Raw genomic sequence first — 115343 nt, 5'->3', positions numbered from 1 at the left:
GCGCCCGAGCAGATCCAGGTGGTGATCCATCCCCAGTCCGTCATCCACTCCATGGTGCAGTACAAGGACGGCTCAGTGCTGGCCCAGCTTGGCAACCCGGACATGTGCACCCCCATAGCCCATGCCCTGGCCTATCCGGCTCGTGTTGAGTCTGGGGTGGAACCTTTGGATTTCTTCAGTGTCGGAGAATTCAGCTTTATCCGGCCCGATTATGAGCGTTATCCCTGCCTGGCGCTGGCCATGAGTGCCTGCCAGCAGGGGCAGGCGGCGACCACGGCGCTCAATGCCGCCAATGAAGAGGCCGTTGCGGCTTTCCTTGCAGAGCGGATCGGTTTTATGGATATTGCCAGAGTCAATGAGGCCATCATGGCGGCGCTGGGCAGTTCCGCCGTGGGCTCACTGGATGATTTGATTGCGCTGGATGGTGCGGCCCGTGCCCGTGCTCACAATTTGATTGAGGAGCTTAGCTGATGAGTGGTATTTCGTGGCATTGTGCTGCCTTCATCCTTGCCTTCGGGTATCGGACCATGCATGAAATCGAGGTGGCTGACTGATGAGTGCTGTGCTGTGGAATGACAAACATGCCTTGCTGACTGCCCCCTTCAGTTGTTCGAATGGGTATGATATCGAGGTGATCGGCTGATGGGCGGCGTGTTGTGGAACATAGGTGCCTTTATCGTCGCCCTCGGGCTGCTGGTGGCGGTGCATGAATTCGGCCACTTCTGGGTGGCCCGTCGCTGTGGCGTCAAGGTCGAGCGTTTCTCCATCGGTTTTGGCAAGGCCATCTGGCGCCGGGTCGGCAAGGATGGCACCGAGTATGTGCTGGCGCTGATCCCGCTCGGCGGCTACGTCAAGATGCTGGATGGCCGGGTCGATGAGCTCAAACCCGGTGATGAGCAGCATGCCTTCAACCACAAGAGTGTCTGGGCACGCATGGCCATAGTGGCGGCGGGCCCCATGGCGAACTTCGTGTTTGCCCTGTTTGCCCTCTGGCTGATGTTCATGATCGGTGTTCCTGCCGTCAAACCCGTGGTCGGGGAGGTGCGTCCCGCCTCCATAGTGGCGGCGGCAGGGATCGAACCCGGCATGGAGATTGTCGGTGTCGGCGACAAGGCGACCGGTGACTGGGAGAGCGTGACCTATGCCCTCATCAGCCACCTGGGCGATGATGCCGTGCAGCTCAAGCTGAAGCCAGCCAACACCAGCTATGCGGTGGACAAGACTCTGCAGCTTGCCGGCTGGCAGTTCGATCCGGACAAGGAGTCACCCATCGGCAGCCTGGGGATAGTGCCCCTCGGCGGCAAGGTGCTGCCCGTGGTCGAGGCCATAGTGCCCAAGAGTGCCAGCGAGAAGGCCGGCATTCTGGTCGGTGATCGCATCAAGCGGGTGGGCGAGCAGGAGGTCACCGAGTGGGCCCAGTTCGTGCTCCTGGTGCAGCAGTCTCCGGAGCAGCCACTGCAGCTGGTGGTGGAGCGGGCGGGCAGCGAACTGACCCTGACCCTGACCCCGGATGTGAAAAAAGTGCGGGGCCAGCTGGTCGGTTTTGTCGGCCTGTCACCGCAACTGGTTCCATTACCGGATGAGTATCGAATTCTGTTACAGTATGGGCCTTTGCAAGCCCTGTGGCAGGGAGCCCAGAAGACCTGGAGCCTGACCACACTGACCTTTGACATGATTGGCAAGCTGATTGGTGGCATCGTCTCGCTGGATAATCTGAGCGGCCCCATCTCCATTGCCAAGGGCGCAGGCAGCAGTGCCGATTACGGTCTGGTCTATTTCCTCGGCTTTCTGGCGCTGATCAGCGTCAACCTGGGGATCATCAACCTGTTTCCCCTGCCGGTGCTGGATGGTGGCCATCTGGTCTACTTCCTCATCGAGGCGGTCACCGGCAAGCCGGTATCAGAAAAAATTCAGGAAGTGGGTTTCAGGATCGGCGCCGCCATTCTGATGTTACTGATGGGCATTGCGCTGTTTAATGATTTCGCTCGCCTCTGAGGCCAGAGCATCAACAAGGACACATAAGAACAAAATGGCTGTTAAAAAAGCATTGGTGTTGAGTTGCCTGCTGGGTGCCAGTTTCCTGGCCCAGGCGGCCCCTGCCTCTTTTGTGGTGCAAGATATCCAGGTCGACGGCTTGCAGCGAGTGACGCTGGGTGCCGCCCTGTTGAACCTGCCGATCCGGGTTGGCGATACCGTCGATTCCGTGACCCTGGCCAACGCCATCAAGAAGCTCTACTCCTCCGGCAACTTCGAGGACGTGAAGGTTTACCGTGACGGTCAGGTGCTGCAAGTGGCGGTCAAGGAGCGGCCGACCATCTCCAGCATCGAGTTTTCAGGCAACAAGGATATCAAGGAAGAGCAGCTGACCCAGAGCCTGGAGTCCTCGGGCATCCGGGTGGGTGATCCCCTGGATCGCACCGTACTGAGCTCCCTCGAGAAGGGTCTGGAAGATTTCTACTACGGCGTGGGCAAATACTCCGCCAGGGTCAAGGCCATCGTCACCCCGCTGCCGCGCAACCGGGTCGACCTCAAGTTCACCTTCGTGGAAGGGGAAGCGGCCAAGATCCAGCAGATCAACATAGTCGGCAACAACGTCTTCCCGGAAGAGAAACTGCTGGCCCAGCTCTCCCTCAAGGACGATGTGCCCTGGTGGAACTTCACCGGCGATCAGCGTTACCAGAAGCAGAAACTGGCCGGTGACATCGAGACCCTGCGCTCCTACTACATGGACCGCGGCTACATCCGTTTCGCCCAGGAGTCGACCCAGGTCTCCATGACCCCGGACAAGAAGGGCGTCTACGTGACCCTGAACGTCAAGGAAGGGGATCAGTACAAGGTCTCCGGCGTTCAGCTCAAGGGCGACATGATAGATCGTGGCGGCGAGATGAAGGGCCTGATCCCCATCGAAGCCGGCAGCATCTACTCCGCCAGCCAGGTCACCCATACCGAAGAGGTGCTCTCCAAGTTCCTCGGCCGTTACGGCTACGCCTACCCGAAAGTGGTCACCTTCCCCCAGGTCAATGACAAGACCAAGGAAGTGGAGCTGATCGTCAACATAGAGCCGGGTCCCCGTGTCTATGTGCGCAACATCAACTTCAGCGGCAACGTCACCACCAAGGATGAAGTGCTGCGTCGCGAGATGCGTCAGATGGAAGGCACCTGGCTCTCCTCCGACAGCGTCGAGCAGTCCAAGACCCGTCTCAACCGCCTCGGCTTCTTCGAAACCGCGGAAGTGGACACCAAACGGGTGCCGGGCAGCGATGACCAGGTCGATCTCGACTTCAAGGTCAAGGAGCAGCCAGCGGGCTCCATCAACGCCGGCGTGGGCTATGGTACCGAATCGGGCCTGAGCCTGCAGGCGGGCCTGCAGCAGGACAACTTCATGGGGACCGGCAAGAAGATCGGCATCTCCGCCAGCACCAACAAGTACTCCAAGAGCGTCGACCTCAGCTACAACGATCCCTACTTCACCGTGGACGGAGTCAGCCTGGGTGGTCGTCTCTACTACAACCAGTTCAGTGCGGCCGACGCCAACATAGTCGACTACGAGAACACCACAGTCGGCTTCCGCCTCTCCAGTGGTTTCCCGGTCAACGAGAACAACCGCCTCGACTTCAGCCTCGGCCTTGAGAACAACAAGCTGTCCCAGCCCAACCCCTATCTGCAGGTGGATGAGTTCTGGAAGGTGTACAGCAAGAACAAGGATGGCGACAACCGCATGGTGTTCAACACCGTCGACGTCACCGCCGGCTGGACCCGTTCCACCCTCAACAAGGGCATGTTCCCGACCGCGGGTGACCGCCAGCGTGTGAACGCCAAGGTGACAGTGCCGGGCATGGATCTGCAGTATTTCAAGCTGAACGCCGAAGACGCGCACTACTTCCCGTTCGATGCGGATCACAAATGGGTACTGATGGCCAAGGCTCGCGCCTCCTACGGCAACGGTTACGGCAGCAACGGCAACTATGACCACGTACTGCCGTTCTTCGAGAACTACTTCGCCGGTGGTTTCGATACCCTGCGCGGCTTCAAGAGCAATACCGTGGGTCCGAAGGCGCTCTACTACTACAACCTGAGCGGCAACGACGTCATCCAGGGCACCGACAGCTCTGTGGGCGGCAACGCCCTGGCGGTGGCATCCCTCGAGATGATAGTGCCGACGCCGTTCGCGTCAGAGACCTATCAGCCCCAGCTGCGTACCAGCTTCTTCATCGACGCAGGTTCGGTATGGGATACCACCTTCGACTATGCCCAGTACCAGAACCGCTGCTTCAGTGGTTGCAACTATCTGAGCGACTATTCGGATCCGACCAACTACCGCGCCTCGGCCGGTCTGTCGCTGCAATGGCTCTCCCCCATGGGACCCCTGGTGTTCGCGATTGCCCGTCCGCTCAAGCAGTACGAGGGCGATCGCACCGAGTTCTTCTCATTCAACATCGGCCGCACCTTCTAAGGACGGACGCACCCCCACCCAGGCGGTGGGGGTATTCAATGATGGGACGCGCAGCTTGCGTGCCTCACCAGGTAACAAGTCGGTCCGGGTACCACTTGCATAATCAGGTAAATCAGGTAGCCCTCACATGAGGGAACAAGGAGTAAGTGTGAATAAAGCGTTGAAAGTAGCTGGTTTGAGTTTTGCACTGATGGCTGCCGGCATGGGCTCCGCCTTGGCCGAGACCAAGATCGCCGTGGTCGACATGGGCGAAGTATTCCAAAAGCTGCCCCAGCGTGAAGCAGTCTCCAAGAAGCTGAAAGGTGAATTCGAGCCGCGCATGCGTGAGCTGCAGAAGCTGGAATCCGACGGTCAGGCGCTGGTCGAGAAGTTCAAGAAGGACGAAGCCTTCATGAGCGCCGAGCAGAAGAAGCAGAACCAGGAGAAACTGGCCAAGCTGCAGATGGAGTTCAACCAGAAGCGTCAGGCGTTCGAACAGGACAACGGTCGCCGTCAGTCCGAAGAGCGCGGCAAGATCCTGACCAAGGTACAGGCTGCCATCGATTCCATCGCCAAGAGCAATGGTTATGATCTGGTGCTGGAGCGCAATGCCGCCCCGTATGCCGCCAGCAAGCTGGACATCTCTGCCCAGGTTATTTCTCAGGTAAGCAAGAGCAACTAATTGATGGCATTCACTCTCGCACAGCTGGCCCAGCAACTGGGGGCCCAGGTCCATGGCGACGGAACCCTGGAAATCCGCAAGGTAGCGACACTGGAAAAGGCCGGGAAGGGGGATATCACCTTCCTGTCCAATAAAAAGTACCGGCATTATCTGGAGCAGAGCGAGGCCACGGCCGTGCTCATTACAGAAGCGGATTTGCCTTTTTGTCCCACCAATGCCCTGGTGATCAAAGACCCCTATGTGGGGTTTGCCCGTGTAGCCCAACTGCTGGACACCACGCCGCAACCGGCCACGGATATACATCCGAGCGCCGTCATCGCGGCCGACGTGCAACTGGGCGAGAGAGTGGCCATCGGGGCCAATGCGGTGATCGAATCCGGCGTTGTGCTGGGGGATGACGTGCGCATAGGTCCAGGCTGTTTTGTTGGCAAGAATACCCGACTGGGAGCTCGCTCCCGGTTGTGGGCCAACGTCACCCTGTATCATAACATCACCATGGGCACCGACTGTCTGGTTCAAGCCGGCACAGTGATCGGCGCCGATGGGTTCGGTTATGCCAATGAGCGTGGCGAGTGGATCAAGATCCCCCAGCTCGGTGGCGTGACCATAGGCAACCGGGTCGAGATCGGAGCCTGCACCACCATAGACCGGGGTGCGCTGGAAGATACCCGCATTGCGGATAACGTCATCATCGACAACCAGTGCCAGATCGCCCACAACGTCGAGATCGGTTACGGCACCGCCGTGGCGGGCTCCACCGTGATGGCTGGTAGTCTCAAGGTCGGCAAATACTGTATCATTGGCGGCGCCTCCGTCTTTAACGGGCACATGGAGATCTGCGATCAGGCCACCATTACCGGCATGGCCATGGTGATGCGACCCATTACCGAGCCCGGTGTCTACTCTTCCGGCATCCCCCTGCAAACCAATAAAGAGTGGCGCAAGACCGCCGCCCGGGTGATGCGTATCGAAGAGATGCACAAGCGGTTGAGCAAGCTTGAGAAGAAGCTGGATCAAGAATAATCACGATTGGTATAGGGTACTGTTTTGACTACTGAAAAGAAGAGCCTGGGTATCCAGGAAATCATGGATCTGCTGCCCCACCGTTATCCCTTCCTGATGGTGGACAAGGTGGAAAGCTACGAGATCAGCGACGAGCGCAAGACCCTGCGCGCCATCAAGAACGTCTCGTTCAACGAGCCGATCTTCCAGGGGCACTTCCCGGCCAAGCCGGTGTTCCCTGGCGTACTGATCCTGGAAGCCATGGCGCAGGCCACCGGTATCCTGGCGTTCACCATGGTGGGCAAGCCGTCCCCCAACGAACTCTACTACTTTGCCTCAATCGATAACGCTCGTTTCAAGCGTCCGGTCGGCCCTGGCGATCAGCTGGTGCTCGACGTGGTGTTCCTGAAAGAGCGTCGCGGTATCGCCAAGTTCACCGGTGTCGCCACCGTCGATGGTGAAGTGGTCTGTACCGCCGAGCTGATGTGCGCCAAACGCGAGGTTTAATACACGTGATCGACCAGACTGCCATCATTCACGATACCGCCATCGTCCATGAGTCTGCCGTGATCGGTAAAGGGGCTGAAATCGGCCCCTTTTCTGTCATCGGCGCCGAGGTTGAAATCGGCGAGAACACCTGGATAGGCTCCCATGTGGTGATCAAGGGCCCGACCAAGATAGGTCGCGGCAACAAGATCTTCCAGCACACCTCCATAGGTGAGGATTGTCAGGACAAGAAGTACGCCGGCGAGCGCACCTTCCTCGAGATTGGCGACAACAACGTCTTTCGCGAGAACTGCACAGTGCACCGCGGCACCATCCAGGATCAGTCCCTGACCAAGGTGGGCAGCGGCAACTTGTTCATGGTCAACGTGCACGTGGCCCATGACTGCATCATCGGTGACAACTGCATCTTCGCCAACAACGCGACCCTGGCGGGCCACGTGGTGATCGGCGATTTCGTGATCTTTGGCGGTCTCTCCGCGATCCACCAGTTTGGTCGGGTCGGCTCCCACGCCTTCGTCGGTGGCTGCGCCGCCCTGAACAAGGACGTGCCGCCCTACGTGATGGCGGCCGGCAACTACGCCAAGCCGTTCGGGGTCAACTCCGAAGGCCTGCGTCGTCGCGGCTACACGCCCGAAGCCATCTCGGCCGTCAAGCGTGCCTACAAGGAGATCTTCCGCTCCGGCAAGACCATCGAAGAGGTATTGCCCGTGCTGATCGAGATGGCGGCCAGCGAACCGGCCGTTCAGCTCTACGTGGATTTCCTCAAGGACAACGAGCGCGGGATCATCCGTGCCTGATCCCGTTCGCATCGGTATCGTCGCCGGAGAGACCTCCGGCGACATCCTGGCCGCCGGGCTGGTGCGTGAACTGCAGCGCCGCTATCCGGATGCGCAGTTTGAAGGGATCGCCGGGCCGCGGATGCAGGCCCTGGGCGTCAAGGCTCTGTTCGAGATGGAAGAGCTTTCCGTCATGGGGATCACAGAGGTGCTTGGCCGTCTGCCCCGCATCCTCAAGGTCCGCCGCGAACTGCTGCGCCATTTTATCGCCAATCCGCCCGACATCTTCGTCGGGGTGGATGCACCGGATTTCAATATCGGGGTGGAGCTGAAACTGCGCCGCGCCGGTATCAAGACGGTTCACTACGTCAGCCCCTCGGTCTGGGCCTGGCGTCAGAACCGCATTCACAAGATCAAGGCCGCCACCGACATGGTGCTCGCCTTCCTGCCGTTTGAGAAAGCCTTCTACGACCGTTTTGACGCCCCCTGCCGCTTTGTCGGCCACACCATGGCGGACGATATTCCGCTGGTGCCGGATCAGGCCGCGGTGCGCCAGGCGCTGGGCATTGACCCGGGCCGGCGCTGGCTGGCGGTGCTGCCGGGCAGTCGCAGCGCCGAGGTGGGCTTCATGTCACCGGTATTTCTCGAGGCCTGCAAGCGGCTGACCGTGCGTTACCCGGATCTCGGCTTCATAGTGCCGCTGGTCAACGACAAACGGCGCGAGCAGTTCATGGCCATCAAGGCCGAGCTGGCGCCGGATCTCGACATGGTACTGCTGGAGGGGCAGGGGCGCGAGGCGATGATCGCCGCCGATGCCGTGCTGCTCGCCTCCGGTACCGCCGCGCTGGAAGCCATGCTGGTGAAAAAGCCCATGGTGGTGGGTTACAAGCTCAAACCCTTCAGCTACTGGCTGGCCCAGCGGCTGGTGAAGACCGCCTATGTGTCCCTGCCCAACCTGCTGGCCGACCAGATGCTGGTGCCCGAGCTTATCCAGCACGAGTGCACCCCGGACAATCTGGTGGAAGAGGTCAGCAAGCTGCTGGAACACGACAACCGCGAGCTCATCGCCACCTTCACCCGGCTGCACCAGCGAATTCGCTGCAACGCCGATGTGCAGGCCGCCGATGCGGTGGCCGACCTGCTCGGCAGATAATATTTCCGGGCGGCCGATTGGGCTGTGCTAATCGACCCCATGTCAGGCCCTGCGGGGCCTGTTTTGATTCAAGGCTGCAAGATGATGATCGATATTCCCGAAGACAGGCTGGTTGCCGGTGTGGACGAGGTGGGGCGTGGCCCTCTGGTGGGTGACGTGGTCACGGCCGCCGTGATCCTGGATCCCGCCAACCCCATTGTCGGGCTGGCAGACTCCAAGAAGCTCTCCGAGAAGAAACGGCTGGCGCTGTTTGACGAGATCAAGGCCAAGGCGCTGGCCTGGGCCATCGGTCGCGCCACGCCCGAGGAGATAGACGAGCTCAACATACTGCACGCCACCATGCTGGCGATGCAGCGCGCCGTGGCAGGGCTGACGGTGACGCCAGATCTGGTCTTTATCGACGGCAACCGCTGCCCAAGCTTGCCGATGGAGGCGCGCGCCGTGGTCAAGGGGGACAGCCTGGTGGCCGCCATCAGCGCCGCCTCGATTCTGGCCAAGGTGACCCGCGACGCCGAGATGACCGAGCTGGACAGCCGTCATCCCGAGTATGGTTTCGCCCGCCACAAGGGCTATCCGACCCCTGAGCACCTTGCCATCCTGGCCGAGCGCGGCCCCTTGCCCGAGTATCGGCGGAGTTTCAAACCGGTGCGCCGTGCACTGGGGATCGAGTAAACCATGCAGAGCTGCCGGCATCACGACATGCACGCCACTCTGTGCAACGAGAGGGTATAACGATGGCTGAACCCCGTTTTATCCACCTGCGGGTCCACTCCGACTTCTCCATGGTCGATGGCCTGCAGAAGATTGCCCCCATAGTCGGGGCGGCAGCGGCCAACAACATGCCGGCGCTGGCGCTGACCGACCAGATGAACATGTGCGGCCTGGTGCGCTTCTATGGCGCCGCCCACGGCAAGGGCATCAAGCCCATCGTCGGGGCCGACTTCTGGGTGCAGAGCGAGGAGCTGGGTGACGAGCAGTTCCGCCTCACTCTGCTGGCCATGGACAACGACGGCTACCAGAACATCACGCTGCTCATCTCCCGCGGCTATCAGCGCGGCCACGTGCAGGGGCGTCCCGTCATCGACCGGGCCTGGCTTGCCGATCACGCCAAGGGCGTGATAGTGCTCTCGGGCGGGCGCGAGGGGGATGTGGGCAAGTTCCTGCTCAAGGGCAACCGGCAGATGACGGAGTCGTGCCTCGCCTTCTACCGGACCCACTTCCCCGACGCCTACTACCTGGATCTGCTGCGCACCGGTCGACCCGACGAAGAGGTCTATCTGCACATGGCGGTGGCCATCGCCACCGAGTTCGAGCTGCCGGTGGTAGCCACCAACGAGGTGGTGTTCCTCAACGCCGAAGACTTCGACGCCCACGAGATCCGGGTTGCCATCCACGATGGCTACACCCTGATGGACAAGCGTCGCCCGCGCCGTTACAGCCCGCAGCAGTACCTGCGCAGCCAGGAGGAGATGGCCGAGCTGTTCGCCGACATCCCGGAGGCGCTGGAGAACACGGTGGAGATCGCCAAGCGCTGCAACGTGACTGTGCGCCTCGGCGAATACTTCCTGCCGAACTTCCCGACCGGCGACATGACCACCGAAGACTTCCTGGTAATGAAGTCCAAGGAGGGGCTGGAGGACAGGCTCGCCTTCCTGTTCCCTGATCCCGAGGTTCGCGTCGCCAAGCGCGGCGAGTACGACGAGCGCCTCGACATAGAGCTCAAGGTGATCAACCAGATGGGCTTCCCGGGTTACTTCCTCATAGTGATGGAGTTTATCCAGTGGTCCAAGGACAACGGCATCCCCGTCGGGCCGGGCCGGGGCTCGGGTGCAGGCTCGCTCGTGGCCTATGCCCTCAAGATCACCGATCTCGATCCGCTGGAATTTGACCTGCTGTTCGAACGCTTCCTCAACCCCGAGCGGGTCTCCATGCCCGACTTCGACGTCGACTTCTGCATGGACAGACGGGACGAGGTGATCGAGCACGTTTCCGAGATGTATGGCCGGGATGCGGTGTCGCAGATCATCACTTTCGGCAGCATGGCGGCCAAGGCGGTGGTGCGGGACGTGGGCCGGGTGCTGGGCCACGCCTATGGCTTCGTCGATCGCATCTCCAAGCTGATACCGCCGGATCCGGGCATGACGCTGGCCAAGGCGTTCGAGGCCGAGCCCAAGCTGCCCGAGCTCTACGAGCAGGACGAGGAGGTCAAGGACCTCATCGACATGGCGCGCCGGCTGGAAGGGGTGGTGCGCAACGCCGGCAAACACGCCGGTGGCGTGGTGATAGCGCCCACCAAGATCACCGATTTTGCGCCGCTCTATTGCGATGACTCCGGCAATCACCCTGTCACCCAGTTCGACAAGAACGACGTGGAATACGCCGGCCTGGTGAAGTTCGACTTCCTGGGGCTGCGTACCCTGACCATCATCGACTGGGCGCTCGGCATGATAAACCCGCGCCTTGCCAAAGAGGGCAAGCCGCCGGTCGACATCGCCGCCATCCCGATCCACGACAAGAAGTCGTTCGACCTGCTGCAGCGGTTCGAGACCACGGCGGTATTCCAGCTCGAATCCCGCGGCATGAAGGACCTCATCAAACGGCTGCAGCCTGACTGTTTCGAAGACATGATAGCCCTGGTGGCGCTGTTCCGGCCGGGCCCGCTCCAGTCGGGCATGGTGGACAACTTCATCGAGCGCAAGCACGGCAAGGAGGCCATCTCCTACCCGGACGAGAAGTGGCAGCACGAGAGCCTCAAGCCAATCCTTGAGCCCACCTACGGCATCATCCTCTATCAGGAGCAGGTGATGCAGATAGCCCAGGTGCTGGCGGGCTATACCCTCGGTGGGGCGGACATGCTGCGCCGGGCCATGGGCAAGAAGAACCCGGCCGAGATGGCCAAGCAGCGCTCCGGCTTCGAGGACGGCGCCGTCAAGAACGGCGTCGACGGCGAACTGGCGGTGAAGATCTTCGATCTGGTGGAGAAGTTTGCGGGCTACGGCTTCAACAAATCCCACTCCGCCGCCTATGCGCTGGTCTCCTACCAGACGCTCTGGCTCAAGACCCACTTCCCGGCCGAGTTCATGGCGGCGGTCATGACCGCCGACATGGACAACACCGACAAGATAGTGACCCTGGTGGACGAGTGCCAGCGGATGGGGCTCACAGTGATACCGCCGGATGTGAATACCGGTCGTTACCGCTTCAGCGTCAACGAAGATGGCCACATCGTCTACGGTATCGGGGCCGTAAAGGGGGTGGGGGAAGGCCCCATCGACGCCATTCTCAGCGCCCGGGATCAGGACGGGCCCTTCCGCGATCTGTTCGACTTCTGCAACCGGGTCGACATCAAGAAGATCAACAAGCGGGTGATGGAAAAGCTCGTTCTCTCCGGCGCCATGGACAGACTCGGCCCGCACCGCGCCGCCCTGATGGCGACCCTGGAAGAGGCGATGCGCGCCGCCGAGCAGCATGCCAAGGCGCAGGCGGTAGGCCAGGTCGACATGTTTGGTGTCTTGACCCAGGAGATTGACGACGTCAAGAAAGCGTTCGCCAACGTGCCGCACTGGCCTGACAAGATCTGGCTGGAAGGGGAGCGCGAGACGCTCGGCCTGTACCTGACCGGCCACCCCATCAACCAGTACAGCGGCGAATTGCGTCGCTACACCTCGGGTCGCCTGTGCGATCTGCACCCCACCTCCCGCGATACCGTCACCACGGCGGCGGGGCTGGTGATCGCGGCCCGCAGCATGGTGACCAAGCGTGGCAACAAGATGGGGATCTTCACCCTGGACGACAGATCCGGCCGTCTGGACGTGACCTTGTTCAGTGAGGCGCTGGAAAAATATGAAGAATTGATGCAAAAAGACCGTATTTTGGTGGTTTCTGGACAGGTCAGCTTTGATGACTTCTCCGGTGGCCTTAAAATGTCGGCCCGTGAATTACTGGATATCAACGATGCGAGGGAGCGTTTTGCCAGGGCAATCCGCATCTCCCTCGATGAACAGCGGATTGATGATCGTTTTTTCCCGCGTTTGTGCGAGATTTTGGAACCCGCCCGTGCCGGAGTCTGTCCGGTTCAGGTAAACTATCGTCGCCCCGGCTCCCGGGTGCGATTGACGCTCGGTACCGAGTGGCGGGTGACGCCCACCGATCAACTGATAGATGACTTGCGAGTCCTGCTTGGACGAGAGCGGGTTGAATTGGTTTTTGATTAGAGGATCTATAGGCCCTATGAGTCTTTTTCTGGATTTTGAACAGCCAATTGCCGAGTTGCAGGCGCAGATTGATGAACTCCGTCATGTGAGTGAGCACAACAGTGCTGTCGATCTCAATGAAGACATTCGCCGGCTGGAGAAGAAAAACGAAGAGCTGACCAAGAAGATCTTCGGCGATCTGGGGGCCTGGCAGGTATCCCAGATGGCGCGTCATCCTCAGCGTCCTTACACCCTCGATTATATCGAGCACATCTTCACCGACTTCGACGAGCTGGCTGGCGATCGCGCCTATGCGGATGACAAGGCCATCGTCGGCGGCATCGCCCGTCTCGACGGCGAACCCGTGATGGTGATTGGTCAGCAGAAGGGTCGCGAGACCAAGGAGAAGATCAAGCGCAACTTCGGCATGCCGCGTCCGGAAGGATACCGCAAGGCCCTGCGCCTGATGGAGATGGCCGAGCGCTTCAAGATGCCGATCATCACCTTCATCGACACCCCGGGCGCCTACCCCGGCGTGGGTGCCGAGGAGCGTGGCCAGTCCGAAGCCATCGCCCGCAACCTGAAGGTCATGGCCGGTCTGACCGTGCCCGTGGTCTGCACAGTGATAGGTGAAGGCGGCTCGGGCGGCGCCCTGGCTATCGGTGTGGGGGATCGCGTCAACATGCTGCAATACTCCACCTACTCCGTCATCTCGCCGGAAGGTTGCGCCTCCATCCTGTGGAAGAGCGCCGACAAGGCACCGGTCGCCGCCGATGCCATGGGCATCACGGCCCAGCGCCTGAAGGAGCTGAAACTCATCGACAGCATAGTCGAGGAGCCCCTCGGCGGTGCCCACCGCAATGTGGAGCTGATGGCCAAGCGCCTGAAGGATCGCATCCAGCAGGATCTGAACGCCTTGCGTCCGCTCGAGACCGATCAGCTGCTGGAGCAGCGCTACCAGCGCCTGATGGGCTACGGCTACTGCTAAGCACCGGCTTCATTCCGACATGCCAGAAGGCCCCCGCACTGCGGGGGCCTTCTTTTTTGGGCCCGGCATAAATACTCTTCATATGGATACCAGTTGGCACGATGTTTGCCGAAAACCCCCGTGTGGGATCAACTGAGCGGCGGTTAGTGGCCAAAAAAAGTGGGATCCCGCTCCCGTTTTGCTTAAAGTGACCGCTTCCGAACGGCCCGATTGGAATACCCGCAAGGATGCCCTTCAGACGTAAACAGGATTGACCCTCAGGCATGTTCACTGTTTCGGCGACACTGTTTTCCCGGTTCCGCCTGCCTCTGGTCTTGCGTCACTCTCATCGTGCATCGTCTTCATCTGCAGCGAGTGAATCATGAGCGAATCGGTTTTTGAGATCCATGACTGGACCCTGAGCGTTGACGACAACATGCTGTGTCGCCCCGATCGCGAGGTCTACCTCGAGCCCAGGCTGGTCAATCTGTTGCGGTTTCTGGCGAGCAATGCCGGCACAGTGTTCGCTCGCGACTCCCTGATCAACGAGGTGTGGGACGGGGCCGAGGTCACAGATCAGGTGGTCACCCAGTCCATCTTCGAGCTGCGCAAGATCCTCAAAGATGGCCGCTTTGATGCGACCGACTACATCATCACAGTGCCCAAGCGTGGCTACAAGCTGGTGGCGCCGGTGCGACCGTTGCAACCTTTGCAGGTGGTTTCCGTGGTGATGGCAGATGCCCGGTCAGCTCCGACGGCCAACTCGACCCTCTCCGACCTGAGCCCGCCTGCCGATGACGAGGATGAGGAAGCGATCAGTGGTGTGGCCCCCTTCCCGGCCGGTCCCCTGACCCGCGCCATCTCGACCCGGGCCCAGGACGGCCGCAGCCGCTGGAAGATGATCAGTTTCGACATCTTCGTGGCCGTCATCCTGGTCACCATCGTCAGCCTGCTCAGCTACCAGCACACCAGTCCCCAGGTGCACTCCATGCTGGATCCAAACCTGCTGGTGTTTCGCTTTCACTCCGGCATGGAGGGTGACAACGAGAACGTGCGCCTGGCCGACGGCATCACCCGTGCCCTGATGGGGGAGGTGGCGGCCGCCACGCCGCTGCGGGTGCAGTACGGCGCCAATACCCTGATGGGGGGCATATTGCCCGGCAAGGAGCTGAGCGTACGGGTTTCCCGTCAGCCCGGCGGCACCTATCTGGATCTGGAATACCGCAACATCAACACCAACCGTGTGCTGTTCAGCCACCAGTATCAGCTCAGTCGCCACAACGTCCATGCCGTGCTGCAGGCGAGCAGCCAGGATCTGCTGCGCGCCCTCGATCAGCCGGACGCCTTGCCCGGCATGGGCTGGCCCACCGACGATGCCGCCCTGATGGCCATGATGGAGGCGCACTACTACACCAACAGCCAGGATACGGTGGCGCTCAAGCGCGGCATCGATCTGCTCGACAAGTCCCTCGCAAGCCAACCGGATCAGCCGCTGCTGCTGGCCGAGCGCTATCTGGCGGGGGAGGCGCTGGCAACCCTGGCCGGTCAGTCCGAGAGTGAACGACTGCAGGGGATTGGTACCCATCTGGCCAGTCTGGTGCAGGACGGCGGCCTGCTGCCGGCACGGGTATGGGAGGCGCTGACCCTGCAGGCGATACTGGACGGCCAGCAGCAGCAGGCGAATCGCCTGCTGGCGCAGGCAGCCAGCCGGGGCCGCTCAGTGCTCTATCACATACTGCTCGGCAAGCTGGCTGAGCTGGATGGCCGCCCCGAGGCGGCGGGAGATGCCTACAGTCAGGCCTTCCTGATGGAGGCGACCGAGCAGACCTATCTGCTCTGCCAGCGACTCGGTTTCTACAGCAACATGGAAACCCTGACTCCCGCCCTGTTCAACGCACTGGGCCAGAGCAAGGTGAAGCTGTTCTGAGGCGTGGCAACATGCCGCTTTGCTGACCGCAGAGGTTGCGCTCAGCCAGACAGGCTGCCTTGGGGCAGCCTGTTGCTTATATGCCGCCTGATGTGCGGCAGCCCGGCAATGACCAGCCTTGGATGACCTGGCTGCCAGCCGCTCTCTTTATTCCTATTCCTATCCCTGCCACTGGCTCCGGGCCATGGCATCTTTGTCTACCCCTCAGGGGTCTGCCGTTACCCCTGTGCAGATGGCCGATCCAGGGCCTGCTCCCTTCTTCATTATTCCGCTCGCGGTTGTGTCGTCCTGATGCTTGCCCTCCCTTCGGATTACCCAGTCAAGGGCGGCCATTGCCGGGAGGCGTCCGCTTATCCCTTGAGCCGCGTGGCGGGTGGGAGGATGGCGAGGCTTCAACCGGTGGCCTGGCTGCGGGATCAGGGTAAAGGGGGCTGAATGGGGCACCTCGTGGCCGCAAGGGCATCATGAAAAATATCAAGGTGTATCGACTGAGGCCTGACGGACCTCTCAAGCGGGGGCGTGGATATCAAGGATTTATCAAGACGACTTGGTGGTTTATGTCCAACATTATGTTTTTAATGGGTTTTTATTGATTGGTGTCGCGGGGAGAAAAAAGTTCACTCATGTTTTTATCCCTTAGCGGGTCTTTATGTTTTCCGGGGCACGGAGGCCTAGTCTGTGGCCATTCGTTGGCGGGACGCTCCGCCAAGCGTGTGTTTGATGACCTTTTATCGACCCGGAGATCTTATGTCCCTAGATACGAGCAAGAAGATTGGCCTCATCGCCTGTACAGGTGTGGTGGCCGGCAACATGATGGGGAGCGGCATAGCGCTGCTGCCCTCGGCCCTGGCCACTATCGGCTCCATCTCTGTATTCAGCTGGGCCATCTGTCTGGTTGGCGCCATGGGCCTTGCCTTCGTGTTTGCCCGCCTCGCTACCAAGAATCCGCAAGAGGGTGGCCCCATCGCTTACGCCGGCGAGATCTCTCCTGTGTTCGGCTTCCAGACCGGTGTGCTCTATTACCACGCCAACTGGATTGGCAACCTGGCCATCGCCATTACCGGCGTCTCCTACCTGTCGGTCTTCTTCCCCATCCTCAACAACCCTATCCCGGCGGCCCTGGCTACCATAGCGGCGGTCTGGATCTTCACCTTCGTCAACCTGCTTGGCGGCAGCTGGGTGAGCCGCCTCTGTACCCTGGGCCTGGTGCTGATCCTGCTGCCTGTGGTCGGTACCGCCGTGATGGGCTGGGGACATTTTGATACCAGCGTCTACAGCCAGAACTGGAACACCACCAGCGGCAGCGACCTGCATGCTGTCATCAGCGCCGTGCTGATCTGCCTCTGGTCCTTCGTGGGTGTCGAATCCGCCGCCGTCTCTTCCGGCATGGTGAAGAACCCGAAACGTACCGTGCCGCTCGCCACCATGCTGGGTACCGGTATTGCCGGCGTCATCTACATACTTTCCACCCAGGTGATCAGCGGCATGTTCCCGGCCGGTGAAGTGGCAGCCTCCGGCGCCCCCTTTGCCATGGCCTCTTCCGCCATCTTCGGCAACTGGTCTGCGCCGTTCGTCTCCGCCTTCACCGCCCTGGCCTGCTTCACTTCGCTGGGCTCCTGGATGATGCTGGTGGGCGAGGCGGGCAAGCGCGCCGCCCACGATGGCAACTTCCCGAAGATCTACGGCGAGCTGGACAAAAACGGCGTCGCCAAGAAGGGGTTGATCCTCGGCTCCCTCAAGATGACTGCGCTGATGATCGGCCTGACCGCCTTCACCTCCCAGTCCGCTCACGCCGCCGACCTGTTCAACGTGCTGACTACCGATGCTGTGCTGCTGACCATGCTGCCTTACTTCTACTCCAGCATTAACCTCATCCGTTTCGAGGGCATGACCTCCCGCAGCATAGGCACCATGATCTTCTCCGGCGTCGCCTGCGTCTTCTGTCTGGTGGCCCTGATGGGCGCCCAGGGCTCCAACCTCACTGCCACCTTCGTGGTGTCGCTCATCATCCTGATGTTCTACGCCAAAAAACAGGGCCTGCGTCAACACGACGCCCTGCTCAAAGAGCAAGCCAGCCACTGATTCCGTTTCCCTTTTCCGAGCGCTCTTCACTCACCATCCCTGATGGAGAGCGCCCCTCTACGTGTGGAGTATCACGATGAATATCATTGCCATCCTCAACCACCTGGGCGTGTTCTTCAAAGAAGAACCCATTCGCCAGCTGCAAGCCTCCCTCGAGCGTAAAGGCTTTCAGGTTGTATACCCGGTCGACGTGGCCGACCTGCTGAAGCTGATCGAGAAGAACCCCCGCGTCTGCGGCGCCATCTTCGACTGGGACAAATATTCCCTCGGCCTGTGCAAGGAGATCCACGATCGCAACGAGAAGCTGCCGATCTTCGCCTTTGCCAACGACCAGTCCACCCTGGACATTCACCTGACCGACCTGCGTCTGAACGTGCACTTCTTCGAATACCGTCTCGGCATGGCGGACGACATCGCCCTCAAGATGGGCCAGGCCACTCAGGAGTATCAGGACGCCATACTGCCGCCCTTCACCAAGGCGCTGTTCAAGTACGTGGAAGAGGGTAAATACACCTTCTGTACCCCGGGTCACATGGGCGGTACCGCCTTCCAGATGAGCCCGGCCGGCAGCATCTTCTATGACTTCTACGGCCCCAACGCCTTCAAGGCGGACGTCTCCATCTCAATGCCGGAGCTGGGTTCTCTGCTGGATCACTCGGGTCCGCACAAGGAAGCCGAGGAGTATATCGCCCGTACCTTCAACGCCGATCGCTCCTACATAGTCACCAACGGCACTTCCACCGCCAACAAGATAGTCGGCATGTATTCCGCGCCGGCCGGCAGCACAGTGCTGGTGGATCGCAACTGTCACAAGTCCCTGACTCACCTGATGATGATGAGTGACGTGACGCCGCTCTACTTCCGTCCGACCCGCAACGCCTACGGCATTCTGGGGGGCATACCGCAGAGCGAATTCAGCCGCGAGACCATAGCTGCCAAGGTCGCCGCCACCCCGGGTGCCCAGGCGCCGCGCTATGCCGTGATCACCAACTCCACCTACGATGGCCTGCTCTACAACACCGGCTTCATCAAGGAGAGTCTGGATACCCCCTACATCCACTTCGACAGTGCCTGGGTGCCCTACACCAACTTCAGCCCCATCTATGAAGGCAAGTGCGGCATGAGCGGCGACGCCATGCCGGGCAAGGTGTTCTACGAAACCCAGTCCACCCACAAGCTGCTGGCGGCCTTCTCCCAGGCCTCGATGATCCACATCAAGGGTGACGTGGAAGAGGAGACCTTCAACGAAGCCTTCATGATGCACACCTCCACCTCGCCGCAGTACGGCATAGTGGCCTCCACCGAGATCTCCGCCGCCATGATGCGGGGCAACACCGGCAAGCGTCTGATCAAGGACTCCATCGATCGCGCCGTCTCCTTCCGCAAAGAGATCAAGCGTCTGCGTGATCAGAGCGAAGGCTGGTTCTTCGACGTATGGCAGCCGGACAACATAGACACAGTCGAGTGCTGGAAGCTGGATCCGAAAGATGACTGGCACGGTTTCAACGGCATCGATGATGACCACATGTACCTCGACCCCATCAAGGTCACCCTGCTGACCCCGGGCATGGGTCGTGATGGCAAGCTGCTGGACAACGGCATCCCTGCCTCTCTGGTCTCCAAGTTCCTGGACGAGCGCGGCATAGTGGTGGAGAAGACAGGCCCCTACAACATGCTGTTCCTCTTCTCCATCGGCATCGATCAGTCCAAGGCGATGCAGCTGCTGCGCGCCCTGACCGAGTTCAAGCGCGGCTATGACCTGAACCTGACCATCAAGAGCATATTGCCGAGTCTCTACCGTGAAGACCCGAGCTTCTACGAAGGCATGCGCATCCAGGAGCTGGCCCAGAGCATTCACGACCTGACCTGCAAATATCGTCTGCCGGAGCTGATGTTCAAGGCGTTCGACGTGCTGCCTGAGATGAAGATGACGCCGCACGCCGCCTGGCAGCAGGAGCTGGCAGGCAATCTGGAAGAGGTGCCGTTGCGTGACATGGTGGATCGCATCAGCGCCAACATGATACTGCCCTACCCGCCGGGAGTACCGCTGGTACTGCCAGGCGAGATGGTGACCAGCGATTCTCTGCCGGTGCTCGAGTTCCTCGAGATGCTGTGCGAGATCGGGGCTCACTACCCGGGCTTCGAGACCGATATCCACGGCCTCTATCGTCAGGCCGATGGCAGCTACACCGTCAAGGTGCTGCGTTAATCGAGAGTGACAACAACGGGCCGAGAGGCCCGTTTTTCCCTGTGTTTTTTATCCATTTTTGCGTGAGTCGCCATCATGAAGCGAATTCTCTCCATTCAATCCCACGTGGTGTTCGGCTGCGCCGGCAACGGTGCCGCCGTGTTTCCCATGCGCCGCATGGGCATGGAGGTGTGGCCCGTCAATACGGTGCAGTTCTCCAACCACACCCAGTACAGCGAAGGTTGGCAGGGGATGGTGATGCCCGGCGGCCATATCCGCCAGCTGATGACGGGGCTTGCCGACATAGGCGTGCTGGGGCAGTGCGATGCGCTCTTGAGCGGCTATCTCGGCTCGGCCGAACAGGGGGAGGAGATACTGGCGGCGGTGGCCCACCTCAAGGCGCTCAATCCAAACGCCCTCTATTTCTGTGATCCCGTGATGGGTCACCCCGACAAGGGTTGCATAGTGGCACCCGGTGTCAGCGAATTCTTTAAAACCCGGGCCTTGCCCCAGGCCGACATGCTGGCCCCCAATCTGCTGGAGCTGGAACAGCTCACCGGCCGCGAGATAAGCAATGTGCCCGAGGTGCTGGCGGCTTGTCAGCAGTTGCGCGAGCAGGGGATCAAGCTGGTGATGGTCAAGCATCTGGGGCGGGCCGGGTTAAGCCTGGACAGGTTCGAGATGGTGCTGGTATGCGATGCGGGCGCGTTTCACATCTCGCGCCCGCTCTATGAATTTCATCGCCAGCCTATAGGGGTAGGGGATCTGCTCAGTGCCACCATGCTGGCCAATCTGCTGGCGGGACAGGATCCCGTGCTGGCGTTTGAGCGCACCAACGCCAGCGTGGATGCGGTGCTGGCCCAGACCTGGCTGGCGGGCGCCTACGAGCTGCAACTGGTGGCAGCCCAGCAGGCGATGGCAGAACCCGGGGTGCGCACCCGCGCCACCCGGCTTTGAGTCTGCGTAATGGCTAGCCGGCGCGGCGGGCCAGCTGGACTCCCTGACGGGCGCCGATCGGCTTGGCGTGGTGCGGACGCTGGGGTGTGCACGCCAGCTTGAGGCGACGCCACTCCCGCCACAGCAGCCAGCACAGCGGCAGGGTCAGCAGCAAGACTGTGGTGGGCTGGGCCATCAGCACCCCCTCGCGGCCCCACCAGAGCGGCAGCAGGAAGATCAGCGGCAGCAGCAGCAGTGTCTTGGCCGCCGAGATGATCAGCGCCTGCTTGGTGCGGGCCATGGACTGCAGCAACACTATGCCGAACATGATGATCCCCTCCAGCGGAATGGCGCCGAGGTTGAGGGTCAGGCTGCTGACGGCCGCGGCAAGCAGCTCGGCATCCTGATTGCCGATGTAGAGCATGGCCACCTGGCGCGGCAGCAGCTGGATCAGCAGCCAGACCGCCATGCCATAGATGAGCGTGATCTTGAGCCCCATCTCCATCAGGAATTTCAGATCCCGATGGCGTTTGGCCCCTGTCGCCTGGCTGATGAGTGGCTGGATGCCGAAGGCCAGACCCTGCAGGATCACGATGAACACGGCCTCGGTGTAACCAGCCACTGTGAAGCCGGCCAGATCCTTGATTGCGCCATACGCCATCAGCTGGCTGTTGTGCAGCAGCAGCAGCAGCCCCAGATTGAACTGGGCGATCAGGCTCGGCAGACCGGTGAACAGCAGGTTGGGCATGGCCGGAAAACTGGGCACCATGTGGTGCCATGAGAGGCGCAGTTTGGCATGACTGGTAAAGAAATAACCCAGGCCCAGCAGGCTGACGATCCCCTCGGTGATGAGCGTCGCCTGGGCCGAGCCCACCAGCCCCAGCCCCAGCCGGCCGACCATGAGGTAGTTGAGTACTATGTTGAGGATGGCGCCACTGCTGACCAGGATCATGGCCAGCCTTGGCTTGCCATCGTTGCGCAGCAGGTAGGGTACCGCCAGGTTGCAGGCCAGCAGCAGAGTGCCGCCGCCGATCCAGGTGAGGTAGTCACTGGCCTGTTTCCAGGTCTCTGTGCCTTGCTCAATCCCCAATGCCAGCAGTATGTCGATGTGCCAGTAGTAAAGCAGCAAGGGCGCCAGGGCCCCGAGCAGCCCGAGCAGCCAGAACGCATTGACCAGCGCCTGTCGGGCCAGCCGGATATTCTTTGCCCCCTGATGCAGGGAGATGGCGGTGGCCGCCCCCATGCTGATCATGGCGGCGAGCCCGATCAACACCATGATGACGGGATAGACCAGGTTGATGCCGGCGAGGCCGGCGGCGCCCACGTAGTGGCCGACGAAGATGCCATCGACCAGGTAGTAGGCACCGGAGACCAGCATGGCCATGATGGAGGGGAGGGCATAGCCCCAGAAACGGCGAGTCATCGCCCGTTGGCGCAACATGAAGTAAGCAGACATATCTGTTCTCTTGGGGAGTTCGATTATCGAGCAGACAGTCTAGATTAATACCTTTTTGTTGATAATCCGGTTTTTATTTGATGAATTGATGAGTCACACTCAGCAATCATCGAGTTTGATAGTGTGCCTTGAGCATGTCTATCAGGGCGCGCAGGCCGCTGCCCAGCTGGTGCCGGCTGGGATAAAAGAGTGAAAATCCCACGAAGGTAGGGCACCACTGCTCCAGCACGCTCACCAGTGTTCCCTGTGCCAGCTGCTTGCTCACCTCCTCCTCCAGGCAATACGCCAATCCCAGCCCCGCCTCTGCCGCCCCCAGATAGAGTGCCGGCGTGCTGGTGGTCAGGGGTCCGGTCACCTCTATCTCCAACATGGAACCCTCTTCCCCGGCAAACGCCCAGCGGTAATGGTGAGAAGGGGTCAACCGGTAACCTATGCAGGCATGGCGCGACAATTCGCGAGGGTGTTGCGGGGTGCCGTGCCTGGCCAGATAGGCGGGGGCTGCCACCACCAGATAGCGCTGGGGCGGCCCGAGCGGCACACCTATCATCTCCTTGGGCAGCAGATCGCCATAAAAGAGGGCTGCGTCATAGCCATCCTCGATGAGGCGCGGCATCAGCTCCTGCTCCACCACCTCCACCTGCATGCGCGGGTAGCGCACCATGTAGTCGATCAACACCGGGGCCAGCAGCTCGTCGATGGCGCCCCGTGGCGCACTGATCTTCAGCCGTCCCACCGGCTCGTCGCTGTGATGCGCCAGTTCGTCGAGGGCGCTCTGCAGGTGGTTCAGGGTGGGCAGCAACTGTTCGAGCAGGCGCTGGCCCGCATCGGTCGGCACCACGGCGCGGGTGCTGCGATTGAGCAATCTGACACCCAGGCGGGTCTCCAGCCCTTTCAGGCTGTGGCTCAGGGCTGAAGCCGACACCCCGAGCTCGAGGGCGGCCTTGCTGAAACTCTGGTGACGGGCGACGGCGGCAAATACTGCCAGTTCGGCGAGGTCGGTACGGGTGATGGCCATATTAATTCAACGGGGAAATGTTGATGAACAGGGTACGACAGGGCACTGCGGCGCACAACTTGAGCAACAAACAGGCAAATGTAAGCAGTTTGTTGTACCCCAAAGGATATAGATACGGGTGAAACTACCTGAAATTGTTAATGGTTGTTCACAAAATTGGGCTGGCAACGTGATCTCTGACGCCAGAAAGGCGATTCCAGTCAAACTTTGGTTGATTAATTCAAAAAAACACTGTGCTCGGTAAGGGGATTTAATTAGAGTCAGCTCATCAGAACAAAGGTGCGTTAATGAGTTGTAACGGTTGACGTGCTTGCGGCCCTCGGGCTGATGACCCACAGACCTGTTTGTTGCAGTTTGGTTGCTACATGGAGTGGCGAGCAAGTTGCCGAGTCGGTGGGATGAGAATAACAGGGATGGACTGCAGGAGTTCCAGGGAGATGGAACGGGGCATTGCGCCCGGTTGACTAGATTTTTTCTATTTTCCTTGATGACAGGAACACCCCTATGTCTGACATGAACATTGCAGTTGAAGGCAGCTTAGCCAGTAATGCGTCTTCCCGTGGCATCAACAAGGCCGACCTGGTCTGGATGCTGGGCCTGTACGGTACCGCCATCGGTGCCGGCGTCCTCTTCCTGCCGATCAACGCCGGTGTAGGTGGTCTGTGGCCGCTGCTGGCCATGGCCATCCTGGCCCTGCCGTTGACCTTCTTCGCACACCGCGGCCTGACCCGCTTCGTGCTGTCCGGCTCCACCCGTGACGGTGACATCACCGAAGTGGTGGAAGAGCACTTCGGCAAGACCGCAGGCAAGTTCATCACCCTGCTCTACTTCTTTGCCATCTACCCGATCCTGCTGATGTACTCGGTCGCCATCACCAACACGGTCGAGAGCCTGATGGTTCACCAGCTGGGCATGACTGCACCTCCCCGTGCCATCCTGTCGCTGGCGCTGATCCTGGGTCTGATGGCGATCGTTCGCCTCGGCGGCCAGTTCATCGTCAAGGCGATGAGCGTGCTGGTGTTCCCGTTCGTGCTGACCTTGATGGGCCTGGCGCTCTACCTGATCCCGCATTGGAACGGTGCCATCATCACAGAAGCGCCGGCACTGTCTGACGCCTTCAACGGTGACTTCATCAAGACCCTGTGGCTGGCCATTCCGGTCATGGTGTTCTCCTTCAACCACTCCCCGATCATCTCCTCCTTCGCGGTGGACAACAAGGGTCGTTACGGTGAAGGCGCCGAGAAGAAGTGCGGCAACATACTGCTGGGTGCCCACGTCATGATGGTCATGACCGTCATGTTCTTCGTGTTCAGCTGCGTACTGAGCCTCTCCCCGGCTGACCTGGCTGCCGCCAAGGAACAGAACATCACCATTCTGTCCTACCTGGCCAACCACTTCGACAACGCCTTCATCGCCACTGCGGCTCCGCTGATCGCCATGGTCGCCATCAGCAAGTCCTTCCTGGGTCACTACCTGGGTGCACAGGAAGGCATGAACGGTCTGATGGCCAAGGCGCTGCGTGAAAAAGGCAAGAAGGTTGATGCCAAGCAGCTGAACAAGGTGACCGCGGTCTTCATGATCCTGACCACCTGGGCGATTGCCACCATCAACCCGAGCATCCTCGGCATGATCGAAGATCTGGGCGGCCCCATCATCGCCATGCTGCTGTTCCTGATGCCGATGTACGCCATCACCAAGGTACCTGCCATGCGCAAATACGCTGGCAACATCAGCAACGGCTTCGTGACCCTGATTGGCCTGATCGCCATGTCCGGCATCATCTACAAGCTGATTGCCTGATAACTCCGGTTAGTCTGTTGAAAGAAGAAGCCGCCTCGCAAGAGGCGGCTTTTTTTGTTTGGGCAACGGATAGCCCTTAACAAGCAAGGGACTGCGGCCTAACATGGCGGGGTGTTTTTCCAGTCAGGACAAAAGGATATGTCTGCGTTGAAAAAAGAGCTGGGGCTCTGGCAGGGAATGGGGCTGCTCGCCACCTCACTGCTGGGGACCGGTATCTTCGTGGTGCCGGCGACCGCGGCGTCGCTGGCGGGGGGCGCCTCGCTCTGGGCCTGGGTGTTGCTCATAGTGCTGGTGCTGCCCATCGCCTTCACCTTCGCCCGGCTCGGCCGCCGTTATCCCCATGCGGGCGGGGCACCGCACCTCATCGGGCTCGCCTTTGGCAACGGCGCCGAGCGTTTCTCCGCCTTCCTGTTCCTGGCTGTGCTGCCGGTGGGCTTGCCTGCGGCCCTCACTATCGCCGCCGGCTTCTGGCACGCGCTGTTCGATCTGGGGGAGTGGACCCTGTGGGCCATCCAGTTGCTGACCCTGCTCGGGGTGTTTCTGCTCGGACTGCGGGGGGCACGCTCCTCCGGCAACCTGCAGTTGCTGATTGCCCTGGCCATATTGGGGCTGACCCTGCTCATCTGGTTCAAGGGGGATCTCAGCTGGCGCGATGCGGCCCAGCCACTGCCGACGGCAGCTGAGTGGCCCGCCATGGGCACGGCGCTGGCGGTGATGTTCTGGTGCTTCGTGGGGCTGGAAGCTTTCGCCCACATGGGGGAGGAGTTCAAGCGGCCACAGCGGGACTATCCGCTGGCCCTGCTCGGTGGCGTGCTGCTGGCGGGGCTGATTTATTGGGTCCACTCGCTGGTGGTGCTCAAATATGGTCTCTATGGCGACGAGGCGACCAATGCCACCGCCATCCCGGCCCTGCTCTCCCTGCTGTTCGACCCTACCGCCAAGTGGCTGGTGGCCATTTTGGGCTACCTCTCCTGCTTTGCCAGCATCAACATCTACCTGCAGGGATTTGCGCGCCTCATCTGGAGCATGGCGCGGGAGGGCAAACTGCCCGTTTCCCTCTCTCGCCTCTCGGCCCGGGGGGCGCCGCTCAATGCCCTGTGCTGGGTGCTTGCCATCTGCCTCGTCTCCATCACCTTGATCCTCTGGCTGCGACTGCCGCTCGATGAGCTGATCCGCTACGCCAACGGCAACTTCGTGCTGGTCTATCTGCTCTGCATGGCGGCGGGCTGGCGTCTGCTCGGTGGCATGGGCAAGGGGCTGGCGGCCTTGAGCGTGCTGCTCTGCCTCGCCGTGCTGGTGGCGCTCGCCTCCCAGGTGTTTTATGCCGTATTGCTGAGTGCAGGTTACGGTCTCTTCTCCCTGTGGCGCCGCTATCTGCGCCGCACCCGGGCCACGGAGAATATCTGCGCCATCAAGTAACCAGCCCGACAAAGAGCCCCGCAGTGCGGGGTTCTTTGTCTATCAGGGGTGTTGGCTACCGGGTGCTTGGCTGGTCGCTGCGCAGCAGAGCGTAGTGTTGCAGGGAGATAAACTGATCCCCCTTCCATTCGCACTCCCGCGCCGTCCCCTCGTAGCGAAATCCGGCGCGGAGCAGGACGCGGGCGGAGGCGACATTGGGCTCCTCCACCAGGGCCTGCAGCCGGTGCAGCGTAGTGGTGCCATAGAAGTGGGTCAGAAAAAGGGGCAGGGCCCTGCCCATTACCCCTTTTCCCCAGTACTCGGGATAGAGCCAATAACCTAGCTCGGCCTTTCTGTGCTGCGGATCGGCATCGTTGTAGCCGATGGCCCCCATGGGGAGGCCGGTGTGCTGACTGCGGATCAGAAACCAGTCGCCAGTGCCCTGACGCACCAGGTCGGCGTACCACGCCATCTGGGCCTCACAGGCTGTCAGGCTATCGTAACTGATGCCGTAGTGGGCAATAACCTCTGGATCCGACAGGCCGCGATAGATGTGAGGCAGATCGGCCGCCGTGATGGGGTCGAGCCGCAGTTCGCCCCCTTGTCGTGAATTCATGCTCTTCTCCTGTGCGGCCTGTGTTGGCAGGCCGCCTGATTGGGAAAGACAGTTGTGTGAAGGTGTGACTGCTGGTGTCAGTTCGCTGCGAGGCCAAGCAAACCGGCCAGCTGCTGCAACTCGTCGCGCCACTGTTGTTGCAGCCTGGGTGTCTGATGCCTGGGCTTGCGGGCGAGGTCGGCGGCGAGCAGGGCATCCAGCTCGTACCAGCGTGCCAGCAGCGCCTCTTCGTCATCCTCCACAGTAGCTTGCTCCTGCGGACTGCCATCGGTGGCGGGGCTGATTGAAAGGTCCATGGGTTCATCACAGAGCAACTCGGCATAGGCCCGCTCGGCACTGTGGGCTTCGACAATCCGGCCTTCCCTGATCACCCAGAACCGGTTGCAACTGCGCTCGATCAGATCCCGGTCGTGGGAGATCAGCAGCACGCCACCGGCAAAACGCGACAGCGCCTCGGCCAGATCTTCTTTTCCTTCCAGATCCAGATGGTTGGTGGGTTCATCCAGCCAGAGCAGATGGTGGCTCGCCAGCGACAGGGCGAGAAACAGCAGCCTGGCCCGCTCACCACCGCTCAGGCTATGCACGCGTTGCCCGTGACGGGAGTAGGGGAAACCTGCACGGATCAAGGCCTGGCGCAGCGTCACCTCGGACAGGGGGGCCAGACAATAGAGGGCATCGGTCAGCGTTGCAGCGTCATCGAGCTGCTGCAGGGACTGATCGTAGTAGGCGATGCTGGCGCCGGGGTGGTGGTGCCAGCCTTCACCTGGTAGTTGAGCGTGCAGATCGTGCCAGCACTGACGCAGCAGGGAGGACTTGCCGGTGCCATTGGCACCGAGCAGGGCAACCCTGTCTCCGGCTCGCAGCCCGAGATCCTCGGCCCGCAGCAGGGGAGGCAAGCCGGGAGCGGGGCGCACGTCGAGGGCGTCCAGCCGCAGCAGGGCATCGGCGGGCAGTGCCTGCCCGTGCAGTTCGAGGCGCCAGGGGGCGCCGGCACCGACAACGCTCTGCTCTTCCTGCATCCTGGCAATCCGTTTCTCCATGGATTTGGCCTGACGCACCAGCTTCTCGTTGTCATGCTCCCGCCCCCAGATGGCGAGGCGTTTGCTGCTGGCGCTCAGGCGGTCGATCTCCTTCTGCTCGTCGGCCCGGCGCAAACGGGCTTGCTCGTCCTCTTCCGCCTGGGCCGCCCTGGCCTGGCTGCAAGGCAGGGCGAAGCGATAGAGGCATCGATCCCGCAGGATCAGAGTCTCGCGGGTGACCCGGTCGAGCAGGCGGCCATCGTGGGACACCAGCACGAAAGCGCCGCGCCAGCCCAGCAGGAAGCGCTCCAGCCAGAGCAGAGCGGGCAAGTCCAGGTGGTTGCTGGGCTCATCGAGCAGCAACAGATTGGGCTGGCGCAGCAGGGCGCGGCCTATCTGCAATCGGGTGTGCTGGCCGCCGCTCAGGGCGCTGACCGGTAACGCGCCCTGTGCTTCAAGCTGCAGCTCGGTCAGCATCTTGTCCACCTGCCAGTCGAGCGCGGGATCCCCGTCCACTGCATCGAGCAGTACGGCGCGGGTGCTGAGTGCCTGCAGGCGTGCGGGCAGATGTTGCGCCACGAATTCACAGCGGCAAGCCGCTGCGTGATGCACGCGTCCGTCATGGGGATCGAGCTGACCGGCCAGCAGGGCGAGCAGTGTGCTCTTGCCGCTGCCATTGGCACCGATAAGGCCGATGCGATCACCGCTGCGGATGCTGAGGTCGACGCTGTCAAACAGGGGCAGGTGTCCTGCCGTCATGTGCAGGGAATGGGTACTCATCAGGGTTGTCATGCTCTTGCTCTCTAAAATCACGGGATCGAAAATCCCTGTCATCAGGAGCGCTGGCGACAACGGCAGAGTCGAGAAAGGTCTCGGTTTGGAAGGGAGTCGGCTTTGCTCGAACCCGCTATCGCAGCGCGATGGTATGCAGGCAAGAGCACTGGAATGTGCCGAACAGGCGAGCCGAGAACATCGGGCACGCTTGGATAACCATTTTTTACCTCCTTATTTTTTGTGATGGCAAGGTGCGCCGATTATAAGCACAGAAAAAATAGCTGTCCATCGGGGGCCCCTGTCTCTTGTCCCCGTTGTGAGGCGGGGCCGGGTACAAGGCGGCAGTGGCCTTATCGGCTGCGCCAGCAAAGTCAAAGCCCCGCATTGCGGGGCCTTGGCTGTATGAGAGTGGTGGGTCAATCGCGGGGGGTCTTGAGCGCCTGGATCACATCCTCGTCGGGGGCCAGCCCTTCTACATGGTTGAAGATCTCCAGCCCCTCCTGCGCATTGATGGTAAAGGCGTCGGCACTGCGATAGCTGCCGCTGCCGGCGCTTTCGATGATGACGATGAGCTCGGGCTGCTTGTCGCCGTTGAGATCCTGCAACTTCAGCTCTTTGATGCTGCCATCTCGCGCCAGTACCTTGCCATCGATGAACTGATCGAGGGGAAACTGGGGGTTGGCGCCGGAATAGAGACGCACGTCGTAGCTGCCGATGGAGGCGGGCTCACCGCGCCCCTCGCTGATGGCAAGCACCTGACCGGTGGGCAGCGTCAGCTGTTTGAAGAACCCTTCTGCCGCCTGACCAGTCAGTGGCAGGGTGAGCAGACCGAGTGTCATGAGCAAGGCTTTCATGGATGTGATCCTTGTGACTGTGGTGACGGGCGGGTATCTCCTGCCCGTCACGGATGTTGATATGTGAGCCGGGGTCAGGTGATGCCTGTCCCGGCTCTTCGAACAGGGCGTCCGTTACCAGATTTTGACCCGTTTGGCGGGGTCCAGATAGAGCTTGTCCCCCGGCTTGATGTTGAATGCCTCGTAGAAGGCGGGGATGTTCGGCACCACGCCGTTGACCCTGAACTCCGGCGGGGAGTGCGGATCCGAGGAGAGCAGCATCTGCATCAGCTCGGGGCGGTACATGCCTTTCCACACCTGGGCCCAGCCGAGGAAGAAGCGCTGTTCGCCTGTGAAGCCGTCCAGCACGGGGGCTTCCTCGCCCTTGAGTGACAGCAGATAGGCCTTGTGGGCTATGGTGAGACCGCCCAGATCGCCAATGTTTTCCCCCAGGGTGAACTGGCCGTTGACGAACTGGCCATTGATGGGCTCGAAGCGGTTGTATTGGGCAACCAGTCGGCTGGTACGAAAGCGAAACTCCTTGAGGTCGGCCGGCGTCCACCAGTCGCGCATCACGCCATCGCCGTCGGATTTGGCCCCCTGATCATCGAAACCGTGACCCATTTCATGGCCAATGACGCCGCCGATGGCACCGTAGTTGACGGCATCATCGGCCTGCATGTCGAAGAAGGGGGGTTGCAATATGGCGGCCGGGAAGACGATCTCGTTGTTGCTCGGGTTGTAGTAGGCATTCACCGTCTGCGGCGACATGTGCCACTCGTCCCTGTCCACCGGCTTGCCCAGGCGTGCCAGGCTGTCGGCATATTCAAAGGCGCGAGCCCGTTGCAGGTTGCCTACCAGATCATCGGCGCGGATCTCGATGGCGCTGTAATCCTTCCATTTGTCCGGATAGCCTATTTTGGGCCTGAACTTGGCAAGCTTTTCCAGTGCCTGGGTCTTGGTGGCCGGTGACATCCAGTCCAGCTCCTGAATGCTCTGGCCGTAGGCAGTGCGCAGGTTTTCCACCAATTGCTCCATGCGGGCCTTGGCCTGGGGCGGGAAGTAGCGCTCCACATAGAGCTTGCCCACCGCTTCCCCAAGGTGATCGTCCAGTATGCCGAGGGCGCGTTCCCAGGGGGCGCGTTGCTTGGGGGTGCCGCTCAAGGTGGTGCCGAAGAAGGCGAAATTCTGGGCGTCGGTCTTGCTGTCGAGATAGGGGGCATAATCCGTGATGAGCTGCCACTTGAGGTAGGCTTGCCAGTCGCCGATCGGGGTCTGCTGCATCAGGCCATCGAGGGCGGCGAGATAACTAGGCTGGCCTATGACCAGGCTGCTCTGACCGGCGAGGCCGGCCTGATCCAGGTAGCCATCCCAGTCGATATGCGGAGCGAGACGCTTGAGTTCGCTCTGGGGCGCCTTGTTGTAGTTCTTCTCCCGATCCCGCAGGGCCACGTTGTCCCACTGGATCTGGGCGAGTTTGGTCTCAAGGGCCAGGATGCGCTGGGCCTTGGCCTTGGCATCCGCTTCACCGAAACGGGTCAGCATGCCGGCGATGTGCTGCTCGTATTTCTGCCGCAGCGCCTGGCTGTTGGGGTCGGTTTTGAGGTAGTAATCCCGATCCGGCAGGCTGAGCCCGGATTGATAGAGGTAGACCGCATAGCTGTCCGGCGCCTTGGCATCGGCATCGATCCAGAAGCCGAACGGGGCGCCGCCGCCAGTGCGACCGCTCTGGGCAAAGGCCCGGGCCAGCCCGCTCCGATCGCGGATCTGATCGATCTCGCTCAGCAGGGGCAGCAGCGGCGTGGTGCCCTTGGCATCCCGGCTGCCCTGATCCAGATAGCTCTGGTAGAGATCGTGGATCTGCTGGGCCGGGGTGCCTGCCGCCGCCTTGCCGTCGAGCCCCTCGACCAGCACCCGCACGTCCGCCAGGGACTTGTCCCGCAGCATGTAAAAGGCACCGTCGGCGGGCCTGTCGTCCGGGATCTTGGCGGTGGCCAGCCAGTGGCCGTTCACGTAGCGGAAGAAGTCGTCACCGGGTTTGACCCGGGTGTCCATGTTGGCCAGCGCGAGGCCGGAGTGTTTGTCTGCTGTGTCCGGCGCCTGACTACAACCGGCCAGCAAGGCCAGTCCGATGAGGCTGGCCAGCAGGCTTTTTTTATTGTTCATCTTGTTGGATTCCAATTCGGGTTATTCAGCTTCCTGGCCCAAACAGGGCAGTTCTTCACTCTAACAGTCGGGTTGCAGCTTGATAAGCCCGACTCTGCTAAGATCGGCCTGGTCGTTTTGGGGAAGCCTATGATTTCTCGTATTTATTCTCGTTTTTGTCAGACCCTGCCCGCGCCGGAAGGTTCCCGGGGCCTGTTGGTTGCCTTCAGTGGCGGGCTCGATTCCACCGTATTGCTGGTGCTGGCGGCGCAGTTTGCCCGCGAGCAGGGGCTGGTGCTGCGCGCCCTGCACGTGCATCACGGCCTGAGCCCTCATGCCGATGCCTGGGTAACCCATTGTGAGGCCGTGTGTCAGCAACTGGCGGTGCCGCTCATGGTCGAGCGGGTACAACTGGTGCGTGGCAATGGCGAGAGCCTGGAGGCCCAGGCCAGGGAGGCCCGCTATCAGCGGCTGGCCGCCAGCCTGGGTGCCGGGGAGTGGCTGCTCACAGCCCATCATCAGGACGATCAGCTGGAGACACTGCTGCTGGCCCTCAAGCGTGGCGCCGGCGTGCGCGGCCTGGCGGGCATACTGCCGAGTCAGCCGTTTGCGGCTGGCCTGCTGCTGCGCCCCTTGCTTGAGGTGAGCCGGGCCGAGTTGGCCGAGGTGGCCCAATCGCTTCCTTACGGCTGGGTGGAGGATGAGAGCAATCAGGATGTGAGCTATGACCGCAACTTCCTGCGCCAGACGCTTATCCCGCAGCTCAAGGCGCGCTGGCCCGCCATGGCCCGCACCGCCGCCCGCAGCATGGCGCTGTGCGCCGAGCAGGAGACGCTGCTGACCGAGCTGGCCGAAGCGGACTGGCGGTTGGCCGGTGAGGGGAGTGCCCTGAATATCGAGCCGCTGCACGGGCTCTCGGCGACCCGGCGCAACAACCTGCTGCGCTACTGGATCCGCCGGCTGGGGGGCGAGATGCCCTCCCGGGATCAGCTGGCTCTGCTGTGGCAGGAGGTGGCGCTGGCGCGAGAGGACGCCAATCCGCAGTTCAGCTTGAAGAGTCTGGATTGCCGCCGTTTTCAGGGCCGGCTCCATCTGGTCAAGCCGGGGCTGGCGCCCTGTCACGCGCAGCTGATGGTGGCGGTTGGCGAGTCGCTCGCCTTGCCGGACGGGCTGGGACAGGTGCAGCTAGCGCTGCGCCAGGGCGGTGAGGGGTTGAGGCTGCCCACCGCGCGGGAGCCAATGTCGGTGCGTTTTCAGGTGACGCCCGGGGTCATGCTCAAACCCGTGGGGCGCAGCGGCAGCCGGCGCTTCAAGAAGTTGCTGCAAGAGTATGGGGTGCCCTCCTGGCAGCGGGGGCGCATCCCCATCCTCTATTACGGCGAGCAGGTGGCGGCGGTGGCCGGACTCTTTATCTGTGACGGATTCATGACGCGAGCCGCCGGTCTGGAGTGGCACTGGCTGCCAGCGGCGGACAGCTGGATCCCTGAGTGAATCGGGTTCGCCATCAAGACAAAAAAGCCGGCATTGCCGGCTTTTTTGCACTCGTCCCCTGACAGCTTCAATCCAGCAGGCCGGCCTTGCCCGCTTTTTTGCGGGCGTAGAGGTGAGCGTCCGCCGCCTCGTACAGGCTGTGGACCGCCACCCCGGACTGCCAGCTGGCGGCCCCCAGGCTGCAGCCGACCGAGAAGGTGCTGAGCTCCTTGTGGGTCATCAGCATGTGTTGCAGCCGCAGCCAGACGGGGCGCCAGGCCTCGGGCTCGGCGGGTTGCAGCAGCAGCGCAAATTCGTCGCCACCGAGGCGAAACGCCTGATCCGTGCTGCGGATGCAGCTCTTGAGCAACTGGGCGAAGCGGCTCAGCACCAGATCGCCGATCGGGTGGCCCCAGGTGTCGTTGATCTGCTTGAAGTGGTCCAGATCCAGCAGTACCAGCACCAGACCGTGAGACTCCCGGCTGTGCTGCTCCACCGCGCGGCCTATGGCCTCATCGAAGTAGGAGCGGTTGCCGAGCCCGGTCAGGTGATCGAGTCGCACCTGTTGCTCCAGTTGTGCCAGCCGCAGATAGAGGGGCAGGGGCATGCAGAGCAGTTGATGGTACTGCTGCAGGATCCGCTGCTGGCTGCCGCTCAGAGTATGTTCCAGGGTGTAGTGCAGCTGGCCGAACAGCTGGCCATGCTGGCCGCGCAGTTCAAACGGGTAGCTGTGCAGCGTCAGGCTGGCCTGGGGCGGTTGCTGGATCAGCCGAAGTGGCTGGGCGTGATCGAAGTAGAGGCTGTGTATTCGGACAATTCTTGCCGCACGATCGGCAAAGGTTGCCAGCAGGCTGTCGAGATCCGTCTGTACCAGCAAGAGCTCGAGCAGCTGGTTGCGATCCTGGCTGGCCAGCGGCGTGAGCCGCTCCATCTGGCGAACCCATTGCTCTATGCCATGCCCCAAGCCATTCAATGACGATGCGTTTTCCACGGTACAGCCCTCATACATCCTACTTCCTGCCACTTCCTTGCAATCCTTGTGCCCAAAATATGTTCGATGTGAACAAGGGCGGCTGGCTAGGCTTAAGTGGATAAAAAGGGAGGGAAAATTGTATACAGATGTCTTGATCCTGCTGTTTGCCGCCGTCTTGCTGGTGGCGATTTTCCGGCGCCTCGGCCAGCCGGTGATCCTCGCCTACCTGCTCGCCGGGGTAGTGCTCGGCCCCTATGGCGCCGCCGTGATCACGGGGCAGGCGATCATGCAGACCATAGCCGAGCTCGGCATCGTCTTTCTGATGTTCTCGCTCGGGCTGGAGTTCTCACTGCCGCGGCTGATCGCCATGCGGATGCTGGTGCTGGGGGTGGGCGGTTTGCAGGTATTGTTCACCTCCTCGCTGTTCTTCTGGCTCGCGTGGTGGTGGGGGCTGAGCCTGCCGCAGGCGCTGGTGGTCGCGGGCACCCTGGCGCTCTCCTCCACCGCCGTGGTGATCAAGCAGCTGGGGGAGCAAAAACAGCTGCACACCCGCCGGGCCCAGCTCGGGGTGAGCGTGCTGCTGTTTCAAGATCTGGCGGTAGTGCCGCTGCTGGTGATGATCCCCATACTGGCCAGGCCCGAGATCCAGGGCGGCGCCCTGCTGGCGGAGATCGCCTGGGCCACCCTCAAGGGGCTGTTCGCCCTGTTCAGCCTGCTGGCGGTGGGCAAGTGGCTGCTGCCGCTGCTGTTTCACGAGGTGGCGCGGGCCCGATCCGACGAGCTGTTCGTGTTGAGCGCCCTGCTGGTGGCGCTGCTGGCCGCCTCGCTGACCCAGTGGATGGGGCTCTCCATGGCGCTGGGGGCGTTTCTGGCGGGCATGATGCTGGGCGAATCCCACTATCGCCACCAGCTGGAGGTGGACATACGGCCGTTTCGGGACGTGTTGATGGGGCTCTTCTTCATCACCATCGGCATGACCATGGACTGGCAACTGGTGGCACGGGCCTGGTGGCAGGTGATCCTCAGCGTGCTCGGCCTCATCTTGATCAAATCCCTGCTGGTGCTGCTGGCCGGACGCCTGATGGGGGAGCGCAAGCGCGATGCCATGGCGACGGGGATCATGCTGAGCCAGGTCGGCGAGTTTGGCTTCGTGCTGCTGGCGCTGGCCAATCACCACGGCCTGCTCGACCATCAGCTGATCTCCCTGCTCATCGGCATAGGGGTGACCTCCATCGCCATGACCCCCTGGCTGGTGCAGCGGGCCCAGGGTCTGGCCCGCTCGCTCATCGACTCGACCCTGCTCTCCCGCTCCGAGGTGGCGCAGTCCGGCCTCAGCAAGCATCAACACGTCATCATCGCCGGTTTCGGCCGGGCCGGGCAGACCTGTGCCCGCTTCCTCAAGCTGGAGGACATCCCCTTCCTGGCGCTGGATCTCGATCCCGAGCGGGTGAGCGAGGCCAAGTCGGCGGGGGAGCAGGTGGCGTTTGGCGATGCGAGCCGGCGCGATATCCTGCTGGCCGCCGGCCTCTTGCGGGCCCGGCTGGTGATCATCACCTTCGACGATCGCAAGCGGGTCGAGGCCATGCTGGCGCTGATCAGGGAGCTGGCGGTGGATGTCAGGGTGCTGGTGCGCACCCGGGATGACAGCTTTCTGGAGGCCTTCAAGCAGGCGGGGGCCCACGAGGTGATCCCCGAATCCCAGGAGGGGGCCCTGATGCTGGTCTCTCATCTGCTGCTCAACTGCAACGTCCCCATAGGCCGGGTGATCCGGCGCATGGAGCACGAGCGCAGCAGCCAGTATCGCTTCCTGCACGGCTTCTACTGGGGGGATCAGAGCGCCGGCAATCTGGAGACGGACCAGCTGCTCGAGCGACTGCATCCCGTGCTGCTGCACGATCAGGCCTGGGCTGTGGGGCGCACTGTGCAGGCGCTGGCACTGGAGGAGGTGCGGATCAAGGAGGTGCAGCGCGGCGAGCAGAGCCTGGAGCCCAGACCCGAGCTGACGCTGGCGGCGGGGGATCGGCTGGTGCTGTTTGGCAATTCGGTGGCGATGGAGCAGGCCGAGCAGCGGCTGCTGGAGGGGCGCTAGCCAGGTGGCACCCCAGGTTGGCTGCGGTTCATGCCTCCTCCCGCGCCATCTGCTCTATGCCCAGAAACTGTTCGACCCGCTGGCGCTCGTTGAGGGTGTCCCGGTAGCCCAGCTTGATCAGCTGCTGGCAATAGCCGGGGTAGAACATCAGGAAACTGGCCAGGCTGCTGGTCTCATCCCCCGTGACCCCCAGCACCCGCAGCAGGCGGCGCAGGTGCACCGGCAGCTTGCGCAAATAGTTCAGCGCCATGATGTCGAGATCCTCGCTCGGCTTCAGCACGCAGGTCTCCACCCGCTTCAATTTCAAACGGTTGCGCTCCCGCTCCGGAATGAGATCCAGGGTCTGGTTGATGCGCCACAGCCGCTCAAGATCCGAGTTGAGGGTGTCGGTGAAGACGGTGTCCAGCAGGTGGCTGGCGATGTTGGAGCTGGTCAGGTAACCGTGGTGAAAGGTCGGCGCCGAGTGGGCCGGCGGATCCAGGGTGATCAGCAGGATCCGCTCAGCCCCCAGGTGGATGGCGGGGCTGAGCGGGCTGAGCTGGTGGATGGAGCCATCGCCGTAGAATTTGTCGCCTATATGGGTCGCGGGAAAGACAAACGGCAGCGCCGAGGAGGCCAGCAGGTGATCCGAGGTGAGCAGGGTTCGCACCCCGCGCCGTCTGGCCCTCTCCCATGGCAGGTGTTCGGCCCGCCCCTGGAAGAAGGTGGTGGAGAGGCCGTCATCGTAATCGGACGCCGTGATGGCGAGTGCCTCCAGGCTGCCGTAGAGGATGTTGTCATCGATGCGGTGGTAGTCGATGAGCTGATCCAGCAGGCGGCGCAGCGGCGCGTTGTCGAACAGGTGAAAGGCGTGGTTGGTGTGGGGATTGATGAGGCCTGCCGAGCCCTCGTACATCAGCCGCCACAGCAATCTGCCGGGATGAAAGTCGAAGATGTGATGGGTCTCGAAGCGGCGCCAGACCCACTCCAGCTTGCGCACTCCCAGATGAAAACAGGAGGCATAACAGGCCAGTGCGGTAACATTGATGGCGCCGGCCGAGGTACCGCACAGTATGGGAAAGGGAATGCCGAGATTGCGGGGATAGAACTCGGCGATGGCCTTGAGGGCCCCGACCTGATAGGCGGCGCGAGCACCACCACCGGTTAACAGAAGAGCTGTGTTGGGTCTGGCCATGACGCTACCCCTTATGTTGTTGGCGGCAGCAGTACACCCTGCTCATGATACTGCGCCTTATGCTTGCCACTGGGGGTGTTGCCACCGAGCAATTTAACTATAAGGCGCTGTATCGAATATAAAAACAGGGTTGCTCACCATTTTTTTGCAGGCCGGTTTCGACCCCTGTCATCCGGCCGTCTGCGGCGTGTTCAGCCGATCGAAGGCGGCAAACACGGGGGCGCTGGCGAGGATGCGACCGTGGCCCAGCCCCCGGGTTGTGACCAGCCGGGTGCGGCCGTCCCGGCTTGCTCGCAGGGAGTCGTCGTGGGGGGCAAACCTGTCCTCCTCGTCGTGCACTATGATGGCGGCTCCCGCACGGCTGGCGAGGCGCCCCAGTGGATCGACAGTGCTGAGGGGGTGCTGGTACTCCTGCTCTATCTCTTTCACCACGGCATCGAACAGCCGGATGGAGTAGCCGGATCGCGCCACCATGCCGTAGAGCTGGGGCACATAGTCGAGCACGGGCGAGATGAGCAGCAGTGGCAGCCGGTCCAGGCCTGGCACCCGGCTGGAGAGGGTGACGGCGCCCCCCATGCTGTGGGCTATGAGCCCCTGGATGGGGCCAGACTCGTCGCTCAGTTTGGCCACCAGCTCGTCGAAGGCGCGCACGAAGCGGGGCAGGTGGCCGGTATGGCCGGCGCTGTGGCCGTGAGCCGGATGATCATAGGCGATGGCGGTAAAGCCCTGGGCGGCGATGTGACTCATCAACGGATAGAACTGGCTGGCGCTGCCGGACCAGCCGTGCATCAGCAGCCAGACCGGCCCTTTGCCGAGCCGGTAGCTCATCAGCACACCTTCGCTGGTGTGAACGGCCTGTTTGACCAGGCCCGCAGGCGCCGCCGTGTCCCGCTGGTTGCGCTGGGGGGTGAGCAACAGCTTGCTGGCGGTGCGTCTGGCGTGGGCCGGGGCGAGTCTGTGGTGCAACCGGGTGCCGAGCCCCAGCAGCCACTTGCTCGGGCTGAAGCGGCGGGTGTTGAAGTAGATCTTGCTGCTCATGATGCTCCTGTCTGTTTTGTGTTCGAACGGTCGTGCTTTTTTGTGGGTTTTTAAAAAGGCAGTTGAAAATCAGCGCCAGCTTGTCAGCAGAGCCTCCACTTCGGGCCAGAAGTGGCGGGCCGGATCCTGACACAAGTCCAGCGCGTTGAACACCTGATCCCCCAGATAGAGGCCGTACAGCCGGTAGACGGCGCGCCAGGGATCCATGTCGCCGCGCCACTCCCCCTGCGTCTGACCCTGCACCACCTGGCGGGCCAGGTAGTCGAGCCAGAAGCGTACCAGCTGGCGTGCAGCCTGCTGCACCTCACCCTCCTGGGCCGAGGTCCAGGCATCGAGGAACATGCAGCGGCCGGCGAAGCTCTGGTTCCAGGCCAGCCAGGCCTGCAGCAGGGCGATCAGCTTCTCCTGCTGGTTGCCGTGCTGCTGCTGGCGCACCGGCTGGATCACCCGTTCCCGGAACACCTCGGCGGCGTACTCCAGCACGGCGATCTGCAGGTTGTCGCGGGATTGGAAGTGAGCAAAGAGGCCGCTCTTGGACATCTCGCAGGCGCAGGCAAGGGAGCCTATGGTCAGGCTCTCCAGTCCCTGCTGGCTCGCCTGCTCAAACGCAGTCTGCAAAATGTTGTCGCGGGTCAACCGGCCCTTGCTCATCGCACTCTCCTCGTTGGCCCTGCAGCATAAAGTACGACCGTGCTATTTGTCGAGCGGCGGATCCTTATGCCAGACGAGATGAGCGGGTTCAGTCGTCCTTGATATCCATCTGCTACGGGCTATCACCGCCTGGGTGCGGTTCTTGACGCCTAGCTTGCGAAAGGCGGGAGTGATATGGGCCTTGATGGTGGCAAGGGGGTCAGTCGTCCTTGATATCCATCTGCTGCAGGGCTATGACCGCCTGGGTACGATTCTTGACGCCGAGCTTGCGGAAGGCGGGAGTGGATATGGGCCTTTGTTGGCAGCCGCTCAGTCGTCCTTGATATCCATCTGCTGCAGAGCTATCACCGCCTGGGTACGATTCTTGACGCCGAGCTTGCGAAAGGCGGGAGTGGATATGGGCCTTGATGGCGATAAGGGGGTCAGTCGTCCTTGATATCCATCTGCTGCAGGGCTATGACCGCCTGGGTGCGATTTTTGACGCCGAGCTTGCGGAAGATGGCGGTGATATGGGCCTTGATGGTGGCCTCGGAGACGTTGAGCTCCCAGGCTATCTGCTTGTTGAGGCTGCCATCGCGCAGCATCACCAGCACCTTGTACTGCTGGGGGGTGAGGCTGGCGAGCTTGCTGGCGAAATCGGGGCCATCTTCGGACTCCGGATGCAGCGAGATGCCGGCCGGCACCCAGTTATCCCCCCCGATCACCGTATTGAGGGCGTTGACCAGCTCCTTCATGGGCACGGATTTGGGGATGAAGCCCAGCGCCCCGAGCCGCAACACCTGCTGGATGATGGCGGGATCCTCCGAGGCGGAGACCACGACTATGGGCAGATCCGGGTGCTGGCCACGCAGGTGGGCGAGGCCGGAGAAGCCGTTGGCGCCCGGCATCTTGAGATCGAGCAGCAACAGGTCCACCTCAGGGTGTTCCCCCAGCAGGCTGGTCAGGCTGTCGATGGAGTCCGCCTCCAGCAGCTGGGCGTCGTTGATGGCCATGTGCACCGCTTGATAGAGGGCGCCCCGAAACAGGGGGTGGTCATCTGCGATGACGATGGTAAATTGGCTATCCATTGCTCACATTGTTGCTAACTGATTGTTTTGGAAAATCAAACTAGCATCGCTCCCCGAGGGGGTCAAACCCGCAGGCGTGCAAATGTGAAGCGACCGTCGGATGTCGTGCCATTGGGGCCGATGGGATGGTCATGAGCAACCCATGCAGGAGGCAAGAGATGGGATCCTTGGTATTGACGGTGGGCACTGGCTCCACCTGGGCGATGCGCGTCGCGCTGGTGCTCGCCATGAGCGGACTGGAGTGGCAGGAGCAGGTGTTCGATCTGGAAGATGCCAAGGCGTTGGCGCGGCTCAAGCGCGTGGGGCCTGCCGGCCTGGTGCCCTGGCTGGATCACGATGGCGTGCGGATACACGACTCGCTGGCCATCGCCGAATACCTGCACGAGCTCTGTCCAGACCGCCAGCTCTATCCCGCTTCCCGCGCCGAACGGGCACTGGCCCGCAGCCTGTGCGCCGAACTGCACGCGGGCTTTGGGCAGATCCGCAGCCAGCTGCCCTTCTTCCTGGGCGCGCCGACCCGCAGCGAGCCGCCGGTGGAGGCCATAGGCGAGCTGGCGCGCTTGCAGACCATCTGGTCTCAGGCGAGGGGGCCTTTCTACTTCGGCGAGGCGGGTATCATAGATGCTTTCTACGGGGTGATGGCTTATCGACTGGCCAGCTACGGCATCCAGCTGCCCGGTCAGGCCGGCGTCTATCAACAGGCCTTGCTGGCCTGGCCCCTGTGGCAGGCGTTGCTGGTCAAGGTGCGGCTGCAGTGGCCGGTGGCGGCCCGTCAGCCGGCGTAAGACGACCCTGCGGAATGTTCGATGCCTGACATGAAGAGGGGAGCCACTGGCTCCCCTCTCTCTTGTGGCTAATCTGGCCCAGACATTATTTCTGCCGACCGGCAAACACCACCACCACCTTGTCGTTCCCCTTCTCCCGCACAAAGCTGTAGGGCGCATCGGACAGCTTCTTGTGGCTGCCTGCCGCCACCGCCGGGTGAGCGGCGCGGAACTGGCCGAGCCGCTGCCAGTGTTTGACCAGCTCGGCCTTGTCGCCACTGGCCAGCTCCTGCCAGTTCATGTCAGATCGCACGCTCTGATCGAACACACCGCCATCCTTGGCCAAACCCCGGCCAGACTCGTCCCCGTAGTAGAGCTGGATGCCGCCCGGCAGCAGCATGAAGCTGTTGGCCACCCGCCGCTGCAGCGGCACGTCCTGATAGTCGCCGAAGAACAGCTTGGTGTCGTGGGAGCTGATGTAGCTTAGCACGTTGAACTCGGGATCCTGGTTGATGCGGCTGGCGTAGCTGGCATAGGTGGGATCGCTGCCCGCCATGCACTGGGCCTGGGGCAGGGCGAACTCGCGCTGATAGTCGAAGTTGATCAGCGAATCGAAGCCATTCTGGTACCAGAAATCCTTGGCGACCCCGTGATCCCACACCTCGCCCACCATGTAGAAGGGCAGGTCATCCAGCGCCTTGGTCGGGTTGGCCTGCTTCCACTCCTTGAGCGCCGCCGTGCCCGCCTGCTTGAGCCTGGCCCAGACGGCGGGCTCCAGGTGCTTGACGGTGTCGGCCCGAAAGCCGTCTATGCCGAAGCGGCGCACCCAGTCGGTATGCCAGGCGATGAGGTAGTCGCTGACGCTGGCATTGGGCAGTGGCTTGGCCCTGGTGTCCTGCTTCGCCGCCAGCAGCGGCGGCAGCCCCACAGATTTGGTTGATTCGGTCAGGAAGTCCGGCAACCCCGCCACAGTGCCGGTGACGTCGTCGGTACCCGGTTGCGGATAACCGGGCAGGCCGGCCCGCACCCAGTCAGGGCCCCACCACTGGTTCCAGTTAGGGGACTGGTAGTCGATAAACTGGTTGTAGCCATGCCAGTTGAGGCCGCCGCTCGGGCGCCAGTCGTTCCAGCGGGTCGGCAGCTTACCCGTGTTCTGGGTCAGGCTCTCGAGCCCCAGATCCTGCAGGTCGGCCAGGGTGGCGTAGCCGGCGTGGTTCATCACCACATCGAGGATGATCCGCATGCCGCGCTTGTGGGCCTCGTCCACCAGGGTCTTCAGGCTCTCCTCGTCGCCGTAGTTGGGATCGATTTTGGTGAAGTCCAGCGCCCAGTAGCCGTGGTAGGCGTAGAAGGGGAAGTTGCCCTGCTCGCCGCCGCCGATGAAGCCGTGCACCTGCTCAACCATGGGGGTGATCCAGATGGCGTTCATGCCGAGGCTCTTGATGTAGTCGAGCTTCTCGGTCAAGCCCTTGAAGTCGCCGCCGTGCCAGGTAGCCACCTCGTCCTGGCCGTCTTTCTGGCGGCCAAAACTGTGGTCGTTGGCGGGGTCGCCATTGTTGAAGCGGTCGGTCAGCAGGAAATAGACGCTGGCCTGATCCCAGTTGAAGGGGGCCGGCTTGGCCGCCTTGACCGGCTCGAGCAGCAGCAGTCCACCGCTCTCTTTGGTCGGGGTCAGGGTCAGCTTGCCCCCCTTGACTATGCCTTCTTGGCCGGAGTAGGCATCCCGCAGCCGGGTGCCGTCGGGCCAGACCCCCTTGAGCGAGACGGTGACAGGGCCGCCATCCCACTGGATGCAGGGCTCCTCGGGGGGCTGGCGCTTGAACTCACTCTTCCTGGTGGCCCGCAAGACCTTGAGGCTGGGGGTAGCCGGGTTGAAGGTGAACTGATAGTCCCCCGCCAGCATCACCCGCAGAGTAAAACTTTGATCCTTGGTGCATTTGTCCATGGGTTGCGCCGTACCGAAGGGGAGCGGCTTGCTCTCGCTCGGGCCGAAGCTGGTGCCGCAGCTGTTGTCCGGGTCGCTGATGCGGATCTGGTGGCTGCCCTTGGCGAGGGTATGGGTCAGCTCCACCGGGCCCTTGTCCAGACGCAGCGGCGTGGCGACCGCTTTGCCATCCACATAGAGATGCACCTCGGGGGCGGCCAGCACCTGGCCGGTCAACAGGGGGCCGGCCAGCAGGGCGAGCCAGAGGGGAGAGAAGCGGGGAGCGCGACGCATAAGCCATTCCTTGAGCAGGGGTAAGCGGACCAGATTCCGTCAATGGGGCTCATTCTAGGGGGCATGGTGGCGGGCATGGACAGGCAAAGCACCGATTTGTGAGCTCAGTTCAAATGGTTACGTTTTCAGAAATGGGAAAGTGTGACACCGGAACGCCAGCCATAAAAAAAGCCGGTCAGTCGACCGGCTTTTTGGTGCAAGTGGTTACATCAAACGGTGAAGAACTTGAAGTTGACGAAGGCCACCGCGATGAAGGAGGCCACCATGCCGCTGACGCAGAGCACGGCCGGGCGAATGGCAGGCCAGCGATGGGTCAGCAGGATAATGGCCAGCATGGTCGGATAGAGACCGAACATGTAGCGCGGCATGGCGTTGAGGCCTGTCATCAGCGGTATGGTGCAGCAGATGAACATCAGGGTCGCCTCGGCCCAGCGCTTCTGGCTGAACAGGTAGAGGTTCAGAGCCCAGCCGAACATCACCATGATGGAGAGGTAGGACTTGCGACCCCCCAGCTCGAAGCCGCTCAGCCACCAGTCGAGGGGGCTGTCCATGTAACGGCCCCAGGCCACCTGGATGTGCTTGAAGGCCAGCGCATCGCCGGTGAGGTGATAGAGGTAGACCATGTAGGCAAACAGGCCGAGCGGGATCATCCAGAGGGTGAACACCACCTTGAAGGCCCGCTCGGTGAAGCGGAAGAACTCGCGCCAGCCGTAGGCCTGCAGGGCCAGGATCAGCACGGGGAACACCATCATGACCCCCAGGTTGCGGGTGCCCGAGATGAAGACGCCGAGCAGGGCCACCATCAGCCACTGTTCCCGATAGGCGAACAGGAACATCCCCAGCATCAGCGCCATGAACATCGACTCGGTATAACCGGAGACGAAGTAGGCGGAGAAGGGGGAGAAGGCGAGCAGCCAGACGCCGAAGCGGGCTGTCTCGTCACCCAGCTTGAGCTGACGCAGCACCAGCAGCATCAGTGGCAGGCTGGCGAAGAAGGCGATGTTGGCCACCAGCATCAGGCCGATCAGACTCTCGACCTTGAGCAGGTTGGAGAGCGCGCCCGACAGCATGGGGTAGAGCGGCATGAAGGCCCAGTTGGCCGCGTTGCCCTTGCTGAGCCAGCGGGGGTAGAGATCGTAGCCGTTCTCTATGATGCGCTGGAACCAGACGCAGTCGAACTGGCAGTAGGCTTGCAGCGGACCTATGTCGGTGGCGCCGTAGAGCTGAACGCCAAAATAGCCCATGCCATAGAGCGCGACTCGGCTCAGTAAGAAGGCGGCGATGATCATCAGCCAGTCGCGGCTGCTAATCCGTAGTGACGGGCGGTAGGGGCCCACGTTGTCAGGGGTCATAGTTGTCATGTCATTCATCAGGCAAATACCCAGATCCTGGAGAGGAGGTAGGTGAGCACGGTGACTGTCAGGGTGGCGATCACCACAGGCAGCAGACCGGAAAGACCCGCAAACAGCAGACCGCTCAATATCAGGTTTCTCACCGCCAGCGAGAAGAGTGCGACCAGCAAGAATTTGCCGATGGCACCCTGTTTCTGGAAGGTGATGTAGCGATGGCCAAAGAATGAGAACCAGAAGGCAATCATGAAGGCGATGGTGGTGACCCAGTGCTCAGAGATGGCAGGCCAGGTGTGGAACAGCGCGATAGAGGTGCCAAGGTCGACGAGGGTTGCCCCCCCGCCGACCAGACCGAACCGAAACAGGCGCCAGAATTCCTCGCGGGAGATCATTGAGGCGCTTGCTCCTGCTGGTCGTCAGCGGCCTTCACTGTGGCCGCCTTCTTGCCTGCGCTCTTCTTGCTGCCGGTGGCTGCGCCGTCCTGCGGTTGTGCTTCATCCTGCTTGGCGTACTGGCCGTACACACCTTCGATGAGGTAGACGGGGCGCTGCTTCACTTCCACGAACATGCGGCCTATGTACTCGCCTATGATGCCGAGCGACAGCAGCTGGATGCCGCCGAGGAAGAGCACCACCGACATCAGGGAGGCGTAACCCGGCACGTCTACGCCGAAGAAGACCACCTGGGTCACTATCTTGAGGATGTAGAGGAAGGCGACGAAGGAGACGCCGACACCGACGTAGCTCCACACCCGCAGCGGCCAGCTGGAGAAGCTCATCAGGCCGTCGAGGGCGAAGTTCCACAGCTTCCAGTAGTTGAACTTGGTTTCACCGGCGTGACGGGCGGGGCGCTCGTAAGGCACGCCGACGGCACGGAAGCCGGCCCAGGCAAACAGCCCCTTCATGAAGCGGTTGCGCTCCGGCAGTTGCTTGATCGCCTCGACCACGCGGCGGTCGATCAGGCGGAAGTCACCGGCGTTCTCCGGCAGCTTGGTGCTGGTGGAGAGGGCGTTGAAGAAACGGTAGAAGCCACCGGCGGTGAGGCGCTTCATCGGGGTATCGGCACTGCGATCCACCCGGATGCCGTAGACGGTGTCATAGTCACCTGTCTGCCACAGCTTGACGAATTCGAGGATCAGGGCAGGGGGATCCTGCAGATCCACGTCCATCGGCACTATGGCATCGCCCTTGGCATGATGCAGGCCGGCAGTCATGGCCGCTTCTTTGCCGAAGTTGCGCGCCAGGTTGACCAGGGTCACCCGGGGATCGCGGGTAATGGCCTGCTCGATCACCTCACGGGTGCGGTCACGGCTGCCGTCGTTGACGAACACTATCTCCAGCCGATCCTTGAGAGGCGCCAGTTCGTTATCTATCGCGTTGATGAAGGCATCTATGCTCTCTTCCTCGTTGTAGACGGGAACGATCAGAGAGAGTCGAAAATCGGCATGCGACATGAAAACTTCCTTATTTGGAAAATTATTTTATAAAACAGCGTATTGGATAATACGTCTTACTGGGCGACTGTCAGACGTACCGACTGGACATTGAGAGGTGTCGGTGCGGACAGCGCCAGGAAGTTGGGACGCTTGGGATCCGATGTCAGCGATTCGCCCGGCAGATTGAGCCGGATCTCGTTGATACCGGCCTTGGCCAGCTTGATGGTGGTGGTGAAGTCATGACCCAGTGCCACCTTGAGCAGTGCACCGGCTTGCGGGCTGTTGACCCGGGCCTGGATGGTCAGCTGTTCGGGTTGTGCCTGTTGCCTTGGCAGCACGAAGTAGAGGCCACCCTGGCCACTGAGTTCGGTGCCGTCCGCGCTCGGCTTCTTGGCCCAGCCTTCGCTGGAGAGGAAGCGGCTCGGCTTGGTCAGATTGAGCTCGTTGCCGGGCTGGTAGGTCATGCTGGAGTTGTGCTCCCAGAAGCGGGTCTTGCCTTCCAGGTAATAGAGCTTGTAGGCCAGGCTCACGTTGGGGTGAGCAGCCAGATAGAGGGTGTAAAGGTAGAAACCACTCAGGGCCATGATGGCCGTCAGAAAACCGAACTTTTTGTACGTCATATCACTCTCTACGCCTCACGATTGGTAGGCTGATTTCGCGCATATGCTAATCCAATTGCAAAAAAAGCATAGTGGATCACAAAAATATATTTGGTCACATATTAACCCCTTTCCAGTCAGTGCTCCAAATGTTCCTGCTTTGCCCTTTTTATCGCCTGATCCGGCCTCATGCCGCGCGGGGGCTGGGCTCATTTCCGGGCTGAGTCCCTGCTGCCGCGATGGGCCCGTTCAGACACTGTGCTGGCAGTCGCGATCGCTGTGGCAGGATCTGTCGCCATTTTACCAAGGCCGATTTATGATGACCTATCGCCAAGTCAAGGATGACCCATGAAGCTGAAACTCTGTTGCTGGATGCTCTGGTTGCTGACCCCGCTGGTGTCGGCAAACAGCCTGTGTCCCTCTCCATTGCGGGTCGGTTACGACAACTGGCCCCCCTATCACTATTACGCCAGTGCGACGGCGACCGCGCCCAAGGTGCTGCAGGGTTTTGCGGTCGAGGCGCTCAACGCCATGCTCAAGCGTCTGGACTGCCGGGCGACCTATGTCGAGCTGCCCTGGAAGCGGGTGTTGCACGGCCTGGAACAAGGCTCGCTCGATATCGCCATGGAGGCCTATTTCAACGACGAGCGTGGCCGCTACGCCTGGTTCTCCGATGCCTACAACCCGGGGCGCAGCGTGCTCTGGATCCGCAAGTCATCCTCCTATTCCGAATCTGATCTGGCGACCTGGCTGGCCAATGGCCACACCCTGGGGGTCACCAAGGACTACTACTATGGTGCCGAAACCGCCGAACTGGTGCGCCGTTATGCGGCCCAGGTCAGCGTGGTCAACGATAGGCAAAACTATGGCAAGCTGGTGCTCGGCAGGATCGATGGTTTCCTCGGGGATATTCTGGCGACCCCCTGGGGTCTGAAAGAAGAGGGGCTGGCCGATCTGATCGTGCCTCACACCATGCCCGTCTATGAGGCACCGACCTTCTTCATGTTCAGCAAGAAGCGGCTGTCACCCGCGTTTGTCAAGGCGTTCAATCGGGAGTTGGCTGAATTTAAAGCAACAAATGAGTATGACATTATCTGGCGGCGCTACGCGCCCGCCAGCTAGTAAAGTCGTTGGCATTCACGCATCATGAGCGCCTTGACCGCCGGGTCTGACAGGCTGAAGTGAACCGATCTTGAGGTAAGCATGGGGAAGAAGTATTGGCTGGCATTGGCAAACCTGATCTGGCTGGGCTGTTGGCCTGCGGCCATGGTACAGGCCAGCGAGGGTCAGGTGGTGGTGACCAATGCTGCGGTGCAGCACGACTGGTACCAGAACAGCACGGCGGAGCAGGCTCGCCACGAGTTGGAGCAGCAGTTGCAGGAGGCCGTGCTGGCCCAGCTGCACCCGGATTTCTTCAGCCTCTGGAAGAAGCTGCAGGCCAAGCCTGCCGATCAGCGCGGCGCCATTTATGATGAGGTGTTTGGCAAGCTAGCCCGCTTCCAGCAAGCCTGGCGTGCCATGGATCTGGTCTCCCGCGAGCAGATGCAGACCCTCAAACTCAATCTGAACAAGCCGCTGGCCCACGAGCCCGCCGGCGACAACCTGCTGGAGCAGGTCAAGCAGCTCAGACCCCAGGTTGCCGAGTACGACGGGGTGCGCGAGGAAGTGCGCAAGCTGCTGGCCATGCCCATGGCCAAACGCTGGCCGACCCTCACCATGCCAACCCTGCGGGCGGGTGAAACCTCGGCCGAACTGGGGCAGATCCGCACCATACTCAACGAGTTGGGCGATGTGGCTCCCCGCCATGACGATGCCACCTACGACGCCGATACCCAGCAGGCCATCAAGCAGTTCCAGCGCCGCCACGGCCTGACCGCCGACGGCATCATAGGTCGGCAGACCCGCAGCTGGCTCAATACCGGGCCCGAGGTGCGCGCCAGCCTGCTGCTGCGCAACCTGTGGCGTCGCGATCTGGTGGATCAGCTCTCCGGTGCCCGCTACGTGCTGGTCAACATTCCCGATTATCGACTGAGCGTGGTGGAGTCCGGCAACGAGGTGTTCACCAGCCGGGTCATCGTCGGCAAGGAGCAACGGGCTACCCCCATCCTGGCCAGCGAGATCCGCTCCATCGTGCTCAACCCGGCCTGGCATGTGCCGCGCTCCATCCTGAGCAAGGACATTCTGCCCAAGCTGAGCCGGGATCCCGCCTACCTCAACCGCGAGCAGTTTGAGGTGATCGACGGCGAAGGCAACCCGGTGCAGTTTACCGAGGAGGCGTGGCAGCAGGCGCTGGCGACAGGCTTCCCCTATCGCCTGCGGCAGAAGCCGGGGGATCACAATGCGCTGGGCCGCTACAAGTTCTACCTGCCCAACAACGAGGCCATCTACCTGCACTCCACGCCGCGCAAGGCGCTGTTCGAGCAGGGGGCGCGCGCCTTCAGCTCGGGTTGCATCCGGGTGGAGCATGCGGACGATCTGGCCGAGCTGCTGCTGGCGGACTCCCGCTATCAGCCGGACAAGGTGGCCAGCATATTGAAAGAGACCCAGACCAAGTGGCTGCCGCTGACCACTCCGATCCCGGTGTTTACCGTCTACTGGAGCAGCTGGATCGACGAAGAGGGTCGCCAGCAACTGCGCAACGACATCTATGGATTTGATCGAGTCAGCTTCCAGAGTCGCTTGCTGTGATCCTCGCCACAGAGTGAAAAGCCCGGCCCGTGCCGGGCTTTTCTATTGAGCCCCGGTGGTTTGACATGAGGGGGCCCGGCAGGTAGTTTCGAGCCCCTGTATCAAATTCATTCACCTGTTTCACTTCAATCTGTGATGGACGGACAACGGATGCTTGAACAAGAGATAAGCCGACGTCGCCTGCTGCTGGGGGCCGGCTGCCTGCTGGGGGGCGCCATGCTGTCATCCCCGGCCATGGCGAGTCGCAGTACGGCGGGACGTGAACTCAGTTTCTTCAATCTCAATACCGGCGAGCGAGTGAGCGCCAGTTATTGGGAGGATGGTCGTTACCTGAAAGACGGGCTGGCCGAGCTCAACCATATTTTCCGCGACTACCGTCGCAACGAAGTCTTCAGCATAGACAGGAAGTTGTTCGATCAGCTCTATCTGTTGCAGCACAAGCTGGGCCGTCACGGCGAGATCCAGCTCATCTCGGGTTATCGTTCCCCCGTGACCAACCGCCAGAAGCGCAGCAGGAGCCGAGGGGTGGCCAAGCACAGCTACCACACCCTGGGACAGGCGGTGGATGTGCGGATCCCGGGCGTGCAGCTGGCACACCTGCGCAAGGCGGCGCTCAATCTCAAGGTGGGCGGGGTCGGCTACTATCCGAGCGACAACTTCGTGCACCTCGATACCGGGCCTGTGCGCAGCTGGTAGTCGTGGGTGGCCTCAACTTGGGGTGTGGCCGCGCGGATGGCGGCTGGCAAACAGGGTGGCCGAGCTGGTAGGCTCTGGACACCATCCAGAGGAGAACCAGATGAAACATATTTTGCTCGGGGGCCTGATCGCCCTGTTGTTGACCGGTTGCAGCAAGCTCAATCGCGAGAACTACGACAAGTTGCAGATGGGGATCAGCTATACGCAAGCAAGCAGCATACTCGGCAAGGCGGAGCGTTGCGACGATACCTTGGGCACCACCAGCTGCATCTGGGGCAACGAGGGCAAGAACATCAAGATCCGTTTCATCGCCGACAAGGCGACCTTCTTCAGCTCGGAAGGGATCAACTGAGGCAAGCGCCCGGTTATCAATGCAAAAAAGCGCCTGTCAGGCGCTTTTTTGTTGTCGGCGATCCGTACCGCCTCGCCAGAACCTGGCGCGCTCAGTGCGTCGCGTACTGGTAATGGAAGGTGGGCAGCCCCCACTTGAAGCGCACCGCCAGCAGCCGCAGCACGAAGCCGATACCGATGGCACCGAAGGCGGCCCAGTCGTTGGGCAGGCCCTGATCCAGCGCCAGGCAGTAGAGGGCGGCTGTCACCAGCGAGATGGCGGCGTAGAGCTCGCGGCGAAACACCAGCGGAATGCGCTGGCAGAGCAGATCCCGCAGCACGCCACCAAAGGCCCCCGTCACCACCGCCATGATGCAGGCGATGCCGGCCCCATGACCCATCTCAAGCGCACGGGCCGCCCCGAAGATGGAGAAGACCACCAGTCCCAGCGCATCGAGCGCCATGAACAGCTTGCCGAGGTAGCGCATCAGCGGCGCCGAGATGACAGCCGCCATGGCCGCGCCGGCCACCAGCAACACATATTCCGGATGCTCGATCCAGAGCAGCGGATAGTGGCCAAGCAGCACGTCCCGTATGGTACCGCCGCCTATGGCCGTCGCCGAGGCAATGATCACCACGCCAAACAGATCCATCCGTCGCCGACCCGCTGCCAGCGCGCCAGTCATCCCTTCGGCCACCAGGCCCAACAAGAAGAGTGCATGTAACATGAGATATCCCAGGGTGCGAGAAAGGCCAGCATCCTATCAATTCAGGCTATAGGCGACAAGCAATGAAGGCTATGCATTATTTTTTATAATGCAAAAAGAAAACGGGCACCGCCAGGGTGCCCGTTTGCCGCACGGTAAGGGATCAGCGTTTGAGCTGTTCGGCGCGGTAGTGATCCACCCACATGGCGGTGGCGCCACAGATGGCCACCGGCATCACGAACAGATTCACCACCGGGATGGCGGAGAAGAGGGTGACCAGGGCGCCGAAGCTCAGGCACTTGCCGCGGCGCTGCTTGAGGGCATCGCGCATGGTGATAAAGCTGATCTTGTGGTTGTCGAACGGATAGTCGATGTACTGGATCGCCATCATCCAGGCACTGAACAGGAACCAGAGCACGGGGGCGAGTGTCTGCCCCACCACAGGGATGAGGAACAGGATCAGGCAGCCGATGGCCTTGGGCAGGTAATATTTCAACTTGGTCCATTCGCGGCCGAAGGTGCGGGGCACATCCTTGACTATGTCCAACATGCCGGTGTCGCTGACCACCTCGCCGGTGAGGGTCTGTTCCACTTTCTCCGCCAGCAGGCCGTTGAAGGGGGCCGCTATCCAGTTCGCCACCGAGCTGAACAGGAAGGAGAAGACCACCAGTATGGTGACCAGGGCGATGGGCCAGAGTAGGTAGTCCAGCCAGTCGAGCCAGCTCGGGATCTGCTGGTGCAGCCAGCCGAACAGGCCGTCCAGTTGCAGCAAGAGGGCGTAGAAGGCCCCCGCAAACAGCACGAAGTTGACCAGCAGGGGGATCAGCACGAAGGTGCGGATGCCGGGCTGGCGGATGAGCGAAAAGCCGCGCAGGAAGTAGTCCGCACCGCTGATTGAGTCTTTGACCATAGGGGGTGATTGGCTCATCTGAGCTCCATCTGTTCATGGGAAACTGCCAGCATATTACAAACAAGGTTTGGATTTGGTAAAGTCGCCTGCCCGCCTCCTCTTTATTTCGTTACCCACATAGGCCCCCATGCGTCTGAAATTGATCAAACTCGCCGGTTTCAAGTCGTTTGTCGAGCCGACCCGCATCGAGTTCTCGGCCGACATGACAGCCGTGGTGGGGCCCAATGGCTGCGGCAAGTCCAACGTCATCGACGCCGTGCGCTGGGTGCTGGGGGAGAGCTCGGCCCGCCATCTGCGCGGCGAGAACATGACGGACGTCATCTTCAACGGCTCCATCAACCGCAGCCCCCACGGCCGGGCCTCGGTGGAGCTGGTGTTCGACAACCCCCACAACCGGGTCCCCGGTGAATTTGGCCGCTTTACCGAAATTTCGGTGCGCCGCGAGGTGCTGCGCGACGGCTCCAACCATTACCAGATCAACGGCCAGAAGTGTCGCCGCAAGGATGTCACCGACCTCTTCCTCGGCACAGGGCTGGGCCCGCGCAGCTACGCCATCATAGAGCAGGGCACCGTCAGCCGGCTGGTGGAGTCACGCCCCGCCGATCTCAAGCTGTTCATGGAGGAGGCCGCCGGTGTCTCCCGCTACAAGGAGCGGCGCCGGGAAACCGAGCAGCGCATCCGCCATACCCAGGAGAACCTGGAGCGGCTCGGCGACATTCGTGGCGAGCTGGGATCGCGCCTCGAACACCTCAAAACTCAGGCCGAAACCGCCGAGCGTTACAAGCAGCTCAAGGGCCGCAGTCGCGCCGCCAAGGCCGAGCTCATCGGCTCCGAGCTGTGGGCGCTGGAGACCCGCCTCGGAGAAGCCAAGGCCGAGCTGGCCCAGGCCGAGCAGGCATTGGCGGCACTGGATGCCAAGCGCACCGCCGACGAGGGGCGTCACGTCACCCTGTCGGTGGCCCGCCAGGAGGGCCAGGCTGAGCAGACGAGCCGCCAGCAGCAGATTTTTCTCGGTGGTCAGGCCATCGCCCGCCTTGAACAACAGCAACTGCACCAGACCGAGCTTGGCCGCGACTGGCAGGCCCGGCGTCAGGCGCTCGGCGAGCGTATCGAGGCGATCAAGGCCCAGCTGGCCAGCCAGCAGGAGCAGCTGACCGACGGCACCCTCAGAGAGGAGGTTGAATCGGCGCGCCTCGAACAGTGTGAGCAGTTGCTCACCGACCAGCAGGGGGCGCGCCTGGCTGCCGGCGAGCAGCTGGAGCAGGCCCGGCAGCGACAGCAGCAGTGGCAGCAGCAGCTCGGCCAGTTGCAGGGGCGGCTCAACCAGACCCGGGCACAGGTGAACGGTCTGCAGGAGCTGCAGGCCAAGACCCGGCTGGCCCGCCTCAAGCTGGAGGATGAACAAGCTGGCCCCCTCGGTGGGGAAGGGGAGAGTCTACAACCCGGACTCGATGCCCTGACGGCCGAGCTGGCGGTCTCGCGCGCCCGGCTCGCCGAGCTCGATGAACAGTGGCAGGCCAGCGTGGCTCGCCATGAAGAGTGCAAGTCAGAGCAGAGCCAGCAGAGCAGTCTGCTGCGCGAGCTGGACGCCCGCCTCACCACGCTTGACCAAATTCTGGGGGAGCAGATGGTGGGCGCCACCCTGGCGGATCGGCTGCAGGTGGCGCCCGAGTGGGCCCAGGCGCTGGACAAGGTGCTGGGGCGCTGGCTCACCGCCCAGCCAGGGGATGAGTGCAACCTTGAGCAGAGCGGACTCTGGATTGGCCCGGCCCTGCCCGCGGTTGCCGGTACCCTGGCGGCCCGACTCGAGGGGGATCACATCCCCGCCTTTCTCAACGCCATCTGGCTGGCGGAGAGTCGGGAGGCGGCACTGGCCCGCCAGTCAGGCCTCCTGGCCGGTGAGTCGGTACTGACCCCGGCGGGAGACTGGTTTGGTCCCAACTGGGCCGACCTCGGTCAGGGTGGGGCGCTCGGCACCCTGGCGCTGCTCGGTGAACGTGAGCGGTTACACACAGAGCTGACGACAGGCCGACAGGCGCTTGGCCGGTTGAATGAGCAACTGGGCGCGGTCGATGCCGAGCGTGCCCGGCTGCACAGTGCCCATGAGCTGGCCCAGCGCACCCTGCGCGAGCAGGAGCAAAGATGGCAACAACTGCGCGAAGCCTGGAGCCTGCAACAGGGTCAGCGCCAGGAGCGGCTGCAGCGGCTCGGCCAGCTTGGCGAAGAGCTGATCAGGCTCGACCAGGAGCAGGCCGAGGAGGCGCAGCGACTGGCCGCGGCCCTGCAGCAGCTCGAGCTCGATGAAGCGCGGCTCGGCGAACTGCAGGAGCAGGGTGAGCCGCTGGCTCAGGCGCTGCAACTTGCCCAGGAGCGAGTCACCAGTGCCGAGCGGGCGGTGGAAGAGGCTCGCCTGCGCCGGGAGCAGCAGCAGGCCGGCTGCCAGCGTTTGCAACTGGAGCTGCAGAATCAGCGCCAGCTCATCACGCTGCGTGAGCAGGAGCTGGCCCGCCTCGGACTGGAATTGGCCGAACTCAAGGCGCCGGGAGCTGTGCCGGGTCAGGATCTGTCGCCCCTGCTGGCCGAGCAGCGCAACCTTGAGGCGCTGCAACTTGCCTGCCATCAACGGCTGGCAGAGTTGGAGCGCCAGCTGACCGAGCTGGAGCAGGCCCGCAGCGCCGATCACAAGCAGCTGGTGACCCTGCAGGAGAAGCTGGCCCAGCTCAGATTGGAGCGCGAGCGCAACCTGACCCGCCGGCAGGGGCTGCACGAGCAGTTCGAAGAGCTGGGTGTGCGGCTGGTGGATCTCGATCAGGCGGTACTGATCGCCGCCGATCGCGGCAAATTGCGCCAGGAGATCCAGACGCTGGAGGCTCAGGTGGAGGCGCTTGGTGCCATCAACCTGGCGGCGCTGGAGGAGTATGAAGAGGCGAAAACCCGTTCAAGCTACCTGGAAAACCAGTGCCAGGATCTGGAACAGGCGCTGGAAACCTTGAGCCAAGCCATTAAAAGAATTGATAAAGAAACACAAATACGCTTCCGAGACACTTTCGATAAGGTCAACGAAGATTTAAAATCCCTCTTTCCAAAAGTGTTTGGGGGGGGCAGTGCCTGGCTTGAGCTGACCTCGGATGATCTTTTGGAGGCCGGAGTGAGCATCATGGCAAGACCTCCGGGTAAGAAGAATGCTACCATTGCCCTGCTTTCCGGGGGGGAGAAGGCGTTAACCGCACTTGCGCTGGTTTTTGCCATCTTCAGACTCAACCCAGCACCATTTTGTCTGCTGGATGAGGTGGATGCACCGCTCGATGAAGTGAACGTCGGTCGCTTCTGTTCTCTTGTCAAAGAGATGTCGAGCACAGTACAGTTCGTTTACATCAGTCATAATAAGGTCTCCATGGAGATGGCTGAGCAGCTGGTTGGCGTCACGATGCAAGAGCCCGGGGTTTCTCGCATTGTGTCGGTCGATATCGGTGAAGCCGTCGCTTTGGCTGAGCAAAACTAGAAAGAGAAGCAGCTAATGCAGGAATTGCGTTACATCTTGGTTGCCCTGGGCGGTATTGCTATTGCGGCATTGCTCATTCACGGGTTGTGGAGCAACAGAAAGAATCGTCAGGCACCGATCAAAGAGAAACCTCTGGGCCGGATGGAATCCAAATCACGGACTCGTGACAATGACGCCTTCGACAGCGATGGCATAGGTCAGGTGCGTGTGGTCAGCGGCAGCCGTCGTGCCGAGCCCAAGCTCCACAGCGATGAGGCTCGCCAGCCGGATGTCAGCCGTCGTGCGCCCGTCCCCGCCTTCGATGATGAGGATGATGACGCCGAGCTGCCACCGCCCGTGGTGCGCAAGCCTGCCGCTCGCCCGGTTGCCCCGCCCCCCGTCTACGAAGAGGACGAGGAGGAGTTCGAGGAGCCCCTGGCCGAGACAGCAGAGGAAGCGCCTGCCGCGCCGGTGCGCAAGCCTGCCCAGGTGATCCGTCGTACCCCGGTACACCGTTCCCGTCCCCAGCGCGAGCCGCTGCTGCAACCGCTGGATGATGAACCCCTGGTCGAACCGGCTTATGCCACAGCCCCGACATTCGGTGTGCGTGAACCGGTTCAGGCGCCGGCCCCCGAATACAAGCAGGCCCGTTATGCAGTCCCCGAGCCTGCCTACGAGGAGCCCGTGTATGAAGAGCCCGTCCGCGAGCCGCTGCTCGATACCCCGCCGGTCAAGAAGATCTGGCAGGATGTCTATGTCATCAACTTGATGGCGCGCCCCGGTCACGATCTGCAAGGGGCCACCCTGCTGGCCTCCCTGATGGCGTTGGGCTTCAAGTTTGGCGAGATGGACATCTTCCATCGCCACGAGGATCTCAATGGCAAGGGTGAAGTGCTCTTCTCCATGATCAACATGGTCAAGCCGGGCACCTTCAATCCCTACCGGATGGAACAGTTCGACACCCCGGGTGTCTCCCTGTTCATGCAGTTGCCGCTGCGCAGCAATGCCGCCTTTGCCTTCGAGCACATGCTGCAGGCTGCCGACCAGCTGGCCAGCGATCTGGATGCCATGCTGACTGACATGGATCGCAGCCCGCTGAGCGACGAGACCATAGCCCGTTACCGGCACGAACTGGCCGCCTACGAGGCCAGTCGCGACTAAGACTCCACGCGGGTCGAGTACATCAAGAGTGCGGTACCCAGGTGCCGCATTTTTGTTTGTGCAGTTAACTTATTATTCCAACCACAGTCCGAGACTTCTCCATGAGCGAAACCCTCTCCCGCCACCGTCAACTGTGTGAGCTGCTGATTGAATACGGTCATCAGTACTATGTGCTGGACGAGCCGACCGTGCCGGACGCCGAATACGATCGGCTGATGCGCGAACTGATCGCGCTGGAAGCCGACCATCCCGAGCTGAAGACCTCCGCCTCCCCCAGCGTGCGGGTCGGTGGTCAGCCGCTGACCGCCTTCAAGCAGGTGCGCCACGAGATCCCCATGCTGAGCCTGGACAACGTGTTCAGCAGCGAGGAGCTGCAGGCGTTCGAGCAGCGGATGAGGGATCGCCTGAAGCGGGAGATAAGCTTCACCTTCTGTTGCGAGCCCAAGCTGGACGGTCTGGCGGTGAGCCTGCTCTATGTGGATGGCCAGCTGGTGCAGGCTGCCACCCGGGGCGATGGCACCACGGGTGAGGAGATCACCGAGAACGTGCGCACCATCAAGGCGATCCCGCTCGTCCTGCGGGGCACGGGCTGGCCCGCCCGCTTGGAGGTGAGGGGTGAGGTCTTCATGCCCAAGGCCGGCTTCGAGGCGATGAACGCCAAGGCGCTGGCGGCAGGGGAGAAGGTGTTCGTCAACCCGCGCAACGCCGCCGCAGGCAGCCTGCGCCAGCTCGATTCGCGCATCACCGCCAGCCGTCCCTTGAACTTCTACGCCTATGGCGTCGGGGTGGGCGGCGATCAGCTGGGGGATTCCCACTTCGGTCGCCTGTGCCAGCTCAAGACGTGGGGCCTGCCCATGAGTCAGGAGGTGAAACTCAAGGAGGGGGCGGCCGGTTGCCAGGCCTTCCACGATGACATCCTGACCCGCCGTGGCGAGCTGGCCTACGAGATCGACGGCGTGGTTTACAAGGTCGATGCCATCCCCCTGCAGGAGGAGCTGGGTTTCGTGGCGCGGGCACCGCGCTGGGCCACGGCTCACAAGTTCCCGGCCCAGGAGGAGATGACACTGCTGGAGAACGTCGAGTTTCAGGTCGGCCGCACCGGTGCCGTGACCCCGGTCGCCAAGCTCAAGCCGGTATTTGTCGGCGGCGTCACCGTCTCCAACGCCACCCTGCACAATGCCGATGAGATTGAACGCCTTGGCGTCATGATCGGCGATACAGTGATAGTGCGCCGGGCAGGCGACGTGATCCCGCAGATAGTCGCCGTGGTGGAGGCGCAGCGCCCCGTTGATGCGTGTGTAATTGAATTTCCGGCCAACTGCCCAGTTTGTGGTTCGGAGGTTATTCAGGAGAAAAAAATTGTTCAGCAAAAGACCAAAATTTTCGAAAAGATTTTGGCAACCCGTAAATGTACTGGTGGTTTAAATTGTTTGGCACAAGTCAAAGAATCGTTAAAACATTTTGTTAGTCGTAATGCGGTTGATATTGAAGGTGTCGGCGACAAAGTTATTGAACAGTTAGTAGATAATGGTTTGGTTAAACATCCCGCCGATCTATTCAGGCTCGGTGTCGACGATTTTTTAACGCTGGATGGTTTTGCTGATATCTCGGCAAAAAATTCATTTGATGCGATCCAAGCTAAAATTGGCACCACTTCTTCAATTGATTTTCTGTTTGGACTTGGTATTCCATCTGTAGGTCAGGTGGTAGCAGAAAGATTGATTGTTGAGTTAGGGTGTTTGGATAATATAATGTCTGCCCCAAGGGGAATTATTAGCCAAATTAATGGTATTGGTTTGGATATTGATGCAGAAATTTCAGACTATTTCAATACAGCTTCAGTCAGTAATTCGGTAATGGAACTGGCAGATGTAATGTGTGTCGAAAGAAGTGGAGTACCGATTTCTACAACGTTTAAACGAAATTTCTCGATAGCAAAGATCATTGAAGGCTTAAATATTGATGGAATTGCTAAAACATTCTCTGAGGCTATTTCTAAAGAAATTACTTTAGAACAGTTGTGTAATGGCGTACATCATGGTGACTTGGCTGGCATAACTACACCTGCTGGCACAAGTATTAGTAAGCAAAAGATTGATGCAGTGGTTGATGGTGTTAAAGAAAATAAAATACTACTGGAATCTATAAAACACTATGTCGATAAGCATTCATTATTGAATGTTGATGCCTTGTTAGATATTGAACCAAAAAAATCAGATAGCTTTATTGCGGGTAAGTCGTTCGTGATTACAGGCAGCTTTACATTCATGTCCAGAGATGAGTTAAACTCGAAATTAAAGAGCTTGGGTGGCGAGTCAAAAACTTCTGTGTCAAAAAATACGAATATGTTGATCATGGGTGAAAAGGCTGGCAGTAAACTGAAAAAAGCGACTGAGCTCGGTGTAAAAATCATTGGTGAGGATGAGCTGCACTCACTACTGGAGGCTGAAAATGCATTATAAATTTTCCATCAAGGGAAGTGAGGGTGATTTATATACAGTTCTTCTTAAAGAAGATGATGGTGTATTCAATCTAACCTGTGATTGTATTGCTGGCTCTTATGGAAAAAAGTGCAAACATAAGACAAGCGTGATTGAAGATATATCGAGTGGCAACATCAGTGATGTTTCTCAGTCTGACTTTATGGGGTCTGAACTGTACTCCCATTATCTCTCCTTGAAAGAGAGCGAGGCTGAGCTTGAGTTGGCAAAGAAAAACGTAAAGCGTATGACTGCCCGTCTTGAAAGACTTATGGCTGGATAATATCTCCGCATAGCTGCAGACCCGGCCTTGGTGCCGGGTTTCTTTTTTTTGGGGGCAGTGAATCACTCACGCCAGAGGATCTTGTAGCGCCACTTGTCGGGCAGGGTGAGCTGCCAGCGGGCCAGCTCCTGCTTGCTGAACACATATTCGCCGCGCAGGGCGGCGCGCGGTGCCAGGGTTTTGGGCTGGGCCCCCGCCAGTATGGCGTTGACCAGCTCGGCCGCCTTGGCCCCCTGATCGCGCCCATCCAGCACCAGGCCGCCGATGGCCTTGCCCGGGCCCACGGTGAACTCCCAGAAGCAGAACAGGGGCACAGGGCTGTGGGCGCTAGTCCACTCCAGTACAGTCTGTTCGCTCACGTGCTTGCCATCATCGTCCACCAGCGTGTGGTAGAGGCCGATAAAGATGGCTTCGTAGCCATTTTTTTTGGCGTTGAGTACCGCCTCCTGCCACAGGCTGTAGTCACCTATGAGCTGACTGTTGACCCGGGTCTGGCCGACCCGCAGATCGGTCTGGGTCTTGAACTCGTCCTCGATGGCGGTGAGCGCCACGTTGCTTGAATCAAACAGCACCAGCGCCTTCTTGATGCCGCCCATCAGCTGGCTCATCTCGCTGATGTTGCGTTTGAGCAGGGGGCGCTCAAGCACGCCTGTGATCTTGGGGTGACCGACCAGCCCCTTGTGGCGCGGGTTCTCGTTCATGCCGAGAAACACCACGGGAGTGCCGAGGGAGGCAATCTCGTTGGCCAGATAGTTGATGGCGTTGTCGTCACCGAGCACCACCAGATCCGGCTTGACCTGCTGGTAGAAGGCCAGCGCCTGTTCGGCAATCTTGTCGAAATCGCCATTGGGGTGGCGCTTGGTGTCCATGTAGAAGTGGCTGATGTGATTCTTGCCGCTCAGATGGGCTTGCAGGCTGGCGTTGTAACTCTGATCCCACAGGTATTCGGGGTGATAGCTGCTGATCACCAGGATCTCGGCCGCCCACAACCGGCAGGGCAGGAGGCACAGCAGCAGTAGCAGGGTCTTGGCCATGTGGGGTCCCGTCGATAGCAATGATATTCCACTTATTATGCCTGTTTTGCGCCAGACGTGCCCTCGTCAGCCACTGTCGCAGGAGGGGATTTTTTTCTGTCACGGCCCCGTCGAACGCCAGCCCGCACCAGGCTTGGGAATGGCCTTGTATGGGGCTGTTTTTCACTGGTCGGGAACTGCGCCACTCGCCTCAAAACCTGTTCTGGATCAAGAAATGAGGCCGCGCTTTGGTGCCTAATAGACACCACATATAGGGACGCATTCATATAAAACACCTATATGTTGTGTTATTAAGCTGTGTACAAGCTGTTCTCTTCTCATCGTCAGCCCTGGCTTGTCAAGCCTCGGCTGAATTTATTTGCGCCCAGGACGAGGCGTGGAGAAGGGCACCAAACAAGGGTAAGCCGAAGGCGATAGCCTGGCCTTTTAAACGGGAAAAACGCATGAAACCGGTTGTGATCAAACGTGATGGATGTCGCGCACCATTCAATGCCCAGCTGATTGCCGAGGCAGTGGGCCGAGCGGCAGAGGCGGTCAGTCAGGCCAATCCGACCCTGGGTGAGCGCGTTGCCGCCGCCGTCAGTCAGGAGCTGGAAGGGCGTGGCGAGGTGGATATCCACGAGATCCAGAACCGGGTCGAGAACCACCTGATGGCTTCCGACGACAAGGCCATCGCCCGTGCCTATATCGAATATCGTCACGACCGGGATCAGGCCCGCGAGGCCCGCGGCCGGTTGGCCCAGGAGATCCGTGGCCTGGTGGAGCAGACCAACGCGGCCCTGCTCAACGAGAACGCCAACAAGGATTCCAAGGTGATCCCGACCCAGCGCGATCTGCTGGCCGGTATCGTCGCCAAGCATTACGCCACCAGCCACATGCTGCCCCGCGACGTGGTGCAGGCGCACGAAAGCGGTGATCTGCACTTCCACGATCTCGACTACTCTCCCTTCTTCCCCATGTTCAACTGCATGCTGATCGACCTGAAGGGGATGCTGACCCACGGCTTCAAGATGGGCAATGCGGAGATAGATACCCCCAAATCCATCAGCACGGCCACCGCCGTGACCGCCCAGATCATCGCCCAGGTGGCGAGTCACATCTATGGCGGCACCACCATCAACCGCATCGACGAGGTGTTGGCCCCCTATGTGACCATCAGCTGGCAGAAGCACAGGGAAGTGGCCGAGGAGTGGGGCATCAGCGATGTGGACGCCTACGCCATGGCCCGTACCGAGAAGGAGTGTTACGACGCCTTCCAGTCGCTGGAGTATGAGGTCAATACCCTGCACACCGCCAACGGCCAGACCCCCTTCGTCACCTTCGGCTTCGGCCTTGGCGACAGCTGGGAGTCCCGCATGATCCAGGGGGCCATCCTCAGCAACCGCATCGCCGGCCTCGGCAAGAACAGGAAGACGGCCGTGTTTCCGAAACTGGTGTTCGCCATCAAGGATGGCCTCAACCACAAGCAGGGCGATCCCAACTACGACATCAAGCAGCTGGCGCTGGAGTGTGCCTCCAAGCGCATGTATCCGGACATCCTCAACTACGACCAGGTGGTCAAGGTGACCGGTTCCTTCAAGACCCCCATGGGCTGTCGCTCCTTCCTCGGGGCTTACGAGGAGCATGGCGAGCTGGTCCACGAGGGGCGCAACAATATCGGGGTGGTGAGCCTCAACCTGCCGCGCATCGCCCTCAAGTCTCGCGACGAGGCGGATTTCTGGGACAAGCTGGATGCCGCCCTGCGAGTGGCCAAGACGGCGCTCATGTATCGCATCGAGCGGCTGGATGGCGTCAAGGCGCGGGTCGCCCCCATCCTCTACATGGAAGGGGCCTGCGGGGTGCGGCTCAAGGCCGACGACAACGTCAGCGAGATCTTCAAGCACGGCCGCGCCTCCATTTCGCTCGGCTACATCGGAGTGCATGAGACCATCAACGCCCTGTTTGGCACCGATGTCCATCTGTTCGACAGCGACACCCTGCGCCAGAAGGCCATCGCCATCATAGCGCGGCTCAAGGCGGCGACCGACGAGTGGAAAGAGGAAACCGGCTACGGCTTCAGCCTCTATTCCACCCCGAGCGAGAATCTCTGCACCCGTTTCTGCCGCATCGACGCCAAGGAGTTTGGCGTGGTGGCCGGGGTGACCGACAAGGGTTACTACACCAACAGCTTCCACCTCGACGTGGAGAAGCAGGTGAACCCGTACGACAAGCTGGATTTCGAGGCGCCCTATCCGCCCATCGCCAGCGGCGGTTTCATCTGCTACGGCGAGTACCCCAATATCCAGCACAACCTGGAAGCGCTCGAGAACGTCTGGGACTACAGCTATGACAAGGTGCCCTACTACGGCACCAACACCCCCATCGACGAGTGCTACGACTGCGGTTTCACCGGCGAGTTCGAGTGTACCTCCAAGGGCTTCACCTGCCCGCGCTGCGGCAATCATGATCCGGCCAAGGTATCGGTGACCCGCCGGGTGTGCGGTTATCTCGGCAGCCCGGATGCGCGCCCCTTCAACGCGGGCAAGCAGGAAGAGGTCAAACGCCGCGTCAAACATATGTAAGCCGGGCGGCTGAGCAGCGAGATGGCTCCCGATGATGAGGGAGCCATTTTTATTGGTGAATCCGGCCCATGACGGGTTGAGGAGAGACGAGATGCACTACCACCAGTACTACCCGGTCGATGTGATCAACGGCCCCGGCACCCGCGCCACCCTGTTTGTGTCGGGCTGCGAGCACCAGTGTCCGGGTTGCTACAACCAGAGCACCTGGCGGCTCGATGGCGGCAAGCCGTTTGATGAGGCGATGAGCGATCGCATCATTGGCGATCTCAACGACACGCGCATCAAGCGGCGGGGTCTGTCGCTCTCCGGCGGCGATCCGCTCCACCCGGCCAATGTGCCCCAGGTGCTGGCGCTGGTGAAACGGGTGCGGGCCGAGTGCCCCGGCAAGGACATCTGGTGCTGGACCGGTTATCTGCTTGGCGAGCTCTCGCCGGCCCAGTACGAGCTGGTGGCCTTGCTGGATGTGCTGGTGGACGGCAAGTTCGAGAAGGGGCTGGCGGATCCCGGTCTGCTCTGGCGCGGCAGCAGCAATCAGGTGATTCATGATCTCAAGGCCTGGCGCGAGCAGCAGGAGAAGCGGATCCCCTGTTTCTCTCAGCCGTGAACGGCCCTTTGTTTCGTTTGCAGTTGAGGCCAAGGCTGTTTATGGTGAGCCCATCCCGAACCGTGAAACATCTTTGACGAGGAAGTGCGAGATGAACAATCTGCTCAAGATCTTGCTGGCCATTTTTCTGCCCCCCGTGTGCGCCTTTATCCAGGTAGGCTTCAGCCTGCACTTTTTCATCAACATAGTGCTGACCCTGCTCGGCGGCCTGCCCGGCATGGTGCATGCGCTCTGGCTGGTGGTGAGCGACAAGCGCGGCTGACGTTGAGCCTCTTTGCTAAAAGCCAACCCGATGGGGTTGGCTTTTTTTATGCTGCTCAAACGGGTTCCGATTGTTACAGTAATGGGCCGGCAACCATGCCGGGGAGGGGTTACCCCTCTGATCTGACTCAACAAGGAGTGTTGAATGGGTTTGAAGGTCTTGCTGCTGGGCACTGTGCTCGGTCTGCTGGGGGGCTGTGCCAGCCCCAGTCCCACCATGCAACTGAACCAGCCGCCGCTGGAGGTGACCATGGCGGAGCTTGGCAAATACTGGGTGCAGGATGGCGAGGTGCCCCCGTTTGAACCTGTGGGCGGCGCGCCAGCCAAGCGGCCCGTCAAGGGCCATGTGGAGATCCGTTATCTCATCGACTCCAACGGCAATCTGTTCAGCCCACAGATCCTGGTCTCGGAGCCGCCCGGCGTGCTGGACCTGATCGCCCTGTCGGCGCTGGTCAAGACCAGCTATCGAGTGTCGGAGCAGAACCCGCAGGCCATTCCGGTGCGAGTGGTGGGTCGCTACGAGATTGAAGTGGAATAATGAACAACCCCGGCCTGGCCGGGGTTGTTGTTTACTGCTGCTTGCAGTCGTTGTAGACGCTCTGCCACTCGCCATCCTTGTCGCGCATCTCGACGAATCCTTCCTCCCCCTTGTTCCACCAGACGGCCTCATGCTCATCGGTATAACGGGCGCCGGAGGCGGAGACCGTCTGCGGCAGGGTATAATCCTTGCCATCGGGCAGTGCCAGCTTGACGAAGTTCAGGCTCTGGTCGGAGAGGGCGAAGTAACTCACCTGCACCTTCTTGCCCTGCTCACACTGATAGGTGACGGGATCGCCGCCGGTCACGCTCAAGGTGGTGGCCCCGCGTTCGCAACCGCTCAGCAGGGTCAGGGCCGTGATGCCCAGCAACAGAATATTGGTGTGTTTCATCTTGAACTCTCCATCGGTGTCATCCGGGCTTGAGCCTACCAGCTTGTGCCCAAGTCGCAATCATCCCGGAGGCGGATTGCGTCGGTAAGTGTCCGGGTGAATCGCATGGTCATACCAACGCAGCCTGCCGGATGACGGGTGTGTCGAGGGGGCATCTCATGGCGCGCTCCAGGATATCCAGGATGTCGCTGTCTATGGTCTCGTCAAACTTGCGGGCGAACAGGTGCTCGCTTTGCTGCAGGGCCTCGGCGTCGTGCACCGTGTAGTCGCGCGGGCGCAGCTTGATGTCACCCATGGGGATCCAGTCGATGGCTCGCTTGTCATCGTTGACTATCTGGCCCTGATAGCTGGTGTTCATGATCACCGTCTGAAAGAAGCCCTCGTCGGCGATCAGGGTGTGGCGGTAGAAATCCTTGAAACGGTCGACCTCCGGGCTGTGGCTGACGAATTCGCAGAAGGCCCGGCTCAGGATCATCCACTGATTGCCAATATAGGGGGTCACACCCGCCAGATAGGGACGGGTCTTCACCGGCTCGCACACCAGCTCAGTCGCGGTTTCGGTCACATAGTGATCGATGCGGTGCAGGGTGTCCGGTCTGTGCTGGCGCTGATCCGCGACCTTGAGGAAATCCTTGCCCTTGTGATCGCGCAGGAAGTCGTGAATGTCGTGCTGGGAACGCAGCGGGAAGTCCTGGGCGCTCAGATTGATGAAGAACTCCCACTCCTTGTTTTGCTCCAGCAGCGCCGCTATGCCGCGCAGCTCTGCATCCACCAGGCTGTAACCGCCCCAGAGCGCATTCTTGCTGGGGAGCATGGTGGCGTTGGGGTAATCGGCCAGAAAGCGGGCTATCTCCTGCTGCAGATCCGGCCCCGAGCGCTTGTCCACGTGGATCAGGTAGTGGTTGCTGTCGTGGTAAATCGCCTTGAACAGGCGCTTGAACTGACCGGGATAGCGATGAACCAGAATGAGGTAGGCAATCATGTCGATGTGTCCTGTGTGGGCGGCAGGGCTGCGCCAAACAGAAAATCGCCTCAGGCCGCTGGCTTGAAGCTTGTTCTCGTCGGGATGGCCGCTGTCGCAGTAAAAAAGAGTGGATAGCAGATAACAACAGTGAGAACAGGCTGCGACGGGGAGGGGATGCGCCTTATGGCATCGGGTCAATACAGCTGGTCTGGCGACGTCGGGTTGAGGGTGAGAGGTGGGCAAGGGCTGCCCTGGCTGGCGACTCTTTTGCATGACAAGCCTGTCATCAGGTGCAGAGCGCAATCGGCCGACGAGTGAGGGGCCACAGTAGCACGGTTCGGGCCAGCGTCGTCATATATCGCCGGTGCCACCACAAAACTGTTCAATGGAGTCCAAGCTTGGCTTCGAAGTCCCGTACCAGCGCCTCGTAGGTGCCATTGTTTTTGATCTTCTGCAGCCCCTCCTCGAAACGCCTGGCCATGGCCTCTCCCTGCGGATGGGCGCGGGAGAAGGCGAGCCAGAAGCCGTCGGTGGAGAGCTTGCCCACCTTGACCACCCGGCCGGTCAGCTGCTTCTGCTGGATCTTGAGGTAGCCCGGCATCTCGTTCATCAGTATGTAGTCGACCCGGCCGCGCACCAGCATCTCGATGATCTGGGTGTCCGACTTGGCCTGAAAACGGGTGATCCTGGGGTTTTCCATGAAATCGGTGGGATAGGTGTAGCCGAGGGTGATGCCCACCGTTTTCTGTTCCAGCGAGGTAAGTTTGAGATACCGGCGAGGCTCGCTGGCCAAGGCGAAGATGGCGAGATCTTCCTCGAACATGGGGGTCTCGTGCCAATAGTACTGGTAGCGGTTTTCCTCCGTGATGGTGGCATCGAAGCAGCCAAGCACCTTGTCGCTTTTGGCCTCGTGCATGCAGCGGGCGAAGGGGATGGTGCGAAACTCGACGGCTATGCCCTCCACGGCGAAGATGGCCTTCACCAGATCCGGTGCCAGCCCTTCTGGCTGGCCAGTCTCCTTGTTCAGCGCGCAATAAGGGGCCCAGTCATCCTCGGCGGCGATCAGCACAGGGGCGGCCCAGGCGCTGCTTATGCCCAGCGAGAGGGCGACTGCCAGCCAGCCATTGTGAACTCGTGCCATTGTGCCTCTCCGCCTTGTGACTACCCTTGCAAGCATAGTTGCTGTTGTTGTCCGACCAGCGCGGCTGGCCTGCAAAATGCGGACAAAAAAACGCCCCGGTAGGCATAGCGGGGCGAAAAACAGCACATCCTTGAGCTAACAACAGGGAGTCAATAACCGAACCGAGTCGCCTCGAAGCGGTTAAGCAGTCGGTGGATGAGATAACAGGCCAGCAGGGTGGCGACGATGGCAAACAGTATGCTGCTCACTCGATAGAGGGCGCTGAACACCAGATCGTTGCCCGGGGTCAGGTACTGGCCAAACAGTATGCCGAGGGTGGTGAGGGCGCCGAAGCCGACTCCGGAACCGCTCGCCTCCTTCACATGGGCGTGGCTGAACAGCATGGCGCCGAGCCAGAGCATGGGGGCGACGAGCAGGAGCAAGCCGGACCAGTCGTAGAGCACCAGCTGGCTGAGCAGGCCGAAGGTCACGCCGAGCAGTGTGCCCATGGCCCGCTTGCGGGCATAGCTCAGCGCGCCGTTCCAGTGCATGGGAAACAGCAGCAGCAGGGTGGTGGCCTGGGCGGACATGGAGTCCCGCAAGTCGAAGATCTGGAACACCATGAAGGAGAGGGTGGCTATGCTGGCGCCGAGCAGGGCCTCGTGCCGCATCCTGTGTGGCGCCTTGGGGGTCGCCGCCGGCTTGGGCCGCTCCTCCACATCCGGGATCAGCGCCGTCATCAGGTAGGCGATGAGCACCGACAGTGTGCTGGCCCACAGGTTGCTGAAGATGAGGTCGTTGAGATCGGTCTGCGGATAGCTGGCAAAGTGCAGCATTATGCTCAGGCTCAACACGCCATTGGCGCCGAACAGGAACAGACTGCCCCGCGACATGGCGGCGAAGCGGTAGAGGAACAGCAGGAAGGCGATGGGGATCATCAGGCCGGGATGGCCGCCAAACAGCCCTCCCAGCAGACCCACTTCCACACCGCAGATGACGGCGGCCGCGATCAGCTGACGGGCGGCATGGCCGTTCATCACTGGCACCATGCCCAGCAGCAATACCGGGGTCACGGTATAGAAGACCCCATAGTTCCAGCCGAAGGTTTTACAGAGCAAGAACCCCAGGGTGCAGCCAAAGGCGATGCGCAGACATTGGCGCAGCTCGTTGGCGGTGAGGGGCCTGTGCCACAGGTTCATGGTCGCCACCTTAGTAGATGTAGTGCAGCAGGCTGAGCAGGCGGATCTGGCCGCGGGCAAACAGGGCGCTCAGCGCGTTGTCCGGCAGCAGCTGGACGGTGGCGCGGGCTCCGGCCGGCAGGTGACCTGGCAACTGCTCCAGCGTCAGGTGCAGGCGCAGTCGCTGGGCATCGCGCACCCAGCGATCCGATTCGGTGGGACTGGCCAGCAGACCGTTGGCATCGAACTGACCGGCGCTGACACCGGCATCCAGGCTGGTGACCCGGGCCGGATAGAGCTTGCCCGGCTCGCCATCGAAGGCGACCAGCGCCTGGCTGTCCTGAGCCACGTGGCGCAGGCTCTTCTCGCGAAAATCGGCGATCACGTCCACCTGCTCGGAGACCAGTGCCAGCAGCGGGGCTCCCGCCGCCGCGAAGCTGCCCGGCTTGAGTTGCAGGTTGGTGATGATGCCATCCTGGCTGGCGTGTACCTGGCTGTAGGCGAGGTTGAGCTCGGCCTGGGCGAGGTGGTTGCGCGCCTGACGCAGCAAGAGGTTGTCATCGCCGGACAAACCGCGGTTCACTCTGGCCTGGGTCATGCGGGCCTTGCTGGCCATCAGGTTGGCCTGGGCGGTGCGAAATGCGCTGTCGGCGTCATCTTTTTGCTGTTCCGACACCATGTGACGGCGATAGAGGGCGTCGATGCGTTCGGCTTCCCGCAGCTTCTGGGAGGCCTGACTCTGCAACGAGTTGAAGTCGGCGGTCGCGGCGTTCAGGGTGGCGTCGAGCTGACGGTTCTGCTGCTCGGCCTGATCCAGCGCGAGCCGGGCCTGTTCGACGGCCAATGCAAAGGGGGCGGGATCGAGCGTGAACAGCAGATCCCCCTGTTTGACATGCTGGTTGTTGCCGACGGCGACCTGCGCCACCTTGCCACTGACCTGGGGGGCCATCTTGGTCACGACACGGGTGGCCATGGCTTGCGGGGTGAGCGGCATCTTGAGGTCGGCCAGCAGGAAGTAGCCAAATACCAGTATGAAGGACCCCATGGCCCATTTTATCCAGCGTTTGAATTGTTGATCCGGGGTCATCTTATTCTCTCTCTTCACTCTGTGAACCTATCTTGCCGAGGGCGTTGGCGGAGATCCGGTGCACTATGTCTTCAAATTGCGTCAGCTCTTTCTGGCTGATGCCGGCGAGCAGATCCCGACGCACCCCTATGATGCGATCCTCGATCTGGTCGAGCAGCGCCTTGCCCTCTGGCGTCAGGGTGACGATGCGGGCCCGTTTGTCCTGACTGCAACTGTGGCGCTCTATCAGCCCCTGCTCTTCCAGCAGACCCAGGGTGCGCATCAGGGAGGGCAGCTCTATCTCCAGCGCCTCGGCGAGCGTCTTCTGGCTGAGGTGACCACCGAGCTGACTGAGTTTCCACAGTGCGGTCCAGCGCGGATGGGTCAGGCCCAGGGGCGCCAGCTCGAGATCGGCCACGGTACGCCACAGTCGATGCAGACGCCCGACGCGCTCGGCGAGGGACAACTCGCGCAACATTTCCAGATCCTTCATCATTCGTGCTCTCCACTTACTTAGCCTGCTAAGCATTGTAGTTATTTAGCAGGCTAAGTAAATAGTGTGATCGGGATCTTGTTTGGAAAAAATTCAAACAGGTTTCTTATGGCGCTTTTTTGATGAGAGGTGAGCCTCATAGGAGGCTTTTTTGGTTGGAAATAAGCGAAAAGTGCGTGAAATCCCATGGCATACCCTGGCGGGATAAATAAACGTGGGCTGGTTGGTGGGATGAAAATAAGGAAAGGGTCGCGCCTGCTATTATTTTTGGTCAACAAGGTGTCATATAAATTCGGCAGCCTGTTTTTTATCCACTAATATTGATGGGTCAGCTAAACAGGGAGACGATAGCTGTGGAACGATATGAATCGGGTGACCCCCATTTTTCAATCGAGAGCCTGCTGGCCGATGGAGAATATGTTGCCGACGCGCATTATGGCCTCAGTCTGGAAGCGAGCGATGTCTGTCATGAATTTGACCCTGCCAATATTCCACTGTTATTAGCCGAATAGCGAAAACAAGCAGGTTGAAATGAAGCGCTGGCCATTCAGGTGTGTATGATCTTTGGGGCATGCCCTGTCCCGTCTGCCTCATTTATCGCTCTGGAAGGCACAGTTGTCGCGCCGCACCTGCGATGCAACCCACATGGCATCCCTCTCGGCCCCCCCTCTTGCGGTGACGCCCGGGGCTTGGTGATCCGCCGGCCTCAGCTCATGGGAGAGCATTGGCGCTATACCAGGGTTGTTGCCGCTTTGATATGAAGACGCAGCCTATATATGGGGCTGTCATCATCCGAGCGCGATCCGGTTATTTCTTGCCTGTTGGTGAGTGAAATTTAATCAATGTTTAATGTTTGTCCCGCCAGGTCGTGATGTCATGCCGACATCACCCTTTATTTCTGCATCTGGTTAGCGCAGTTCAGGGCTCGTGAATAACGCTGGCGGGGGCAGTTTATGGCCGTTTTTGGGTCATAGCGTTTAAGATTTTAATGTTTTTATATGCCTTTGCAATCGGGCTAACCGACAGGGAAGGAGAGGATCACTAGAGTAGCGCCACACCACACGCTGGAGCATAACAATGAAAAACCTCTCTACCTCACAAACCCGGCCCGCACTGTTTGGCGACCGACAGATTGCCGGCATGCCCATGATGATCTTCCTCGGGCTTGCCACTTGCGTGCTCTTCTCGGGCTGGAATGGATCCTTGCCGCTTGGCATGGTCGGTGCGCTGGCGCTGATGTTCGTGCTCGGCACCCTGCTGACCGAGCTGGGGGAGCGCATCACCCCCATACGTGAATACCTGGGGGGCGGCACCATACTCGCCATCTTCGGCGGCGCCGCCCTGTTTGAATACCGGATCCTGCCAATCGAGGCGGGTCAGGTGATCATCGGCTTCATGAAGGAGGGGGGCTTTCTCAACTTCTTCATCGCCAGCCTGGTGACCGGCTCCGTGTTCGGCATGAGCAGTGCCCTGCTGAAAAATGCCGCCATGCGTTACCTGCCGGTGATCCTGGGGGGCGTGACCCTGGCGCTGCTCAGCGTCGGCCTGGTCGGCTCCCTGATGGGTTATGGCTTCAAGAATGCGGTGCTGCTCATCGGCCTGCCCATCATGGGCGGCGGCATGGGCGCCGGCGCCGTGCCGCTGGTGGAGATCCTCTCGGGCCCGATGCAGATGTCCAGCGCCGATCTGCTGTCACGCATGGTGCCCGCCGTGGTGATCGCCAACACCCTGGCCATTCTGGTGGGCACCCTGCTGGCCCGTCTCGGCCGTCGTTACCCCTCCCTGACCGGCAACGGCCGGCTGATGATCAAGGAGAGCAGCCAGACGGTGGCCGAAGAGCAGGTTCAGGCACCGACCCTGGAGAGTCTCGGCATGGGGCTCTTCATCAGCTCCAGCATGTTCGTGCTGGGCTCCCTGCTCGGCAACTTCATTCCCATGCACCCCTTCGCGCTCATGATACTGGCGGTGGCCATCATCAAGGTGAGCGGCCTGCTGCCGCGCCGTTACGAGCAGGCGGCCGCCGACTGGTACCAGTTCGTGGTCGGCAATCTGACGCCCTCCCTGCTGGTGGGGATAGGGGTTGCCTACACCAGCATCCCCGAGCTCATCAGTGCCTTCTCCATCAGCTACTTCGTGCTGGTGCTGGTGACCGTGGTCGGTGGTGCCCTGGGGGCGGCCTTGGTGGGGCGCATGATAGGTTTCTATCCCATAGAGGCGGCCATCACTGGCGGTCTGTGCATGGCCAACATGGGCGGCACGGGCGATGTGGCCGTGCTGTCGGCGGCCCAGCGCATGAAGCTGATGCCATTTGCCCAGATCTCTTCCCGTCTCGGGGGCGCCGTCATGTTGATCCTGGCCACCCTGCTCATCTCGCTGCTGGCATAAGGAATCGACAATGAACGACATCATGATGGGCACCAGCCTGCCCTATGCCGAACGCAAGCGACAGGGGCTGATGGGGCGCATGCCTCACAAGGAGGAGTCCCTTGCCCAGCAACGGCGCCGCATATACCGCCTGGTCTCTGCCATGCAGAGCCCGTTCGATCAGCACCTGCTGCTGCGCCAGCTGCAGGAAGACAACCCGGTACTGTTTTACGATCTGGTGCGCCACCATCTGCCGGAGCTGCTGCCCATCATCTATACCCCTGTGGTGGGGGAGGCGTGTCAGCGTCACAGCGATCTCTATCTGCGCAGCCACGGTCTCTATCTCTCCTGGCACGACAGGGACGATCTGGACGCCATCTTCGCGGCGGTAGAACAGGAGGTGGACGTCATCGTCATCTCCGACGGCGAGCGGGTGCTGGGGCTCGGCGATCTCGGCATCGGCGGCATGGGGATCTGCATCGGCAAGCTGGCGCTCTACTCGGCCGCCGGCGGCATCAACCCGGCGCGCACCCTGCCGCTGTGCGTGGATGTCGGCACCAACAATCCCGAGCTGCTGGAGGATGACTCCTACCTCGGCTGGCAGGCCAACCGGGTGGATGGCGAGTCCTATTACCACTTCATGGATCGGGTGGTGGCGGCCATTCGCACGCGCTGGCCCCAGGTGGTGCTGCAGTTTGAAGACTTCGCCGGCAAGCATGCTGCCAACCTCTTGGCCCGCTATAGAGACGAGCTGTGCATGTTCAACGACGACATCCAGGGCACGGCGGCGGTCGCCTCGGCCTGCGTGCTGGCGGGTTTGCAACAGGCGGGCAGTCGGCTGGCCGACACCCCTGTGCTGATCGTCGGCGCCGGCTCGGCGGGTTGCGGCATCGCCGCCATGCTGGCCCAACTGGCGGGCGGCCCGGAGCGGGTGCAGCTGTTCGATCAGGATGGACTGGTCTGCCTGAATCGCGCCAACCTGACGCCGTCCCAGCGGCCGTTTGCCCGTCCGCCACAAGAGGCCTGCGCCGAGCTGCCTGCGCTCATTGAGCGGCTGCGCCCCGGGGTGCTGATCGGGGTGAGCGGCCAGGGCGGCCTGTTCGACGAGGCTGTGCTGACGGCCATGGGCGCCGCCTGCGAGCGGCCGGTGATACTGCCGCTCTCCAACCCCACCCGCAGTGCCGAAGCGACGCCGGAGCAGGTGTGGCAGGCGACCGGTGGGCGTGCCCTGCTCGCCACCGGCAGCCCCTTTGCCCCTGTGACTGTGGCGGGGGAGGCGCGGGTGGTCTCCCAGTGCAACAACGTCTATGTGTTCCCGGGCATTGGCCTCGGGGCCTGCGCGGTCAAGGCGCGGCGCATCAGCGATGGCATGCTGCAGGCGGCGGTGCGGGCTGTGGGCGCCTATCCGCTGGCCGAGGGGCGCTTGTTGCCGCCCATAGAGCAGGTGGGGGAGGTGGCTCGCGCGGTCGCCAGGGCGGTGGCCCTCACCGCCCGCGAGGAGGGCCTGGCCGATTTTAGCGGTGATCCTGCACCACTGATTGACCAGACCTGGTGGCGCCCGCACTATTGGTCCGCTTCCTGATGTTGCAAGGCTAATCGATGAAACTGCGCCACCAACTGGTTACTCTCTCCCTCGGGCTTTCCCTGCTGCTGATCCTGATCCTGGGCGGCCTGCTCGCCCTCTTTATCCGCCACCTGCTGGAGAGCAATCTGCAGGAGAAAGGCAGCGATCTGGCGCGGGTGCTGGCGGCGGACAGCCGGGTGGTGCAGGCCCTGCAGCTGGGCAGGGATCCCGGCCTGCGGGACTATGTGCAGGGGATCTGCAGCCGCACCGACGCCGCCTACATGGTGGTGACCGACGAGCATGGCCGTCGCCTCAGCCATCCCAGGCCCGAGCTGGTGGGGCAGAAATTCCGTGGTGAGGACATCTGGCCGGCCCTCAATGAGCGGGGCAGTTATTGCTCCAGGGACGAGGGCACCCTGGGGCCGGCCATTCGCTGCTTCGCCCCCGTGATAGGGGCGGACGGGCGCGCCATGGGGGTGGTGGCGGTCGGCTACCTGATGCGGACTGTAGAGGGCATCTATCTGGAGCGGATCACCCTGCTCGTCAGCGCCATCGGCGCCGTGCTGGGCTGTGGCCTGCTGCTGGCGCTCTGGCTGCAACACCTGCTGCGTCGCACCCTGCTGGATCTGGAGCCCGAGGCCATCGTCAACCGCTTCGTGCTGCAGGAGCTGGTGCTTGAGCACATCTCCGAGGGGGTGATCGCCATCGACAGCGGGGGCAACATTCGCATGCTCAACAGCGCCGCCTGTTATCAGCTGCGTCTGCCGGGCACAGGGCGGCACTCCTTGCTCGGCCAGTCGCTGGCCGAGCTGTCGCCGCCGCTGGCCCCGGCCTTGACCCAGCTCGAGACCGAGCTCGGCTTCACTGTGCACGGGGAGTCGTTCGTGGGGCGCTGGCAGGCGGTGGAGGGCAAGGTGCCCGGGCGCCTGCTCATCTTCAGTCGCCCCGAGGTGACCGGCAGCCTCGGCATGCAGGTGACCCATCTGCGCCAGTATGCCGAGATGCTGCGGATGCAGACCCACGAGTTCGCCAACAAGCTGAGCAGCCTCTCCGGCCTGCTGCAGCTGGGCCACGTGGATCAGGCGGTGGAGCTCATTCAGCAGGAGAGCGAGGCCTGCCAGACCATGCTGCAGGGTCTGCTGCGAGCCATCGAGGACAAGCCGGTGGCCGGGCTCATCCTCGGCAAGTTCAGCCGGGCGCGGGAGCTGGGGGTGGAGCTGGTGCTGGATCCCGACTCGGCGCTGGCGGAGTATCCGGCGGCCGTGTCGGCGGATCTCATCACCCTCATCGGCAACCTGCTGGACAACGGCATTCGCGCCGCCTGGGCACGGCGCAAGCTGTGTCCGCCGCGGGTGCTGATTTCCCTCAACGACTTTGGTCGCCGGCTGGTGATCGAGGTGGAGGACAGCGGCGAGGGGGTGGACGAGGCGCTGGCGGATCATCTGTTTGATTACGGCATCAGCCGCCAGACCGGCGATCACGGGGTCGGCCTCTTCCTGGTCAAGGAGACGGTGGCCAGGCGAGGGGGTGTGATAGAATGGCGACGCACCGCCGAACAGACAACCTTGTTCGGTATCTACTTGAATAAAAACCAATTGGTGTGATCTATGGAGCCCATTTTCACTCTGGTGATCGAGGATGACGAACGGATTGGATCCATTCTGGCCGAGCTGGTCTCCTCCACCCCCGGATTTTCCCTGCTGGGTCGGGCCGAGAGCCTGACCCAGGCTGACCTCATGATGCGTGCGACCGAGCCACAGCTGCTGCTGGTGGACATCTCATTGCCCGACGGCTCGGGCCTCGAGTGGGTGAACCGGCTGCGCAGCCACAACCGCGAGGCCTATGTCATCATGGTGACCGCCTCCTGCGACGTTGAGACCATACAGCAGGCCCTCAACCTGGGGGTGCAGGATTACATCATCAAGCCGCTGCGACTGTTTCGCATCCAGCAGAGCCTGGACGAGATCCTCACCCTGCACAGGCGCATCTGCGAGCGCGGCTCCCTGGAGCAGAGCGATCTGGATCGGCTGATGGGCAAGGGGCGCCCCCAGGCCAGGGAGGTGCGCGATACCCCAAAGGGGATCGACGCCATCACCTTGCGCCAGGTGCTGGAGCTGCTGGCCGGCGAGCCGGATACCGCGTTTTCCACCGATACGGTGGCGCTGCGCCTCTCCTTGAGCCGCACCACGGCGCGCCGTTATCTGGAGTATCTGGAGTCGGAGGACAGGGTCGATGTGGATCTCAACTACGGTCAGCGTGGCCGGCCCGAGCGGCGCTACCACTGGCGGCGGGGCAACTGAACCGGCGTTTTTTTGCGCTCAAATGCAATGCAAGAAGGGAGCCTGGGCTCCCTTCTTGCTGTCTGCCCGTTGCGGCATGGGTTGCAGCCCTTGCTACCCCGCCTGGTTCACAGTGCGCCCAGCGGGAAAGGGTGGAGGGCTGACTCGGCCTCTTCAAACAGCTGGATCAGGTGATCCGCGACGGCCCGCACCCGTCTGGAGTGGGCGAGATCTGTGTGGATCACCAGCCAGATCGGCTGATCCACCCCCAGCTCGGGCAGGAGGCAGACGAGATCCGTCTCTTTGGCCAGATAATGGGGCAGCACCGCCAGCCCGAGGCCGGCGGTGGCGGCGGCCAGCTGGGCCGACAGCGTGTTGGTCTCCACCCTGCAGGGGCGGCCACGCAGCATGCGAGCCATCCATTTGGCGGCGGGCAAATGGCCGTGGGCTTCCCCCCAGCCGATGAAGGCATCCTCATCCAAGCTGGCCGCATCTGTCCCCGGCTGGCGGGTATCGACATAGCTGCGAGCCCCATAGAGGCCGAAGCCCAGGGTGCCCAGCCGTTTGATGGTGACGTTGCCGGCGTCAGGTTTGACCATGCGCACGGCCAGATCGGCATCGCGCCTGTGCAGGTTCACCGTTTGCACGCCTGTGACCAGCTCCACCCGCAGGTCGGGATGAATGGCAAACAGCCTGGCCAGGGAGGGAATGATGAGCGGGTTGGCCAGATTGTCTGCGGTGGCGAGGCGCACGGAGCCGGCCACTTGCCCCTGTTGCTGCCCGGCGTCGCCAAAGGCATGCCCGGCATGTTCCAGCGCCTCGGCCCGCGCCAGCAGGGCCTCCCCATCGTCGGTCAGCCGATAGCCGTGCTGATGACGACTGAACAGCGGCAGGTCCAGTGCCGACTCCAGGCGATCCAGCCGTCGAGAGACGGTGGCAATGCCCAGCTCAAGGGTGAGGGCGGCACCACTCAAGGTGCCGCTGCGGGCGATGGCCAGAAAGACCCGGGCATCATCCCATAGCAAGAGAGAGTTCATGTATCTTCCATAATCGGAAAGCTGGCTGCCAATCCAGTCTATACCGAAACCCTATTCACAAGACCATACTGACTCCCATCTTGTAAGGGAGGAAATGTGATGCAACGACGAACACTGGGAACCGATCTGGACGTATCCGCCATGGGCCTCGGCTGCATGGGCATGAGTGAATTCTATGGCCCGCGGGATGATGAGCAGGCGCTGCGGGTGCTGGCCCGGGCCATCGAGATGGGGATCGATTTTCTCGACACCGCCGACATGTATGGCCCGCACCACAATGAAGCCTTGATCGGCCGCTTCCTGGCGACCCACGGCGCCGGGGTCAAGGTTGCCACCAAGTTCGGCATAGTGCGTCAGAGTGGCGAGTACAGGCGCACCCTGGACAACAGCGCCCAGTATGCACGGCAGAGCTGTGAAGCTTCGCTGCGCCGGCTCGGGGTCGAGCAGATAGACCTCTACTATGTGCATCGCATCGACCCGGCGCACCCCATCGAAGAGACGATGGCGGGGCTGGCGCCACTGGTGCAGGAGGGCAAGATTGCCCGTATCGGTCTGTGCGAGGTCAGCGCGGCCACCTTGAGGCGTGCCCATGCCGTGCATCCGGTGGCGGCGGTGCAGACGGAATATTCCCTCTGGACGCGGGATGTCGAAGCCCAGGTGCTGCCGACCTGCCGCGAGCTGGGCATAGGGCTGGTGGCCTATTCCCCCTTGGGGCGGGGCTTTCTGACCGGACGTTTCCAGCAGGATACGGCGTTTGAAGAGGGCGACTTTCGGGCCAGCCTGCCGCGCTTTCAGCAGGAAAACATCGCCACCAACCGCTCGCTGGTGGAGGTGATCATGGCCCTGGCGGCACGCAAGCAGTGCACGACGGCGCAGATCGCCCTGGCCTGGCTGCTGGCGCAAGGGGATGACATAGTGCCCATTCCCGGCACAAGGCGGATCCCCCATCTGCAGGACAATCTGGGCGCCCTGTCGGTGCACCTGGCAACAGAGGATCTCGCCGCGCTGGACAGCGCCATCACGGCCTTGCCGGTGGCGGGGGAGCGCTATACCCGGGAAGGCATGAAGGGGGTGAACGCATGAGCGGGCACAGCCCGATCGGCGTGAATTAGCCTTTGCGCTGCGGGCCCGGATCGATCCGCCGGTGCCGGGGCAACCGAGCCGGTGGTTTTTAGCGCTAAGATACAAACAAGAAGGGAGCCTGGGCTCCCTTCTTGTCTTGTGTTGCACACACGTTACCGTGCCGCTTTATGCCTCCCCGGCGAGGGCGGGGCGCACCCTGGGTTTGAACTGGGAGAGCATGACGCCGCTCAGGATCAGGCCGCCGCCGAGCAGGTGATGGCCGTGGATGGGCTCCCCCAGGGTGATGACGGCGATCAGCGCCGTGCACAGCGGCATCAGGTTCATGAACACTGAGGTACGTTCCGCCCCCATGCAGGCGAGGCCGCGCATCCAGCAATAGGCCGCCAGCAGGGAAGAGGCTATGCCGGCAAACAGCACCAGACCCCAGCCCTCGGCGGGGACCGCCAGGGAGTCTGCGCTGAGGGCGACCGGGATCAGCAAGAGCACAGCCAGCAGGATCTGCATGTAGAGGTTGAGCCAGGGGCCGAACGGCAGTTGCCAGCGGCGGATCAGCAGGCCATAGAGGGCGTAGCTGGCGGAGCCGAGCAGCATGAGCCCGTCCCCCTGATTGATGCCGTTGTGCAGCAGGGCCAGCGGCTGGCCCTGGCTCAGCAGCCAGAGCACCCCGAACAGCGAGATGCTCATGCCGAGCAGGGCCTGCTTGCCCGGCCGCTGGCCGAAGAAGAGCGCGCTCTGCAGCAGGGTCAGCAACGGGATGAGTGAGCCTATGACCCCCATGTTGGTGGCCGAGGTGGTGTGGGCGGCGTAATAGGCGAGGCACTGGTAGAGCACCATGCCAAGGGCCGCCAGCACCAGCAGCTTGCCGAGCCAGGGGCGAATTTCGCCACGGCGGCGCCACAGCTGCGGCAGGCAGAAGGGGGTCAGCGCCAGGGCGGCGATCACCCAGCGGTAAAAGGAGATGGCGGCGGGATCCAGCACATCGGCGGCGGCCTTGGACACCACTGTATTGGTGGCCCAGATCAGCACGGCCATCAGCGGGAACATAAGCGGGAAGAAGATACGCATCAAAGGCTCCTTATTATCGAGATGGCCAGTCTACCCTTGTCTTTCTGTTATCAAGTAACGTAAAAATGACAAATTATCCCGTGCAAAGGACAATCCGCCCGTTATGGCCATACGTCACTACCATCCGACGGATCTGCATCTGCCTGAGCCCAATCCCCTCTATCTGCGCTATCAGCAGATCCAGGCCGAGAGCGCCTGTGCGTCCCACAGCCACCCCTGGGGCCAGCTCAGCATGATAAGCCTGGGGGTGTTGGAAATCGTGCTGGAGGATCACCGGCTGGTGGCGCCGGCGGACTACCTCATCTGGGTGCCCGCGAACCTGGAGCACGCCTCCTACAACCAGCAGGCCCTCGACTACACCTCCATCTATGTCAATCACGCCCTGGCGGCCAGATTGCCGGCCGAGCCCTGCCTGCTGGAGATGACGCCGCTCATCCGGACCATGCTGGCGGATTTTTGCGAGCGCAAGCTGGGCCACATGCTGGATGAGTGGGACGTGCGCCAGGCCGAGCTGCTGGTGGAAAAGCTGACCCGCACCCGCTGCCAGGACAGCTACCTGCCCATGAGCCAGGACAAGCTGCTGGCCCCCATGCTGGCGGCGCTGCACAGCGATCCCGCCGATCCGCGCACCCTGGCCCAGTGGGCCGAACAGTTGCACAGCACGGAGCGCACCCTGGCCCGGCGCTGCGTGCGGGAATTGGGGATGAACTTCGGCCAGTGGCGGGCCCGGCTCAAGCTGCTCAAGGCGCTGGCCTGGCTCAAGGGGGAGTTGCCGGTGCAGGAGATTGGCTGGCGGCTCGGTTACGGATCCACCTCGGCCTTTATCGCCATGTTCAATCGTGAGCTGGGCTGCTCGCCCCAGCGCTATCGCCAGCAGCTGGCCCAGCCCGGCAGCTAAGTGCGGGTGCCGATCAGCGGATAAAAAGAGGGCGCCTTATCGGCGCCCTCTGACTGTGTTTAGAGTCCGCTGCCCGTCAGAAGAAGCCGAGGGGATTGATGTCATGGCTTACCAGCAGATTCTTGGTGTTCTGGTAGTGATCCAGCATCATCTTGTGGGTCTCGCGGCCTATCCCCGACTTCTTGTAGCCGCCAAACGCTGCGTGGGCCGGGTAGGCGTGGTAGCAGTTGACCCAGACCCGGCCGGCCTGGATGCCGCGCCCCATGCGCCAGGCCAGGTTGCTGTCGCGGGTCCACAGGCCCGCCCCCAGCCCGTACTGGGTGTCGTTGGCAATGGCCAGCGCATCCGCCTCGTCCTTGAAGGTGGTGACCCCGAGCGCCGGCCCGAAGATCTCCTCCTGGAACACCCGCATCTTGTTCTGGCCCGAGAAGATGGTGGGCTGGATGTAGAAGCCCCCCTCCAAGCCGCTCACTTTGGCCGGGCCACCGCCGATCAGCATCTTGGCCCCCTCGCCACGGCCTATCTCCATGTAGCTCAGTATCTTGTCGAACTGCTCGCGCGATGCCTGCGCTCCCACCTGGGTGGCGGTATCGAGGGGGTTGCCCTGCACTATGGTACGGGCGCGGGCCAGCACCCTGTCCATAAAGTCGTCGTAGATCTTCTCGTGTACCAGCGCGCGGGAGGGGCAGGTGCACACCTCGCCCTGGTTGAAGAAGGTCATCAGCATGCCTTCCACCGCCTTGTCGATGTACTGGCTCTCATGCTGCATCACATCGGCAAAATAGATGTTGGGGGACTTGCCGCCCAGCTCCACGGTGGAGGGGATCAGCTTGTCGGCGGCGCAGCGCAGTATATGGGCGCCGACTTCAGTTGAACCGGTAAACGCCAGCTTCTGGATCCTGTCGCTGGTGGCCAGCGCCTGACCCGCCTCGGCGCCGAAGCCGTTGACCACGTTGACCACACCGGGGGGCAGTATGTCCTTGATGAGATCCATCATCAGCATGATGGTGACCGGGGTCTGCTCGGCGGGCTTGAGCACGCTGCAACAGCCGGCCGCCAGCACGGGGGCCAGCTTCCAGGCCGCCATCAGCAGCGGGAAGTTCCAGGGGATGATCTGGCCGACTACGCCGATGGGCTCCTTGAAGTGGTAGCTGACGGTGTGCTGATCCAGCTCGGCGGCCGAGCCCTCCTGGGCGCGGATGCAGCCGGCGAAGTAGCGGAAGTGATCCACCACCAGCGGCAGGTCGGCGGCCAGGGTCTCGCGCACCGCCTTGCCGTTCTCCCAGGTTTCGGCGATGGCGAGCACCTCTATGTTCTGCTCGATGCGATCGGCGATGCGCAGCAGCAGGTTGCTGCGCTCGGTGACGCTGGTCTTGCTCCAGCTGGCGAACGCCTTGTGGGCGGCATCCAGCGCCAGCTCGATGTCGGCGGCATCGGATCGGGCCACCTCGCAGAACACCTTGCCGTCCACCGGCGAGATGTTTTCGAAATAGCGGCCGGCGCGCGGCGCCACCCAGTCGCCACCGATGAAGTTGTCATAACGGGACTTGAAGCTGACCAGGGCACCTGCCTGACCGGGAGCGGTATAAATCATCTCATCATCCTTATGTGTGTGAAGGTCCTGCCCGGCTGCACGCGCTGGCTGGCCGGGGTGGTACGCAGGGGGTATCGCAAGGGCCATGCCAAAGGGTCTGACCAGCGGGCAAAAGGTTACAAAAACGTTACCAAACGGGGTGCGGCAGCGTATCTTGGTTAACCAATGACCACGGCGAAGGTGAGGAAACTGTGCTGATTCTGGACAGTGACCGTGACAGTCGTGCCGTTTGTGAACAGGAGGCGTGATGAGCGAGTTACCCACATTTGCCGGCCCCATGCGTGCCGTTTGTGAACAGGAGGCATGATGAGCGAGTTACCTCAATCCAGTCTCAGCCCCAGTCCGATCCAGCGCTCCTGGCAGCGTTGCTTGCATCAGGGCCTGCTCCGCCAGCAGAGCGCCGAGCTGGATCTGCTGCCCCAGGGGGAGCTGTCGGCCCGCCAGGAGCAGCACAGGACGCTGATTGCCTGCTTCCAGCGCTTCGTGCTGCCGCTGTTTGCCCAGTTGCTGGCGGGCAGGCCCTGTCGCCTGCTGCTGTGTGACGGCGAGGGGGCCATACTGGCCGCCAGCGGTGACGACGGCTTCGCTCGCCACGCCGAGCGCATCTTTTTGCGCAGCGGCGCCCGCTGGGGGGAGGCGAGCAAGGGCACCAACGCCATCGGCACAGCGCTGGCCGAGCAGAGCGAGGTGCAGGTGCTGGGGTCCGAGCACTTCTTCGCCCAGCACAGCTTCCTCAGTTGCAGCGCCAGCCCCCTGCTCGGGCCCGACGGGCAATTGCTCGGGGTGCTCGACATCTCCACCGATGCGGCCCACCACGACGGCGACATGCTGGGCACTGTGCGGCTGCTGGCCATGACGCTGGAAAACGCGCTGCTGGCGCGCCAACCGGGCTGGCTGGTGGATCTCGATCCCCAGAGTCTCTGGTCCGCCCGTCTGCTGCTGGGGGAGGGGGGCGAGCTGCTCGGCGCCAACCGGGCCGGCCGGCTCTGGCTCGGCCAGCACCCCTTCGATGGCAAGCAGCTGCTGCGTGAACGCCGTGGCCTGCTGCTGGTGCCAGAGCCGGTTGCGGAGTCCCGGCAAATCGAGCAACCAGGGTCGGCACAGGTACCGCTCAAGATGCTGGAGCGGGGTATCTCGTTGCTCATCGAGGGGGAGACAGGCAGCGGCAAGGAGCACCTGGTGCGCGCCCTGCACCGCCAGTCGAGTCGGCAGGACAAGCCCCTAGTGTGCGTCAACTGCGGCGCCCTGCCGGCCGATCTGGTGGAGGCCGAGCTGTTTGGCTACGTGGGCGGGGCCTTCAGCGGTGCCCGCAGCCAGGGCAGTCAGGGCTATCTGCGCGCCGCCCACGGCGGCATCCTGATGCTGGATGAAATCGGCGAGCTGCCGCTGCTGGCCCAGACCCGGCTGCTGCGGGTGCTGCAGGAGCGCAGCGTTACCCCGGTCGGCAGCCACAAGCCCGAAGCGGTGGATTTCTGGCTGGTCAGCGCCAGCCACCGGGATCTGGCGGTCATGGTGCAGGCCGGGACGTTTCGCGAGGACCTCTATTACCGGGTCTGCGGCTGGCGCCAGCAGCTGACACCGCTGCGGGCATGGTCACAGGGCGATCGCCTAGGGCTGATCCGGCGTCTGCTCTCGGAGATGGACCCGGCCCTGCAATTGACGCCGGAGGCGGAGCTGCAACTGCTGGCCCATCCCTTGCCCGGCAACGTGCGCCAGCTCAAGCAGGCGCTGGAGGTGGCCTGCGTGCTGGCGGAAGGGCTGGGCTGGATTGAGCCCGCTCACCTGCATCTGCCCGCCGCATCGGCAGCGCCCTCGTCGTCGCAGGCGAGTACCCACACCTTGCGCCAGCAGAACCTGCTGCGGGTGCAGCAGACCTTGGCGGCGTGCGGGGGCAATGTGAGCGAGGCGGCGCGCCAGCTCGGCATCAGTCGCACCACCCTCTACCGGGCGCTGCGTGAAGGACCCTGAGGGCTTTGTTGCCCGCCATTCCCCTTGGGCAAGATGAGCCATCAGGGTCCTTTTTATTGATTTCTCTTTATTTTTCATGGCATGGAGTGTTCTATCCTGAGATTCACAATCTGATGGGCAAGTGCGTGGCTTTCCGGGGCGCCAACCTGGCACCTCCCGGTTGACGCAGGACGGCCGCACCCGGGTGGTGCGCCTGATCCCGGGGCGAGTCCGGCCCTGTCCGCCGGTATCCGGCTGAGAAAATACCCTATGGCGCCCGTGTCGGCGCGTGTAATAACCAGGGATCCTGGCGTGCCGGATCCCCTGATATAGAGTCAGAGCCCCTAGTCGGGTGGAGCCTATATGACCTTTTCCTATTCTCGTCTGGCCAATGTGTTGTTCTGGGTGTTGTTGGGGTTGAGCTTGCTGGCGATCCTGCTGTTTGAATTCGGGCCGGATCGGCGGCTCGACATGCTGGCCAATGCCCGCCTGTCGGTGGCGGTACAGGATGACAGGATCCATGGTGGCGCTTCTGTCACTACCTTGCTGTCGGCCGCCGGCCAGCAAAGCGGTTATCCTTTGCCGACGGACAAGCCAGCCATCGACTGCCAGTTGCGCGAAGGCTATGAGTACCCCTTCTGTGAACTGATCCTGACGCTGAGTCTGCCGGAGCAGGGCATCGATCTCTCCCGCTTCGAGGGGGCGCGCATCCAGCTGCAGGTCGAGGGGCCAGAGCCCCAGTTCTGGCGCCTCTATCTGCGCAACTACCACCCGATTTACTCCCGGGCGGGTGATGCCACCTCCCACAAGTTCAACGAGGTGATCTTTCGCCCCGATGATTACGGCCGGGTGCAGGATGTGCCGCTGCGGGTCTTCACGCCAGCCACTTGGTGGATCCAGCAGTACCGTATTCCGCTGGCCCAGCAAGGGGAGGACCTGCGCCATGTCTACGCAGTGGAAATCGCCTCCGGCATCGGCATGCAGCCAGGCCACTACCGGCTGGTGCTGGAGCGGATGGAGTTCTATGGTCGCTGGGTGCAACCGGGAGCCTTCTATCGTCCCCTGCTGCTGAGCTGGCTGGTTTACGGCCTGCTGCTGTTCATGGTGCAGCACCTGCTGATGCGGGATCGATTGCGCAAGGCCCGTGAGGCCAGACAGGTGGCGGAGGCGCGCAGCCAGAGCCTCTGCGAGCAGACCCGGCGCACCGAGGAGGAGGCCAGGTACGATCCCCTGACCGGCGCCCTCAACCGGTTCGGTGGCAACAAGCTGCTGGCCGAGCTCGGCGATATGCCCCTCTCTTTCATCTACATCGACATAGATCACTTCAAGCTTGTCAACGATGGCCATGGTCACCCGGTTGGGGACGAGGTGCTCAAGCACATGGTGAGCGAAGTCCTGCGCCACTGCGATAGCTTGTGCCGGCTGGTGCGCTGGGGCGGGGAGGAGTTCGTGCTGGTCTGCCTGCACTACGAACAGGCCCGTGCCAAGGCGCTGGCGGAGCGGCTGCGAGCCGCCCTGGTGGCTTATCCGCACTGGCCCCTGGCGCTGTCCATCACGGCCTCGTTCGGGGTGGCGGAGCGGCGCGGGGATCCCCTGGAGCAGGTTCTCAAGCGGGCCGACGAGGCGCTCTATCAGGCCAAAAAACGGGGTCGCAACAGGGTCGAGGTGGAATAGGAGGTGGAATAGAACGCAGGTCTGGTGGCAGGGGAAGGGCTGCTCCTTCGAGCGGGGCATTGCTGCTGGAGCCCAAGACTCCAAGCCGCTATGATGCGCGCCAGCCGGGGTGTGAGCCCCCTTCATCCATCTGTTGAGGAGTATTTCCATGTCACAACACATAGGCGCCTTGGCCCTGCTGGTGGCCGACTATGACGAGGCCATCACCTTCTTCACCCAGGGGCTGGGTTTTGCGCTGCTGGAAGACACGCCCCTCGACGAGCCGGGCAAACCGGGCAAGCGCTGGGTGCGGGTGGCGCCTGCCGGCGCGCCAGGTTCAGCGCTCTTGCTGGCCCGTGCCGCCACGCCGGAGCAGCAGGCCGCCATCGGTCAGCAGGGGGGCGGCCGGGTCTTTTTGTTCCTCGAAACCGACGACTTCTGGGGGGATTACCAGCGCATGCAGGCGTACGGTGTTCATTTTTGTGAACAGCCACGTAGCGAGCCATACGGCATGGTGGTGGTGTTCGAGGACATCAGTGGCAACCGCTGGGACCTGCTGCAACTCGCTGCTGCCAACTGAATCTGAAAACGTTTATCATCCCGCCTGTCATAAAGTCATAAAAGTGTCACAGAAAGTTCTAATAATTGGCGCACCCATCTTCACACAGGAGAGAGAAGGGATATGGCTAAGCGAATTCTGGTGGTCGAGGACGAAGCACCGATCCGCGAAATGCTCTGCTTCGTGCTCGAGCAAAAGGGATATGAGACGGTTGAAGCTGAAGATTACGCCGATGGACTGGCGAAGGTGCGCGAGCCTTACCCCGAACTCATCGTGCTGGACTGGATGATGCCCGGCGGCAGTGGTATCCAGTTCATCAAGCAACTCAAGCAGGATGAGGTGACCCGCCAGATCCCGGTGGTGATGCTGACCGCCCGCGGTGAGGAGGAGGACAAGGTGCGTGGTCTGGAGGCGGGTGCCGATGACTACATCACCAAGCCTTTCTCCCCCAAGGAGCTGACTGCCCGCCTGCACGCCGTGATGCGCCGCGTCTCCCCCACCTCGGTGGACGAGGTGATCGAGGTGCAGGGGCTCAAGCTGGATCCGGTTTCCCACAGAGTCAGCGCCGAAGACAAGGCGCTGGACATGGGGCCGACCGAGTTCAAGCTGCTGCACTTCTTCATGACCCACCCCGAGCGGGTCTACAGCCGCGAGCAACTGCTCAACAATGTCTGGGGTACCAATGTGTACGTCGAGGACAGAACCGTGGATGTGCATATTCGTCGCTTGCGCAAGGCCATTGAAGAGACGGGTCACGATCGATTGATTCAGACGGTGCGCGGCGCAGGCTATCGCTTCTCAACCCGTCTGTAGAGGACGTTATGTTGCAACCTTACGCCTGGCGGCGACAGTTGTGGCGGATGGCATTTTTTTATACGCCCTTCGTCTTGGTCGGCTGGTTGACGAATACCCTCACTCTTTGCCTGTTGGTGGCGACCGTGCTGCATCTGGGCTGGCACTATCGCTTCCAGAAGCGGCTGTCGGACTGGCTGTGGCACGATCGCAGCCTGGTGCCCCCCAACGGCAGCGGCAGCTGGGAGTACATCTTCAACGGCATCTACAAGTTGCAGCAGCGCCACCGTGCCCGGCGCCGCGAGCTGGCGGGCCTCATCCGCCGCTTTCGGGAAGGGGCCGAAGCCCTGCCCGATGCCGCCGTGGTGTTTCGCACCGACGGCAGCATCCTCTGGTGCAACCGGCTGGCGGAGCAGCTGCTCGGTTTTCGCTGGCCGGAAGACGCCGGTCAGCACATAGGCAACCTCATTCGCAATCCCGCCTTCGGGGCCTATCTGAACAAGGGGCAGTATGACGAACCGTTCGAGATGACCTCGCCCATCAACGAGGAGAAGTTTCTCGAGTTTCGCATCATGCCCTACGCCGAGGATCAGGCCATGCTGGTGGTGCGGGACGTCACCCGGCTGCGCAGCCTGGAGAAGACCCGCAAGCACTTCGTCTCCAACGTTTCCCACGAACTGCGCACGCCGCTCACAGTGCTCAAGGGCTATCTGGAGATGACCGAAGAGCCGCCCCCCCCCGCCCTGTGGGCCAAGGCGCACAGGGTGATGATGGAGCAGACCATCCGCATGGACAATCTGGTCAATCAGCTGCTCACCCTGTCGCGGATCGAGGCGGCTCCCTCGGTGGATCTCTCCCACCTGGTGGACATGCCCGCCATGCTGGGGCTGCTGGAGCAGGAGGCGCGGGCGCTGTCGGGGGAGCGGGCGCACCAGATCGAGTTCAGCGTGCAGCCCAATCTGTTCGTGCGCGGGGATCAGGATCAGCTGCGCAGCGCCGTCTCCAACCTGGTCTACAACGCCATTCACTACACCCCGGCGGAGCGCAAGATCAGCGTGGAGTGGCGCAAGCAGGGGGCCATGGCGCTGTTTGTGGTGCAGGACGAGGGGGAGGGGATCCCGCCCGAGCATCTGGCGCGGCTCACCGAGCGCTTCTATCGGGTGGACCGGGCCCGCTCGCGCCACACGGGTGGCTCCGGGCTGGGGCTCGCCATCGTCAAGCACGCCTTGAGTCATCACGATGCCCAGCTCGATATCGAGAGCCGGGTCGGCCTCGGCAGCCGTTTCAGCTTCCTCATTCCGGCCCGCATGGTGGTGTTGAAATAGTCTTTTTCGGCAATGGGTTAGCAGTGCAGAGAGGGCGGCGACAGCGGCCCTCTTTTCATTTGCTCACAAGCCTCGCCATGTCATTAAAGTGTCACATTAAATCCATAAATTTGTCACTGCCAGGTCAGATACTGGCGCCGTCTTGAGAACGGACCTGTCGCCGACTTGGCGCAGGCAGAGTACGAAACGCGACCAGCCGATCGCTGTGCTCGGGATGCTACCACTTTCGGCCTCAGATTGACGATTGCCTTCTGCCACCGCTGGACTGGGGGAAGAGGGCATGAAATGACACTCAGCGAATCGCTCGGCGTGACCGACGGTGCGCCAAGTTAACCCGTGTTTTGATGGACTGCGTTCTGCAACCTTGGAGAGATTGGATGAAACTCAACAAACTGGCTGGTGTAATCGGATTCACCGCAGCTACCCTGTTTTCCGTCAGCACCCTGGCTGCCGGTGTGGATAAAAACCTGCCGGATTACACTCCGACCAGCGGCATCTCGGGCAACCTGTCCTCTGTCGGCTCGGACACCCTGGCCAACATGATGACCCTGTGGGCCGAAGAATTTAAGCGCATGTACCCCAACGTCAACGTGCAGATCCAGGCTGCCGGCTCCTCTACCGCCCCGACAGCACTGACCGAAGGTGTCGCCCAGTTCGGCCCCATGAGCCGCGCCATGAAGTCCGGCGAGGAAGAGGCGTTCGAGAAGCGCTACGGCTACAAGCCTACCGCCATCCGCGTCGCGGTCGATGCCCTGGCCGTGTTCGTCAACAAGGACAACCCCATCAAGGGGCTGACCATGCCGCAACTGGATGCCATCTTCTCCAGCACCCTCAAGTGCGGCGAAGCCAAGGCCGCCACCAAGTGGGCCGATCTGGGTCTGGATGGCAACTGGTCCTCCAAGGATCTGCAGCTGTTCGGTCGCAACTCTGTGTCCGGTACCTACGGTTACTTCAAGGAACACGCCCTGTGCAACGGTGACTTCAAGAGTGGCGTGAACGAGCAGCCGGGTTCTGCCTCAGTGGTGCAGTCCGTCTCCTCTTCCCTGAACGGTATCGGCTACTCGGGCATCGGTTATGTCACCTCGGGTGTGCGCGCCGTACCGCTCTCCAAGGATGGCAAGACCTTCATCGAAGCGAGCGCCGACAACGCCATTACCGGCAAGTACCCGCTGTCGCGCTTCCTGTACGTTTACGTGAACAAGCACCCGAACAAGCCGCTCTCCCCGATGGAGCAAGAGTTCCTGAAGATGGTGCTCTCCAAGGCGGGCCAGAACATAGTGGCCAAAGATGGCTACGTACCTGTACCGGCCAAGGTGGTCGAAGCCGACCTGAAGAAACTGGGCATAATGTAAGCCGGTTTCCTCTGCAACACGGGCCCCGCGGGGCCCGTTTTCTTTTTGAGTGGATCTACAATGACGACATGTGACCGCTTTCGCCGAACAGCGTGATCTGTCGACTTGCGCCGGACGCCCGCATTTCCGAAAATAGGGCATCTTTATGGTGAAGGACACCTCCATGACATCTCCCCTGTTCAAGCTCGGCCTGGCGGCACTCTGTTCCACCCTGCTGGCCAGCTGTGCCCAGTCTCCTACCGGCCGCAGCCAGATGCTGCTGTTCTCGCCCCAGCAGATGAGCCAGCTGGGGGCCGACTCCTTCGAGCAGATGAAGAAGCAGGAGAAGGTGAGCAAGGATGCCAGGATCAATGCCTATGTCTCCTGTGTCGCCAAGGCGGTGACAGCCCAGGTGCCGAGCCAGTACGGCATCACCAGCTGGGAGGTGGTGGTGTTTGACTCCAAGCAGGTCAACGCCTTCGCCCTGCCCGGCGGCAAGATCGGGGTCTACAGCGGCCTGCTCAAGGTTGCCAAGAATCAGGATCAGCTCGCCACCGTCATAGGCCACGAGTTGACCCACGTGCTGGCCCAGCACTCCAACGAACGACTCTCCCGCAGCCAGCTGACCGGTCTCGGTCTGGCGGCGGCCGACATCGCCATGGGCAGCAGCGAGTATCGCGGCGCCACCATGGCGGCGCTGGGGCTCGGGGTCGAGGTGGGGGTCATGCTGCCCTATGGCCGCGAGCAGGAGAGCGAGGCGGACCGCCTCGGTCTGGATCTGATGGCCCGCGCCGGCTTCAATCCCGCCGAGGCCGTTCCCCTGTGGCAGAACATGAGCGCGGCCGCCGGTGGCAAGGCGCCGCCGCAACTGCTCTCCACCCACCCCAGCAACGAGACCCGGATCGCCGAGCTGCAGGCCCAGCAGGCTGAAGCTATGCCGCTCTACGAACAGGCCCGCGCCTCCGGTCTGGTACCCCAATGCAAGGCGTAAGCCTGCGCATGGCGCGGCCCGATGATGCGCCTGCCATGACGGTGATGCAGCGGGCCAGCTGGCTCGCGGCCTATGGCGAGGTGCTCGGTGCCGACATGCTGGCCCAGCTTTCGGTGACCGAGCACCTGCAGATCTGGCAGAGCCGGCTCGCCGAATCCGGCCCCAGGCCCATGCTGCTGTGCCAGGACGAGGTGGTCATAGGCCTGCTCTACTGGCAGCTCGTGCTGGATGGCACAGAGCCGAACGCCCTGATCCGCGCCTTTTACCTGCATCCCGATCACTGGCGCCAGGGCCATGGCAAGCGGCTGTGGCAGGCGGTGGCCATGCAGATGCGTCGCGCCGGCTGCGACAGCGTCAGATTGTGGCTGCTCGATGGCAACCGGATCGGCGAGGGGTTTTACCTGAGGCGCGGCTTCGTCTTCGACGGCCAGGAGCGCACCCTGATGAGCCTTGGCCAGGCTTGCCTGCAACGGCAAATGTTCCGTTTGCTTTGATCTCTCTCCCATTTTTCACCCCCGGTCACTTTATTTTTTTTGCGAATTAATACAATGTGCTGCTCTGGACAGGCTGAGGTGAGGTGACTCACCGACAAGGGAGTGTGGGCATGTATTACGGCTTTGATATTGGTGGCACCAAGATAGCGTTCGCCGTGTATGACGGCGCCTTGAACCTCTGCCATGAGGAGCGCATGAGCACGCCCGGCAACGATTACGAGGGGCTGCAGCAGCTCATCCGTGATCGGGTCGAGCAGGCGGACGCCCGCTTCGGCGCGAGAGGCGCTGTGGGCATCGGCTTCCCCGGCATCCTCAATCGGCACGATCACAGCATAGTGGCGGCGAACCTGCCCTCCATCAATGGCCGCCATCTGGGCGCCGATCTGGCCGAACTGCTGGGTCGCCCGGTCAAGGTGGACAACGATGCCAACTGCTTCCTCTGGTCGGAAGTGCACCAGGGCGCGGCGGCCGGGGCCGACAGCGCGCTGGGGGTCACCATAGGCACCGGCATCGGCGGCGCCGTCTATCTGGCGGGCAAGCTGATCCAGGGCCGCAACTGGCTGGCGGGGGAGATAGGTCACTATCCGCTGCCGGCCACCATGCTGATGAAGTATCCCGACCTGCCTCGTCCTCGTTGTGGCTGTGGTCGCCTGGTCTGTTTTGAAACCTATGCATCCGGCACAGGGCTGGAGCGGCTCTATCACCATTTTCATGGCCAGCGTGCCAGCGGTCACCAGATAGTGGGGCGCTTCGAGGCCCATGAGCCCCATGCGGTGGCCACGGTCGACTGCTGGCTCGAGATCATGGCCGCGGGGCTCGCGACCGCCATCTCCGTGGTTGATCCCGAGGTGGTGGTGCTGGGAGGCGGCTTGAGTGGCCTGCCTGCCCTGTACCAACAGCTGCCGCTGCGGTTGCCCGGCCATCTGCTGCCCGGTGTCGCCCTGCCCGAGATCCGCCAGGCCCGCTTCGGTGGCGCCGGCGGGGTGCGCGGCGCGGCCTTGCTCAATTTATGAGATCAGATGTGCTGTCTGATCTCTCCAATAAAGGAGTCATCATGACCCGTCTTGAAATTTGTATCGACAACCTGGAATCCCTGTTCACCGCCCAGCAAGCCGGCGCGGATCGCATCGAGCTCTGCTCTGCGCTGGGGCTGGGTGGCCTGACCCCCTCTTATGGCTTCATGCAGCTGGCCGCGCGCCACGCCAGCGTCCCCGTCTACGCCATGATCCGCCCCCGCGCCGGGGATTTTTGCTTCAGCGCCGCCGAGTTTGAACTGATGCTGCTGGATATCGCCGCCGCCCGTGCCGCCGGGTTGCAGGGGGTGGTGATCGGCCTGCTGGATCAAGAGGGGCGGGTGCCCGCCGATCCGCTGCGCCAGCTGGTGGACGCGGCCGGGCCGCTCGGCGTCACCTTCCATCGCGCCATCGACCTCTCTTCCGACTGGCGGCTGGATCTGGAGACCATAGTCGCGGCCGGCTGCGAGCGCATCCTGAGCTCGGGTCATGCGCCGACCGCGCTGGCGGGGCTGGAGACACTGCAGGCCATGCAGCAGGCCCTGGCGGGTCGTGCCAGCCTGATGCCGGGTGCCGGGGTCAATGCCGACAACGTGCGCACCATACTGGAGTTCACCGGTGTGAGCGAGGTGCACATGTCCGGCATGGGCTGGCGTGGCGGCATGGTGCCCCATGGCGTCAACATGGGCACCTCGGACGATGGCCGGGTCAATATCACCGACGGCGCCAAGGTAGCGGCGGTACGGGCTTTGCTGGACAAGGTCTGATACGGGCCGCGCGGCGGCATGGTGTTTCTCCATACGGGGTCAACATGGGCACCTCGGACGATGGCAGGGTCAATATCACCGACGGTGCCAAGGTGGCGGCGGTGCGGGCCCTGCTGGATCGCGCTGATGCCACAGCAAGTGAGGTTTGAGTCCAGAGGTTCAGCGCGCCATTGTGCCTGACAGGATCGCCGCCGATGGGCGGCGATCCTGCTCTTCTTGTGTGAAGTTCCTCCCACGGGCGGGGAAATCAGGGTCGCCGCCGGCAGCACCTCGCCAAAAAGTCTGATATCATCCCGCCTCTTTATTACTTGGATCTGGAGCAACATCTCAATGTCCCAATACGACTCTATCGAACAGAAGGCCAGCTATGGCATCGGCCGCAACATGGGTGATCAGCTGGCGCAGCAAGCCTTCGCCGGTCTGGATATCCCGGCCCTGCAACAAGGTCTGGCAGATGCCCTGAATGGTCTGGAGTTCGCGGTCAGCCGTGACGATATCAATGATGCCTTCCAGGTGATCACAGCTCGCATGCAGGAAGAGCAGGAAGCCGTTGCCAAGGCTGCCGCCGCCGATGGCGAAACCTTCCTGGCCGACAACGCCAAGCGCGCCGACGTCAAGGTGACCGATTCCGGTCTGCAATACGAAGTCATGGTAGAAGGCAATGGCGCCGTGCCGGTGGCCGGTCAGTCCGTGCGCGTACACTACCACGGTACCTTCACCCACGGTGGTGTGTTCGACAGCTCGGTCGCCCGTGGCGAGCCGGCCGAATTCCCGGTGACTGGCGTCATCGCCGGTTGGGTTGAAGCGCTGCAGCTGATGCCGGTTGGTTCCAAGTGGAAGCTCTACATTCCGCAGGATCTGGCCTATGGTGCCCGTGGTGCCGGTTCCATCCCGCCCTACTCAGCGCTGGTATTCGAAGTGGAGCTGCTGGACATTCTGTGATCCGGCTGGCTTGATGCAAACGGCGACCTCAGGGTCGCCGTTTCTGTTTGAGGCGCCCCCGTCTGGCGGGCCCTCGTCGATAGACAATGTGCCTTTGCGGGGGATTTGGATATAGTCAGGGCTTGGCGTTCCCGGTCACTCTGGAAAACACGCATGGCTGCCATCATAGAAGTCATTGACCTTATCAAGCACTTTCCCGGCGTCAAGGCGGTGGACGGGCTCAGCTTCGCCATTCCCGCCGGTTGCTGTTTCGGCCTGCTCGGCCCGAACGGAGCAGGCAAGACCACTACCATAGAGCTGCTGGAGGGGATCCTGACCCCGGACCGCGGCCAGATCCTGTTTCACGGCGCCCCCCGCGGCCCCGATTACCGCTCCCGCATCGGCATCCAGTTTCAGCACACGGCGCTGCAGGATTTTCTGACGGTGCGCGATACCCTGCGCCTGTTTGCCAGCCTCTATCCCAATCCCTTGCCTCAGGCGCAGCTCATCGAACTGTGCGCCCTTGGCGAGTTCATCGACAGAGACAGCCGCAAGCTCTCCGGCGGCCAGCGTCAGCGCCTGCTGCTGGCGCTGGCCCTGCTCGGCGACCCCGAGCTGCTGTTTCTGGATGAGCCTACCACTGGGCTGGATCCCCAGGCGCGCCACCACTTCTGGCAGCGCATCGAGGCGATCAAGGCCCAGGGCAAGACGGTGGTGCTCACCACCCATTACATGGACGAGGCGCAGCAACTGTGCGATCGCATCGCCATCGTCGATCACGGCCATCTGCTCAGTCTGGATACCCCGGCCGCCCTGCTGGCCCGCCACTTCGATGGGGTGCTGGTGCGTCTGCCGGATCATCCGGTCCTCGCCAGCCTGGGCTATCCGCTCTTGCCTCACGGTGATCAGGTTGAGCTGACGTGCCCAGATGTGGCGCTCCTGTTGCCGCAACTGCTGAACCTGGGGGTGCCGCTGACCGGCATGCAGGTGCGATCCCCCAACCTGGAAGATCTCTTCTTGCACCTGACCGGCCATAGCCTGAGGAGTGGCGCATGAACGCAGTCATGACGTGCCGTGTCGCGGCGCGCTGCTATCCGCGTGCCTTGCGGTGGCCGAGGAGCGGAACATGAAGGGGGCCAGCAAGCGGATCGGTGCGCTCTTTTATGCCCGCAACCTGGAGTTTGTGCGCGACAGGGCGGCCCTGGTGTGGAACCTGGCCTTCCCGCTGCTGCTGGTGGTAGGTTTCTCCCTCATCTTCTCCGGCCCGCCCAAGCCGCTGGTGCAGATGGGCGTGGTAGGTGAACTGCCCGTGACCTACGCCCCCCTGAAGGCCATTCCGCTGCTCAAGCTCATCCCCTATGACGACGAGCGCAAGGGTCAGCTCAAGGTACGCCATCATCAGCTGGATCTGCTGCTCTCGCCCGGATCGGACCGTTACTGGGTCAACCCGGACGCCGGTCAGGGCGCCATGGCCGAATACCTGTTGCGCCAGGCGATCTCCCGGCCGCTGGTGAAGGAGACCCTGAGCGGGCAGGCGATCCGCTACGGGGACTGGCTGCTGCCCGGGGTGATCGGCATGAACCTGATGTTTTCCGGCCTGTTCGGCGTCGGCTTCGTCATAGTCCGCTATCGCAAGAACGGTGTGCTCAAGCGGCTGAGGGCCACGCCGCTCTCTGCCGCCGAGTTTCTCTGCGCCCAGTTGCTGTCGCGTATTGTGATCACCCTGGTGGTGAGCCTGCTGGTGTTTCTGGTAGCGTACTGGCTGCTTGGCGTGCCCCTGCTCGGCTCCGGCTGGTTGCTGCTGCTGATCGCCCTGGCGGGCGGGGCGGCCATGGCGTCGCTGGGCTTGCTCATCGCCGCCCGCATCCAGAACGAGGAGCTGGCGAGCGGCCTGCTCAACGTCATCAGCATGCCCATGATGTTCCTCTCCGGGGTCTGGTTCTCGCTGGAAGGGGCGCCGGTCTGGCTGCAACAGCTGGCGGCCTGGCTGCCACTCAGCCAGATCATCACGGCGGCCCGCGCCGTCATGCTGGAGGGAGCCGGCTGGGCCGAGGTGGCCGCGCCGCTGGGCTGGATCCTGTTGTTTACCCTCTGTTGTCTCACCCTGGGCAGTGCCCTGTTTAAATGGAATAGCCAATGAAGCGACATCTGAATCTGGGGGCCGTCCTGGCCCTGCTGTTACTGAGCATACCGGCCAGCGCCGATGCGATGCGTTGCAAGAATGCCCTCATCACCGAAGGGGACAGTACCGCCGAGATGCTGCTCAAGTGTGGTGAGCCCATGTTGCGCGAGGAGCTCAGCCGCAACGAGGAGAACCAGTTTGGCAATCTGGTGCAGGTCAAATATGGCGAGCGCTGGACCTACAACTTCGGCAAGAACGAGTTCATGCGCTTCGTCACGGTGCGCAACGGCATAGTCACCGACATCGAGAATGGCCCGCGCGGCGAATGAATCCGCTTGTCCCCTCAGGTTTTCACCCCTTGTTCGACCGGTCAGGGGCGCTTCGATGAAGGGGGTCTGGCCGTGATGCCAGCGCCAGGATCGGGCTGTCCAGGAGCGGGCAGCCCGATCAAAACCCGATATTAATGAAATAGTTAACAACCTATACGCTGCCCCATGCTTGTGCAGGCCCATTTTGCCTAAAAAATAATCCACCCGGTATGGGCGGGTCATTTCAGTATGCTATTTTGTCGATAAGGGTCTATTTTTTATTCATAAGGTGTATATCGACCCATTCAAACATTTTGTGCTGCTGCACCAGAAACGGGCTTGGTTGCACCGATTGACAGGTTTTTGGCTGGCTGGATAAGCTGCGAAAAAGCAGGAAAAGCTGTGGCATCTTGCAGGGTTTGGGTGCCAATTTGAATCAAACCACAGGGAAGAGTGACATGAAGCAGATACACAAGGCGGGTATGGTGATAGTGCTGTCGCTGGCGGCAGCGAATGCCTGGGCAGACGGCACCCTGGATGCGGTCAAGAAGAAGGGGTTCGTGCAGTGCGGGGTCGGCGATGGGCTGCCCGGTTTCTCCAACCCGGATGCCAAGGGCACCTGGACGGGTCTGGACGTGGACGTCTGCCGCGCCGTGGCTGCCGCCGTGCTGGGGGATGCCGGCAAGGTCAAATATGTCTCTCTCACCGCCAAGGAGCGCTTCACCGCCTTGCAATCGGGGGAAGTGGATCTGCTGTCGCGCAACACCACCTGGACTTTGACCCGGGACGGTTCGCTTGGCCTGACCTTCGCCGGGGTGAACTACTACGACGGCCAGGGCTTCCTGGTCAACAAGTCCCTCGGGGTCAAGAGCGCCAAGGAGCTGGATGGTGCCGCGGTCTGCATCCAGTCAGGTACCACGACCGAGCTCAATCTGGCGGACTATTTCCGTGCCAACGGCGGCATGAAATATACCCCTGTGGTGTTCGATACCTCGGATCAGACCGTCAAGGGGTTCGAAGCGGGTCGCTGCGACGTGCTGACCTCGGATCAGTCCCAGCTCTACTCTCTCAAGATCAAGCTGACCAAACCGGATGAGGCCGTGGTGCTGCCTGAAGTCATCTCCAAGGAGCCGCTGGGCCCGGCGGTGCGGCAGGGGGATGATCAGTGGTTCAAGGTGGTGCGCTGGAGTCTCTACGCCATGCTCAATGCCGAGGAAGCTGGCGTGACCAGCGCCAATGTGGACGAGATGCTCAAATCCACCAATCCGGACATACGCCGTCTGCTGGGGCTGGAAGAGCCCAAGGGCAGTGTGCTGGGGCTGGATGACAAGTGGGCCTACAACATAGTCAAGCAGGTCGGCAACTATGGCGAGTCGTTCGATCGCAACGTGGGGAGCGGTTCGCCCCTCAAGATAGATCGCGGCATCAACGCACTCTGGAACAAGGGCGGCTTGATGTACGCCCCCCCTATTCGCTGAGTCGATGATCGCCCGGGGGGCCTGGCCCCCCATTTTCCCCTTGCCCTGGCTTTGTCGGAGTCATCCTCATGGCGCTGCACGCATCAAACCACAGGAAGGAACAGGGCCGCTGGTGGTATGACGCCAAGGTGCGGGCGCTGATCTTCCAGTGCCTGACCATAGCGGCCGTTATGGCGTTCCTGTTCTACATCATCAACAATGCCCTGACCAATCTGGCGACCCGTGGCATCACCACAGGCTTCGATTTTCTGGGCAACACGGCCGGGTTCGGCATACTGCAGAGCCTGATCCCCTACGACGAAACCTATACCTTCGGCCGCACCTTCGTGGTCGGTCTGCTCAATACCCTGCTGGTGTCGATGCTCGGCATTCTGTTTGCCACCCTGCTCGGCTTCGTGCTCGGGATTGCTCGCCTGTCGAGTAACTGGCTGGTGGCCAAGATTGCCACCGTCTATATCGAAACCTTTCGCAATATTCCGCTGCTGCTGCAGATCTTCTTCTGGTACTTCTCTGTGCTGCGCACCCTGCCATCGCCGCGCCAGAGTGTGGAGCTGGGTGAGCTTGCCTTCCTCAATGTGCGCGGTCTTTATCTCCCCAGGCCCCTGTTCGAGGACGGCTTCGGCTATGTGTTGTGGGCCCTGCTGCTGGCCTTGTTGCTGAGCTGGGGTCTGCGGCGCTGGTCGCGTCGGCGCCAGGAGTTGATCGGCAAGATATTCCCGGTCTGGCGCTGCTCGGCAGGGCTGGTGATCCTGCTGCCCTGCATTACCTTCCTGCTGGCGGGGAGTCCGCTCTCCTGGAGCATACCGGTCCTGCAGGGGTTCAACTTCCGGGGCGGATTGACAGTGCTGCCGGAACTGGCGGCCCTGCTGCTGGCGCTGATCATCTACACGGCGGCCTTCATCGCCGAGATAGTGCGCTCCGGCATTCTGGCCATCAGCAAGGGCCAGACGGAGGCTGCGTCCGCGCTGGGGTTATCAGCCAGCAAGACCCTGCGGCTGGTGGTCATTCCACAGGCGATGCGGGTCATCATTCCGCCGCTGACCAGTCAGTACCTGAACCTCACCAAGAACTCCTCGCTGGCCACCGCCATCGGCTATCCGGATCTGGTCTCTGTGTTTATGGGCACCACCCTCAACCAGACAGGGCAGGCCATCGAGGTGATCGCCATGACCATGGGCGTCTATCTCATCATCAGCATCTCGACGTCAGTCCTGATGAACATCTACAACCGCAGAATGACGCTGGTCGAGCGCTAGGGAGTCGCCATGTTCGTGAACGAGTTGCAAGAAGCGCTGCCGCCGCCCAACCGCCGCCGGGGCGTCCTCGCCTGGCTCAGGCAGAACCTGTTCCCCAACTGGTGGAACGGCCTGCTGACCCTGGTGCTGGCCTATCTGTTGCTGCCGGCTCTCTGGTCGGCGTTGGATTGGGCGCTGTTCTCGGCCAGCTGGCAGGGGAGCAGCCGTGCCGACTGCGTGCAGGGCGGTGCCTGCTGGATCTTCATCGAGAGCCGGCTGGGGCAGTATCTTTACGGTTTCTACCCCGGGGATCAGTACTGGCGCATCAACCTGGCCTTCGTCGGGCTGGCCGTACTGCTGGCCTTGCTGATCTGGCCGCGTACCCCGCGCAAGGGCTGGTTGGCGCTTTTTACCCTGCTGGTGTTTCCCGTCATCGCCTTCCTGCTGATCCACGGCGGGGCCGGTCTCGAGGTGGTGGAAACCAACCGCTGGGGCGGCTTGATGCTGACCCTGGTGCTGGCGGTGGTGGGCATAGCGGTCGCCCTGCCATTCGGCATCCTGCTGGCGCTGGGGCGTCGCTCCCACATGCCGGTCATCGCCAGCCTCTCCACCGTCTATATCGAGTTCTGGCGCGCCGTGCCGCTCATTACCGTGCTCTTCATGGCGTCCGTCATGCTGCCGCTGTTCATGACCAGCGAGGTGGAGCTGGACAAGCTGCTGAGGGCGCTCATCGGCATCATATTATTCCAGGCCGCCTATGTGGCGGAGGTGGTGCGAGGGGGGCTGCAGGCGATCCCCAAGGGGCAGTACGAGGCGGGTGAGGCGCTGGGACTCTCCTACTGGAAGGTGATGGGCCTCATCATCATGCCGCAGGCCCTCAAGATCACCATTCCCTCCCTGGTGAATACCTTTATCTCCTTGTTCAAGGACACCAGTCTGGTGCTGATCATAGGCCTGTTCGATCTGCTCGCCATCTCCAAGGTGGCGCTGGCGGATCCGGCCTGGCTGGGCTTTTCCACCGAGGCTTATGTGTTTATTGCCATGATCTTCTGGATGTTCTGTTTCGGCATGTCCCGTTACTCCATCTATCTGGAGCACAAGCTCAACACGGGTCACAAGCATTAGGAGTGGTTTCAAGATGACAACGGATACCCTGGCGGCACTCAAGGACGCCAATCACCCGCAGCATGACGCCTTGCCTATGCTGCAGATGGAACAACCACCCATAGCGGGAGTGACTTCAAAATGACAATGGATCCTGTGGTTGCCCTCAAGGACGTCAACAAATGGTACGGCGATTTTCACGTGCTGCGTAACATCAACCTGCAGGTCGGCAAGGGGGAGAAGATAGTCATCTGCGGCCCTTCCGGTTCGGGCAAGTCCACCATGATCCGCTGTATCAACCGGCTGGAGGAGCACCAGAGCGGTGACATCCTGGTCAAGGGCACGGCGCTCACCTCGGATCTCAAGAACATAGAGATGGTGCGCAAAGAGGTGGGCATGGTGTTCCAGCACTTCAACCTCTTCCCCCACCTGACTGTGCTGGAGAACTGTTGCCTGGCGCCCATCTGGGTCAAACAGCTGCCACGCAGGGAAGCCGAGGAGATCGCCATGACCTTCCTGCGCCGGGTCAGGATCCCGGAGCAGGCCCTCAAGTACCCGGGTCAGCTCTCCGGCGGCCAGCAGCAGCGGGTGGCCATAGCCCGCAGCCTCTGCATGAACCCTCAGGTCATGCTGTTTGACGAGCCGACCTCGGCGCTGGATCCCGAAATGGTGCGCGAGGTGCTGGATGTGATGGTGGAGCTGGCCCATGAGGGCATGACAATGCTCTGCGTCACCCACGAGATGGGGTTTGCCAAGCAGGTGGCGGATCGGGTGATCTTCATGGACCGCGGCCAGATCATTGAGGAGAACGTGCCGGATCAGTTCTTCGACCATCCCCAGTCGGAGCGCACCAAGCTGTTCCTCTCCCAGATCCTGCAGCATTGAGTACAGACCCGGCGTGATAATGTCCGATAAAAAATGGCCCGCACGCTCGGTGAGCGGCGGGCAAAGACGTGTATGGAAGCAGACTACAAACAGAAAGGACTATGGAAGTTACCCCAACAGCAGGTTGACGTGACGCAGGCCGCGAACCTCCAGATTGATCTGCCGGGCCAGACTCAGGGTCTGACGGCAGGTCAGGCTCTCCAGATTGATCTCTCCGCCGCTGAATTCGAACCGCCCCAGCGCCTCCACCATGAAGCTGCCGTGATGGAAGCTCTTGATGTGGCGGGCAATCTGGCGGGGAGACAAGTTCTTGAACACCTTCATCACAAAACACCTGTTGCTTGGACAGGGCACACTATGCCGTCGCCGGATGACACTGATGTGACAGTTGGTGGAGGTTTGTATGAATCCTTAATTCGGCATCGCCGCATGGGAAAATCTGCTGGTACGGGTTGAAAAAGTGCTGCCATGACAAGCCCTTGCCCCGATATACTGCGGGCAGTTGAACGACATGAGCGAAAGGGCCTGCACGTGGAATGGGTGGATGTGGTGGATGCGGATAACCGGGTGATCGGCGTTGCCGAGCGGGCCAGGGTGCGGCGGGAGAACCTCTGTCACCGGGCAAGCTATATCCTGGTGCTCGACGAGGAGGAGCGCATCCTGGTGCAGCGTCGCACCCTCAGCAAGGATTTCTGCCCCGGCATGCTGGATGCCTGCGCCGGCGGCGTGGTGACCACGGGCGAGCAGATGGAACCCGCTGCCCGCCGCGAGCTGGCCGAGGAGCTGGGCATTCAGGGCATTCCCCTGCAGGACTTAGGGTCCTTTTATGCCGAGGGGGAAGGCTACCGGGTCTGGGGTGGCCTCTACAGCTGTCATTATCAGGGGCCGCTGCGCTTGCAGGCCGAAGAGGTGAGCGAGGTGCACTGGATGAGCCAGGCCGAGATCGCCGCCCGCGCCGCCGAATTCACCCCAGACTCCCTGCTCGCCATCGCCACCTGGCAGGCGAGACGCTGACACTTCTCAGATGTTCTCCTCGCCAGAGACAAGACGGGCAGCCTGATGGCTGCCCGTTTTGCATTGTCACACCAGCTTGAGGCGCCGGTTGGTGCGCCCGCACGAACTGGCCCCCGCCAGCCAATGACCCTGCCATTCGGTGACGAGGCGCAGCAGGGGATACTCCAGATCGAGCCGGGTCACCACCAGCTGGCCGACGGTGTCGCCTATGACGGGCTCTGCGCTGGCGAGATCGATGATCTCTATGATGCAGCTCTCGTTGACGATGAAGCCGTGACCGGGCTGGCTCTCGTAGGCGATCACCCCCACATCCTGCAACAGCAGACAGTTGAGCGCCCGTATGCCGTGAACGGCCTGCAGCGGCGCCGTGTCGGGGTGAGAGGCTTCACACAGCAGGGCGCAGTGCAGGCTGTCGCTCGGGATCCCGGCCAGCTCCGCCGCCTCCAGCAGATCCAGCAGCGCCGCCAGCGGCCCGACAAAGCCGGTCGGCTGGTAGCGTTGCAGCGCCTCCAGCTGGCGCCGGGTATCGTGGGGGCCGCAAGGCACCACGGGTGCCCCCAGCTGGCGGGCACCGTTGTCGAAGATGAAGGCGGTGGGACTGATGTGGTAGTCGTGGCCGTTGAGCAGCACCTCTCCCGCCTTGAAACCGGCTGCAAACAAGGCCCGCGTCGCCCCCCACCAGTCGGCGCCCGCATATTCGGGAATGGCCAGCTGGCCCGGGCAGGCGAAGACCCGCAGCGCCTGGCTGGCGGGGCGGCCGGTGAGACCGGCGAAGGGGGGATGGGCCTGCTGGGCGGCAAACAGCTCGGCGGCGTCGAGCAGGGGCAGTGTGGTCAGCTCGCCCAGATCCTGCAGGCGACGCTGGCGATAGGCGCTGGAATAACCGGCGCAATACTGGCTGACATGAGTGAGCAGGTGATTGAGTTGATCCAGTTGTTGCTGCTCTCGCAAGGCGGAGGGGCGAATTTCCAGTCCATCGTAATAGTTCTGCATGAGGCCTCCTTGGTCGGCTGATCCTGCTCAAGGTTAGTTCAAATGGCGGCGCTGATGGGGGTGTGTTTCGCAGGCATGGGCTGGGGTAGACTGTGGCTCCCTACCTCCACCACGGACGAGAGATCATGATAGCGATTGGCCAATCCCTGCCTTTGGGCGAATTCACCTTCATCACCCAGGAAGGCAAGCAGGTGCAGGATAGCCAGGCCCTGTTTGCGGGCAAGAAGGTGGTGCTGTTTGCCGTGCCGGGCGCCTTTACCCCCACCTGCTCCAACGCCCACCTGCCCGGTTATGTGGTGCTGGCCGACCAGTTCAGGGCCAAGGGTGTCGATGCCCTCTATTGTCTGTCGGTCAACGATGCCTTCGTGATGAAGGCCTGGCAGACGGCCCAGAATGCTGACGCCATCACTATGCTGGCCGATGGCGACGGCAGCTGGACCCGGGCGCTTGGCCTTGCCAAGGAGACGGGGGCCTTCGGCGGTATCCGTGCCCAGCGCTTTGCCCTCATCGCCAACGATGGCGTGGTCGAGCAGCTGTTCGTGGAGGCGCCGGGCAAGTTCGAGGTCTCGGATGCCGGGAGCCTGCTGGCGGCGCTGTAAAATATCAATCGGCGTTTGATTTTCCCTTGAAATGGGAAGTCGGCCCGCTACACTGGGCCCACTTCTGGACAGAGCCAGGCACAGTGCCTGGCTCTGTCGTTTGCAGGCGATAGGATGGAGACGTTATGACCCTGGCTGTTGTTGCCCTGATTGCCGGACTGGCGCTGCTGGTCTGGAGTGCGGATAAATTTGTGGACGGCGCCGCCGCGACCGCCCGTTATGCCGGCATGCCGCCGCTGCTGATCGGCATGGTCATCATCGGCTTTGGCACCTCGGCCCCCGAGATGGTGGTCTCCGCGTTGGCGGCTTCCCAGGGCAACCCCGGGCTCGCGCTCGGCAACGCCTACGGCTCCAACATCACCAACATCGCCTTGATCCTGGGTCTGACCGCCCTGATCAGCCCCATCGCTGTGGCCTCCCAGGTGGTGCGCAAGGAGATCCCGATCCTGCTCGGCATCACCCTGCTCTCCGGCGCCCTGCTGCTCGATGGTCGGCTCGATGGCACGGATGCCCTGATCCTGGGGGCCACCTTTCTGGGATTGATGGGCTGGTCCATCTGGGCCGGCATGCGGGGCAAGGGGGATGCGCTCGACACGGACACCGAGGATGACATCAGCAGCGAAGGCATGTCCCTCAAGCGCGCCATCCTCTGGCTCATCGTCGGCCTGGTACTGCTGATCGGCGCCTCCCGCCTGCTGGTGTGGGGCGCAGTGACCATAGCCCAGGCGCTCGGCATCAGCGATCTGGTGATTGGTCTCACCATAGTGGCTGTCGGCACTTCGCTGCCTGAGCTCGCCTCGTCCCTCATCGCCATTCGCAAGAATGAGCACGATCTGGCCCTTGGCAACGTGCTCGGCTCCAACCTGTTCAATACCCTGGCGGTGGTGGGGATAGCCGCGGGCATACACCCGCTCGATGTGGCGCCCGAGGTGCTCAGCCGTGACTGGAGCATCATGATGGGACTGACCCTGTTGCTGCTGGTGATGTGTCTGGGCCGCAAGGGGCAGGGGCGGATCAACCGGCTGGAAGGGGGCCTGCTGCTCGCCTGCTTCGTGGCCTACACAGGCTGGCTGCTGGCCAGTCAGTTTATCTGACCGATACGGGGGAAATGAAAGAGGGGAAGCTTGCGCTTCCCCTCTTTGTTATCTGCGTCGCCCTGGCGCGTCAGGCGACCGCCACCAGCTTCTGCCCTTGTTGGCTGCTGTCCAGAATGAGGATGCTCGCCTTGGGGAAGAAGTTGAAAGTCGAGGCCGAGGCCCAGGTGTAGGCTCCCATCACCCGGCCCACTACCAGCTCGCCGATGGCGAGATCCGGCAGCATTATGCCCTCACGGATCACGTCCACGCTGTCGCAGGTGGGGCCCGAGAGCACAGAGTTGTGCAGCTCGCCACGGGCCAGCGGCGTGCTCACCGGGTAGGTGACGTGGTCATAGAGCTGGCCGTTGTAGCTGCCGTAGAGACCGTCATCCAGGTAGTACCAGATCTTGTCGCCACGGTGGGCCTTGCCCATCACGCTGGAGACGGAGGTCATGGCCGGTGCGCTGATGAAGCGGCCCGGCTCGGCAATCTTTTGCACCGTGGCTGGCAGCTTGGCCAGCGCCTCGCGGATCGGGGCGCAGAAGCCGTCTATGTCGAACTCGCCCCCCTCATAATCCACCGGGAAACCGCCGCCGATATCCAGCACCCAGGGCTTGAGCCCCAGCTCCCAGGCCTGCTCCATGATCTCGCGGCAGGCATCGATGGCCTGCACATGGCGACGGGCGTGGGGCACCTGGGAGCCGACGTGGAACGACAGCCCCATCACCTTGATGCCCTTGGCGTGGGCCAGTTGCAACAGCGGCAGCACCTGCTCCGGGGTGCAGCCGAACTTTTTGGAGAGGTCGACCTTGGTCTCCGGGTTCGGGAAGCTGACCCGCAGCAGCAGCTTGACTTCGTCCTTGTAGGGAATGAACTTTTCCAGCTCCAGCGGGTTGTCGTAGACAAACACTGTGCAGCCGAACTCGAGCGCATAGCGGATGTCGCTGTCGCGCTTGATGGGATGGGTATGAATACAGCGTCCCGGGCGAACCCCCTGGCTGCGCACCAGATCCACTTCGCCATTGGTGGCCAGATCGAAACAGGCCCCCTCTTCCTTCAAGACAGAGACCACTGCCTCGTGGGGCAGGGGTTTGAGTGCATAGTGCAATCGCACATCGGGCAGGGCGGCCGCCAGGGCCCGATACTGTTTGCGGACGGCTGCCTTGTCGAGCAGCAGCAGGGGGGAGCCGAATTGTTCAACCAGCTGACGGTAGTCTTGTGCGATCAGGGTCTCGTTCATTCTCTTTTGAAAGTCCTTAGGGGGCAGATTTGCCCTAGCCTTGGTTTGTTGAGACGGCAGCGGCCGGCTCAGGCGAGTGGTCCGGAGGGACCAACCAGACACAATGCATAACTCCATCGCAAAGTGCTTAGTTATGCGCGGGATTATCGGCCTATTGCGTTTCTGTGCAAGCATTTTGATTGGATATGTTGGCAAGTTTTTCTGGTCGAGACGAAAGATCATCTTGATATGCGGCCTGGTGGCGCAGCCTTATCGAGGGTCGCCCAACATGGCGTCGTTAAGCTATTGATAGTTAACGAACAAATAACATATCTCCCCGTGGTGGCCGAGGCGGGAAAAAAGTGGCGCAGCGGGTCGGCCGAGTGGGAGACAGCTCACATTTTTTGGATTAACATGCCCGCTTCCTAATCCAAACTAGTTCGGATGAAGGTAGCAGGAGAGCGATGGGGGACCATCCACCGAAGAAGTGAATCTTTCAGGTACCGGGCAACCGGTGTGGACTGCTACTGGACGATACTCTGGAGAGACCCGTTGAATCGGGCGCCGAAGGAGCAAGGCACCATGACGACCCGCAAGGGCAGGCTGGCGCCGGAAACTCTCAGGCAAAAGGACAGAGGGGATGGGATGGTTGTACCTGAGCTTGGAACTGTTCACTCTCTGTCACGAGAGGTCGTCAGCAAGGTAAAGAGCAGCGCAGGAACCTGAGCGTATAGATATACGTGAGGATTCCTGGCAGCACATGAGCCTTGATCACGGCCTCGCAGCAAGAGCGTGAACAAATTCTTGGCCTGCATCCGATCGCCTCTGGCCGATCGCGACACCTATGGGAAGATCATCCTTCTCCTCCTTAATTTTTGTTTTTTAAGGAGGATGCATGTCATCAATTCAATCGGCGTTAACCGCCATCGATAGCTTTATCTGGGGTCCGCCCCTGCTTGCCCTGCTGGTCGGGACAGGTTTCTATCTCACCCTGCGTCTGGGTTTGCTTCAGGTCGTACGCTTGCCGCTCGCCCTCAGGCTGGTGTTTGGCCGCGATCAGGGACAAGGCAAGCAGGGGGATGTCTCCAGCTTCGGCGCGCTCTGCACCGCGCTCTCCGCCACCATAGGCACCGGCAACATAGTCGGGGTCGCCACCGCCATCAAGCTCGGCGGCCCGGGTGCCCTGTTCTGGATGTGGATGGCGGCCCTGTTCGGCATGGCCACCAAGTACGCCGAGTGCCTGCTGGCGGTCAAATACCGCGAGCAGGATGCCAACGGCCAGATGGCGGGCGGCCCCATGTACTATCTGGAGAAGGGGCTCGGCTCCAAGCCGCTGGCCAAGCTGTTCGCCCTGTTCGGCATAGGGGTGGCCTTCTTCGGCATCGGTACCTTCCCCCAGGTCAACGCCATCTCAGACGCCATGAGCCTCTCCTTCTCTGTGCCCCGCGAGGCAACCGCCGTGGTGCTGACCCTGATAGTGGCGCTGGTGACCCTGGGGGGCATCCAGTCCATCTCCAGCGTGTCGAGCAAGGTGGTGCCCTTCATGGCCATCTTCTACATACTCGCCTGTGGCGGTGTGCTGGTGAACAACGCCGGCGCCCTGCCCGAGGCGATGGGGCTGGTGATAGGCAGCGCCTTTACCGGCCACGCCGCGACCGGCGGCTTCGTCGGCGCCGGCATCATGCTGGCCATTCAGTCCGGGGTGGCGCGCGGGGTCTTCTCCAACGAGTCAGGGCTGGGCTCTGCCCCCATAGCGGCGGCGGCGGCCAAGACGGATTCCTGCGTGGAGCAGGGGCTGGTTTCCATGACGGGCACCTTCATCGACACCATCATCATCTGCACCATGACGGGCCTGACCCTGGTGGTGACAGGGGTGTGGAGCGGGGACTTGAGCGGCGCCGCCATGACCAGCCAGGCCTTTGCCCAGGGGCTGGATGCTCACATAGGCCAGTATCTGGTGAGCATAGGGCTGCTGTTCTTCGCCTTCACCACCATCCTCGGCTGGAACTACTACGGCGAGCGCTGCACCGAGTACCTGTTCGGGGTCAAGGCGATCAAGCCCTATCGCCTCATCTATCTGGTGCTGGTGGCGAGCGGCGCCTTCCTCCATCTGGACATGATTTGGCTGCTGGCCGATATCGTCAACGGTCTGATGGCGGTGCCGAACCTTATCGGCCTCATCGGTCTGCGCCACGTGGTGATCGCCGAGACCCGGGCCTATTTCAGCCGGGATCTGGATGGCGAAGCCGAGCCGGAGCCGCAGACGGCCTGACCTTATCCGCGTTGAAAAAAGCAAAGCCACGACTGCTGTCGTGGCTTTTTTTATGGTGCGTCAGGCTCTCATCCTTGCTCAGAGGGAGGGCATCTGACTCTCAGTCAGCAGTCGCGCCAGCCGCCCTCGCACGCTATCCACCAGGGCCTCCTCACTCCCCTGCCAATGGATCTGTTGTGCCAGCGTGGTGGAGGTGCCGGGTGCAAAACGCAACTCCCCGCCCGCCAGCTCGTAGAAACGGCTCGCCATCCGGGTGCCCTCGTCCACATCCCCCGCCACCAGCAGCATGGCCTGCGCCAGCACGGCGCCGTGGTGATCCTGGCCCGGTGCCAGCCAGCGCTGGGCTGTGCCAGTGATCTTGCGACCCCCGATCACCAGATTGTACTGGCCGTCGCAGAAGGAGCCGGGCACGAAGTCATAGTTTCCCTCAAGGCCGAACTCCGCCAGCAGGGTCAGCAGGGGGGCGCCCAGCAGATGGTAGTAGTGGCCAAGATCCGTGGTGGTGCGGGGCAGCAGCAGGGATAGGTTGAGTATGCCGGCGCCGTGGGGCACGGCTGTGCCGCCGCTGTCGCGCACATGAACCGGCCAGCCTTCGGCGGCAAGCCGCTCGCAGGCTTCCTGATAGCGGGGCAGGCGCATGTCCTTGCGGGTAACGATAAGGCACTGGGGCGCCTGCCAGAGGTGGGCGCAGGGCTGGCCGTCACGGGCACAGTCCCGCAGCCAGTGCTGCTCTTGCGCCAGTATCTGTGCGGGGGAATTGGTGTCGGGGAGGGGAGAGAGCAGGGTATAGGGCATGACGGCATCCTTGGGCAAAGGCTGCCCAGCACACTACCCGCGGCGGAGAAGGAGGTAAAGCCCCGCATGGCGGGGCTTTGGTGCAAGGATGGCGGAGTGTCAGGCCTGTGCGGCGGTGCGTTTGGGCAGCAGCAGGTTCATGACGATGGCGGTGAGGCCGCCGGTGGCGACGCCGTAGGAGAGCACGCTTCGGGCCAGGTCCGGCAGGTGTTGCAGCACCTCGGGCACCTGGGCAACCCCCAGTCCCATGGCGAGCGACACCGCCAGTATCATGAGGGCGCGGCGGTCGAGCTCCTCGCGGGAGATGATGCGCACCCCGGCCGCGGCGATTGTGCCGAACATGACTATGGTGGCACCGCCCAGCACGGGCTCGGGTATTTGCTGCACCAGGCTGGCCACCGCCGGGAACAGGCCGAGCAGGGCCAGCATGGCGGCGATGAAGAGGCCGACGTGGCGGCTGGCCACCCCGGTCAGCTGGATGACGCCGTTGTTCTGGGCGAAGGTGGACATGGGGAAGGTGGAGAAGAGCGCCGCCAGCATGGAGTTGGCGCCGTCGGCCAGCACGCCGCCCTTGATCCGCGCCATGTAGACAGGGCCTTCCAGCGGCTCGCCCGAGATGTCCGAGGTGGCCGTCATGTCGCCGATGGCTTCCAGCGCCGTCACCACGAAGATGATGGCGAGCGGTACGAACAGCTGCCAGTCAAAGCCGAGCCCGTAGTGGAGCGGGATCGGCACCATCACCAGGGGACCGTCGAAGGTGGGGGCCGTGACCTTGCCCAGCAGCAGTGCCACCGCATAGCCCGCCAGCATGGCGATCATGATGGCGGAGAGGCGCAGCCAGGGATTGCGGCTGCGTTGCAGCAAGACGATAAGGCCGAGCACCAGCAGGGAGAGGAAGAGGTTGCTGTGGCTGGCGAAGCTGCCATCCGAGAGGGCGGCATAGCCACCCCCCATGCTGATGAGGCCCACCTTGATCAGGGTCAGGCCGATCAGCAGCACCACTATGCCGGTCACCAGCGGGGTGATCACCCGTTTGACCAGGTGCAGGAAGCGGCTTATCACCACCATGGTGAGGGCGGCCACCAGCATGGTGCCGAACAGGGTGCCCAGCAGATCCTCGGTGGGCATGGCGGCCTGCTTGAGGGCGAGGCCGGAGGCTATGATGGGGCCGAGGAAGTTGAAGCTGGTGCCCTGCACCGACAGCAAGCCGGAGCCGATGGGGCCGAAGCGACGGGTCTGGATGAAGGAGGCGATGCCGGACATGACCAGCGACATGGAGACGATGTAACGGGTGTCGGCGGCAGGGAGGCCGAGGGCATTGGCGATGATGAGGGGCGGGGTAATGATGGCGACAAACATGGCGAGCATATGCTGCAGGGCGGCGAACAGGGTCTGGGGCAGGGGCGGGACATCGTCAATGCCGTAGACCAGTTCGCTGTGGGCTCGCCTGGGAGGATGGGCCTCTGGGGTTGCGCGGACGGCGGCAGCCTGTTCCATAAATACCTCGAATGTGTGGGGGAGGGGGGAGAAAATTGGGCGCTATTTTAGTGATTGAGAGCGGGCTGACCAGCGCTAATTCGGGCTGAAACCGGTTTATTTTTCCATGGGTTGAAACGTTTGCGCGTGGCGATTATGATCCGCCGGTTTGTGTGACGGCGCTCGCCCTGAAATGGCGCCGGTTGCATAGGATTTTGAGCCCGTGCGGCGTAGAATGAGCCCTCTGTCGATATTTGGAGGCTCTGGATGCTGAAGTTGTCGGAGTTCTGGAGTGCCCGTGCCCACTCCGAAGATTTTACCCTGACCCGCATGGGCTTCATGACGGTGCGTCTGCGCCTGCTCACCTGCCTGCTGATGGCGGGACTGCCCGCCTGGGCCCTGGTGGACTGGTTGACCCTGCCCTCCGCCCAGTTCGATGAACTGCTTCAGGCCAGGATCTTCTGCCTGCTGGCCCTCTCTCCGCTCATCCCCTTCTCCTACCTCATCCATTTCAGGCGCGAGCGCATGAAGCTGGCGCTGGGCTATCTGATGGCGGTGATGATGCTGTTCTCCCTCATCTGCCTGCACAGTTTCGGCGCGGATCAGGAGCTGCAGGCGGGCTACATGGCCTTCCCCTATCTGCTCGTCAGTCTGTTTGCCATCTTCCCCATTCCGCTCTCCCTCGGCCTGCAGCTGGCGGGGGGCATCCTGGTCACCATGCTGGCGGGCAACTGGCTGCTGGTGGGACAGCCGCTCTGGAGCGTGCAGACCCTCAACCAGATCTGGCTGCTGGCGCTGTTTGCCCTGGCCAGCAGCTGGGTGCAGTGCGGTCAGCTCAACATGCTGCTGCAGCTCTATCGGGAGTCCACCACGGACGAGCTGACCGGCATGATGAACCGCCGCCTGCTGATGAAGCGGCTGGAGAAGGCCAGGATGAACATGATCCGCAAGCAGTCGCCCTTTGCCGTGCTGTTGCTGGATCTGGACAGATTCAAGCGCATCAACGACACCTTCGGCCATCTGGCGGGGGATGCGGTACTCAAGGAGGTGGCGGCGACTCTGGCGGAGCAGCTGGAACCCGGCATGGTGCTCGGTCGCTATGGCGGCGAGGAGTTTGCCATCCTGTTGCCCAACTGCGGCGATCTGATCCAGGCGAAGCGGGTGGCGGAGCGGCTGCGGGTGGCGGTGGAGGCGCGGCTGGTGAAGAGCCCTACCTCGGATGAGCTGCTGGAGGTGACTGTGAGTATCGGCCTGACCCTGGCCCAGCGCGGCGAGGGGGTCGAGGATCTGCTCAATCGGGCGGACGAGTGCCTCTACATGGCCAAGATGGCGGGGCGCAACTGCGTGGTGGGGGAGCTGGCTGGCAAGCCGGCCGCCATACAGACAGATGCCGCCTGAGGGCGGCATCTGGTAGTCACGGGCAAGGGAGGGATCAGCTCAGCTGATACTTGCCGGAGAGCTGCTGGGCCAGCAGCTTGAACATGTTGAATACCGCCATTGTCTTGCCGGTCGGGGTGCCATCTTCGGCCAGGAAGAACTCCCCCTTGAACACCAGAATATCCCCCTTCTGCTCCACCGAGTCGGCGCGCATGCCGTGGATGAAGTCTTCATGGCTCGTGATGATGCCGTTGGCCATCTCCAGCAGGGCAGTCTCGGTGATCAGCTCTTTCTGTGGTTGCATGCTCGTCTCCTTAAACGACTAGGGGACAGGGGCATAATGTCGGTGCACGCGGTGCGCCCTGCCTCTGATTGAAGAGGGGGCCAGCATACTGCAAACGGGGATTTTCTGTCATTGATATGACCCCGCATTTTACCGCTTCCTGCGTCCCCTTATCCTATCACCAGATTTCTGAGCCAGCGGCGCTGGCGGATCCTGCGCTGCACCAGCAGCACCTTGCACAGCTCCTCCAGCAGCACCACGGCCACCACCCAGGAAAGAGGCCAGCCGAGCAGGCTGACCGCCACCCAGGCGAGCGGCAGGCCTATGCACCACATGGCGATGATGTCGATGACTATGCTGTAGTTCACGTCGCCGCCGGAGCGCAGCACCCCGATAATCCCCACCATGTTGAACACCTTGAGCAGCATGCCCAGACACATGATGGCGAGCACCTGGCCCGCTTCCCCCATCAGCTCGCCCGGCAGGTTGCCGACCCACTGCAGCAGCTGGGTCTGCATCAGCCAGACGGCTATCCCCACCAGCAGGGCGCCGATGGGCGCCAGCAGCAGGAACAGCTGGGAGTGCTGCCAGGCTATGTCGTACTCCTCGGCCCCGAGCCGGTGGCCGAGCAGGGTGGAGCAGGCCACCGCCAGCCCGAAGAAGAGGGAGATGAGGATACTCTCGAGCGTCCCCAGCGTGGTCATGATGGCCAGCGAATCCGTGCCCAGATGGGCGTAGAGAAAGCCGTAGAGCAGCATGCCGAAGGCCCAGAGCCCGTCGTGGAACAAGAGCGGCAGGGCGATCAGGGTGAAGCGCACCACCTCCTTGCGCCGAAAGGCGTCCCGCCAGTCCTGTCTGCGCGGGATGAGGCGGGGCTCCTGCCGCCACACATAGGCAAGCAGTAGTGCCGTCTGCAGCAGCCGTGAAATCGTGGTGCCCCAGGCCGAGCCCGCGACCCCCATGGCTTCGAAGCCGAAATTGCCGAAGATGAGGGCATAGTTGAGGATGACGTTGGCTATGATGGCCATGATGCCGATCCGGGTGGGCGCGGCGGCGTTGCCCACCGAACGCAGCGCCGACTCCAGCGGCACGACGATGGCGGTGCAGAGGATGGTGGCGCCTGTGATCATCAGAAACTGGTCGGCGAGGGCGCGCAACTCGGGTTCCTGGCTGGCAAAGCCGAGCACGCTGCCCGGCGCGAGCAGATAGATGAGGGCAAACGGCAGGCTCACCAGCAGTGCGCCGACCAGCGCCAGTGCCAGGGCGCGGCGCACCCCGGCCAGCTCGCCGCGCCCGTAATATTGCGCCGCCAACACCGAGACCCCGCCCGAGAGTCCCGCTATCACCAGCAGATTGAAGAAGAAGACCCGGTTACCCAAGCCGACCGCCGCCACAGCCGTGGTGCCAAGCTGGCTCACCATCATGATGTCGATGAGGCCGAGCAGGGAGAACATCATGGATTGCAGCGACACTGGCAGGGCCAGCCGCCACAGTCGCGTCATGAACTCGCGATCGGTGGTTTGTTTTAAAATCGCTTGCCAATAATTCATTTATGTTAACCGGGTATGTGAAAAGCAAGGTTTGTCATGGGTATGATAGGGGCAGTGGCGAGCGGCTTCACTGTGAGCCCCTCTCGGGTTTCTTGTTCAAAACTATCATGTTGAGGCGTTATGCCATTTGTCAGCGAGTGTCTGGAAATAGCCCCGGCCTGCGAGGAGCGGATGCTGGGCCGTGAAGGGCTGCCCCTGCTCGGTGAGGCGGGCATCTTTCTGACCGGCCTTTCGAACATCCGGGATCACTATCTCATTCGTCGCAACCGGCCCGAGTTTCACATCCTGATGGTGAGTCACGAGGAGGGGGGCGCCCTGCTGACCGATGAGGGGGAGCAGCCGATTCCGGCCGGTTCGCTCATCTTCCTGCCCGCCGCCGTGCCGGGTGGCCTGCGGCTCATTGGCGATCACTGGCAGACCAGCTGGATTTTGCTCGATGACGTGCCGCGCTGGTACCATCTGCACCGGCTCGGCCACCGCATCTGGCAGGGGGATGAGGGGGATCAGCTCTATCACCTGCTCAGCCTGATGCAGGGGGAGGGAGTGCGTTCGCCCCTGCAACCCCAGCTGCTCAGCCTGTTGCTGGCGCTGCTTGAGCGAACCCTGCAAGGGGAGGTGCGCGGCACCCCTGAGCTGAGGTTGCAGGCGCTGTTTCGGCGGGTGGAGGCGCGCCTCGATGAGTCCTGGAGCGTGGCGCTGCTGGCCCGGCAGATGGCCTGCTCTGTGCCCCATCTTCATCGGCTCTGCCAGCAGGTGTTCGGCATGGGGCCCATGGCCTGGCTCACCGGGCTTCGGATGAACAAGGCGCGTCAGCTGCTGCTCTACACCAACTGGCCTCTTGGCGAGCTGGCCAGCCGGGTCGGCTACAGCGATGGCGCCAACTTTGCCAACCGCTTTCGCCGCCTCACTGGTCAGACCCCCGGGGCCTTTCGTCGCCAGGGTCGCAAACCTTTTGCAACGGATGTGCAAACTCTTTGAAATTAATGGCGCAAGCCCATAGGATCGGCGGGTTCCTTTGTCCAGGCCATCGTTTAGGTACCCGATCCATGTTTGAAGATAATAACCAGAAACGCCCCCTCTACATTCCCTACGCCGGTCCCGCCCTGCTGGAGACACCGCTGCTCAACAAGGGCAGCGCCTTCACCAGCGAAGAGCGCAGCAACTTCAACCTCGAGGGTCTGCTACCCCAGAATATCGAGACCATCGAAGAGCAGGCCGAGCGGGCCTACCGCCAGTTCATGGCGTTTGGCAACGACATGGACAAGCACATCTACCTGCGCAACATCCAGGACACCAACGAGACGCTCTTCTACCGTCTACTGCACAACCACCTGACCGAGATGCTGCCGGTCATCTACACCCCGACTGTCGGCAAGGCGTGCGAGGAGTTTTCCAACATCTACCGCCGCGCCCGTGGCCTCTTCATCTCCTATCCGGACAAGGACAGGATCGATGACATGCTGCAAAACGCCACCAAGCAGAACGTCAAGGTGATCGTGGTCACCGACGGCGAGCGCATTCTGGGTCTTGGCGATCAGGGCATCGGCGGTATGGGCATTCCCATCGGCAAGCTGTCGCTCTACACCGCCTGTGGCGGCATCTCGCCGGCTTACTGCCTGCCGGTGGTGCTGGACGTGGGCACCAACAACCAGCAGTTGCTGAACGATCCCTTCTACATGGGCTGGCGCAACCCGCGCATCTCGGGTGAAGAGTACGCCGAGTTCGTAGACGCCTTCATTCAGGCGGTCAAGCGCCGCTGGCCGGAGATATTGCTGCAGTTCGAGGACTTCGCCCAGAACAACGCCATGCCGCTGCTCAACCGCTACAAGAACGAGCTCTGCTGCTTCAATGACGACATTCAGGGCACAGCCGCCGTGACGCTCGGCAGCCTGATCGCCGCCTGCAAGGCCTCCGGCGCCAAGCTCTCCGAGAAGCGGGTCGCCTTCCTCGGGGCGGGCAGCGCCGGTTGCGGCATCGCCGAGCAGATAGTGGCGCAGATGAAGGCCGAAGGGCTGACCGATGCCCAGGCCCGTGGCCGGGTCTTCATGGTGGACCGCTTCGGCCTCATCACCGACAAGATCCCCAACCAGCTCGACTTCCAGCGCCGCCTCTCCCAGCCGGTTGATCGCATCGCCGACTGGCCGGTGGGGGACAACATCTCACTGCTGGAGGTGATGGAGCACGGTCGCCCAGACATACTGATCGG

General features: G+C 61.9%; 100 protein-coding genes, 1 pseudogene and 1 riboswitch (2 of these 102 only partly in view). Of the genes and pseudogenes, 65 read left to right on the top strand and 36 right to left on the bottom strand.

Annotation, left to right across the window (positions count from 1 at the left end; genetic code table 11):
• From ispC to pdxY, 15 genes are all read left to right on the top strand, one after another.
• Nucleotides 1-471: the 3' portion of a 1-deoxy-D-xylulose-5-phosphate reductoisomerase gene (gene ispC / locus ACM3N8_RS06130; RefSeq protein ID WP_241324388.1), read on the top strand. It extends 723 nt beyond the left edge of the window; 471 of the gene's 1194 nt are visible here — the last part of the coding sequence; its start codon lies beyond the left edge, outside the window; it ends in the stop codon at nt 469-471.
• 171 nt (nt 472-642) lie between these two features.
• Nucleotides 643-1995 carry a sigma E protease regulator RseP gene (rseP, locus tag ACM3N8_RS06125; protein ID WP_241279209.1) on the top strand — a complete coding sequence of 451 codons (1353 nt, stop codon included), beginning with the start codon at nt 643-645 and terminating at the stop codon, nt 1993-1995.
• 34 nt (nt 1996-2029) lie between these two features.
• On the top strand, nt 2030-4453 hold the full coding sequence (gene bamA, locus ACM3N8_RS06120) for an outer membrane protein assembly factor BamA (protein WP_043134488.1): 2424 nt from the start codon (nt 2030-2032) through the stop codon (nt 4451-4453).
• Nucleotides 4454-4601: 148 nt separating this feature from the next.
• The gene (locus ACM3N8_RS06115; RefSeq protein ID WP_042867201.1) at nt 4602-5114 is read left to right on the top strand and encodes an OmpH family outer membrane protein; all 513 of its coding nucleotides are present in this window, start codon (nt 4602-4604) and stop codon (nt 5112-5114) included.
• A 3-nt stretch (nt 5115-5117) separates the two neighbouring features.
• A complete protein-coding gene (gene lpxD / locus ACM3N8_RS06110; RefSeq protein ID WP_290017329.1) occupies nt 5118-6137 on the top strand; it encodes a UDP-3-O-(3-hydroxymyristoyl)glucosamine N-acyltransferase in 1020 nt (339 codons plus the stop codon).
• Between the two features lie 24 nt (nt 6138-6161).
• Nucleotides 6162-6623: a 3-hydroxyacyl-ACP dehydratase FabZ gene (fabZ, locus tag ACM3N8_RS06105; protein ID WP_042038166.1), complete on the top strand. Its 462-nt coding sequence runs from the start codon at nt 6162-6164 to the stop codon at nt 6621-6623.
• Between the two features lie 5 nt (nt 6624-6628).
• Nucleotides 6629-7420: an acyl-ACP--UDP-N-acetylglucosamine O-acyltransferase gene (gene lpxA, locus ACM3N8_RS06100; protein ID WP_290017328.1), complete on the top strand. Its 792-nt coding sequence runs from the start codon at nt 6629-6631 to the stop codon at nt 7418-7420.
• Entirely contained in the window at nt 7413-8552 is a 1140-nt protein-coding gene (lpxB, locus tag ACM3N8_RS06095) for a lipid-A-disaccharide synthase (RefSeq protein WP_241279212.1), read from the top strand. The genes lpxA and lpxB overlap by 8 nt, the downstream gene beginning before the upstream one ends.
• Before the next feature lie 81 nt (nt 8553-8633).
• Nucleotides 8634-9224: a ribonuclease HII gene (gene rnhB, locus ACM3N8_RS06090; protein ID WP_290017326.1), complete on the top strand. Its 591-nt coding sequence runs from the start codon at nt 8634-8636 to the stop codon at nt 9222-9224.
• 62 nt (nt 9225-9286) lie between these two features.
• A complete protein-coding gene (gene dnaE, locus ACM3N8_RS06085; protein ID WP_290017325.1) occupies nt 9287-12766 on the top strand; it encodes a DNA polymerase III subunit alpha in 3480 nt (1159 codons plus the stop codon).
• Nucleotides 12767-12782: 16 nt separating this feature from the next.
• Nucleotides 12783-13733 (top strand): acetyl-CoA carboxylase carboxyl transferase subunit alpha, encoded by a 951-nt coding sequence (gene accA, locus ACM3N8_RS06080; RefSeq protein WP_042867203.1) that lies wholly within the window; start codon nt 12783-12785, stop codon nt 13731-13733.
• A gap of 361 nt (nt 13734-14094) precedes the next feature.
• Nucleotides 14095-15639, top strand: coding sequence for a lysine decarboxylation/transport transcriptional activator CadC (gene cadC, locus ACM3N8_RS06075; protein WP_241279214.1), 1545 nt, complete (start codon nt 14095-14097; stop codon nt 15637-15639).
• A 747-nt stretch (nt 15640-16386) separates the two neighbouring features.
• Entirely contained in the window at nt 16387-17721 is a 1335-nt protein-coding gene (gene cadB, locus ACM3N8_RS06070) for a cadaverine/lysine antiporter (protein ID WP_043554782.1), read from the top strand.
• A 76-nt stretch (nt 17722-17797) separates the two neighbouring features.
• Complete coding sequence (locus tag ACM3N8_RS06065) at nt 17798-19930, top strand: lysine decarboxylase CadA (RefSeq protein ID WP_274452437.1); 2133 nt, start codon at nt 17798-17800, stop codon at nt 19928-19930.
• Nucleotides 19931-20005: 75 nt separating this feature from the next.
• Complete coding sequence (gene pdxY / locus ACM3N8_RS06060; RefSeq protein WP_348687008.1) at nt 20006-20866, top strand: pyridoxal kinase PdxY; 861 nt, start codon at nt 20006-20008, stop codon at nt 20864-20866.
• 13 nt (nt 20867-20879) lie between these two features.
• Here pdxY and ACM3N8_RS06055 read toward each other — a convergent pair whose 3' ends face one another.
• Together ACM3N8_RS06055 and ACM3N8_RS06050 are read right to left on the bottom strand one after the other, a co-directional pair.
• On the bottom strand, nt 20880-22301 hold the full coding sequence (locus tag ACM3N8_RS06055; RefSeq protein WP_043554786.1) for an MATE family efflux transporter: 1422 nt from the start codon (nt 22299-22301) through the stop codon (nt 20880-20882).
• Nucleotides 22302-22407: 106 nt separating this feature from the next.
• Complete coding sequence (locus tag ACM3N8_RS06050; RefSeq protein WP_274452435.1) at nt 22408-23316, bottom strand: LysR family transcriptional regulator; 909 nt, start codon at nt 23314-23316, stop codon at nt 22408-22410.
• Between the two features lie 504 nt (nt 23317-23820).
• Here ACM3N8_RS06050 and ACM3N8_RS06045 point away from each other — a divergent pair.
• Entirely contained in the window at nt 23821-25116 is a 1296-nt protein-coding gene (locus ACM3N8_RS06045; protein WP_043134499.1) for an HAAAP family serine/threonine permease, read from the top strand.
• Between the two features lie 138 nt (nt 25117-25254).
• Nucleotides 25255-26535: an L-methionine/branched-chain amino acid transporter gene (gene yjeH / locus ACM3N8_RS06040; protein WP_416015682.1), complete on the top strand. Its 1281-nt coding sequence runs from the start codon at nt 25255-25257 to the stop codon at nt 26533-26535.
• A gap of 55 nt (nt 26536-26590) precedes the next feature.
• Here the strand turns inward: yjeH and ACM3N8_RS06035 are convergent, their stop codons facing one another.
• The 4 genes from ACM3N8_RS06035 to ACM3N8_RS06020 all read right to left on the bottom strand — a co-directional run bounded on the left by ACM3N8_RS06035 (nt 26591) and on the right by ACM3N8_RS06020 (nt 31922).
• On the bottom strand, nt 26591-27130 hold the full coding sequence (locus ACM3N8_RS06035; protein ID WP_416015680.1) for a GNAT family N-acetyltransferase: 540 nt from the start codon (nt 27128-27130) through the stop codon (nt 26591-26593).
• A gap of 77 nt (nt 27131-27207) precedes the next feature.
• Entirely contained in the window at nt 27208-28941 is a 1734-nt protein-coding gene (locus ACM3N8_RS06030; RefSeq protein WP_416015678.1) for an ABC-F family ATP-binding cassette domain-containing protein, read from the bottom strand.
• A gap of 398 nt (nt 28942-29339) precedes the next feature.
• Nucleotides 29340-29777, bottom strand: a complete 438-nt coding sequence (locus ACM3N8_RS06025) for a PliI family lysozyme inhibitor of I-type lysozyme (RefSeq protein ID WP_005312116.1) — start codon at nt 29775-29777, stop codon at nt 29340-29342.
• Nucleotides 29778-29891: 114 nt separating this feature from the next.
• The gene (locus ACM3N8_RS06020) at nt 29892-31922 is read right to left on the bottom strand and encodes a M13 family metallopeptidase (RefSeq protein ID WP_416015676.1); all 2031 of its coding nucleotides are present in this window, start codon (nt 31920-31922) and stop codon (nt 29892-29894) included.
• A 129-nt stretch (nt 31923-32051) separates the two neighbouring features.
• On the opposite strand from ACM3N8_RS06020, the gene tilS reads away from it, so the two are divergent.
• Nucleotides 32052-33392, top strand: a complete 1341-nt coding sequence (tilS, locus tag ACM3N8_RS06015; RefSeq protein ID WP_416015674.1) for a tRNA lysidine(34) synthetase TilS — start codon at nt 32052-32054, stop codon at nt 33390-33392.
• Nucleotides 33393-33459: 67 nt separating this feature from the next.
• Here tilS and ACM3N8_RS06010 read toward each other — a convergent pair whose 3' ends face one another.
• Complete coding sequence (locus tag ACM3N8_RS06010; protein ID WP_172955400.1) at nt 33460-34380, bottom strand: GGDEF domain-containing protein; 921 nt, start codon at nt 34378-34380, stop codon at nt 33460-33462.
• 100 nt (nt 34381-34480) lie between these two features.
• Between ACM3N8_RS06010 and ACM3N8_RS06005 the strand changes: the two genes are divergently transcribed.
• On the top strand, nt 34481-36433 hold the full coding sequence (locus ACM3N8_RS06005) for a cation:proton antiporter (protein ID WP_416015673.1): 1953 nt from the start codon (nt 34481-34483) through the stop codon (nt 36431-36433).
• Nucleotides 36434-36461: 28 nt separating this feature from the next.
• On the opposite strand, the gene ACM3N8_RS06000 is transcribed toward ACM3N8_RS06005, so the two are convergent.
• The 5 genes and pseudogenes from ACM3N8_RS06000 to ACM3N8_RS05980 form a co-directional block, all read right to left on the bottom strand.
• Complete coding sequence (locus ACM3N8_RS06000; RefSeq protein WP_416015671.1) at nt 36462-37607, bottom strand: patatin-like phospholipase family protein; 1146 nt, start codon at nt 37605-37607, stop codon at nt 36462-36464.
• Nucleotides 37608-37775: 168 nt separating this feature from the next.
• The gene (locus ACM3N8_RS05995; RefSeq protein WP_416015669.1) at nt 37776-38645 is read right to left on the bottom strand and encodes an alpha/beta hydrolase; all 870 of its coding nucleotides are present in this window, start codon (nt 38643-38645) and stop codon (nt 37776-37778) included.
• Between the two features lie 69 nt (nt 38646-38714).
• Nucleotides 38715-39296 (bottom strand): TetR/AcrR family transcriptional regulator, encoded by a 582-nt coding sequence (locus ACM3N8_RS05990; RefSeq protein ID WP_098984747.1) that lies wholly within the window; start codon nt 39294-39296, stop codon nt 38715-38717.
• A 199-nt stretch (nt 39297-39495) separates the two neighbouring features.
• Nucleotides 39496-39579, bottom strand: a pseudogene (locus ACM3N8_RS05985) (DNA-binding response regulator); the annotation flags it as partial.
• A gap of 139 nt (nt 39580-39718) precedes the next feature.
• Nucleotides 39719-40363 (bottom strand): response regulator transcription factor, encoded by a 645-nt coding sequence (locus ACM3N8_RS05980; RefSeq protein WP_042867224.1) that lies wholly within the window; start codon nt 40361-40363, stop codon nt 39719-39721.
• 158 nt (nt 40364-40521) lie between these two features.
• Here ACM3N8_RS05980 and ACM3N8_RS05975 point away from each other — a divergent pair, with 158 nt between their 5' ends.
• The gene (locus tag ACM3N8_RS05975; protein ID WP_098984745.1) at nt 40522-41148 is read left to right on the top strand and encodes a glutathione S-transferase; all 627 of its coding nucleotides are present in this window, start codon (nt 40522-40524) and stop codon (nt 41146-41148) included.
• A gap of 85 nt (nt 41149-41233) precedes the next feature.
• Here the strand turns inward: ACM3N8_RS05975 and ACM3N8_RS05970 are convergent, their stop codons facing one another.
• From ACM3N8_RS05970 to ACM3N8_RS05950, 5 genes are all read right to left on the bottom strand, one after another.
• Nucleotides 41234-43345 carry an alpha-amylase gene (locus ACM3N8_RS05970; protein ID WP_416015667.1) on the bottom strand — a complete coding sequence of 704 codons (2112 nt, stop codon included), beginning with the start codon at nt 43343-43345 and terminating at the stop codon, nt 41234-41236.
• Nucleotides 43346-43554: 209 nt separating this feature from the next.
• Nucleotides 43555-44715, bottom strand: a complete 1161-nt coding sequence (locus ACM3N8_RS05965; RefSeq protein WP_290017308.1) for a hypothetical protein — start codon at nt 44713-44715, stop codon at nt 43555-43557.
• Complete coding sequence (locus ACM3N8_RS05960; RefSeq protein ID WP_042867228.1) at nt 44715-45086, bottom strand: GtrA family protein; 372 nt, start codon at nt 45084-45086, stop codon at nt 44715-44717. Before ACM3N8_RS05960 ends, ACM3N8_RS05965 begins: the two co-directional genes overlap by 1 nt.
• Nucleotides 45083-46147, bottom strand: a complete 1065-nt coding sequence (locus tag ACM3N8_RS05955; protein WP_043134526.1) for a glycosyltransferase family 2 protein — start codon at nt 46145-46147, stop codon at nt 45083-45085. Before ACM3N8_RS05955 ends, ACM3N8_RS05960 begins: the two co-directional genes overlap by 4 nt.
• A gap of 56 nt (nt 46148-46203) precedes the next feature.
• A complete protein-coding gene (locus ACM3N8_RS05950) occupies nt 46204-46749 on the bottom strand; it encodes a hypothetical protein (RefSeq protein ID WP_042038194.1) in 546 nt (181 codons plus the stop codon).
• A gap of 327 nt (nt 46750-47076) precedes the next feature.
• On the opposite strand from ACM3N8_RS05950, the gene ACM3N8_RS05945 reads away from it, so the two are divergent.
• The 4 genes from ACM3N8_RS05945 to ACM3N8_RS05930 all read left to right on the top strand — a co-directional run bounded on the left by ACM3N8_RS05945 (nt 47077) and on the right by ACM3N8_RS05930 (nt 50464).
• Nucleotides 47077-47850, top strand: a complete 774-nt coding sequence (locus tag ACM3N8_RS05945; RefSeq protein WP_043554804.1) for a substrate-binding periplasmic protein — start codon at nt 47077-47079, stop codon at nt 47848-47850.
• A gap of 81 nt (nt 47851-47931) precedes the next feature.
• Nucleotides 47932-49416, top strand: a complete 1485-nt coding sequence (locus ACM3N8_RS05940; protein WP_103471379.1) for a L,D-transpeptidase family protein — start codon at nt 47932-47934, stop codon at nt 49414-49416.
• A 150-nt stretch (nt 49417-49566) separates the two neighbouring features.
• Nucleotides 49567-50112, top strand: coding sequence for a DUF882 domain-containing protein (locus ACM3N8_RS05935; protein ID WP_043554807.1), 546 nt, complete (start codon nt 49567-49569; stop codon nt 50110-50112).
• 100 nt (nt 50113-50212) lie between these two features.
• Nucleotides 50213-50464, top strand: coding sequence for a hypothetical protein (locus ACM3N8_RS05930; RefSeq protein ID WP_043134531.1), 252 nt, complete (start codon nt 50213-50215; stop codon nt 50462-50464).
• 91 nt (nt 50465-50555) lie between these two features.
• Here the strand turns inward: ACM3N8_RS05930 and ACM3N8_RS05925 are convergent, their stop codons facing one another.
• Nucleotides 50556-51170, bottom strand: coding sequence for a trimeric intracellular cation channel family protein (locus ACM3N8_RS05925; RefSeq protein WP_042038201.1), 615 nt, complete (start codon nt 51168-51170; stop codon nt 50556-50558).
• 142 nt (nt 51171-51312) lie between these two features.
• On the bottom strand, nt 51313-52077 hold the full coding sequence (gene cysZ, locus ACM3N8_RS05920; RefSeq protein ID WP_043134533.1) for a sulfate transporter CysZ: 765 nt from the start codon (nt 52075-52077) through the stop codon (nt 51313-51315).
• Nucleotides 52078-52186: 109 nt separating this feature from the next.
• Here cysZ and ACM3N8_RS05915 point away from each other — a divergent pair, with 109 nt between their 5' ends.
• From ACM3N8_RS05915 to ACM3N8_RS05900, 4 genes are all read left to right on the top strand, one after another.
• Nucleotides 52187-55561 carry an AAA family ATPase gene (locus ACM3N8_RS05915; protein ID WP_416015661.1) on the top strand — a complete coding sequence of 1125 codons (3375 nt, stop codon included), beginning with the start codon at nt 52187-52189 and terminating at the stop codon, nt 55559-55561.
• Nucleotides 55562-55576: 15 nt separating this feature from the next.
• Entirely contained in the window at nt 55577-56701 is a 1125-nt protein-coding gene (gene zipA / locus ACM3N8_RS05910; RefSeq protein ID WP_416015660.1) for a cell division protein ZipA, read from the top strand.
• A 101-nt stretch (nt 56702-56802) separates the two neighbouring features.
• On the top strand, nt 56803-59163 hold the full coding sequence (ligA, locus tag ACM3N8_RS05905; protein WP_290017302.1) for an NAD-dependent DNA ligase LigA: 2361 nt from the start codon (nt 56803-56805) through the stop codon (nt 59161-59163).
• Nucleotides 59153-59464, top strand: coding sequence for a hypothetical protein (locus tag ACM3N8_RS05900; protein WP_290017301.1), 312 nt, complete (start codon nt 59153-59155; stop codon nt 59462-59464). Before ligA ends, ACM3N8_RS05900 begins: the two co-directional genes overlap by 11 nt.
• Before the next feature lie 62 nt (nt 59465-59526).
• Here ACM3N8_RS05900 and ACM3N8_RS05895 read toward each other — a convergent pair whose 3' ends face one another.
• Nucleotides 59527-60498: an ABC transporter substrate-binding protein gene (locus ACM3N8_RS05895; RefSeq protein ID WP_290017300.1), complete on the bottom strand. Its 972-nt coding sequence runs from the start codon at nt 60496-60498 to the stop codon at nt 59527-59529.
• Between the two features lie 443 nt (nt 60499-60941).
• Here ACM3N8_RS05895 and nrdD point away from each other — a divergent pair, with 443 nt between their 5' ends.
• The 4 genes from nrdD to ACM3N8_RS05875 all read left to right on the top strand — a co-directional run bounded on the left by nrdD (nt 60942) and on the right by ACM3N8_RS05875 (nt 64462).
• Nucleotides 60942-63059: an anaerobic ribonucleoside-triphosphate reductase gene (nrdD, locus tag ACM3N8_RS05890; RefSeq protein ID WP_290017299.1), complete on the top strand. Its 2118-nt coding sequence runs from the start codon at nt 60942-60944 to the stop codon at nt 63057-63059.
• A 91-nt stretch (nt 63060-63150) separates the two neighbouring features.
• Nucleotides 63151-63663 (top strand): anaerobic ribonucleoside-triphosphate reductase-activating protein, encoded by a 513-nt coding sequence (gene nrdG, locus ACM3N8_RS05885; protein ID WP_290017297.1) that lies wholly within the window; start codon nt 63151-63153, stop codon nt 63661-63663.
• A 91-nt stretch (nt 63664-63754) separates the two neighbouring features.
• Nucleotides 63755-63925, top strand: coding sequence for a YqaE/Pmp3 family membrane protein (locus ACM3N8_RS05880; protein ID WP_042867241.1), 171 nt, complete (start codon nt 63755-63757; stop codon nt 63923-63925).
• A gap of 144 nt (nt 63926-64069) precedes the next feature.
• Nucleotides 64070-64462, top strand: a complete 393-nt coding sequence (locus ACM3N8_RS05875; protein WP_290017296.1) for an energy transducer TonB — start codon at nt 64070-64072, stop codon at nt 64460-64462.
• 31 nt (nt 64463-64493) lie between these two features.
• Here ACM3N8_RS05875 and ACM3N8_RS05870 read toward each other — a convergent pair whose 3' ends face one another.
• The 6 genes from ACM3N8_RS05870 to slyA all read right to left on the bottom strand — a co-directional run bounded on the left by ACM3N8_RS05870 (nt 64494) and on the right by slyA (nt 69677).
• Nucleotides 64494-64853 (bottom strand): MliC family protein, encoded by a 360-nt coding sequence (locus tag ACM3N8_RS05870; protein WP_241279234.1) that lies wholly within the window; start codon nt 64851-64853, stop codon nt 64494-64496.
• A gap of 109 nt (nt 64854-64962) precedes the next feature.
• Nucleotides 64963-65835, bottom strand: coding sequence for a beta-1,6-N-acetylglucosaminyltransferase (locus tag ACM3N8_RS05865; RefSeq protein ID WP_241279235.1), 873 nt, complete (start codon nt 65833-65835; stop codon nt 64963-64965).
• Nucleotides 65836-66199: 364 nt separating this feature from the next.
• The gene (locus tag ACM3N8_RS05860) at nt 66200-66958 is read right to left on the bottom strand and encodes a substrate-binding periplasmic protein (protein ID WP_416015655.1); all 759 of its coding nucleotides are present in this window, start codon (nt 66956-66958) and stop codon (nt 66200-66202) included.
• Nucleotides 66959-67107: 149 nt separating this feature from the next.
• Complete coding sequence (locus ACM3N8_RS05855; protein WP_043554816.1) at nt 67108-68136, bottom strand: DUF2955 domain-containing protein; 1029 nt, start codon at nt 68134-68136, stop codon at nt 67108-67110.
• Nucleotides 68137-68146: 10 nt separating this feature from the next.
• Nucleotides 68147-69202, bottom strand: a complete 1056-nt coding sequence (locus tag ACM3N8_RS05850) for an HlyD family secretion protein (RefSeq protein WP_043554817.1) — start codon at nt 69200-69202, stop codon at nt 68147-68149.
• A 1-nt stretch (nt 69203) separates the two neighbouring features.
• Nucleotides 69204-69677, bottom strand: coding sequence for a transcriptional regulator SlyA (slyA, locus tag ACM3N8_RS05845; RefSeq protein ID WP_043134552.1), 474 nt, complete (start codon nt 69675-69677; stop codon nt 69204-69206).
• A gap of 317 nt (nt 69678-69994) precedes the next feature.
• Between slyA and ACM3N8_RS05840 the strand changes: the two genes are divergently transcribed.
• From ACM3N8_RS05840 to ACM3N8_RS05820, 5 genes are all read left to right on the top strand, one after another.
• A complete protein-coding gene (locus ACM3N8_RS05840) occupies nt 69995-70186 on the top strand; it encodes a hypothetical protein (RefSeq protein WP_080741037.1) in 192 nt (63 codons plus the stop codon).
• Between the two features lie 565 nt (nt 70187-70751).
• Nucleotides 70752-72059 (top strand): 2-hydroxycarboxylate transporter family protein, encoded by a 1308-nt coding sequence (locus ACM3N8_RS05835; RefSeq protein ID WP_274452409.1) that lies wholly within the window; start codon nt 70752-70754, stop codon nt 72057-72059.
• 10 nt (nt 72060-72069) lie between these two features.
• On the top strand, nt 72070-73620 hold the full coding sequence (maeA, locus tag ACM3N8_RS05830; RefSeq protein ID WP_098984730.1) for an oxaloacetate-decarboxylating malate dehydrogenase: 1551 nt from the start codon (nt 72070-72072) through the stop codon (nt 73618-73620).
• Nucleotides 73621-73637: 17 nt separating this feature from the next.
• Nucleotides 73638-75206, top strand: a complete 1569-nt coding sequence (locus ACM3N8_RS05825) for an ATP-binding protein (RefSeq protein WP_043554821.1) — start codon at nt 73638-73640, stop codon at nt 75204-75206.
• A 3-nt stretch (nt 75207-75209) separates the two neighbouring features.
• Nucleotides 75210-75902, top strand: coding sequence for a response regulator (locus tag ACM3N8_RS05820; protein ID WP_005316875.1), 693 nt, complete (start codon nt 75210-75212; stop codon nt 75900-75902).
• 107 nt (nt 75903-76009) lie between these two features.
• Here ACM3N8_RS05820 and ACM3N8_RS05815 read toward each other — a convergent pair whose 3' ends face one another.
• The gene (locus ACM3N8_RS05815; protein WP_290017292.1) at nt 76010-76918 is read right to left on the bottom strand and encodes a LysR family transcriptional regulator; all 909 of its coding nucleotides are present in this window, start codon (nt 76916-76918) and stop codon (nt 76010-76012) included.
• Between the two features lie 99 nt (nt 76919-77017).
• Between ACM3N8_RS05815 and ACM3N8_RS05810 the strand changes: the two genes are divergently transcribed.
• Complete coding sequence (locus ACM3N8_RS05810) at nt 77018-78001, top strand: aldo/keto reductase (protein WP_043134559.1); 984 nt, start codon at nt 77018-77020, stop codon at nt 77999-78001.
• A 165-nt stretch (nt 78002-78166) separates the two neighbouring features.
• Here ACM3N8_RS05810 and ACM3N8_RS05805 read toward each other — a convergent pair whose 3' ends face one another.
• Entirely contained in the window at nt 78167-79066 is a 900-nt protein-coding gene (locus tag ACM3N8_RS05805; protein WP_043134561.1) for a DMT family transporter, read from the bottom strand.
• 103 nt (nt 79067-79169) lie between these two features.
• Here ACM3N8_RS05805 and ACM3N8_RS05800 point away from each other — a divergent pair, with 103 nt between their 5' ends.
• Nucleotides 79170-79964 (top strand): AraC family transcriptional regulator, encoded by a 795-nt coding sequence (locus ACM3N8_RS05800; protein WP_290017290.1) that lies wholly within the window; start codon nt 79170-79172, stop codon nt 79962-79964.
• A gap of 76 nt (nt 79965-80040) precedes the next feature.
• Here ACM3N8_RS05800 and ACM3N8_RS05795 read toward each other — a convergent pair whose 3' ends face one another.
• The gene (locus ACM3N8_RS05795; RefSeq protein ID WP_131729717.1) at nt 80041-81558 is read right to left on the bottom strand and encodes an aldehyde dehydrogenase family protein; all 1518 of its coding nucleotides are present in this window, start codon (nt 81556-81558) and stop codon (nt 80041-80043) included.
• Between the two features lie 306 nt (nt 81559-81864).
• Between ACM3N8_RS05795 and ACM3N8_RS05790 the strand changes: the two genes are divergently transcribed.
• The 19 genes from ACM3N8_RS05790 to ACM3N8_RS05700 all read left to right on the top strand — a co-directional run bounded on the left by ACM3N8_RS05790 (nt 81865) and on the right by ACM3N8_RS05700 (nt 100483).
• Complete coding sequence (locus tag ACM3N8_RS05790; protein WP_290017288.1) at nt 81865-83526, top strand: sigma-54-dependent Fis family transcriptional regulator; 1662 nt, start codon at nt 81865-81867, stop codon at nt 83524-83526.
• 342 nt (nt 83527-83868) lie between these two features.
• Nucleotides 83869-85179 carry a GGDEF domain-containing protein gene (locus tag ACM3N8_RS05785; protein WP_416015650.1) on the top strand — a complete coding sequence of 437 codons (1311 nt, stop codon included), beginning with the start codon at nt 83869-83871 and terminating at the stop codon, nt 85177-85179.
• Nucleotides 85180-85327: 148 nt separating this feature from the next.
• Entirely contained in the window at nt 85328-85738 is a 411-nt protein-coding gene (locus ACM3N8_RS05780; RefSeq protein WP_043134567.1) for a VOC family protein, read from the top strand.
• A gap of 102 nt (nt 85739-85840) precedes the next feature.
• A complete protein-coding gene (gene phoB, locus ACM3N8_RS05775) occupies nt 85841-86530 on the top strand; it encodes a phosphate regulon transcriptional regulator PhoB (RefSeq protein ID WP_043134568.1) in 690 nt (229 codons plus the stop codon).
• An 8-nt stretch (nt 86531-86538) separates the two neighbouring features.
• Complete coding sequence (phoR, locus tag ACM3N8_RS05770) at nt 86539-87834, top strand: phosphate regulon sensor histidine kinase PhoR (RefSeq protein ID WP_043554831.1); 1296 nt, start codon at nt 86539-86541, stop codon at nt 87832-87834.
• Between the two features lie 377 nt (nt 87835-88211).
• Nucleotides 88212-89186, top strand: a complete 975-nt coding sequence (locus ACM3N8_RS05765; protein WP_017408555.1) for a PstS family phosphate ABC transporter substrate-binding protein — start codon at nt 88212-88214, stop codon at nt 89184-89186.
• Between the two features lie 163 nt (nt 89187-89349).
• Nucleotides 89350-90156 carry a M48 family metallopeptidase gene (locus tag ACM3N8_RS05760; protein ID WP_103471359.1) on the top strand — a complete coding sequence of 269 codons (807 nt, stop codon included), beginning with the start codon at nt 89350-89352 and terminating at the stop codon, nt 90154-90156.
• Entirely contained in the window at nt 90144-90650 is a 507-nt protein-coding gene (locus ACM3N8_RS05755; RefSeq protein WP_241324427.1) for a GNAT family N-acetyltransferase, read from the top strand. Before ACM3N8_RS05760 ends, ACM3N8_RS05755 begins: the two co-directional genes overlap by 13 nt.
• Nucleotides 90651-90760: 110 nt before the next feature.
• Nucleotides 90761-91663 (top strand): ROK family protein, encoded by a 903-nt coding sequence (locus tag ACM3N8_RS05750; protein ID WP_042867273.1) that lies wholly within the window; start codon nt 90761-90763, stop codon nt 91661-91663.
• A 41-nt stretch (nt 91664-91704) separates the two neighbouring features.
• Entirely contained in the window at nt 91705-92430 is a 726-nt protein-coding gene (locus tag ACM3N8_RS05745) for a copper homeostasis protein CutC (protein ID WP_290017282.1), read from the top strand.
• Nucleotides 92431-92474: 44 nt separating this feature from the next.
• The gene (locus tag ACM3N8_RS05740; RefSeq protein ID WP_043554835.1) at nt 92475-92579 is read left to right on the top strand and encodes a hypothetical protein; all 105 of its coding nucleotides are present in this window, start codon (nt 92475-92477) and stop codon (nt 92577-92579) included.
• Nucleotides 92580-92760: 181 nt separating this feature from the next.
• On the top strand, nt 92761-93372 hold the full coding sequence (locus tag ACM3N8_RS05735; protein WP_043134579.1) for an FKBP-type peptidyl-prolyl cis-trans isomerase: 612 nt from the start codon (nt 92761-92763) through the stop codon (nt 93370-93372).
• Between the two features lie 153 nt (nt 93373-93525).
• Complete coding sequence (locus ACM3N8_RS05730; RefSeq protein ID WP_103471354.1) at nt 93526-94407, top strand: ABC transporter ATP-binding protein; 882 nt, start codon at nt 93526-93528, stop codon at nt 94405-94407.
• Nucleotides 94408-94477: 70 nt separating this feature from the next.
• Nucleotides 94478-95491 (top strand): ABC transporter permease, encoded by a 1014-nt coding sequence (locus ACM3N8_RS05725; protein ID WP_241279248.1) that lies wholly within the window; start codon nt 94478-94480, stop codon nt 95489-95491.
• Nucleotides 95488-95802, top strand: a complete 315-nt coding sequence (locus ACM3N8_RS05720) for a DUF2845 domain-containing protein (RefSeq protein ID WP_043134583.1) — start codon at nt 95488-95490, stop codon at nt 95800-95802. Before ACM3N8_RS05725 ends, ACM3N8_RS05720 begins: the two co-directional genes overlap by 4 nt.
• 437 nt (nt 95803-96239) lie before the next feature.
• The gene (locus tag ACM3N8_RS05715) at nt 96240-97259 is read left to right on the top strand and encodes an amino acid ABC transporter substrate-binding protein (protein WP_043134584.1); all 1020 of its coding nucleotides are present in this window, start codon (nt 96240-96242) and stop codon (nt 97257-97259) included.
• A gap of 68 nt (nt 97260-97327) precedes the next feature.
• Nucleotides 97328-98515, top strand: coding sequence for an amino acid ABC transporter permease (locus tag ACM3N8_RS05710; protein ID WP_416015644.1), 1188 nt, complete (start codon nt 97328-97330; stop codon nt 98513-98515).
• A gap of 9 nt (nt 98516-98524) precedes the next feature.
• Nucleotides 98525-99619 carry an amino acid ABC transporter permease gene (locus tag ACM3N8_RS05705; protein ID WP_043134586.1) on the top strand — a complete coding sequence of 365 codons (1095 nt, stop codon included), beginning with the start codon at nt 98525-98527 and terminating at the stop codon, nt 99617-99619.
• 120 nt (nt 99620-99739) lie between these two features.
• Nucleotides 99740-100483 carry an amino acid ABC transporter ATP-binding protein gene (locus tag ACM3N8_RS05700; RefSeq protein WP_043134587.1) on the top strand — a complete coding sequence of 248 codons (744 nt, stop codon included), beginning with the start codon at nt 99740-99742 and terminating at the stop codon, nt 100481-100483.
• Nucleotides 100484-100591: 108 nt separating this feature from the next.
• On the opposite strand, the gene ACM3N8_RS05695 is transcribed toward ACM3N8_RS05700, so the two are convergent.
• Nucleotides 100592-100807 (bottom strand): DUF1107 domain-containing protein, encoded by a 216-nt coding sequence (locus tag ACM3N8_RS05695; protein WP_098984719.1) that lies wholly within the window; start codon nt 100805-100807, stop codon nt 100592-100594.
• Nucleotides 100808-101014: 207 nt separating this feature from the next.
• On the opposite strand from ACM3N8_RS05695, the gene yfcD reads away from it, so the two are divergent.
• Nucleotides 101015-101497, top strand: a complete 483-nt coding sequence (gene yfcD, locus ACM3N8_RS05690) for an NUDIX hydrolase YfcD (protein WP_172955396.1) — start codon at nt 101015-101017, stop codon at nt 101495-101497.
• A gap of 66 nt (nt 101498-101563) precedes the next feature.
• Here the strand turns inward: yfcD and ACM3N8_RS05685 are convergent, their stop codons facing one another.
• Nucleotides 101564-102490: a phenylacetate--CoA ligase family protein gene (locus ACM3N8_RS05685; protein ID WP_043134591.1), complete on the bottom strand. Its 927-nt coding sequence runs from the start codon at nt 102488-102490 to the stop codon at nt 101564-101566.
• Nucleotides 102491-102615: 125 nt separating this feature from the next.
• Between ACM3N8_RS05685 and ACM3N8_RS05680 the strand changes: the two genes are divergently transcribed.
• Together ACM3N8_RS05680 and ACM3N8_RS05675 are read left to right on the top strand one after the other, a co-directional pair.
• Complete coding sequence (locus ACM3N8_RS05680) at nt 102616-103089, top strand: peroxiredoxin (RefSeq protein WP_098984717.1); 474 nt, start codon at nt 102616-102618, stop codon at nt 103087-103089.
• Nucleotides 103090-103214: 125 nt separating this feature from the next.
• A complete protein-coding gene (locus tag ACM3N8_RS05675) occupies nt 103215-104183 on the top strand; it encodes a calcium/sodium antiporter (protein WP_098984716.1) in 969 nt (322 codons plus the stop codon).
• 70 nt (nt 104184-104253) lie between these two features.
• On the opposite strand, the gene ACM3N8_RS05670 is transcribed toward ACM3N8_RS05675, so the two are convergent.
• Nucleotides 104254-105405 (bottom strand): type III PLP-dependent enzyme, encoded by a 1152-nt coding sequence (locus ACM3N8_RS05670; RefSeq protein WP_416015640.1) that lies wholly within the window; start codon nt 105403-105405, stop codon nt 104254-104256.
• Between the two features lie 508 nt (nt 105406-105913).
• Nucleotides 105914-106029, top strand: a riboswitch (glycine riboswitch).
• A 250-nt stretch (nt 106030-106279) separates the two neighbouring features.
• On the opposite strand from ACM3N8_RS05670, the gene ACM3N8_RS05665 reads away from it, so the two are divergent.
• Entirely contained in the window at nt 106280-107656 is a 1377-nt protein-coding gene (locus ACM3N8_RS05665; protein WP_241279251.1) for an alanine/glycine:cation symporter family protein, read from the top strand.
• 78 nt (nt 107657-107734) lie between these two features.
• Here the strand turns inward: ACM3N8_RS05665 and ACM3N8_RS05660 are convergent, their stop codons facing one another.
• Nucleotides 107735-108451: a lipoyl protein ligase domain-containing protein gene (locus tag ACM3N8_RS05660; protein WP_416015637.1), complete on the bottom strand. Its 717-nt coding sequence runs from the start codon at nt 108449-108451 to the stop codon at nt 107735-107737.
• Between the two features lie 99 nt (nt 108452-108550).
• Nucleotides 108551-109948 (bottom strand): nucleobase:cation symporter-2 family protein, encoded by a 1398-nt coding sequence (locus ACM3N8_RS05655; RefSeq protein ID WP_274452397.1) that lies wholly within the window; start codon nt 109946-109948, stop codon nt 108551-108553.
• A gap of 246 nt (nt 109949-110194) precedes the next feature.
• Here ACM3N8_RS05655 and ACM3N8_RS05650 point away from each other — a divergent pair, with 246 nt between their 5' ends.
• Complete coding sequence (locus ACM3N8_RS05650; protein WP_169045651.1) at nt 110195-111325, top strand: sensor domain-containing diguanylate cyclase; 1131 nt, start codon at nt 110195-110197, stop codon at nt 111323-111325.
• Between the two features lie 34 nt (nt 111326-111359).
• On the opposite strand, the gene ACM3N8_RS05645 is transcribed toward ACM3N8_RS05650, so the two are convergent.
• Nucleotides 111360-111608, bottom strand: coding sequence for a DUF2498 family protein (locus ACM3N8_RS05645; protein WP_098984710.1), 249 nt, complete (start codon nt 111606-111608; stop codon nt 111360-111362).
• Nucleotides 111609-111757: 149 nt separating this feature from the next.
• On the bottom strand, nt 111758-113137 hold the full coding sequence (locus tag ACM3N8_RS05640) for an MATE family efflux transporter (protein ID WP_416015634.1): 1380 nt from the start codon (nt 113135-113137) through the stop codon (nt 111758-111760).
• 120 nt (nt 113138-113257) lie between these two features.
• Here ACM3N8_RS05640 and ACM3N8_RS05635 point away from each other — a divergent pair, with 120 nt between their 5' ends.
• Nucleotides 113258-114115 (top strand): helix-turn-helix transcriptional regulator, encoded by an 858-nt coding sequence (locus ACM3N8_RS05635; protein ID WP_290021311.1) that lies wholly within the window; start codon nt 113258-113260, stop codon nt 114113-114115.
• Between the two features lie 68 nt (nt 114116-114183).
• A protein-coding gene (locus tag ACM3N8_RS05630) for an NAD-dependent malic enzyme (protein WP_274452394.1) crosses the window boundary here: on the top strand, nt 114184-115343 show its 5' portion. Its footprint extends 535 nt past the window's final position; the window shows 1160 of its 1695 coding nt (coding positions 1-1160); its start codon is at nt 114184-114186; its stop codon lies beyond the right edge, outside the window.

Origin of the sequence: Aeromonas sp. A04 (genome assembly GCF_047780465.1) — a bacterium.
Classification (GTDB): Bacteria; Pseudomonadota; Gammaproteobacteria; order Enterobacterales; family Aeromonadaceae; genus Aeromonas; species Aeromonas bestiarum.
This window is presented reverse-complemented; position numbering and strand designations above follow the sequence as displayed.

Bases quoted from the DNA above. Each gene is read 5' to 3' on its own strand.
- ACM3N8_RS05925 (WP_042038201.1), bottom strand. From the start codon at position 51,170: ATGTTACATGCACTCTTCTTGTTGGGCCTGGTGGCCGAAGGGATGACT.
- yjeH (WP_416015682.1), top strand. From the start codon at position 25,255: ATGTCTGCGTTGAAAAAAGAGCTGGGGCTCTGGCAGGGAATGGGGCTG.
- ACM3N8_RS06010 (WP_172955400.1), bottom strand. From the start codon at position 34,380: ATGTATGAGGGCTGTACCGTGGAAAACGCATCGTCATTGAATGGCTTG.
- ACM3N8_RS05655 (WP_274452397.1), bottom strand. From the start codon at position 109,948: ATGGAACAGGCTGCCGCCGTCCGCGCAACCCCAGAGGCCCATCCTCCC.
- ACM3N8_RS05725 (WP_241279248.1), top strand. From the start codon at position 94,478: ATGAAGGGGGCCAGCAAGCGGATCGGTGCGCTCTTTTATGCCCGCAAC.
- ACM3N8_RS05900 (WP_290017301.1), top strand. From the start codon at position 59,153: ATGCATTATAAATTTTCCATCAAGGGAAGTGAGGGTGATTTATATACA.
- ACM3N8_RS05835 (WP_274452409.1), top strand. From the start codon at position 70,752: ATGAAAAACCTCTCTACCTCACAAACCCGGCCCGCACTGTTTGGCGAC.
- ACM3N8_RS05640 (WP_416015634.1), bottom strand. From the start codon at position 113,137: ATGAATTATTGGCAAGCGATTTTAAAACAAACCACCGATCGCGAGTTC.
- ACM3N8_RS05865 (WP_241279235.1), bottom strand. From the start codon at position 65,835: ATGATTGCCTACCTCATTCTGGTTCATCGCTATCCCGGTCAGTTCAAG.
- phoR (WP_043554831.1), top strand. From the start codon at position 86,539: ATGTTGCAACCTTACGCCTGGCGGCGACAGTTGTGGCGGATGGCATTT.
- ACM3N8_RS05940 (WP_103471379.1), top strand. From the start codon at position 47,932: ATGGGGAAGAAGTATTGGCTGGCATTGGCAAACCTGATCTGGCTGGGC.
- phoB (WP_043134568.1), top strand. From the start codon at position 85,841: ATGGCTAAGCGAATTCTGGTGGTCGAGGACGAAGCACCGATCCGCGAA.
- ACM3N8_RS05760 (WP_103471359.1), top strand. From the start codon at position 89,350: ATGACATCTCCCCTGTTCAAGCTCGGCCTGGCGGCACTCTGTTCCACC.
- ACM3N8_RS05765 (WP_017408555.1), top strand. From the start codon at position 88,212: ATGAAACTCAACAAACTGGCTGGTGTAATCGGATTCACCGCAGCTACC.
- accA (WP_042867203.1), top strand. From the start codon at position 12,783: ATGAGTCTTTTTCTGGATTTTGAACAGCCAATTGCCGAGTTGCAGGCG.
- tilS (WP_416015674.1), top strand. From the start codon at position 32,052: ATGATTTCTCGTATTTATTCTCGTTTTTGTCAGACCCTGCCCGCGCCG.
- ACM3N8_RS05670 (WP_416015640.1), bottom strand. From the start codon at position 105,405: ATGAACGAGACCCTGATCGCACAAGACTACCGTCAGCTGGTTGAACAA.
- ACM3N8_RS05650 (WP_169045651.1), top strand. From the start codon at position 110,195: ATGCTGAAGTTGTCGGAGTTCTGGAGTGCCCGTGCCCACTCCGAAGAT.
- ACM3N8_RS06055 (WP_043554786.1), bottom strand. From the start codon at position 22,301: ATGTCTGCTTACTTCATGTTGCGCCAACGGGCGATGACTCGCCGTTTC.
- ACM3N8_RS06030 (WP_416015678.1), bottom strand. From the start codon at position 28,941: ATGACAACCCTGATGAGTACCCATTCCCTGCACATGACGGCAGGACAC.
- ACM3N8_RS05820 (WP_005316875.1), top strand. From the start codon at position 75,210: ATGGAGCCCATTTTCACTCTGGTGATCGAGGATGACGAACGGATTGGA.
- ACM3N8_RS05880 (WP_042867241.1), top strand. From the start codon at position 63,755: ATGAACAATCTGCTCAAGATCTTGCTGGCCATTTTTCTGCCCCCCGTG.
- rseP (WP_241279209.1), top strand. From the start codon at position 643: ATGGGCGGCGTGTTGTGGAACATAGGTGCCTTTATCGTCGCCCTCGGG.
- zipA (WP_416015660.1), top strand. From the start codon at position 55,577: ATGCAGGAATTGCGTTACATCTTGGTTGCCCTGGGCGGTATTGCTATT.
- ACM3N8_RS06045 (WP_043134499.1), top strand. From the start codon at position 23,821: ATGTCTGACATGAACATTGCAGTTGAAGGCAGCTTAGCCAGTAATGCG.
- ACM3N8_RS05855 (WP_043554816.1), bottom strand. From the start codon at position 68,136: ATGAACCTGTGGCACAGGCCCCTCACCGCCAACGAGCTGCGCCAATGT.
- ACM3N8_RS05795 (WP_131729717.1), bottom strand. From the start codon at position 81,558: ATGATTTATACCGCTCCCGGTCAGGCAGGTGCCCTGGTCAGCTTCAAG.
- ACM3N8_RS05790 (WP_290017288.1), top strand. From the start codon at position 81,865: ATGAGCGAGTTACCTCAATCCAGTCTCAGCCCCAGTCCGATCCAGCGC.
- nrdG (WP_290017297.1), top strand. From the start codon at position 63,151: ATGCACTACCACCAGTACTACCCGGTCGATGTGATCAACGGCCCCGGC.
- pdxY (WP_348687008.1), top strand. From the start codon at position 20,006: ATGAAGCGAATTCTCTCCATTCAATCCCACGTGGTGTTCGGCTGCGCC.
- nrdD (WP_290017299.1), top strand. From the start codon at position 60,942: ATGAAACCGGTTGTGATCAAACGTGATGGATGTCGCGCACCATTCAAT.
- cysZ (WP_043134533.1), bottom strand. From the start codon at position 52,077: ATGAGCCAATCACCCCCTATGGTCAAAGACTCAATCAGCGGTGCGGAC.
- ACM3N8_RS05680 (WP_098984717.1), top strand. From the start codon at position 102,616: ATGATAGCGATTGGCCAATCCCTGCCTTTGGGCGAATTCACCTTCATC.
- ACM3N8_RS05995 (WP_416015669.1), bottom strand. From the start codon at position 38,645: ATGAGCAGCAAGATCTACTTCAACACCCGCCGCTTCAGCCCGAGCAAG.
- ACM3N8_RS05780 (WP_043134567.1), top strand. From the start codon at position 85,328: ATGTCACAACACATAGGCGCCTTGGCCCTGCTGGTGGCCGACTATGAC.
- ACM3N8_RS05635 (WP_290021311.1), top strand. From the start codon at position 113,258: ATGCCATTTGTCAGCGAGTGTCTGGAAATAGCCCCGGCCTGCGAGGAG.
- ACM3N8_RS05955 (WP_043134526.1), bottom strand. From the start codon at position 46,147: ATGTCGCATGCCGATTTTCGACTCTCTCTGATCGTTCCCGTCTACAAC.
- cadC (WP_241279214.1), top strand. From the start codon at position 14,095: ATGAGCGAATCGGTTTTTGAGATCCATGACTGGACCCTGAGCGTTGAC.
- ACM3N8_RS06050 (WP_274452435.1), bottom strand. From the start codon at position 23,316: ATGGCCATCACCCGTACCGACCTCGCCGAACTGGCAGTATTTGCCGCC.
- ACM3N8_RS05720 (WP_043134583.1), top strand. From the start codon at position 95,488: ATGAAGCGACATCTGAATCTGGGGGCCGTCCTGGCCCTGCTGTTACTG.
- slyA (WP_043134552.1), bottom strand. From the start codon at position 69,677: ATGATGAAGGATCTGGAAATGTTGCGCGAGTTGTCCCTCGCCGAGCGC.
- ACM3N8_RS05810 (WP_043134559.1), top strand. From the start codon at position 77,018: ATGCAACGACGAACACTGGGAACCGATCTGGACGTATCCGCCATGGGC.
- ACM3N8_RS05695 (WP_098984719.1), bottom strand. From the start codon at position 100,807: ATGAAGGTGTTCAAGAACTTGTCTCCCCGCCAGATTGCCCGCCACATC.
- ACM3N8_RS05935 (WP_043554807.1), top strand. From the start codon at position 49,567: ATGCTTGAACAAGAGATAAGCCGACGTCGCCTGCTGCTGGGGGCCGGC.
- ligA (WP_290017302.1), top strand. From the start codon at position 56,803: ATGAGCGAAACCCTCTCCCGCCACCGTCAACTGTGTGAGCTGCTGATT.
- ACM3N8_RS05960 (WP_042867228.1), bottom strand. From the start codon at position 45,086: ATGATCTCCCGCGAGGAATTCTGGCGCCTGTTTCGGTTCGGTCTGGTC.
- ACM3N8_RS05665 (WP_241279251.1), top strand. From the start codon at position 106,280: ATGTCATCAATTCAATCGGCGTTAACCGCCATCGATAGCTTTATCTGG.
- ACM3N8_RS06065 (WP_274452437.1), top strand. From the start codon at position 17,798: ATGAATATCATTGCCATCCTCAACCACCTGGGCGTGTTCTTCAAAGAA.
- ACM3N8_RS05930 (WP_043134531.1), top strand. From the start codon at position 50,213: ATGAAACATATTTTGCTCGGGGGCCTGATCGCCCTGTTGTTGACCGGT.
- ACM3N8_RS05715 (WP_043134584.1), top strand. From the start codon at position 96,240: ATGAAGCAGATACACAAGGCGGGTATGGTGATAGTGCTGTCGCTGGCG.
- ACM3N8_RS05685 (WP_043134591.1), bottom strand. From the start codon at position 102,490: ATGCAGAACTATTACGATGGACTGGAAATTCGCCCCTCCGCCTTGCGA.
- ACM3N8_RS05710 (WP_416015644.1), top strand. From the start codon at position 97,328: ATGGCGCTGCACGCATCAAACCACAGGAAGGAACAGGGCCGCTGGTGG.
- ACM3N8_RS05915 (WP_416015661.1), top strand. From the start codon at position 52,187: ATGCGTCTGAAATTGATCAAACTCGCCGGTTTCAAGTCGTTTGTCGAG.
- ACM3N8_RS05745 (WP_290017282.1), top strand. From the start codon at position 91,705: ATGACCCGTCTTGAAATTTGTATCGACAACCTGGAATCCCTGTTCACC.
- ACM3N8_RS06025 (WP_005312116.1), bottom strand. From the start codon at position 29,777: ATGAAAGCCTTGCTCATGACACTCGGTCTGCTCACCCTGCCACTGACT.
- ACM3N8_RS05800 (WP_290017290.1), top strand. From the start codon at position 79,170: ATGGCCATACGTCACTACCATCCGACGGATCTGCATCTGCCTGAGCCC.
- ACM3N8_RS05860 (WP_416015655.1), bottom strand. From the start codon at position 66,958: ATGGCACGAGTTCACAATGGCTGGCTGGCAGTCGCCCTCTCGCTGGGC.
- ACM3N8_RS05705 (WP_043134586.1), top strand. From the start codon at position 98,525: ATGTTCGTGAACGAGTTGCAAGAAGCGCTGCCGCCGCCCAACCGCCGC.
- ACM3N8_RS05895 (WP_290017300.1), bottom strand. From the start codon at position 60,498: ATGGCCAAGACCCTGCTACTGCTGCTGTGCCTCCTGCCCTGCCGGTTG.
- ACM3N8_RS05750 (WP_042867273.1), top strand. From the start codon at position 90,761: ATGTATTACGGCTTTGATATTGGTGGCACCAAGATAGCGTTCGCCGTG.
- ACM3N8_RS05700 (WP_043134587.1), top strand. From the start codon at position 99,740: ATGACAATGGATCCTGTGGTTGCCCTCAAGGACGTCAACAAATGGTAC.
- cadB (WP_043554782.1), top strand. From the start codon at position 16,387: ATGTCCCTAGATACGAGCAAGAAGATTGGCCTCATCGCCTGTACAGGT.
- bamA (WP_043134488.1), top strand. From the start codon at position 2,030: ATGGCTGTTAAAAAAGCATTGGTGTTGAGTTGCCTGCTGGGTGCCAGT.
- ACM3N8_RS05965 (WP_290017308.1), bottom strand. From the start codon at position 44,715: ATGAATGACATGACAACTATGACCCCTGACAACGTGGGCCCCTACCGC.
- ACM3N8_RS05875 (WP_290017296.1), top strand. From the start codon at position 64,070: ATGGGTTTGAAGGTCTTGCTGCTGGGCACTGTGCTCGGTCTGCTGGGG.
- ACM3N8_RS05660 (WP_416015637.1), bottom strand. From the start codon at position 108,451: ATGCCCTATACCCTGCTCTCTCCCCTCCCCGACACCAATTCCCCCGCA.
- lpxD (WP_290017329.1), top strand. From the start codon at position 5,118: ATGGCATTCACTCTCGCACAGCTGGCCCAGCAACTGGGGGCCCAGGTC.
- ACM3N8_RS05645 (WP_098984710.1), bottom strand. From the start codon at position 111,608: ATGCAACCACAGAAAGAGCTGATCACCGAGACTGCCCTGCTGGAGATG.
- ACM3N8_RS05675 (WP_098984716.1), top strand. From the start codon at position 103,215: ATGACCCTGGCTGTTGTTGCCCTGATTGCCGGACTGGCGCTGCTGGTC.
- ACM3N8_RS06035 (WP_416015680.1), bottom strand. From the start codon at position 27,130: ATGAATTCACGACAAGGGGGCGAACTGCGGCTCGACCCCATCACGGCG.
- ACM3N8_RS05950 (WP_042038194.1), bottom strand. From the start codon at position 46,749: ATGACGTACAAAAAGTTCGGTTTTCTGACGGCCATCATGGCCCTGAGT.
- maeA (WP_098984730.1), top strand. From the start codon at position 72,070: ATGAACGACATCATGATGGGCACCAGCCTGCCCTATGCCGAACGCAAG.
- ACM3N8_RS05755 (WP_241324427.1), top strand. From the start codon at position 90,144: ATGCAAGGCGTAAGCCTGCGCATGGCGCGGCCCGATGATGCGCCTGCC.
- ACM3N8_RS05980 (WP_042867224.1), bottom strand. From the start codon at position 40,363: ATGGATAGCCAATTTACCATCGTCATCGCAGATGACCACCCCCTGTTT.
- ACM3N8_RS05990 (WP_098984747.1), bottom strand. From the start codon at position 39,296: ATGAGCAAGGGCCGGTTGACCCGCGACAACATTTTGCAGACTGCGTTT.
- ACM3N8_RS05825 (WP_043554821.1), top strand. From the start codon at position 73,638: ATGAAACTGCGCCACCAACTGGTTACTCTCTCCCTCGGGCTTTCCCTG.
- ACM3N8_RS06000 (WP_416015671.1), bottom strand. From the start codon at position 37,607: ATGGCCAGACCCAACACAGCTCTTCTGTTAACCGGTGGTGGTGCTCGC.
- ACM3N8_RS05975 (WP_098984745.1), top strand. From the start codon at position 40,522: ATGGGATCCTTGGTATTGACGGTGGGCACTGGCTCCACCTGGGCGATG.
- rnhB (WP_290017326.1), top strand. From the start codon at position 8,634: ATGATGATCGATATTCCCGAAGACAGGCTGGTTGCCGGTGTGGACGAG.
- ACM3N8_RS05730 (WP_103471354.1), top strand. From the start codon at position 93,526: ATGGCTGCCATCATAGAAGTCATTGACCTTATCAAGCACTTTCCCGGC.
- dnaE (WP_290017325.1), top strand. From the start codon at position 9,287: ATGGCTGAACCCCGTTTTATCCACCTGCGGGTCCACTCCGACTTCTCC.
- ACM3N8_RS05805 (WP_043134561.1), bottom strand. From the start codon at position 79,066: ATGCGTATCTTCTTCCCGCTTATGTTCCCGCTGATGGCCGTGCTGATC.
- ACM3N8_RS05970 (WP_416015667.1), bottom strand. From the start codon at position 43,345: ATGCGTCGCGCTCCCCGCTTCTCTCCCCTCTGGCTCGCCCTGCTGGCC.
- ACM3N8_RS05785 (WP_416015650.1), top strand. From the start codon at position 83,869: ATGACCTTTTCCTATTCTCGTCTGGCCAATGTGTTGTTCTGGGTGTTG.
- ACM3N8_RS05815 (WP_290017292.1), bottom strand. From the start codon at position 76,918: ATGAACTCTCTCTTGCTATGGGATGATGCCCGGGTCTTTCTGGCCATC.
- ACM3N8_RS05735 (WP_043134579.1), top strand. From the start codon at position 92,761: ATGTCCCAATACGACTCTATCGAACAGAAGGCCAGCTATGGCATCGGC.
- ACM3N8_RS06020 (WP_416015676.1), bottom strand. From the start codon at position 31,922: ATGAACAATAAAAAAAGCCTGCTGGCCAGCCTCATCGGACTGGCCTTG.
- ACM3N8_RS05850 (WP_043554817.1), bottom strand. From the start codon at position 69,202: ATGACCCCGGATCAACAATTCAAACGCTGGATAAAATGGGCCATGGGG.
- ACM3N8_RS05945 (WP_043554804.1), top strand. From the start codon at position 47,077: ATGAAGCTGAAACTCTGTTGCTGGATGCTCTGGTTGCTGACCCCGCTG.
- ACM3N8_RS05740 (WP_043554835.1), top strand. From the start codon at position 92,475: ATGGGCACCTCGGACGATGGCAGGGTCAATATCACCGACGGTGCCAAG.
- ACM3N8_RS05870 (WP_241279234.1), bottom strand. From the start codon at position 64,853: ATGAAACACACCAATATTCTGTTGCTGGGCATCACGGCCCTGACCCTG.